This window comes from Vulcanisaeta sp. JCM 16159, assembly GCF_001316265.1.
Lineage (GTDB): Archaea > Thermoproteota > Thermoprotei > Thermoproteales > Thermocladiaceae > Vulcanisaeta.
Map to the genome: position 1 here is coordinate 1 of NZ_BBDN01000001.1, position 113228 is coordinate 113228.

The window sequence follows — 113228 nt, forward strand, 5'->3', positions numbered from 1 at the left end:
CTCAATATCAACACGTTGGATGCTAGGCTTCCACATGGCATCGCACATTGACCTACAACCCTGGAGTGCGGCGGGATTATCACTATGATACTTAACGCAGTACTGGTAGCAATCAACCAACCTACTCGGTAACTGCTCCTCAGCCGCTCTTGATTGAGCAGGTGGCATCTCCATATTCTTACTCGATTGTTGTGGTGCCCTACTTAACTCCTCATACCTATCAATGCAGTACTTCCTAAGGTCCTCAACCTTCCCTATGCTTAAACCACACATGCTCAGTAGGCTTCTCAACCTCTCGGCATCATCCCTCGGGATACTGCCATCCTTAGTGCCGAGTTCGAGGAGCTTCTCAGCCTTGCCAAGGCAAACCTCGTAACACCTATCCCTACCAGAGCCGATTGGATATAAACCCTCACAATTACTGAGGCAGTCAATGAATGAATCAAGAACACTCATTAAATTAGTAAAACAGGAGTGAAATTAAAGTATTGCTAGTTGGAGTTAACGTATGATGTGATTACGCCAATAGTGCTTAGGGCACGTAATCTACCCGATTTTGAAATTGCATGGGCAATGCAATGGGCAGTGAAAGGCCTTACCCTGGCTATGTTGGGTGGGTTTGGCTGCTGAGGCATGAGGATTCGCGCTAATGGTAACTCAGGCATGCGCCATGTAATAACGTGTTTGTGGGTTAATCATTTTATGACCCATTCCTTAAGTCCGCAGCCTTTGTACGTGTTTTTGTCTGGGCACCTCCTTATCTTACTCTCAAGTAATTGGAACGCGTGCTGGAGGTTGAATAACCTATATTGAGTGTGCCCCATGTAAATCTTCCTCACCACATACGCGACATAATCGGCCACTTGAATGAGTGGTTCATTCCTCGAATCCCTGAATACCACGGATAGCCTAAATGTTGGCCTAGCACGGGATTTCCTAATGGCATACTCAACATCCATCTTAACTCGGCCATTCTCCCTTGGGGATTGGGAATCAAATATTAAGGTTGCCTTGGAGCAGTTGGGAAACCACGGCTTCGACATAAAAACACGTTCAACAAGGTTTGTGATCGCAACTCTCCTCACACCATCCGGGCTCCTCACAACCACGTTTCCCAAGGCCCTCACAACAACTATATTCAGCAGTATATCTAGCCCAGAAATTGATTGGGCGAAGTCATTGAAGACCTGGACCCTCCTAGATATGTCAATCCTCCTTCTCCTCCACTCGTTGGAGTAACCGACTAAATCGCTCGTGTGAATCTCATTAATATTAATGCCAAGTCTCTGCGAAACAGAACCCACGAAATCCCTCACACTATTTATTGCATTATCAGCACTTAATTTATCAACCGCCACGGAGGCTATGACGAAAGGACCCCTCCCAAGCTCATTAGGTTTCCCCGACTCATCAATGTAAATTAATAAACACATTAATATGCACGAACTCCACTAATAATAAAAACTTCAACTTACTAATTAATGGCAGTACCATGAGACTAATATCAATGCCCACCCATAAGAGATAGCTTTTTAAGCACGTATTATGAGTTAAATAACGAACAGGCAGTGGGGGGACTTCCATGGTGGGCGGCCCACACCTGCCGCCGCCATGGAGTGGATGAACCCCCATCCTCGTATTTCAAGTATTTCAGAACATTGTTGAGGCTTAGGGATCTTCATTCAATCCCTTAGGAGAGACTGAACACAGAAACAGACAACCACAGAAAACCCTTTTCTGTAGTCACCACGTATCGATGTGGTCGATGGGTCACGAATGTGACCGAGGCGACTGCCAAAAAGGGACCTTTCTGCACTCACTTGTTCAATTCCCCACACCATCTGTTCCACGAAATCCGTGACTAACGCCATGATGCACATTGCGTTTTTAAATTCCTGGTTGTGGTGCTTCGTGGTGTTGAGTTCTTACACCGCTGACGAATAATGAATTGCCATGATGCACGAAATCAGTTTACAGAATCCTTGATTAAACATAATTGAGGGCTGTAACACCGAGCAACTTCCATACGGCTACGTCATACTTAATACAAATTCCAGAAACATAATAATATCACTATTACCACAATAACGTAATCAATAAAATTAGGTAGATTTCTTTCAGATGTTATGACGTGGAGAGGTCTCGTAATTATTGACTTGCCTTTAGAAGAGGAGATTGTGGCTGCGGAATTAGCTGCTAAGGTTAACCTGGATTTTGATGAGGTCTTCATTATTACTATGTCAAGAGGATGGGTCTTAAGATCGTCTCCTTCGACAGGGATTTCGATAAAACGGATATAGAAAGGTTAGAGCCAAAGGATGTGAAAACTACATAGATGTCGCTGTCTTAAAGGACCATAGGTGCTGTGGCTATGCTTTATCGATTACCTTGCCTACTTACGCTCAGTGACGCCTGGGCTCATCAGTTGCTCAGGCGAGGCTGAAGTCATAACATGGATTAATTATCATTGTTCTATTTTAAGCATTTACGCTATTGAGTAATTCATTATAATGAGTATAATTTATAATGCCGATATATTTTCTAGGACTTTAACTATGTGTTTTATAATTAAATGCTGTTGTGATGAATTCCTAGACGCTGAAAATTGATGAGGGATACCCTTACTGATTTTTGCTTACATGATTACGCTGTTATACCACCGCTTGTTATGTATTCCGATATTCCATCGCCAAGTAGTGCAAGTCCGATTACAACTATTGTTATTACAACTCCTGGAATTATTGCGTACCACCAAGCAGGTGCCGGGAAGTATTGAAAGCCCTCGGACACTAATCTACCCCACTCTGGGTATGGTGGTGGTACACCAAAACCTAAGAAGCTTATTATTGAGTAAGCAAGTATCACGTTACCTAAGTCGATGGTTGCGTAGGAAATAATTGGTGTTAATACGTTTGGAAAAATGTGCCTGAATATTATACCTGCACTACCTGTCCCCGAGAGCTTAGCCGCATCAATGAAGTACTGTGTCTTTACCCTAAGCGTTTCAGCCCTAAAGAGCCTCGCATACGTCGGCCACCAAACAACCACTAGTGCTATCGCTGCGTTAATAGCGCCTCTACCTATTGCTGCCTCCACCGCCAACGCCAGGATTATTGCCGGAAATGCTAAGAACATATCGGTGACCCTCATACCTGCCTCATCAACGTACTTACCGAAGTACCCAGATATCATGCCTATAAAACCTCCAATGAGTATTGCCGAACCTACGACTAATATTGAGATTAGGACCTCGGTTGGTGCACCATATAATATTTCACTAAACAAATCCCTGCCCAAGTTATCTGTACCGAAGATGTGCTTAAGAGATGGAGGCTGAAAGGCGGCAGCATAATTTACTGCAAATGGATTATACGGTAGTAATGCCCACCCTATTGCTGGGTTGTGAAGCACCATGCCAAGTAGTTGAAGGACGCCCTCGATTATTGCCCAACCATAGAATGCCACCGTTATTATAAAGCCAATGAGTGTTGGTGGGTTATGAAGCATGTAGGTCATGAAAAGTCTTAATGAGGAGACCCTACGTTCGGAGACTATGGTTGTCTGCACGGCCATGTGCATCACCTATTCAAGTTTGATCCTGGGATCTACGACGGCATATAGTATATCGGCCACTAAATTTGCAACGACAATTCCAATGGCTACGATGAATGTGCCAGCCATTACCAGTGGGTAGTCCTGCTGATATAGAGCTTGCGTTAATAACCACCCCATCCCAGTCCATGAGAATACATCCTCAATAACCACAGCACCGGCAAGTAATGAGGCGAAGGTAAGTGCCAATACGGTTATTGCAGGTATGAGGGCATTCCTTAGCATGTGCTTGAAAACCACATCCCTCTCCCTAAGTCCCTTCATTATCGCGGTTCTTATGAATGGCTTTGAAGCTATATCAATCATACTATTCCTAATTAACCTTGAAATTATACCAAAGGCTACCAGTGCCAGTGCAGTTGCTGGTAGGATTAGGTGCCTAAGACTTGACCAAAAGAATGGCCAATCACCCTCTATTAGCGCATCAATTGTTGGCATACCAGTTATCGGCTTTGGCATGGGTAATAGTGGATTAGCTAGGCCGGTGGCTGGCAGTAACCTTAGTCCATAGGCTATGGCTAATTGAAGGAGCATTGCGACCAGGAATGGTGGCATTGACCAAGTCACTAGGTAAAATGCCCTAATTGTGTAGTCAGTCGGTGTGTTTTTACGCACTGCGGCAATAGCGCCCGTTAGAATGCCCAGGACTATTATTACAATCATAGCCGCTATGGTTAGCTCAAGCGTCCTTGGGAAGTACGTGTCAATTAATTGTATTATTGGTTGATGATACATTGGGTCTTCACCCCAATCACCCTGGAATACGGCTAATAGGAAGTAGTAGAATTGAACATAAATCGGGTCATTTAGGTGATACTCCTTGGTTATTGCCTCAACTATTGATGGCACTGGGTGCGGACCTGCCCATGCAACTGCCGGATTTGGAGTTATTACATGCGTTATTATGAACATTATGAATATGACCCCAAGAACCGTTATGACCATATTTATGCTTCTTCTAATTAGAAATGAGGCAAGACCCATTATTACAAAAAAATTGTTAATAATTTTTAAAATTTAACTCACCTGAACGGATAGATTCACTATGAGCTACCCGTTGTTGTGTATATTGGTGTGTAGTTTGTGCATGTACCAGTTCCGTTGTAGAAGTACATTGTTGGGTAGTAGAAACCAGTTATTAGTGGATTAATTAGGACGCCGCATACATACTTATAGGTGAAGCCGTAGAATGCCGGTTCGTACAACCATATATATGGTACATCCCTATATACCTGGTCATATACCTGCTTCATCATATTAATTCTCTGTGTTATATTTGTCGTGAACACAGCCTCTGTGGTTAATGTATTAACTAGTGAGTTATTGTACCAACCTCATTACCGGAAATACCTCCAAAGTCAACATTAAGTATGAACCAAGCCTCCTGAGCCACCGGATCCCACCAGTCTGGGTACCAGTCAAGTAGGAAGAAACCTGGGTACTGTGGTGATGTTGGTGGATTCTCCATAGCAGATACAAGGTAGCTCACGGGGACACCCTCAAGTATCACGTTAACACCGATATTACTAAGCATCTGCTGTATCATCTGTGCCTCCTGCGTGAATGTTAGGTCAGTGCTTATGTACCATAAATGCACAGTTAATGGTTTACCATTTGGATTAATTACTGTACCGTTAGGTAGCGTTAGCTGGAACCCAGCACTTGCCAATAGCTCAATTGCTTTGTTTGGATCGTATGGGTATGGCGGTAAATTACCTGGGTTATAGTATGGATTAGACGGATATGGCGGTATTGGACCTAGGTATGGCGCACCGAATCCCTTTAGTACAGTGTCTATTATTTCCGTGGTATTTATCGCATATGCAAAGGCCTTCCTCACCACGGTTAAGTTATACGGATACCTCTGGGTATCGAATACGAGGAATACATCACCGCCTGACCATACTGGCCCGTACATGACTATGTTGGGTATTGATAGTATGGCTGAGAGATATATTGGTGGTGGTGATTCGTGCGGGCTTGGGTCAATTGCCTGTGCTGAGCCTGTTTTGAATGCAAGTATTTCCTCGTCAAAGCTTGTATAGTACTTAATGACTATGTTCTGTATGTGGGCAGGGGCGAGCATGAAGTTTGGTGGGTTCTTTGCAGCCCAATAGTTTGGATTGGCCGTTAGTACTATCTCTTCACCGGGTATGTACTGGGACAGTGTGTATGGTCCACTACATAGCATGTGAGTACTTAGGTAGGATGTGGATTGGTCAGGCTGTACACCGCCATTTTGGTCCACAAACGTTGGGTCTACAATCATGGCCCATGAACCAGCCATCACACCGAGGAAGTCATAATACGGCGCAAATAAGTTGAATTGAACCTCGTATGGTCCCTTAACCACTACTGCCTGGTCTGGGTATTCCATTAGTTCGACTATGGATTGATTATGTACGTTGAAATTGCTTAGTACGTTGGCTAGGGCGTTGGCGCACTCCTCCTCATAACCAACAAGGTTGGTCTGTGGGTTCGGGAACTGAAGACCAAAGATCTGCTCCATGGCACGGCAAACACCCCAGGGAGTCGCGTAACCAGTCGTGCTGGCTACTGTACCGTTATATAGTAGGTCAAGGAAGTTGAATGCGCCGAATTGATTCATGACTATTGACCTATAAATGCTGAACCAGACCGTTGTCGCATTTATTTGGTCCCCATTCTGGAAATACGCTCCCTGCCTTATGTAGAAGGTCCAGTTGAGGTAGTTATTTGAGACTGTCCAGTTATATGCTAGGGCTGGTAGGAAGGATGATGGTCGGTGCCGTTGAATATCACCAGGGTCTGATAGCATGAGTACAGTATCTCCATGTCCTGCGTATATGCCGCTATTGCTGGGTCTAGGCTATCTGGTGGTGTTGTTTCTGCTACGACGAGTGTATTATTTGATGTCGGTGTTACCGTAACCGTAGTAACATTAGACGTAGGGGTAGTAGGTTTTGATACTTTAGTTGGTGGTTTATATAGCAGATAGGCTATAACACCGACTACTATTACGACTATTATAACGGCAATTATTATCGCCGTACTTCTTGATAATCCCTTCCCCGGCATAAATATTAATAATGTAATTAATTTTTAAGTATTATTATTATTTTCAATTTTTCATAAATAATCATTATTAAATATCTCAGGATATAGATTTCTTTTATCAATATTATACAAGGTATTTTACAAGATCATTTCTTTACATATAGCCAACATGCAACCCTAATACCATTTTTTTTGTTTCTATAACGGGTGGCTCCTTTTCACGGCATATATCCATTCTGAATGGGCATCTTGGGTAGAACCTACAACCCTTTGGTGGATTAACAAGGCTACCGACTCGCCACTTGGTGGTTTTAACTCGGGTTTGTTAATATCAGGTACTGATTCAATAAGTGCTTGGGTGTATGGATGCAATGGTTCCTTTAGAATTATACTGGTGTTTCCTATTTCCACGATTTTCCCCATGTACATTATCATCACTAGATCGCTCATATACTTAGCAACCGCTATGTTATGCGTAATGAGTAAATACGTTAGATTGTGCCTACTTTGTAAATCAATGAGAAGGTTAAGTACCTGGGCTTGTGTTGATGCATCCAGTGCTGAGGTTGGTTCATCAAGAACTATGAATTCAGGATTAGTAATTAACGCCCTCGCAATGGCAACCCTCTGCCTCTGGCCACCAGATAATTCACTAGGCCTTCTCGTGGCTAATGATGAATAATCAAGCCCAACCTCGCTCATTATCTTGGCCACGGCCTCGTTTAATTCCCTATCCCTAACGCCTCTGTTTCTTAGTGGTTCTCCTATTATGTCTTTGATTCTCATCATTGGATTTAGGCTTGAGTATGGATCCTGAAATACCATTTGGAGCTTGGCCCTAATGTTTCGTAAGTCTTTTCCCTTGATATTCGTTATGTCGATATTATGGAAGTATATCCTACCCGACGTGGGACGCTCAAGGGTTACTAATAATCTACCCAGGGTTGTTTTTCCGCTTCCCGACTCACCAACTAGGGCAGTTGTTTTTCCGTTGATTATTTCAATGCTAACATCATCAACAGCCCTAACAAAGAGGGGTTTCTCACCTAAGATTTTGTTTATTATACCGTAATTCTTTGCAAGGAACACTTTAACCAAGTGCTCGGTTCTAATTATTACATCACTGCCCATATAGATGGCACCTCACATATGTATTATCAACCTTAACAAGACTTGGAATAACCTTGCTACATATATCCATTTTATACGGGCATCTTGGGTGGAACCTACAACCTGTTGGTGGATTTAGTAAGTTCGGTACAGTACCACCTATTGCTGGCAACTTACCCTCATCCTTACTAATCTTCGGTATACTACTCAACAATGCCTGTGTGTATGGGTGCCTTGGTTCATAAATGACGCTTTTTGTTGGGCCTAGTTCCATTAATTGGCCTGCGTATAGTACCATTATTGAATCACCGATTATTGAGGCCACTGCCATGTCATGGGTTATGAAGAGTATTGATATGCCATACTCCCTCTTCAAATCCCTGAGCAGCTTAAGTATCTGGGCCTGTACTGTTACGTCTAGTGCCGACGTGGGTTCATCAGCAATGTACAACTTAGGTCTCATTAATAGGCCCATGGCTATCATAATCCTCTGTATTTGGCCGCCAGATAATTGGTGTGGATACCTTTCAATTATTAATTCAGGGTCAGGTATCCTAACATCTCTAAGTACGCTCATTATCTCATTAATTGCCTTACTCTCATCGAATGCATTACCCTCCTTCTCATACCTAATCCTCACGGCCTCCATTAACTGATCCTTAACCTTAAACACGGGGTTTAGGCTTGTGGCTGGTTCCTGAAACACCATGAATATTCCCGTACCCCTAATCCTCTTAATTTCACTACTACTCAACCTCAGTATATTAATTCCATCAAACATTATAGATCCACTTACATACCTAGCATTGGGTGGTAATAATCTGGACACGGCCAAGGCCAATGTTGACTTTCCACTACCCGACTCACCAACAACAGCAAGTGACTCGCCTCTGTCGATGTTAAAGGTCACATCGTTAAGCGCGTTAACGATACCAAAGGGAGTTCTGTAAACCACACTTAGTTCCTTAACCTCTAAAAGGGCCATATTTATTTTAATTAAGTAATGGCTTTAATTGTTTTAAAGTCTTAACTTGATACCTCATCTAAATGAATAATACTCATAGATGCATTAAGCCTGTGATTGAAAAGACTATTATTAAGGGCACAATAGTACTGGCGATATTCTCATTATTTCTTGAAATAACGCCGTCAAAGATTATAAATTACATAATCTTTGTGGCACTATGGTACGCAATGCTAGGTATATATGCCCTATGGAAACAAATGCATGAGTACTGCATAGAGGGTAAGTCAATAACCATAAGGAGTTTTATGGGGATTAAGACCGTAGACCTAGGGCAGGTAATTGACTGCTTCATATCTCAGGGAGTACTAGCTAAGCATTTTAATTGTGGTTCAATATACTTGGTACTACAGAACAGGAAGGTGATAATCATCAAAGATATACCGCAACCAAGTACTTATTACGAGACACTATGTAGGGACATAGGTGGATTAAACACGTAATATCTATAAAGCCGTTATTTAGCGCCTACTTAATGAGCTACCTGAGGATGTAATAACTAAGGCTCTTGACCTCGCCCTGAGCAGTGGTTCATCCTATGCCGAGGTTAGGTATCAAGTTGATGTTGTTAGGCTTGTTAATGTTAGGAATGGTGTGCTTCAGTCATTGAGTAGCTACTCCTATGGTGGTATTTCAGTTAGGGTATTGGTGGATGGCATGTGGGGTTTCGCCGCTACGAGTAATACTGATTGGGAGTCGGTTAGGGATGCCGTGGGTAGGGCCGTGTCGTTGGCTAGGTCTGTGGCTAGGCTTAGGAGGAGGAAGGTGACCATTGGTAAGGAGAGGTTGGCTAGGATTACGTATGATGTTAGTCAGAGAGTTAGGGTTGAGGATTTATCAAATGAGTACTTAATTAAGTACTTAAGCGAGCTTGATGCCCATGCTAGTTGAACCCAGGATTAGGGTTAGGAACCTATACCTGAGCACCACCATTACTGAGAAGCTAATTATAACCAGTGATGGGGCCCACGTTAGGAGTAGGGTGCCCAGGGTCTATCTATTCGGTTCATTAATAGCCTATGATCCACAAAGCGGTAGTGCCCAGAGGAATATTGAGTTCGGTGGTTCAGGGGGTTTTGAGGTGTTAAGCGGCGTTGATGGTGAGGTTGATAGGGAGGTCAGTGCCATTAGGGACGTGCTTGATAAGGCTAGGCCGCTCCCCCATGACGAGGTAATGGATGTAGTACTAAGCCCCGAGTTGGCGGGTATAATGGTTCACGAGAGTATAGGCCACCCGCTGGAGTTGGATAGGATCATGGGTAGGGAGGGTGCCGAGGCAGGCGAGTCATACGCCAGGCCGGACTACCTGGGTAGTTACAGGATTGGTAGTGAATTGGTCACAATAATTGATGACCCAACAATACCCAATAGCTACGGCTTTTACCTGGTCGATGAGGAGGGGGTCACTGCCAGGCCAAGGTTCCTGGTTAGGAATGGCGTGATTAATGAGTTCTTAATGAATAGGGAGTACGCATCATACATCGGGTTATCAAGTAATGCCGCCGCTAGGGCCAGTGAGTTTGATAAGGAGCCAATACCGAGGATGGCCAATACGTACCTGGCGCCGGGCAATTGGAAGCCTGAGGAAATAATTAGGGAGACCAAGAGGGGGCTGTACATCGCCTCATACACTGAGTGGAACATTGACGATAAGCGTTGGTTTGGACGTTATGGGGGTTTCGAGGCCTACTACATAGAGAATGGAGACTTGAAGTACATGGTTAGGGAACCATTCATCGAGGTCGACACAAAGACATTATGGAGCAATGTGGATGCCGTGGCCAATGACCTCAGGTTCTACCCAGGGACCTGCGGCAAGGGTAACCCGGAGCAGGGAGTCCCTGTCTACTTGGGTGGGCCCACTTTTAGGGTTGCTAACGTCAGGGTTTTGAAGGCGCCACGCTAACCCTTTGATATGTTTAAATCCCTAATTAACACGTACGGCGCCGTGCCAGGTAGTGGCGAGTCCCACCAATAAACCTGCCTAGCCTCCCTACTTGAGTCGACGAAGTTCCTAAGCAATGCCTTGAAGGAATCCGCAATCCTTAACCCACGAACTCTAGCGCTCAACTTACCATTCCTCACTAAAAACGCCACATCCCTAACGACAGTGAGAATACGCCCTCCTTAACATTCTGAAACCTTGTGTACCAATTATTCGTTATGATAATGCCGTTCCCAAGCTCAGTCACTATTGCCTCAATATCACTGGGTAATCGCCCTGTGCCTATCGCCACGTGCCTTGGCCTCGGCCGCAACCAATTACCAACTGCATGACCTGTACTGGTTGTATTGAATTTAGCGGCCGTCCTATTATTATGTAGTAACCCAGTGAGCGTTCCCCTCCTTATTACCTCCATGTTCATTGTCTTATTGCCCTCATAATCAAAGGACTCCGAACCAAAGGCGCTGGGGTCGCTTGATAAATCCATTATTGATAATCCCTCGCTAGCTACAGTATTACCAATGTCATTCTTAGAAACGCCTGACATCTCTGTTATTACTGAGTAGGCGTTAAACCACATGGCAGTCATTAAGCCATATAAGTGAGCCGACACTAATGGGCCAAGAATTACATTATACCGACACTGTCTACACTTTCCTCGGGTAAATCCTTAGCTATCCTCACTAAGCGACCCGCCTCAACACCCGCATCTTTTGGTTTAAATCCATCCAGTGTATTGGATATTGATACTGATGTTGCGGTTAAATCATCAATAAACGCCCTAATTGTGAGAGTCACGAAGGAGGTCTTATCCTCAAGCTCAAGTCCAGTACTATCGGTATAATAACGTTCCTCAACGCCGAAGGTCATTGCACCTGCATTTCTCTGTGAGCCCTCACTGAGCGATGCTTGGATTGCTTCGTTTAACCCATCAATTAACCTATCGGTTTCCCTCTCAATCCTGCTGTCATACTTACCAATTAACCGGCTTGGTCTCTCACCATGGGTTAACGGTACGTAAAGTTCATCCTCAAGTATGTTACCTAATTCCCTGAGCAACTCCTGAACTTTATTCTTAATGGAGTTTATATCTGACGTAGAGAGAGTTGCCGTTAAATACCTCCTTGACTTGGCGATGTATATCGTTGTTTCATGAGTTACCCAGTTATTGGCTATCGTGGGTTCATTATTGGCGAACCTAATCATCGACCACCTAACCCTTCTGAAGACAATTACTCCCTCATCCACCAAGCCCTTAATACTATGAACAATACTGTCTAACTCACTTAACATTAGATATACAATGCAGTGTTGATTTTTAACCTTTAAGCCTATGTCAATTCTTATTCTTTTTCACTACCTTAACCTTACTCATTAATAATCCTGGATCTCGGGTCTTGCCTTAATGAACATACCCCTTTGTAGTTCATCAAAGGCTCTCCTTATTTCATCCCAAGTATTCATAACTATAGGTCCATACCATGCAATCGGTTCATTGATAGGCCTACCTGCCATCAATAAGAACCTAGCTGGCTTCTCGCCTGTTCTCACAACAACCTCATCACCATCCCTTGTTAAGACAACAAGCTCTCCACGTTTAGCAATATGCCACTGGTCAAGAGATGCTTCACCATTAACCATGTAAATTAATGCGGTATATCCATCATTAACTTCATAATTAAATGTTGATTCCTCGGGCAATTGAACATTTAAGTAATGTATTGGCGTTGTTAAGTCATTAACTGGTCCCTCAACAACTCCATAACTACTCACCCTAATTCTCCCCGTAATAATCACAGCCTTACCACCGCTCTCTAACTCAACCACTGGTATATGTCTCCTAAGGACATTCCTATACTTAGGAACCCTCATCTTATACTTACTAGGTAGGTTTACCCAAAGTTGAAAGCCATTAACCTCCGTATCGTAAGCCTCATCGCCACCCAATGCAACCTTTCTAATAGGCTTTGGCATCTCCTCATGAAAGATGCCACTGCCAGCGGTCATCCACTGAACATCTCCAGGACCGATAACCCCCTCATTCCCTGTACTATCCCTATGGCGAACCTCCCCATTCAATAAATAGGTTACTGTTTCAATACCTCTGTGTGGATGCCATGGAAAGCCCATCATATAGTCATTAGGATCCCTTGAGCCGAAATGATCAAGGAGTAAGAATGGGTCTGTTATCTCGGCAATACGTGGATCACCAAATACCCTATATAGCTTAACACCTGCCCCATCCCTTGTCCAATGACCCCTAATTATGTGAATCGCGGTCTTCCTCACATTAATGCATGCATTCTTAACATTAATAAAACCGTATTTATTTATCTTAAATTATGAACAAAAATATTATTTTCTATACAATTGATAATAGGCATGCGGCAATAGTCTACATGGTACTAAAGGCCCTTGGTTTTAAACGCGTGTCGCTACTTAACGGTGGCAAGGTGAATTGGCTGGTACACAAGGGTCCTCTATGCACATGTAATTGGCACGTGTATAGAGGCAATTTCAATCCAGGGGATTGGCTAAGTATCATTGTTAACTTTAATGATTACTTCATTAATTTTGATCAAGTATATGAGTTATTCGCTAATGGTAATATTGGCAATAATACGCTGCTTATCGATGTTAGGTCCCCCTGTGAGTACATGGGCAGTGACGTGGATATTTGGGGCCATATACCAGGCGCCATTAACATGCCCTGGAATCTGTTTCTCGAATCCCGAACCAATAGATTTAGGGATCATGATGAAATTATGAAGGTGGTTGATAGCTACGGACTTTCACCAAATGACGACATAATACTTTATTGCAGGACTGGCGGTAGGTCAGCCCTTGTGTGGTTTGCCCTAACTGAATTGCTTGGTTTTAGTAGGGTTAGGGTTTACCTTGGCTCCTGGCTTGACTGGATGAGCCATGGTGCTCCAATTAAACGTAGCGAGGAACCTTAACTATTAATGCCGTGTTAGTATTTACTAAACTTAGTAGCGTTCTTTTTAACACATATACATACGCCGAATTAATGGACATTAACGAGAGAATTCAATGCCTTACGCCAACCCCACCAATGACAAAAAAACTTAACACCCGGGGTACCAAGTCCTTAGCAGCCCTCATAACCGACACCGCATACTCTCTCCACCTCCTTAAATGCTCGAAGTGATACCTAACCCAACTTGACATTACTAACAACCTTAATTCCTTATTATGTAAAGTTGAAGTGCTTGATCTATGAGAAACATTGCCAAATCAAAGTCATCAGTATCCTCAGCAATACGGAGTGCATTCGGAACTACCCTCTTTAATTTATTGACATATTAACCGCTCATACATTGCTAAGCTCATGCCGTATTTAATTACTTTAACTTCTTACCAATGGCTATTATTAGCGGGAACATCTTCCTAATACTAATGCTAAAGTATGGCGATAACAACTCAATAAAGCACCTCTCGGTACATCCATGACTACCAACAAACCTAACCCTATCCTTATCAGCCTCGACAATGATTAAGGCAGAACCAGGCCTCAATAACTCATATATGATCCTAATAGACTCCTCCCGCCTGCTCCAATGATGAAGCGTGAGTGTGGCCACCGCGGCATCAAACCTGCCATTAACAATGGGCATCTGCCAACTAGTGCCATTAATGAAGTCAGGCTTGTTAAACCTCCTAGCCTGCCTGAGCATTGGTAGGCTAATGTCTATGCCAACCACGTAATAGCCATACCCAGCCAACATGTTGGCCAACCTGCCAGTGCCCGGGCCAATCTCGAGGATCCTCGCGGGCGGCCTAACAATTCTCCTAAGTACCCTGGCTGTTATTATGTACACCCAACACAGTGGTAACTCTTCCAATCTATAGGCTCTCGCCACTTTTTCATTAAAGTGCCTGAGCTCCTCGTACATGCCATCACCCATTATTGCCAAACTCACGTTAGTGTTATTGACCCATCAACAACGACTACGGAACCATTCATGTAAGACGAGTCATCAGATGCCAGGAAAAGCACTACCCTGGCTATCTCCATCGGGTCTGCGAACCTACCAAGAGTAATCCTCTGCAGGAATAGTTTTGTGAAGTCCTCATACGTTGCTCCATAGGCAGACGCGGCCCTAACGGCCATCGGCGTACTGACCCACCCAGGCGCCACAGCGTTAACCCTAATGCCCCTGCTGCCGTACTCCACAGCCATAACTTCCGTGAGCATTATCAAGCCGGCCTTCGAAACCGAGTAGGGCATTGCATATGGCAGTGGCTTCAACCCAGCCACAGACGCGACATTAATGATCACGCCCCTACCCTGCCTAAGCATTTCAGGTATTGCGTACTTACTCATTAACCACACACCCTTAAGGTTCACGTTAATAACTCTGTCAAACTCCTCAATCGTGAAGTCAGCACTGGGCTTCGCCCTTGGCAAGTCAATTCCCGCATTGTTCACAAGTATGTCTAACCGCCCATAATGATTGATTGTTTCCTTAACAGCACTTGAACAATCTGATTCCCTAGACACATCGGCATGTATGAAGAAGGCATCGCCACCATTATTCCTAATCATACCTACCGTCTCCTCACCACCCCTATCATTGACATCAATAACCACAACCCTAGAACCCTCACTGGCGAATAATAACGCAATGGCCTTACCAATACCACTCCCTGCCCCGGTAACTATCGAAACCCTACCATCCAACTTACCCATACCACTAACTAAATCATATATCTGTATTTAAGTACATACTAATTATAGAATATGTAATCACGTGGGACTGCGTAATACTTTACTTATGAGGTAAGGGTTAGCGATGCTTAAAACGGCGTATTTAAGATTCATTAATGTGAGTCTCGGGGAATTAATAAGAAAGGCTAAGGAGGGGGGTCTACTGAGTTCATTAATAATGGAGTTACTTAAGGATGAAGATGCCATTTATGAACTATCAAAGTACTTCGTAATGAACGAGAACGGCTTGTTCCTAAGGCCAATAGGTATTGTTAGGCATGGACTTAATGACGATGTAATAAGGGCATCCAGTGAAGGTGTTGACGGCGTTATCGAGGTTTTTGAGGAATTTGCCGATGGATTAAGGGGCATTGACGGCTTCTCCCACCTAATATTAATCTCGTTATTCAATAAGGTCAATAGGGAGCAGCGCAGGGTCCTCGTGGTCAAGCCAAGAAGGCTCATTAAGTTCGGTATTAACCCTGAGGAATTACCCGAGGTTGGTGTATTTGCTACAGACTCGCCACATAGGCCGAACCCAATCGGCCTTAGTATTGTTAGGCTCATTGGTAGGGATGGCAGGTTTCTTAGGGTTTCTGGGCTTGACCTATTTGATGGAACGCCAATACTAGATATCAAGCCCTATACACCTGATAGATCCATTAGTGCCAGCGATCTAAAAGCACCTGAGTGGTATTCCAGGCTTTGGAGGAGGATTGGTGGTGGCGTTATTTAGTTAAATAGTGCTAGATAAAAGTTTATATTTCTAAATTTAGGACATAATGGCTTGATAGTAATGGAGAAGATCGAACAGGTAATTAAGGAATCACTGAAGTATCATACAATTGGTGAGGTTAATGGCAGGATTAGGATACGGATCACTGACGAGACAAAGGCCAAATTAATAAAGGCTAGCTATGGCATATACAATCACTCAACCGTCGAGCTGTGTCACTGGACGAAAAGCGCCTTGGTTAGGGGGCAAAGCTGTTACAAGTTTAAGTTCTACGGTGCACCGGCAGGCGGTTCCCACAGGTGCGCTGAGTTTAGCCCAGTGGGCATGATATGTAGTAATAGGTGCGTTTACTGCTGGAGACCTACTGAGTCCTTTGACTCCTTCATACCCAGTGAGGACTTGGTTGATGACCCTGAAGAGGTTGTTCAAGGAGTCCTTAGGGAGAGATATAGGTTATTGACGGGTTACTTCGGTAATCCAAAGTCCAAGGACAGGGCTAAGGAGGCTCTCGTACCAACTCACTGGTCAATATCACTGTCTGGGGAACCAACACTATACCCAAAGCTACCGCAGCTCGTTAAGTACCTCAAGAGCCTGCCGAGTACCAAGTCCGTGTTCATAGTCACGAATGGGGAACACCCAGAGATGCTCGAGAGACTGCAGCGTGAGGATGCACTACCAACGCAGCTTTACCTATCCTGCAACGCACCAAACAGGGAGTTGTTCTATAGGATTAATGTGCCGGTGATGTATAGGGAGGATGCGTGGGAGAGGTGGTTGAGGAGCCTTGAGTTACTCAGTAGGTTGAATACGAGGACCGTTATTAGGATAACCCTGATAAGGAGCCTCAACTACGACTTCAAATACATACCCGAATTCGCAAAGCTAATGCTAATCGGCAACCCACACTTCATTGAGGCCAAGTCCTACATGCACCTAGGGCACTCCACCTTCAGACTGAAGAGGAGTGACATGCTTAGGCATGAGGAGGTTAGGGAGTGGGCCTTGAAACTGCTCGAGGAGATTAATAGGCTTGGTGGTAACTTCAGGTACATGGATGAGGATGAGCCGAGTAGGATAGTGGTTCTTCAGAACATGAGCAGGTATGTTGATAGGTGGATCGTTAGGCCCGAGGACCAGGCAAAGATTAAGTGATTGATTTAACGGCAGGGATAAAATCACGTATAGGTTACCCTCTCCTCATGCTTAATATACTCATTGAACTTACCGGAATTCACAAGCTCCACGTGGCGAACAACCTGCCCATTAAACTCACTGGGTCTCTCGATATACACGGCATGCCCAGCGTCAGGGAATACCACAAACCTAGAATTCGGTATACCACTGAACAGCTTCTTCCCATTCTCAATGGGTATCAACCTATCAGCTCCCCATGGATTATGGTAGTCGGCACCCTAATATCACCAAGCCTAGGCGTCAAATCAGCACCCATCGCCTCTAACTGGGCCACGTAGGCTCCTTAGGCATCCTCCTATTGAAGAACATCCTCGTTAATTCCTGGAAGACCTGCTCATTCCTACTAATCCAACCCTCACTAAAGGCAACCTGCAGTGCGCCAGTGAACATGTTGAAGTCATCATAGAGCTTAAGGGCCATTTCCGTGAACTGCCTAAGCTCAGGGGTTATTTCCAGGTGGGGCATCGTGGAAACGAGGATTAGGGACTTAACCGCATCACCATGCCTAAGCACGAAGTCCTGGGCAATCATACCACCCATAGAGAAACCAAGCAAGTGAATAGACCTAAACCCAAGCTCACTAACCACGACATACACGTCATCGGCCATGGAATCCAGGGAATACGGCCCCCTCGGCTTGTCGGAAAGACCCACGCCCTATTATCAATGAGGACAAGCCTAAACCTATAGGCTAACTCCCACTGAAAGTGCCAGGCAGTCAAGTCCCAACTAAAGCCTGAACCAAAACCAATGGCTCACCCCTACCAACTACCTCATAGTAAATCTTAGTACCATCACTGGATATCGCGTATGGCATATTGAAATAATAATCCGCAAGGCAATTAAGTATTTACATTACTTACTATATATAATTTAATAATCCATAAAGATAACACAATAATGCATCCATAATATATAATACTATATTCATTATCGACAAATCTATATAGTTTACTTCATTAGTAATTGAACATTAACTAGGAATAGAATGGTTACGAAAATTATGCGCGCGCCCGACCCACCTCACACACGCCATAGGTAATTCATAGTTCATTATTAATATTATTATTGCCATATTATATTATTTATCATATGCCTAGGAATTTGTGTACTATGTCTTGTATAACCTAGTTGTTTGTATTATTTTAATTGCTTATTCAATTTTTAATAAATCGCAGTCATACTGGATACACCTGAAGATGTAGGTTTCAATGCCCAGTTTATTACGTGCCCACCTTAGGAAGTTCATTAATTGGCTTAATTTATTGTTGTCTTCGTCCGTTGTTATTACTATGAGTCCTGCCCGTAATCCACCGTATTGATAGGCTATGGCTTGTCCAACGCCATAATGTACCTTGTCCTCGCACTCAACTTCGTATGCAGTGCCATTGCATGACAGGTCGGGTTTTACGTTAATAAAGCCGAGATTTATTGAGTATTGTTCGTTACAATTTAGGCGGCGTGCTATTATTGCCATGTACTCGTTTTCCCTACATTGCCTTACCACTCTTCAGCACCTGCGTTTAATTACTTAGTGATCTACCTCCACTGGTGTCATCTCTGAAATGAACTGCTTCAGTAACTTATAATATGCTTCAAACTGCTTAATGGGTCTTGTGCTCTTCGTAGTACGTTTCCTTACGTATAATGGGCCGCTTTCTACATATGAGTCTAAGGACATTTCATCTAAGTACCTGAATCCTACGAATTCGGTATCCTCATCACCATAATACTTATCAAGCATGTTATTAGTTACTAATGGACGTGTATTTGGGAATTCTCTGCTTATGATTTCATTTACCTCATGCCAAGCCTTCATGATCTCTTGTGCTTTCATGTTAGATCTATACTGGTTAACTACGTATGATACTAAGCTTTCATAATTCTTATTTCTTGGAACAAAGATTTTCTGGTTATATAACATATTCACGACCCTTCTAAGGAAGTCCACAAACTTATTAATTTCCTGAAGCCCAGGCCTCGTAATAGCCACATAAAGTGGGGCAAGTGGAAATGTCATTTCGAAGATTGATAAACCCAATTTGGTGAGTCCAAAATTATTACATCAAAATCATACCCTATTTCCTCCATTAACTTATCAATAAGTGACCTGAGAAGTAATCCCCAGTCAGGTACGTTCTTTATATCACTGCTAATTTCATCTAAATTTCCCCCAGGTAGTACGTAAAAGGCCGCGTTATTTCCTGGAATCACATGTTGGCGAAGACATTCATTGATCACGGGCATGCTTTTTAAGTAACCTCTACGGTATTCAACGAGCCTCTTCATTAAGGTCTTTAGGTTGCATTCGTCAATTGTCCTACCCAGTAGTACGCGGGTTGCCATTGCCGATGGGTCAAAGTCTATGAATAATACTTTGCGTCCATCGATGGTAGGGACGCCGCCGTATTCACCGCCAGGGTTGTTTTTCCCGCACCGCCGCTTGCTGATATGAATGCTATTGTAAACATTATAATTGTTTATTGGGCACACCTCCTAATAAGTTTTATGTTCAATTGTAAAACGCAAAACATTTATTAAATTCTCATCACATAGCCCAACGGATATGTGTAGGCTTGTTGTTGCCCTTGGTAGGTTCAATAATGCGGGTGATACCCTGGTTGGTATCGGCAATAGCCTTGTGCAGGCAGCATCCATGGACCCACACGGTAAGAGATTCCTTAATGAGGAGAGGCATGAGGATGGTTGGGGGATTCTGTTCGTTAATGTTGCTTCCTCATTTGCGGTTCATCATAGGAGCGTGAGGGCCATATACATGGATAACCCCATTAATGTCATTAGGGGCTTTCTAAGTAATGTAAATAATGATGATGCCGTGCTAATGATGATGCACGCCAGAGCCGCGAGTACTGGCACGCCTAAAAACATATTCTCTACGCACCCTGTTAGGGCCGTGACTAGGGATGGCCTTGAGCTTTACATGATCCATAATGGTTCCTTCTATAGGGATGATATTGCCAGGGAGGTTGGTATTGACAAGGATTACGCGGCTAGGTTTAATGATACTTACATCGCCAATTTGGCCCTTGCAAGTCGTATTAAGGGTGACATAGCCAAGGACGACCTAGCTTGGCTGCTTAGGTTCGTGAGGACAGGCGCGAACCTGGGCATTGCATTGGTTGGGGATGGTTACATCACTCTAATTGTTGGTAGTTATTACAAGGTTCTTGATGATGATAAGAGAGAGGCTAGGGAGGCGTATTATAGGCTTTATCAATGTGAGGTTCATGGCGGTGTGCTTTATGCGTCATCAACCGTGATTGACTTCTACAGGCCGGGTTTCGTTGGCGATTGCCGCGCACTTGGTAATGGTGAGTACCATAAGTACCGCATATCAGCCGATGGGGATGTACGCATGGTTGATGCTTGGAAAATTTAAGGCCTAGTTAAGTCTTGGTTTGTTTCGTGACCTCCTTACTAATAATGTTGTTAATGCTATGGCGATTACAATGGCTGAATAGAGCATGGCTGTGAGCGCCCAGTTCACTGTCCATTTGATGTTTATGTTAATGGGTTCATTAACCGTAATTATGTAACCTGGCTCCTGGAGTAGGAGGCCGTCTATGAATGTGATGCTTGGCCTTACTGTCACGGTTGTTCCCTGGTTTAGCCAGTTGGTGTATTGCATCGTTACCGTTCCGTTTATGGTCAGTGGGTATTGGCTTGTTATGTTGACTAGGTATTGCCTTGTCCATTGGTTTATGGTTAATTCCTCAGGGCTGTTTACTGTGAGTATTATTGTTGTGGTATTTCCGTTGAATAAATAGCGTGTTTGGTTATTGAGTTGATAGTACCTTGGTATTGAAACCGTCAGTGTTGATCCCTCGTTGACCCAGTCCGTGTAGTTCGTATATGCTGTGTTGTTTATGTAAATGGGTACCGTGGATACTACGTTAACTAGGTATTGCCTTGCGTATATTGCTGTGAATGACATTGGTGAATTTATCGTGAATGATATGTTGTATGGGTAATTAATTGTGTAGTATGGCTCGTAATTAATGACGTAGAAGTATTGGAAGGCCAGCCTTGTTTTATTGTTTAGTACGTAGTATGCGGGTGCGTCCAATGTGAGGGTTGAGTAGGCATCTACCCAGCCGTTGTATGTGCTTACCACGCTGCCATTTACTAATATAGGTACTGGGCTTGTTACATTGATTAGGTATTGCTTAATCCACTCAATGTCTATGTTTGTTGATCCATTAATGGCGACATTAAGGCTCGCATTACTCACAAGCTCAGAGCCATTAATCACATAGCCGTAAAATACATACCTAGTCCCGTTATTGAATGTAATAGTGCTTGGTTCATTGACCTTGATTAACGTGCCTGGAGTCAATATCGACGTATTCGATATACCGTTAAGGCCATTATGAATTGTAAGTAAGGCGAAGTAACTCGTTAAGTATGCTGGTTCTTCATAACCATTTCTCACAAAAACCATGCCCGGGCCTACGGATATTGATGATGCGTTAAATATTGATTCAGCCGTGTGCATGCCGAAATTCCACATGTACGGTATTGGAACCAGATAACTACCATACTTAAAGTAAAGACCAACTCTACGCCTAGGGTATTGGCTACAGTACACTCGCTACTCCATGGGCCTGCGATCACCAACTCAGCGTCATTAAATGGTACGTACTTACTTGATAGGGGATTAGGCGGTGTTACGACGATGTCCACATAACTTGATGGTATCTTTATTGTTACGTTGTCGTACCACGTGGTTGATTGCCCGTTGAGTGAGTATCCGAAGGCTGCCCATGGGTAGCCGTTGCTGCTTAGCCCGGTCTTTATGACCAGGTAAATGGTGAATGGCAAGGTTGCCGACTCCGGCTGCTCTACACCCCAATCATAATAAAGCACACTACCGTCTGAGGAAGTCACTCCACCATTGCCACTAATTAACGCCGAATTAATCACGCTAGTACTACCCGAATCATTCCAAACATTATCAAGAACCTGAAACTGATCACCCTGAGAATTAAACTCCAACACATTCTGTAACCAATAATATTGATTAACACCATTGACTGTTTGAACAAGCATCACCACATTCAGTTGAACACTAAACCAATCATTACCTGGCTCATTCTCCAGCGATGGACAGTAATTAGGCTCCACCGTACTTGCATTATAGATTGTGACCTCCCCAACGAACATATTCGTGGAATATTCATACGCAACTAAATTGCCCTGAAGCATGGCTAGTCCATAATCGGCAATTCCCACTGGAAAAACAGGCCCCTCTGGACTTGGCGATTCTGTTATTTCATAAAGCACGAACGCAGTACCTTGATTATTATTATCAATGACTATATAGTAAGTACCACCGTTACTTATATAGAACGCCTTCTCAATAACGTTCCCGCCGGCCTCACCAATGTAGTTGTACGATTCACCCGACGAGAAGGACAAGTACTCTCCATTGTTCATTAAGTAAACCGTTACCGATTGATTAGACCAAACATATATATTGATGTATTGGCCAGTTGATACATTATACTGAAACGGTAAATAATAACTAGGTAGTAGTATAACCATTCCGGCGGTCGTATCATTAACCCCAGACTGAGCTGGGTATTTCGTGAGTCCCGTGGTGATTGGATTTATGTAGCTGAACATGTTTGGTTGTGGTTCAGTGACTTCATAACCAAGTATTGATTGAGCCGCCGCTGAACCCGCGATTATTAATGGCGCAATTACCATCATTGCTAATGCTATGCCTATTGCCAACTTTACATTATAATCTATGGAAAAATTAACGTGCATACTCAGCATCCCATTTACTTGGCTAGACCTTTTTATCTTTTATTTAGGGATAGAACACCTCATTTTCATACTCCCTACCAATAATCATCAATTGAAAGAAGACTTAACAAGTCTTGGTCCTCAATTCTTAGAATGCGCTGAAAATTATGCTGTTCATTGATTAACGTTTACGTAAATATTACCACCATTAACCGTACTAAACACTATGGTGAAGCCGTTATTATCCGCCAAACTTAGGTAGGTTCCGTAACAAAATATTTGAGGTGTACCTGTTGAGTATGCGTCACCGCCGACGTTTACGGTTACTGGGTCTGACATTGTATTATCCATTGTGTATATGGATAGCGTTAACTCACCTGTGCTCTGTGGTGGAATAATTATTAAGGGGCTCAGGTTGCATTTGGCCGATCCAATTAGTGTGGTGCCGCTCAGTATTATTGAGCTGTTGCCGTTGTTTCTTATGGTTATTGTTATTGTGACTATATTATCTGAGCTGCTCATGGTGGCGCTCGTCTCTATGTAACTTGGGTTACTACCACTATAGGCACTTGATCCACTAATCAGTGAGTATATTGTCTGCCCAAGCCTACCTACATTAAAGTGGAATGGCGCAAGTATAGCTATTGCCAAAGTGAACAAAGTGATTATTACGAGTATATGTGAAATCTCCATAGCGCCCCTATTTATTTTGTAATACATTAAATGAAAGTCAAGCTACCCCTATTTAAGTTTTTCTTCAATTTTCTAAGAACAGGCCGTTTATTTCTATTCTTTTATTCTAATATTCAATTCTTAATTTAAATAAAATAAAAAAATATTGATAAAATAAAAGACTATGTTATATAAAACTTGAAGACAAAAATAAAAAGGTCTCTAAAGTATCGTAATTGAATTATATAACCTAGCCAATATAAAAAAGTCAAAGTTTCAATGCAGCATTAAAGACCATAACCTATAGGGCACTCTACAAAGTAACTTATGCCCGGTGAATCCATTGCGTATTGAATTATTTAGTATTATACCATGAATGGCAGTAGTAAGTAATATTAAATTTAGGAATGACAATATACTGTGTCCAGAAGGGCTAGGAAGAAGGAGGAAAGCAAGGAACAGGGAACAGCATCAATAACATCATTCCTCTATGGCACTGAGGAAAAACCAAAGACTGAAACTAAGGCCGTAATCAAGCCAAATGAGACGTCGGAGTCGAGACAGCTTGAGAATACTGTTCAGCAGCATTCTTCCAGTACCGAGGATGCCGTACTAAGCCACATAATGAGTAGGGGTGTTATTACTAAGGATGAGTTAATGGCCTGGGGCAAGTCCAGGGTCTTAGGGTTGCTGATATTCTCAGGGCTATAGAGAGCTAAGTAGTAAGGGTAGGATTAGGAAGAGACTTAACGATAAGGGTAACCTAGTCTATGAGTATGTTAAGTAATACCTAGGTAAGACGCGGGTATTGATAGCCCATTAATAATGGCCTCCCTTATTAAGCCAGGCATTATACATGTACCAAGCCTAGAAAGGATTAGCAATGAAGTGGTAATGAGTCCCCAAGGTAGATCACTCTGGTTAAGCCAGGGCGAAGCCTTGGGGATGATCCAAGGAAAAATACCTAGCATTGACTATACGAACCTCCTGTATAGGTTACCATACCTACCAATGAAGCCCCTAATCCTTATCTCATAACCGCATCTAGGGCATTTATAATTGGCTAACTTAACATCAACAACCCTATCCTCAAACCTCTTAATCAACACCGCACCACACCTTGGACAATACGTGTGCTGACCTGGGTGACCAGGTACATTACCAACATAGACATAGTCAAGCTCCTTCCTAGCCCTCCTCCAAATACTCTCAATTAACTCAACAGGCGTTGGCGGGTTATGCAATTTATGGGCAGTGTAGTAAGCCGTTATGTGGAGTGGTACATCCCTGCCCAACCTAGCCACCGCGTTAATTACCTCATCAGCCTCATCATCATTGACCCCAGGTATTACTAAGTACGTAACCTCCAGGTGAACGCCCAACTTAACGGCGTACTCAAGAGTACTCATTAACTTATCAAAATCAGCAGCCAACCACTGCCTATATGTTTCACGACCACCCTTAACATCCGAGTTCATGCCATCCATGCCGGCATCAAATAAGGCTTCAGGGCCTCAGGGGTTAGGTAGCCATTCGTATTAATCGAGGCATGCAAGCCCCTTGCCCTTGCAAGCCTAAAGACGTCGATCGCATACTCAGTCAGCATTGTTGGCTCGTTAAAGCTTACGTTAATGCCTGAATCCCCATTTTCAATTGCCCATTCAATGAGCCTCTCAGGCGGTACGTAAACGCCGTCCAAACTAGCGAACTTGCTCAGGTGCCAATTTTGGCACCATGCGCAGGGGAAGTTGCAACTAAACGTACTAATTGTCAGCGCTGATGTGCGTGGGTAGTAATTGAATAGGGGCTTTATCTCCATTGGTCTTGATTCAGCCGCTGTTAATAATCCGTATGCAGCCGTGTAGAGTCTACCGTTTATGTTGAATCTCATGCCGCAGAGCCCAACCTGCCCATTTGACAATGTGCAGTGCCTATGGCATAGGGTGCACTTGACCTTGTTATTCTCGAGTTTTACACTAAATGGGCTTTCCCTAACGTTGGGTAGTCTGAGCAATTCGCTTGATGGTTTATATATTCTCAATGGCCATGAGTAAATGGGCATCTCAGTAATACTCATGGTTCGGACCTTTATACACTTTTAACCTTAGTCAAGTCCTTCAGAAATAATGAGTACTGGTGTTGATGTTGAGGAGTTCAGTAGGTGGATTTTAATGGCTAAGAGAACGCTTGAGTCAGCGAGGGGTGATGAGGAGAGGGGAGATTATAATTGGTCGTGTTTCAAGGCGCATCAGGCATCGGAATTTGCCGTGAAGGCTATTCTCTATGGAGTTGGTAGGCCCACGAGGGGTCACTCTATTACTCATCTGCTCAGCGAATTGAGTAGGATGGTTCAGGTCCCCATTGATATTATGGATTTAGGTAAATTTCTTGATAAGTTCTATGTACCGACTAGGTACGTTGATGCCTGGAGCGAGGGTGTGCCCTACGAGTACTTTACGCGTAGCGATGCAGAAATGGCTATTAAGGCTGCCGAGAGAATTATAACGTTTATTGAGGATTTATGGAGAGGATTATTAAGTGGCGTGAGGAGTTGAGGAGTAGGGCTTTGGAACTAGCTAGGCAGGTCGCTGATAGAGTTCGTGGTACGGTATTCTTAGTAGGTTCCTACGCCAGGGGCGATTTTGCTGAGGATAGCGATGTCGATATTGTTATCATAGGCAGCTTTAATGAGCCACCTCATAGGAGGCTCCTTGACCTTGATATCCCACCTAATGTTGAGGCTCTCGCGTTCAACATCAATGAAATAATGAGGATCGTTGACCGGTGCTACCCCCTCGCACTAGACCTGGCCATTGGCATTGTCCTTAAGGATGACCTGGGCATCTCGGGAGAGTTAGTGGCTAGGGCGAGGAGGTGCTTGGGGTGATGTATTATTCATGATTTATTTATTGGTCACTGAGGCAAAGCTCTTTAGTTAGTTTTCAGGTCCTTGTCTCAATGGCTAGGGTATTCCTGGGACCTGCTGGGATTCCAATAGGTGCCAAGGAGAGGAAGAGGAGTGCCGGTACAATAGATGGTATTAGGTATGTTAGGGAGGTTGGTCTGAATGCCATGGAGGTTGAGTTTGTACAGGGTGTTAAGATGAGTAGGGAAGCTGCGCAGGAGGCTGGTGAGGTTGCCAGGGAGCTTGGTGTTAGACTGTCGGTTCATGCGCCGTACTTCATAAACCTGTGCAGTGAGGAGAAGGAGAAGGTTGAGGCGAGCATAGCGAGGCTTGAGGAGTCCCTGGATAGGGTGAGGCGATGGGCGCTACGGTTGTTGTATTTCACCCTGCCTATTACGGTAAGCTTGGACCGGAGGGATGCTACAATGCCGTTAGGGATAGCGTTCTTAGGGTTGTTGATTGGATGAGGGAGAATGGCATTAAGAACGTGAAGTTGGGTCTCGAGGTCATGGCTAGGAAGAGCCAGTTTGGTAATTTAGAGGAGACCTTTAGGCTCGTTAAGGAAATAAACCATCCACAGATTGTTGCGGTCATTGATTGGGGTCACGTGTTTGCCAGGAATGGAGGCTCAATAGACTATAGGGCTGTTTTAAACACGTGGCATGAGTACTTTGGTGACCAGCCAATGCACACCCACTTTACATGTGTTAAGTATAAGAAGGGTGAGTGGGTTGATGAGCACGAGCCCATAGACACGAATAATCCACCATTCGAGCCACTGGCTAAGGAGTTGGCTAATGAGGATATTGAGATAACGATAATAAACGAATCACCACTCCTAGAGAAGGATGCGCTTAAGATGAAGGAAATGCTACTTAGGTATAATAATACGCTCGTTGGTCTTCAATAAAGTAGGCAGTGCTAGAAAACTGCGTGTCCTTGTATTACCTTTATTGTAAGTAAGATTTATAATAATGCATGACTAAGGTAGTACGGAGATATGGGTTACGTAACCGTCTCTGCAAAAATAAGGAGGGAGTTATGGGAGAAATTGAGGAGGTATAACATATCAATTAGTGATGTAATAAGGAGGGCGCTTGAGGAGGAGGTTAGGAAGGCTGAGGAGGAGGAGTTGGTTAAGTTACTTGATGAGGTCGGTCAAATACTTAGTAAGGTGCCGGATGAAGAAATAGTTAGGGCTGTTAGGATGAGTCGTGATGAGAGATGAGTTACCTATTTGATGCTTCATCAATCATGAATATAATTAAACACATGAAGCGTGGTGCATTAAGTATTCTACGTGGAAATTACGTACTTGATCTAACGATGTATGAAATCGGTAATGCCCTTTGGAAAGATGTAACGCTATTTAGGATTTTAACAGAGAATGAGGCAATAATTACGTATAGGGATATATTAGAGATTCTTAATCGAATGAATGTTATTAAACCAAGTAATGCAGAGGCGATACTGAAATTAGCTGTGAGGCTAATTTGACGTATTATGATGCATCCTACGTCGTCGCCGCATCAGAGAAGAGCTTAGTATTGGTGACGGATGATGAAGTACTAATTAGGAGAATTAATGATAAGAGGAGAGAAATCCACGAAATACTTGGTAGGGAAGTAACGATTAAAACCAGTAGGGATTTTATGGGCTAATTTATGGCTTCGCAATCCACCTAAACCCGTACTTCTCGTATAATCTTTTAACGTAATCGCTACGTAATAGCTCAAAGACATTAACGGCCTCATTACTTGCCCACGGCATTAATGCGAAGGAAAGCCTACCAACCCTATTCTTACTGGGCACCGTGTACCTAAAGCCCCAGTAAATCGCCTCAGTTCTCCAAACCACACCCGCATCGATTAATCCATTACGGAGCAATTCAGGTATTTCCCTATGGTGTATCCTCGTTAGGTACACCGAGCCCCTGCCAACAAACTCCGAGTAATCACCACAGTACTCAGTGTATATCTCCCTAAATAATGTACCAATACCCTCCGTGACAGGGTTAGGGATTGCAACCCTCTTACTCCTTAAATCGCACCAATCATTTATGGGTTCACTGACGAAGACTATCGCTAGGTCGTTCTCGACATACTCAAAGTGATCTCTTACATTCAATTCATTAAGCATGTTAGGCGGCAACGACACGATGTCAGGCCTAACGTCGATTGTTAAATCGCCAATAATCAACGGCTCACCCAACGCCCTCCTTAGCACGAGAGCTGGCGGTATGGTTTCGACATACACGGTAAACCCTCTCGACTTCAAAAACATCATTAATTCGTCAACTACAAACCATTGATTACCGGCAAGGCTCATCTTAACGCCACTTAATGAACCCCTCACATCGGTGATTACGTTAAAGCCAGGTAACGTTATGTTGGCCCCACTCATCAATTGCGGTCAATCGAGGAAGCTCTTTAAGTTGGTTTCTCAACGGGTTTCTGATGCCTAGGGTTGTGGTGCAGGTTTCGGATATTAACAATATTGATCAGGCACTGACTTCATGCAATAACCTAATAAATGAAATACCTGATGCGGTAGTTGAGGTTGTTTTTCATCAATCGGCAATAAGCGCTGTGGTTAGGGGCAGCAATGTTGAGGATAGGATAAGGGATTTAATGAAGCGTGGGGTTATCGTGATTGCCTGTAGAAATTCTATGAGGAGTAGAAATATATCCGAGGACCAATTAATAGATGGTGTGAAAATAGTTAATGCTGGCGTTGCGGAGATTGTTAGAAAACAGGCGGAGGGTTGGGCATACCTAAAGTTATGATGGTTGTTTGCCAATGAGTTCCCTATTCAACTTCTCGATAACCTCAACAGCCCTTCTCAATTGTTCAACATTACCTGGCTTAAATGTGAAATTCTCATCACCAACGGCATACTCAATATCGCACTCGTTATTACATACCACGGAAACATAAACACCAAAGTCCTCACCTAACTCCAGTATTACAACTTTCTCACGCCCATACTCCTCAACCGATGCTGCAACGCCTAATTCCCTCGCAATACTCAGTACCTTATTCACGATACTATTTACGTCAACCATTAATACGTAATATGCTAGCATGGTATAAAACTTTTACAGTAATACGGAGAAACGGAAATAAACCTCCTATAATTCATTAAGTGCGACCGCTGAGAGGGCTTAAAAGCCCACGATGATGCGTGTCGTCAGGTCCCCCTGTCAAACACAATCCTCACTTCACTACTACTTAATGTTATTACTCATTATGTAATTCACTACCTTATTAACGAGTATCTCTGCAATCCTTCTTTGAGCCTCCCTAGTCTCTGCGCCAATGTGTGGCGTTATTATAACCCTTGGGTGCTTAACAAGCTCTATTTCCCAGGGTTCCCTTGGCGGTTCATTCTCAAGCACATCAAGTGCCGCGGCAGCCACCTTGCCGTCATTGAGCGCCTTGAGCAACGCCCTCGTGTCTATTACCTCACCCCTGGATGTATTAATTATTATCACGCCATCCTTCATCATTTGCAACTCCCTCTCGCCAATCATGCGTTTTGCATTTGGCGTTAGGGATACGTGTATTGTTATGAAATCACTACTCCTAATCAGTGTCTCGAAATCCACGAAGTCAACGCCGAGTTTAACGGCCCTATCCCTCATGTCGACTATATCATATGCCTGAACCTTCATGCCAATAGCCCTGGCCAACTCAGCAACCCTCTGCCCAATCCTACCAAACCCAATAATACCAAGAACCTTACCAAACAACTCAGTACCCATGAACTTACCCTTAGGCCAATCACCACCCTTAACAAGCCTATCCTGAAGAGCCACGAGCCTCGCTGCAGTGATCATTAGACCAATAGCTAACTCAGCAACTGACTGCGTTGAACCCTCCGGCGCGTTAATTACCTCGATGCCCCTTGACCTGGCGTAATTCACGTCAATATTGTCAAGGCCAACGCCAGCCCTAGCGATGACCTTTAACTTACCCGCGGCATCGATGACCTCCCTAGTGACCTTTGTTCTACTCCTAACTACTAGTATTTCGTAATCACCAACAATTCTTAATAAATCGTCCTTACTAATTCCTGGTTTATAATCAACTATAACACCATGCCTACCTAATTCATTGACTATGTACTCATCTACTGGATCCGTTATCAACGCCCTAACCATATAATGCCTAAATAGGTTATGGTTTTTAAGCATTATTATTTATATTATTTATAAATTAAGAATACGCAATGAAACCAGTAATATTCAGACGCATCATTTAATAAGTGTTCGCAATAACACCGTTGTTGTGATCCCAGCCATAGCCTATGTCAGGGTATCCACCGAGATGCAGGATCCAGCTAACCAAGTTGATTACCTGAGGCGGTGGAGTGAGTCCAGGGGTTTCCAGATACTGAAGTTTTACATTGATGAGCTATCAGCGGCGCATCGCCAATAATGGATAGGCCAGCCTTTAAGGAGTTGGTTGAGGATATTGAGAGTAACGCATTTAGTCCGAGGCCGATGGTTCTCCTGGTCTATGAAACATCGAGGCTCGTTAGGAATTTTCAGGAGCTCTTTAGGCTTTTGGACATTGTTGAGAATAGGCTTGGCCTGCTCATAGTTAGCACCAGTGAGAAGGAGGCTGTGCTCCAAAACCTAGATGGTGCCTATAGGCAGTTCTTAAGGACCGTATTGGCCTTCGTGGCTTCCATGGAGAGGGAGTTCATTAGGCAGAGGACTAAGGCAGCCATGGAGAGACTTAGGCTGAGGGTAAGATTGTTTCTAAGGTTGACTTAATGCCAAGTGACGTGGTTAGGGAGGTCTTGAGACTGTATAGTGAGGGTTTGAGCCAGAGGCTATATCGACTAAGTTAGGCATTAGCCTTTATGCCGTGAGGAGAATATTGAGTAGGCATGGTTATAGGGGTAATTACACGTGTCCACGCTGCCTGCATAGGATGGTTATTGCCGATAAGGCGTTGATACAGGTTGATGGTAGGTACGGCATTAAGTACGTGCTTCACTGCCCTAATTGTGGTTATGAGGAGACTAGGATTGAGTGATTTTAACTCAACGTCATAACTCGCCCTTTATGTACTCCCTGAACTTACCAAGGGCGTTAAGCACCCTGGCAACCATAAGCTCATCACCCCACTCAACGTAGTAGACCTTCCACTTATCAAGCCCCAACTTATCGCTCTGCCCCAGGTAACCATGCCACCACTGCAGGGATTCCTCAATCATCCTAATTAGGCGAACCTTATCATCCTCCTCAGGATGTACGTTATCTAAGTCCAGGATCACTATTGCGAATCTCCTCATACCAAATCAAGTACATAAATTGCTAACCCATTTATTAACATGTCCTTGTTAACCAAGTACAAAGATAATTTAAACAAGCCCTTTAGGCACCAATTATGATGAGTTACACAGCATGGATCATATCAATAGGCAATGAACTACTCATTGGGAAGACCGTGAACACGAACGCTACCTGGCTCGCAAGGAAGCTAACACTACTCGGTTATGACGTTAGGAGGATAATAACCGTACCTGACAACGAGGAGGACGAGGTCGAGGTATTTAGGGACGCCATTAGAAGGGGCATTAGGGTTGTTATCTCAACAGGCGGCTTAGGACCGACCTTCGATGATAAGACAAGTGAGTACCTGGCCAAGGCATTGAATAGGAAGTACGTGATTAATGACGACGCGTTGAGACTCGTGGTTGAGACGTTTAAGTCAAGGGGCCTAGAGCTAACTGAGCCTAGGCTTAAGCAGCAAAAATGCCCGAGGGGGCAAAGCCGTTACCTAACCCCGTTGGTACTGCACCAGGTATTTGGGTTGAGGAAGGAAACACAATCATTATTGCGCTACCCGGCGTGCCAGCGGAGATGATGGCGATCTTCGAGAACTACGTGGAACCTAAACTACGTGAGATAGGGCCTAAACTACACTTTGTTGAGAGGTCAATAACGGTTAAGGGAGTTCCCGAGGCTGACCTGGCACCAATAATAGAGAGGGGTATGAAGATGAGTAATAGAATCTACATCAAGAGCCACCCCAAGGGCCATGAAATTAAGTCACCATTGGTTGAGATTCATGTGTATGTTAGTTCCGAGGACGTTAGGAGTACTGAGAATGAGATTAATAAGGTCCTTAATTTCTTAACATCAGCGATAAAGGAGAAGGGAGGTGAAGTTTTAACTGGGTGAAATTAATTGCAGTAAAATCATGCATACTTAATTATTGAGTACTTAAGGCAGTCACCAGAACTAACCTTATGTGGATGCCCAAGCACGAGTATCCTCTCCATGTCATCGTATGAGAAGACCAGGTCAGGCTGCGCACCGCAGAGTAAGCCCAAGCCCATTAACTCCGGTACCTGCCCTGGAACAATGCTCGAGAAGACTCTCTGTATGTAATCCTTCATTGTACTCGACATACTTAAGTCAAACAATGTGCTGAGCATAACCTCATTACCCGTCAACGTTATGTCCCCAGGCTCAAAACCATACGTATTAATGAAGTCATCACGAAGATTAACAAACCTACCCCTAACGCTATTAATCACATCAAAGGCAGCCTTAAACAAGTCACCAGGGCTAGCGCTTACATCACTAGTTACGTTGTCCGAGAACTTAATACTGACCTTCTTCGCACAAACCACCTGCCCAGGTCCTTATCCTCAACACTCTCAACACCATTGTAGATGGACACCATGGGACCACTAACCTTAACACCCGTGGACTCACTTGGGGCTGACTGCATATAGCACTCAATACCACCCATTAGGTACGTTGGGAAGAAATTCTCATCGATGTTGAAGAATCCCTTGAAGGCATTCACCAGGTAATTATTGGGATCATAATTCGGCTCAGTAATTGATGATTGAATTAGGAAGACCCTCTTGCTATTTTCAACAGTACCAAGACTAACCTGCTGGGTCTCAAAGCCTGAAATGCCCCTGTAAATATCAACGTACTTAGAAAACGTACTCCTAATCTCATCAGACATATAACGTGCAGAACCTGATAACGCATTCATTATCTCCTTAATTATTTGTTCCTCGTTCCCAACCTGAGCCACTAAATTCGCCGAATGTGAATCAACGACCTAATTAATAAAGGTTTCTAAGTGCACAATACTAAACGAGACCCCCACACCAATTCGCAATAAATCCGCCAACCTACCCATCATCCGTAAATATTATTTTCCCATCGCTATCATAATAAACTATAACATCAAAAATTAACGCAAGACCGTTGATACATCAACGCCAAAGCCAGTAGATCGATACTGACCATGGTCAGCACTCACATAAGAAATTATTATATAGTATTAAATACTCAAAGCCCTATTTAATATCTTATATTTACTAAGGCATAATAATCTAATATACATAGCATATCTCATGAATGACCTACCCACTCACTAACATCCCACCAAAGCCTCTACACAATGCACAAAAGTAACCTATCAATCACATCTTAAAGTCAGACCCCTAGGTATTGGGACGCTGATGAGGTATTTGAAGCATAAACAATAATGATTACGGCTGTAAATTAACACAATGCAAGTAAAGACTTTTTAATACCCCTTATCATTTAAAGATCAATGTGTGCAGGATATTCGCATTCAATTAATCTTCATTATATGGAATTAGAAATAAATACAAGGTGGTATTTACTATGAAAGTTAAGAATATTATTATAAATTCTATAAGAAATATTATTATTCTTGCAGTTATAGCCTTAGCGATCTACATTGTACCCTATATCATATATCTCCCCTACTTTATTTCATCAACACTTATATTCGTTGCGAGTGGCATACTCATGCCAATAATAATTTACTTAATAATTGATCTCGTAGGTAATTTATTAATGTCTACGAACATTAACACCATTAAGACCTTGGGCGTAGTTACGGTGCAGTTAATATCACCGGCCGTGTTAATATACCTAGTTCTTGCCGCGTTTGCATCTACATTATCACCGTTTAATAGGTTCATTAGTGTATCGGCGATTTTAATGTCAACATATTTAGCAATCCTTGGGTTATTGATTAGGGCATTCGGGTCTAGGTTTAATTATGTAGTTGGAGATTTAATAAGGGGCATTGGTACTACGGTACTGCTATTTGGCATGGCAATGCTTTTCTTACCAATATATGCATTCACATATTCACTATATACCCAGTCAATAATTCCAGCGGCTCTACCCATATTAGCATTAGCCATATATAACGCATTCCTCTACACTGCCGTGACGGCCATAGTAATCACGGCAATAATTTTTCTCGGATTCATAGCCCCATTAAGGCCCGTGTCCATGGACATGGCATACATGTCTGGTATGCTTATGTACGTAATAGCAATGATAAGTATGGTGATAGTACTTGGTACATTAACACCCTATAGTGGCTATATAACGGCATTATCAGTAATAGCATTAGTAATAACCATAGCCCTAATAAGCTATAGGCTCTTAACAGCATACTTAAGACTTGGCGAGAGTAAGGTGAGGGATGTATATCATGAATACGCAATTAGGGTTATGGAAAGAATTACGGTTAGTGATTATGAATTAATTAACGCCATAAATAACTTCATGATGAACGGGAATAAAGACGCATTATTAGAATACTCAATGAAAGCGCTGACACGCTGTAAGAACGTAGGAACAAAAATACTGGATGAAATTAAGAAGTACGAACCGCCGTATTATGGAGGACTGTGGCCGTGGGGATCAAGTGACATTAGAAATAGAGCCATTAAAGACGCTGAATTAAGATCAAAAATATCCACAGAAATAATAACTTTAATATCAACATGCCAAGGAGGAAAACAAGAAATCCAGGTTGCGTCCAGCCACTACCTCACCTGCCGTTTCAGCGTTCCAGTACACAGCCGAGGATGGTACTAGGGTTTATGCTCAGTCGTCTGAGGAGTTGCCTGTGAGGCCTATTGAGGAGGGGACTAGGGTGAGGCAGGAGGGCACGGTGGTTAGGTCGGGTGAATCCACGGTCGTAAGGACAAACGAGGAAAAGGAAGACGCAGAAAACACAGAAACAACAAACCAACAATGATTGATACTGTTTTATTCCCTTAAACTTAGGGTTTACACCAATAAATTCATTAATAAGTAAGAAAAAGGAAAGAGATTAACGAGGTAATTAATGATAATGGCATTATAATAAATTAATCATAATACTTAAAATTAGAGTTAAATAAATTGGAGTGGGGATTATGTTCAATAAATTAACGCCTAAGGAGAGGTACAGGTTCTGGTGACCACATGCACGAATTACGCAGAATCACTGGCATTTACATACAAGGCCTACTTAAATGGCTATCCAACACTATCGTATGGCGTCCTCGTACCACACGAGGATACCAATACCGCATTGGCAGTATTGAGGAGGTTATTGTTAAACATGCCCATAGGTAATGAATTATTGATTAATTCGCATCATTATATTTGGCATAATAATGTTGAGATAGTATCATCAAAGCAATTAAGGAAGTACTTACATGTAGTAGATGCTGAGGTCACTTCAGGTAAAGTCATTATCGCATCCCCATACTCAATAAAGGGCGCCAATAAGGAGAGGAATGAAGACTCAGCAGGCATACTATCAATTAAGTACTGTGGAGATACGATAACTTTATTTCATATATTCGCTATAGCTGACGGCGTAAGTAGCCTCCATGGCGGTGACTACGCAAGCTCATTCTCAGTAAGGAGCTTCATCTCAGGCGCCCTATCATTAATAAATACCGTAAATACAGATCTCAAAGCCAACCTGAAGGAACTACTAATGAGAATACATATGGAGCTTCAGGACTATGCTGAGAAAAACAACGTTAATGTTGGAACCACCTTCACAGGCGGCATAATAATACAGAGAGACAATGCCGCAACAGCCACCATAGCACACATCGGTGATTCAAGGGCCTATAAGATAACCAGTAATACCGTGAGTAGGTTAACGACCGACCATTCCCTCGGTGGTCACGTAATAACCCAGGCACTAGGCTACGTAATTAAGAATATTGATACATACGAAACAATGATAGGACGAAACACATACCTGGTCCTAACCACGGATGGAGTAACCGACGTGGTGACTGATGACACGATAGGACGCATAGTCCATGAGTATAGGTACCCGAGGCACATATCATGGCTCTCGTGAGCGCGGCAGAGAAGCTTGGCTCTAAGGATGACACAACAGCATTAACAATATGGCGAACCTAGGCTAGGCCGTCGCCACATCATCAAATGCATTACGTGACCTAAAACGCAAAACTACAAGCGCCACAGTAACCAGGATAATAAGGGATACTACGATAATAATTACGTCGCTAATAATGGGCATACGCTTAGACTTAAAGCCGACTCCTATAATCATCGGTTCATTCACCGTTAAACCATTCAGCGACAGACTTCTATTAGTTATATTCGCAACGTAACCATTAACTGGGAGGATCTCGTATTGATATGTTCCATTGGGAAGTAGAAGGGTTATTGTATTAGTATTTGATGACTCACGAGTACCATTAATACTAACCCACCAAAGTGTACCTGAGGGCAAACCACTCTCAGTAAAGCTCACAAGGTAAACAGTAATTATTGGCGTCCAGTCGTATTGGTCTGTGGTTCTTGGTTGACCTAGTGGTTGGGTAACATATACCTTAAGCACCACATAGGCGTAGTAAGTGCCTGGTTGGCTTAGTGTGTAGGTGAAGTTGACGTTATTCACTCCTGGGTTTAAGGTTACTGACTGATTTCGTACCTGGGCGTTTAATGGGCTCTCCTGGCTTGATATGTAGACCGTGACTACGCCATTGAAGCTTACGCTCTGCGGATTATAAACAACGACACTTACCGTAATTATCGCGCGCGACCCATTGCCCAATTGAGTGGAATTTACATAGACGTTCTTAATCCACGGCATATTCCTGGTGAAGTTGTACGTGATTGCCTTGCCTGGGAACACGTTTATTGTGAGGTTTCCCCAGTACTCCGTGTAGTTAAAGGCCGTGCTATTGGGGTAATAATACACATACAATATGTAGGTTCCGGGCTGGATACCTTTGAATATTAGTTGTGAATTATTGTTCATGAAGACAGGGCCCATGCCCTTCTCGTTGTATGCATTCACGAGTATGCCGTACACCACACCGTGCATGCTTGAGGCTGGCTTGCCGTTAACGTTAAAGATATTAACAGTAACGTTGCCCGCACTCGATTCAGCCATAACAACGTGAATACCCATCAATAATAGTATTAGGACTAAAATGCTGAGTCTAATCACGTAATCACCCAGCACCTGGGTTCACCTTAAAGAGTATTTGTAAGTACGGGCCTTTGTTAACATCATAGGCTAGAGCGATTACGTCGCCATCCTAAGCTCGAACTCTGGGGACTCCTGCTTATAGCCTCTGTAAACCTCGATCCAGCGGCCGTCCCTGTAAACCGCCGTCCTATTCAGACTACCCAGGTCCTTGAGAAACCACTTATCGCCTTTCCTAAATATCATACAGTGTCTCTTACTGATGAACTTGTTCTCATCGTAAATCTCAATCACAGCCTCACTACCCCTGTAATAAAACTCCGTTACGCCAGAAATGTCGTTCCTACCGAGTATTATGACGTCACTATTCACGTCATACTTGGCACCCTTAATCACGAGAGAGATTGGTGTCTCGGCGGCCTTAACCTCACCACCGAGTAGGTCACGGAGCAGGTCACCTGCGGTTAAGTACCTATTGCTCATGACGGGTCCATGGCCTTCCGAATAACCTTAACGATCCTCTCATCAACATTCTCGTTATACTTCCTTGGATCGGGGGGCGCAATTATGTTGTCGGGGTAGCCGGGCATGTCATACTCAGGGTCACGCCCAGTCACTAGGAAGTAAAGCACGGCACCAAGAGACCAAATATCACTCTGCGGTGACGAGAGAAACCGCCTTTGTTCAGGAGCCGTATAACCACCCGGTGATATTACAGCCTCATTAGACATGGGCTGATCATAGTAATACCTACTCGTTCCAAAGTCAATGAGCTTAACAACATTACCACCCCTCTCAATTAGTATGTTCTTGGGCTTTATATCCCTGTGAATAACATTGTTCTTATGCATGAAGGAGACAGCATCGCAGAGCTGCTTCATTACCTCAATGGCCATGCCTATAGAAGGCTTATTACTACGCACGAAGGAGTCCAGGCTAGGTCCATCGATATACTCAAGGACGAGTATCACGGGGTACAAGTCGACATTAGAAACCGTGCGTAGGACCTCAAAGGCCTCGATGAGGCTCACGATATTCCTATGCCTAAGTATCTTGAGAACCCTCGCCTCATGCCTAATCTTCTCAATGTTAAGTCGAGTGCTTTGTAAATCATCCTCCCTGATGATGGGCTCCTTAACCACGAAGTGCTCACCGGAGTCAAGTCTCTTAGCCAGCCAGACATAGCTCATGCCACCCCCACCAAGCTCCCTAACCACAACATAATCCCTAAACTTAATACCAGGCTTAAGCATTCAAAAATAATAAATGAAGAGAATTATTTAAGCAATACCTATGAAAGCCCTCTCCTACGTAACAAACCAATGTAAATAATAAACAAAGCCGCAACAACGGCTAGGGCAATAGCAACAATAGGCAAAACAACATTATTAAAGATATAACCCGAACTCGAAGAAACACCAGTGGAGGAAGGAACGGGGCTGGGCGAAACAACACTTGACGTATTAGAAACCCCGCCAATAGAAACCACACTCGCCCAATTTACACCAATTAACTCCGTAGAATTAATAAAGGAAGCCTTACTAGGCTCTAACTTAGCTGTTGTGGAATTAACAACAACCTTAGTACTGCTCATGTAGAAGCCGGTTACGTTTAGGCTTGCCGAGGAGTTGGACTTTATCACAAGTCCATTTGGTGCTAGGCCGATAGTAACGGTGACTGGCTTGCTCGAAGTGACATTAACTAGGAAACCAATGGCTGATGTTCTTGAAACACTCATGATAAAAGCACCAACACTCTCGTTAACCGGAGGATCTAAAACCAATAGATTTTCAACCAAGTTACCTATGAATTGATATAACAATGAGTTTGGAACAGCATATATCGATATACCACCATCAACCACGCTGACAACACCGAGATTTGTCAATGTAGAAGAAACTATTGATGAGGAAGGAGCAGCAATTACGGTATATCCATATAAATCATTTATTATTGATTCAATGAGTTGATTAGAAAATGTGCTAATAGTAAGTATATCAGGAGAGCTAATAAACCAATTCCATTCAGCTGGAGTGGGCTGAACCACGTAGAATGTTGTGAACGTATAACCGCTAGATGTGTAGCTGAATGTACCAGTTGATGGGTTATAAATCGCAACCCTAATAGTACCTGGATAATCAGGGTCGCTAACCAATATTGCGTAGGAGCCATTGACAAGCTTCGCATAACCCCAAGCAACAACAGCGTGAGCGATAACATTCCATTTATTCTGCGAATAGCTCCAGCTTTGCATGGCTAAAATTACAGGAGTTGGAGCCCCTTGTTTTGGATTTAAGTACGTAACTAAATCATTAAAATCATTTAATGTAATCCAGACGCCATTTACCTCTACCTGGTTGGGAATACTGCTACTACCAGAATAATAATAATAACCATGGTTGTATGGATCAAATATTTGGTGTATTGCTATTTCTAGGGCTGCTGGTGTTAGCGGGTATTGCAGTGACGACACGATTAAGTCGTTATGCGAATTTACCTGGCCTAGGTATAGTTGTGCCGTGGCTGTTGGCGTACTCGTTGGCCCATAATTCTGCAACGGGTAATAGGGCACTACTAGTCCATTGATTGTGTCCTCGCCAAGCACGTAACGATCAAAATAAAGTATTGCCGTGCTTGAGAAGCCATAGCAATTACCACCAGGCGAATAATTAGTGTTATAATTGGCGTAGGAGTACATGTCGAGGAACGGGTTCCAACCACTCACAACACTATAATCATTACCCTGTGGAATGAAAACAATATATATTGGGTCAATGAAATTGAAACCGTTTCCACCCGTATATGCCTCCTGAGGCCATAACAGATCTGTTAAGTTTATCGTGAGCTGGTTCGGTATTGGTACATAGATAACCTTATCATAATTATAATTATTAATAAATATTCTAACTATATAATAAATTATATGGCTAAAATCAACATCAAGTAAATTTTTATAGCCAATAAGTGGAGTTGCTGTAGTTGTACTAGGTAATCCCACACCCATTAAGATAGCATCTATCCATCCTTTAAGGGTAGATAATACTGCATTAGAAGAACCTTGAACATAAGAAACATAATTATCAGCAACATTGTAATAGCTCTCCGATATAAGATACCATTCCCCATAATGAAGGCCTGTAGCCGAGCCGATGCCAAAAATGTAGCTACTTGATTTTGGCAGTATGAAGTAATTACTTAAGTTAAGAATGAAGAATGATAACCCTGTACCTGTGCTATGTTTAGTTAGATATCCTGCATATACTATACCTGTTAATATATTATTACTTGAATTATAACTAATTATGATATTCAATTGCTTGGGTGCCATTAATGTTGTTAGGTTTATCGACCCTACCCCTATTCCGTTCCATGCCTTTATCACCTGCCCATTCGGCCCAATTATCCACACGTTCCACTGCCCGACAACGCCCACCTGCCTATAGGTGTTTTGCCAAACTGGATCCCACTGAACCACTATGTATGGTGTTGAGCTCTGTGGGAAGAGTACCTCACCCATCACAGCTTATGCCTGATATTGAGTATGAGGGCACGTTATAATTATACTGAGACTCAATACCCCAGTTACTTGGGTTGAGGAATAGGTAGAATACGAAGCCATCGCCTGGGGTGGCTTCAGTACTTGGAAAGCTAACATTACCAGTAATTTCGATATTCAGTATTTTACTGTTATCGAAGTAGCTTTGCCAGAACACGGCACCAAACGTGCCTGGCTGGTCATTAGTTAGTATGAGTTGGTTATTCTGTATGTTGGCGTCACCAACGAGTATGAAGGGCGTGATTGTTGGTGATGGTGGCGCTACCTGAATTACTTGTGCCCAGTTGTATTGGTCCGTGGGTACTGGCTCTCCCAAGTATTGATTCACATAGGCATCTATCATTACGTAGGCGTAGTAAGTGCCTGACTGGCTCGGTGTGTATGTGAATGAGAACTCATTGGTCCCAGGCTCATAGGTCACGTAGTTAATGAACTTGGTGGCATCCGAGAAGCTCTGGTCTGGCGAGATGTATAGGAATACCCTACCGTTAATCGGTGTGTCCTGTGGGTTAATTACCGTGACCGTTACTCTATACTCATCATTACCAATGTAGGTGGCTTGGACATTCTCTATCCACGGCATGTCCCTGGTGAAGATGTAGGTGCTGGTTTTACCGGTCGTAACAGTGATGGTTAAGTTACCCCAGTACTCGGTCTCGTTGAGGCCAAGGTTGGATAATGATATATGTATAGCGTATACGTGCCGGCTGGCACGTTGCTAAAGATTAATTGCGAATTATTGTTCATGTAGGCCATGGCCACCACATGCATGTTCGTAGCATTCACAAGCAAACCATAAACGACGCCAGGCGCAGTCGACGCAGGCTCACCATTAACGTTATAGACGTTAATAATAATAGTACCATTCTGCACTCTCTGCATCTTAGAGTACCTAAGCGGTAAGTAATCTATATTGTTAGGTCCTATTACATATGGCTGGCTGCAGAACTCTGGATTACTGGATAATGGCTGGCAAACCTGAGAGTAGCCAGTACCGTTTGGTGAAAGCCAAACATTGCCACCGATCCAATCACCGCCAAGAATATTTCTACCAGAAGAAAGTGTTGTATTCCAGTAGGCCCATGAATTACCATATAAGCAGACATTATTAGTATTATTAAATAAATTATTATAAATTAAATTATTAACCGAGAAAAGATAAATACCGCACGTATTATTTATAGCATAAGAATTCTTTATGATAGTATTATTACCTACAATGTAAAATCCACTATATGCATTATTAGTTATAGCATATTCAACAATATTATTATTACCTATAATATCGATATCCATACCAGAATTATTGCTGGCATAAACATTGCTGATTATATTATTATTCGAATCTATAGAAATGCCAGACGCCGTATTATTGCTAGCATTGGCGTATTCGACAATATCATCATTACCAGCTATATAAATACCAATAAAATTCCCGCTTACCGTAATGTTCTTTACAATAGCATCATTACCAAGAACCTCAATACCACTACCAGGATGTTCGATTGGTCTATAGATCCATTACTATAAGCAGTTGCGCCGCAGCATGCTAAGAAAGTATGATAATTTATTACCTTCAAGTCCTCTATCGTTACATTATAGGCTGAGTTATTAACATATATTCCCACCCCAACTGTACCATTACCATTTATAATAAAGCCGTTACCGTTCAATACCACGTTACTTGAAAATATTCCTATGCAATAACCAGCGGGCTGAGCCCCGTAAAGATTTGACGTCAATTCGTAGTAACCAGGTGAGGTTATGTTAATACATTGATTAATCTCCTGACCAACCTGATAATTTTGTTGATTAGACTCGTATTGAGTTATTATGTAAAGCATAGTCCATGCTGGATTATCCGTGGCCTCTGTACTTACGTACAATTTATTTATTTGCGGTATGTAGTATATTGCTCGTCCTAAGAACGGTACTCCCCCGAGGGTTAGGCTACCCGTTATTTGATTCGTATAGCCGGATATTGCTAATATGCTTGTTACGCCCGAAGATCCAAAGCCACGACAAGGATAGTAAATACTACTATTGATTACGTAAATGTAGTTATGCATTGGGTCATAAAACATCGTAAGCGGGCCTAAAGCCGATACGCAAAAGCCGCTACTGTTCCAGAGACCGCTTTCTATCGGTACCTCGGTTATTACGCTGTAATTTAATGCCGATAGTACGACAATACCGTTGTTGGCCATGAGGTATAGCTCATTGTTTTCGGGATCGTATAGTACCTTACTTATGTTTTCTTGTAAAGTTACTTGGTTTATTACCTGGTTTCCTGAGATTATGAACAGGGTATTGTTGGCTATTGCATATATCAATCCGTTACTTGGGTTGTAATCCATTGATGATACGAAATAATTAGGTTTGAGGGCTATGCGGTTTATGATTGATAAGCCGGAAATGACCGTGATATACCCTGAACCACCCACGTAGATGAGCCATTGGCTTGATCATAAAGTATCGCACCTGGGTTTGATATTGGTATTGAGACGAGGATGTTGTTCGTGCTGCCTGAGATGACGATTATTTCGTTTAGTGATGGCGATACGACATATATGTAATTATTTATTGGGTTATATACCATGTTTAATATTGTACCATTCATGCTTATTGTAGTAATTACTGTATTTGTAGATGTTGAAAATACATAAATAACGCCAACTTTAGTGTATGGATTAGAGGCGGCAATGTATATATTACTATTATTGGGATCATATATTGAGACCTCTGGAATAAGAAATGATGAAATTGGAATATTTACCGCATTTATTACTTGATTAGTTATTGCAGAAACTATTAACATTGTATCATTATTTAATATAACATACACATCGTTATTTACCGGATTATAGACTAAAGAAAATACCTGCGAGCCATATAGTGGGATTTCATTCACAACCTTAAGGGAGATGCTCTGATTCTCGGCATAGGTCACGTACGTTAAGGCCATTAGTATTAACAAAGTAATACCTACCAGCCATAACCAACGCATTACCACAGAATCCTCAAGATCTTTATTACTTTTTAACCTTTAGTCACGTCTGGTCGTGGCTAAACATGATTGGTTTCATTTAATAATGAAGTTAAGAGTATGTTTTTAATTCGATGCTTTGATTCGAATGCCCTCGTTCACTTACGCCTTCTCAGGAACACCACTGTAATGGTCACTATGGCTATAATAACCACTATCATCATCGTGATTAATGACCAATTTTGCGTTGTAGCCGCCGAAGGTTTGCCTGATGTATTAACCGTTATGGAGTAACCAGCCCACATATTACTTTGAAGATTTGCACCAGAGGTCACTAGCATTAGGTCTGGATTGGCTATACCAAGTTCATGCAGTGCCGTATTATTCACGTAGTATGGTGTTAAGGCTCCAGTGTTTACGTTGAAGAAGCTTGGTGAGAATACGTAAGCCACCATAAGGTCCTGCATTGGTAAGTAGATGCTAATCCCATTGCTCATGACTTGACTATTCTTCCACATCTGATTAATGACGCTATCTGGGAGTAACACATTGTAAAAGGCGACTATGGCTATGGTACCATTATAGAAGAAATACCTACCATTACCAGCAGGCCAATCTGCGTAAGCAACGCCGATGAAGCCAAATGGGTAAGTATCTATCCCATTAGCTGGGAAGTTTGGTGTTGACCCAAAGAGTTGTGGTAAAATGCTACTTGAGGGATAGAATAAATCAGCGGTACCTACATACTTTCCATCTAAGTATAGTGTTAAATAGAAATGTCCTGAGGATGCATACTCCTCAATCACTGCCATATGCCACCCTACGGGCAATGCATTGGTTATAACCTCTGGTGGAGGGTAATAATAAAGCCAATCACCGCCAAGTAAACTATTATTAGTACCTACGTAGAGCCACGGCGTATTATCATACGGTGTACTTGGCATGGGGCTATTTTGATCGCTCAGTAATCCACCTTGACCATTCGGTGGTTGATAAAACCACACAACAGCAGTAACAACACCATACTTTATCGCAATCGCATTTATCAAAGTGTAATTGCCGGTGTTACCACCATATGGATTATCATTTATGACAGTAGTTGGTAATTGAAAAGCATAGCCGTAGAAATTACCATTATCGTAACTTACCCCAGTCGGTCCACCGGTTGGTGTAAAGCCGCCAGTAACGGTATTGGCGTAAGTTGATACCGCCAGTGCTATTGCGCTTAATATTACGGCTATTATAAATATTACTTTCAAGTTCATTATGTGCGTATTGAATGCTTTGCCCTTTTAAATTTTAGTCACAAATATTCGTGACTAACCTCACTGAATTACCTAGGTTAAGTTTATGATTTTCGTCTTCTTAATAATGCAATTACTATTACAATAATTACTATGACTACTGCCAATGCTATTTCAATTAATTGTGTAGACCATTGAATTTGTTGTGCATAATTTGAAGAGTATAACAAGCCACCCGTGGTCACATTTATTAACCCCCAATTTGCATAGGAACCTCCTGTGTTTCCTGCTATTCCGAATGTGTATTGGCCTGGGCTTGGTGGTGTGAAATTACCATTTAGGCTGTAACTGAATGATGCAATCTGTCCAGTATTTAAATCCTCAGCATAGCCACTAACCGTATTATTGTATGGATTATAAATGACTGTAACTCTAATTAAGTCACCCGGATTAGGCTCAAAGGCGCCGGAACCAACACCATCAATAACATCGGTTATTCCTGGCGTTGAGTTGCCATTACCAACGCCAATCCACACATTCCAATCACCTTGAGGTGTTAGCCCGGATCCATAACTCCACCACGGATCCCACTGAACCACTATATACTTTGCGTTAGGCATTGCGTAGGGGAATATTACCTCGCCCTGAACGGAATAACTATTATCATTTGTGGCATATGGTATTGAGTAGTTTGATGCTGGGTTTATTGTTGACCAACCGCTCGGCTTTATGAAGAGGTATATCTCAAAGCCATCGGCTACACTTCCTATTGTACCTGTTGTGTACGTACCCACGAGCATTATTGTAACATTACTACCATTGTAGTAACCACTCCAGAACATGGCGCCTGCGGAGCCGGTTTGTGATGGTACGAGCTCAAGGATTGGTTGATTACTGCTTATGCCCGCTAAGGACCAGTATAGAGAGGCATTACTCGGACCATAATAAACCGGGTAATTATTAACAGGTTGACCGCCGTTATCACCCTGGTATACATGGGGTATGCACCAAACCTGCTCCGCAGATGTTAAGTACATAACCGTTTCACCATTACTGCATATACTCTGAGCATAGGTTACATGCACTAAAATCACCAATAGTAAGGCCATTGTAACTAACACTACCCAACGCATCATGCAACACCAAAATCAAGATCCTAATAAACTTTAGTCACGTCTATTCGTGACTAAGGTTCAGAACTAGATACATTAGAGCTATATCAATATTAATAGTGTTTAAAACACTTGAAAGATTCCTAGGTCATGCAACATTATATCTACTCTTCATTAGTCTCTCTTTTAGAGACATTACTTCTAATGTTTACTGATCTCTGATTCCATAGATGGAGACTGTGAAGGGGTTGGCACTTTGCCTTTTACGCCACGGCTTATCACACATGGGTAACCTTACCTCAGTCATTACCTGTGGGCTAATTACATACATGGTATTACCCCAGCTGGCGTACACATGTCCACAACACCGCAGATGTTATGTCAAGTATACGTTAGTACTTTAGAAGTAATGCGTCACTGAGATAATATTATGGTTAAAGGTGACTTTCCCAGGTGGAATGATCTATGACCCTACCATCGACTACGTTAATACCATTGAAAAATCACTACTCAAGGTATATAGCCATGACATATCGTGATTTTTAATACTCATCAATAACTAAGTCAATTAATAGATTATGACATAGCTACTGTTCTTTCTCCTTCACCCTTGTTTCCTCCTGCGCAGATTTTACCAATGTTTCACTACTATAAATTCTAGTTCCCTCCATCGATTGTTGCGGTAGTGAAGGCGGTGGAGGTGGTGCTGATTCTATGGGTCCCCTTGTCTCTCCACCGCCTTTACTACGCCTGCCCCTAATAGACATAATTAGTACTATACCTATGATGATTACTAGGACAATAACTATAATCGTAACTATTAAGGATAAGCCTAAGGCTGGTTGCGTAGATGTGTGCGTAGACGGCTTTGTCGACACGCCCAGTATACTTAATGCCTCATTTATATTCTGCTCTAGGTTACTTAGGCTACTACCATAAACGACAAGGAGTGCGCCATTAGCTGATGTGGTATCGTTACTAAATACTAGGCCTATTACCTTATCAAATCCCCAGCCGTTGGCTGAAACTACGTAGTACCCATCAATGGGTGTTAGTGGGTATAGTGCTAAGTAGTATGTGCCCACGCCAGGTTGGTTAATCTCCATCCAGGCAAATTGACCCGCACTTGGCGGTATATAAATAATAGCAAAGCTACCTGGCGTGAATTGATCCGGGGTTAGGGTTGCCTTAAAGCCCCAGTTAATGGCTAGGTTATACATCTCATTGGGATCCTGGGCTGGGAAGGAGTAATTACCAACACCTAAAGCAACAACCCACGTTGTTTCTCCAGGATTAGCGTCAACGTAAATGTCATTAATGAAGTTAATTCCATACCAAACCATTGTGGATTGAGGCAGGTTACTTACAGTGAAGTTAACGTAAACCACCGGGAGATTACCAACCAATTCATAGTAGGTAACCTCCCTTAAACCATTGCTTGCATTAATTACTCCAAGTATTGTGCGCCCATTCACAATGTATAACTTAGTATAAGGCCCTATCTGCGGGGCACCATCACCAGCACCAGTATAACCATTATAGTAAAAGAGGTGCACAGTCTCACTAGCCTTAAGTCGCCTATGAATAGGTTAGGATAGTTGCATGGGTTTCCACCGTTTAACGCCACACTAAAAACATCCCAATGCACTGGGTAGGTATTACCGGGGTAGGGCGGTGGGTTATTAAACTGAATACAGGCGACCCCATTTGAAATTAGGGGGCTGGTTAAAGGACCCTGTAACTGGGCGAGGGCTATTAGGGAGCTACAGACATTATTAATATTAAGATTGCCATTCCCATTAGTAATTGCCTAGCCTTCACAAAGATTGATTCCTCATAATAATCTTTTTTAAATTTTAGTCACGACTAGTCGTGACTAAAATTTAAAAAAAATAAGAAATAAACGCCTGTTTATGCAGGCGGAAGGAGTGTTTAGGATTAATAAGAATTTAATAATATATGCGACGGAGTATGGCTTGGTATTTCAAGTTAGGAATTCACGTAATTTATTGATAAACTACAATAATATACTTAGGGCTAGGTATATTCGTAAAGGGAGGAATATCGATGCTGACTCGCTTATAAGTGGGATAACGATGTTAATGCTCACATTCTCTTTCTACTATATGGCTGCTCAATTGCAGATACCAGTTTCCGGCGGATTATTTTTCGTTAGCATTTCCTTTCTTATCGTGGGTATACTAATCATAATTGCCAGTGTTATTGGTAGTAAGACCAAGCATAGGCTAGTACTATATGTTGCAAGATCAAAGAATCCTATAATAATAGATGGAGATCCATCCCAAATAGCTGCGTTATTTAGCATTATAAAGAATAAAATAGCTACAATTAATTCGCAATACGCATCTTCATCGACGGTTTCACAACCACTGCCACAAACTAAGGTTCAAACCACAGTAACTGAGAGCTATGAGGAGCTTGAAGTGAGGCCGTTTACGGGAGATGATCAAACAGTTGTAAAAAGTTGAAGTTAAGGATAATATTTCTAAAAGTTAACTAATCTAGATCATGACTATTGATTAAGCGAATTTCCCACCCATCTTTGCTTTATTCTGAAATAAAATTAATACAGTACCGTAACCGCAAATGTTTTAATCTTTAAGTTTCGTTGCCAGCGGTGTTGTTCTTAAGGCGTTCTTAATTTCATTAATAAGGTCCGGATTATTAATAGGAATTGAGAATAACTCTAATTTACTCCAACCGGCATCTATACTAATGGTTACTTTATTAGGATCTTTGGATGGAACGTAAACGGAAATGTTTTTTTACTTTCTCATGCATAATGTTCTTATAGTTACTTGGAAGCTTATACAGGTTTAGGGACTTATTAACTATACTAACCCATGAATTAATAGTACCTATAGCACTTAGGACCCTAGACTTTCTATAACTCGTAGATATATATGAACTTGTGAGCCCATAAATACCACTTATTATCATGATAACAGTACCTTCAGAAGCGCTATTAATAATACCTTGAGAGAGCCCCCATGCTAATAGTATAAAACCAAGTACAAAAATTATTAGAAAAATACCCCAGCTTATAAGGCTTACGACGGCCTTATTAATTATTTTTGGTGCATCAAAGTAAATAATCCTCCTATCCGTAATTAAGAGCCTCTTGGGGTTCCAATTCATGTCGACAACTAATGGTATCTCAACCAGTAGGGTTTCACCCTGCTTCACATAAAGACCATTATTAACTGGTATTTATACTTTAGTCACGAGTATATGTGACTAAAAGTATTTTTAGCATTTTAAGGTATAAATTTAGGTTTCATTGAGTTTAAATAATCGTGCTTGATTGAACTATAGCTAAGGCCTTATCCACGGCTGTGGAGTATTTCCTTAGGGCTGGGAAGACGAGTATAAATACTATGATGTATGATAGTATGAGTAGGATTGTGGCCGTCTTGAACTCCTCTATGCCGTATCTATCCCTTAACCTCAGGGAACCTATAATAACCGCCATTACGAAGCCGACCAGATCCACTAAGGCTATTATACCAATGATAATGAGAAGAATCAAGTCTCCCAAGTTAGGGACAGGTTGAAGCGTTGTAATGTAGATTAACATGTTAGGTTTAGCAAGTAGCAATATAAGAAGTAATGCTAACGCAGATAACGCAAGGTTAGCCCCAAGGTAGGGCCTAGCGAAGATAGGCGATATCCCACTTAATATCTTGAGCGATCTACGTAAATAAATTAATGCAATTAGTTGCATTAGGATACCCACGTAGGCAGCGACAAGCCCACCCTCAATACCGGCATTAATGTCTGAACCACTGATGCTGATGATTGATACCTGTGAAGCGAGTGATAAATAAACTGATACTATTATTAAGACGGCCCCTATATTGCCAATTATTACGCTATTAAAGAGGAGTTTAGCAAAGTTTTTCGCATTAAGTAGGGCGGGAATTTCATCCTTAGAGAATGAGACAGCTTGGTGTTGAGCAAAGCTGCTTTGCGTGGGTCCTTCGCTAAAATTACCCTGAGTAGTCATAGATGATGAACCTAAGTAATTGAACTAATAAATTTTAGTCACGGATCAACGTGACTAAATTTAAGAGGATTAAGCTAAGTGTCATAAGGCTATGACTGATCAAGGACCTGGATCAGTTAGTACATCTTCAATACTTAGTAGGGTTCTTGATGTATCGATGCTTACGGAATATAATAAACGTTTTATTAGTTTATGGGCAGGTTTGCTTACTGGTTTAAGTATTATACTTTACTCTGTCTCGTTCATATTCTTAAACCTTGCATCTGCAGCTCCCCTTATTAGTACGGTTGCATACGCGTTTTACTTACTACTTGGCCTATTAGCGTTATTCATAGGCTTTAAGAGGACAGTCCCATCAACCATCTTCATTTACGTATCACTCATATTGGTTTCTCTATACTTTGTTCTTCTTGGTGTATCAATAATTTTTTTTCCGGATATATAATTTCCCCCACTGTTCTGATAATTAGTGGCATATTAATTCTGACACCGTTATTTAGAAGGAAGCAAAGGGAAACAGTGGATAGGGTTATTACGTACTTTTTTTGTGATGGTCGGGTTAATCCTTGCATATATAGGGGTAATTACAATTAGTATAGTAATCACTGGTAATATGTGGATGAGCGCCAATATTCCTTACATTGTTCTTACTTCAAGCTTCTTTGCGTCATACACCTCAATGGCATCTGCAATACTTTACATACTTACATTAATGGTTAGGGAATACATCAATAAGTATCCAATTGGCAGGGACATAATAGAGTTCCTCACTTACCTTGTATTCCTAATTTACGGCGCAGGTGAGATATACCTAGGGGGGTCTGTGATATCACTTATTGGGTCTGTAATTTCATTCTACGCATTAGCTAGGTATTCCATGTTCACTTTCTTATTTATCGCCGGGTTAATAAATGCGTTGGCCGGCGTCTTAGTCATGCTCTCAGCCTTAATAGCAATCTACCTTCAATATAAGCGGTTGCAACCAATACTGCGGCAAGTCAAGGCGGCGCTAGGTCCATACATCCAGCCACAACAAGTGTAACCTTATAACCTAGATATTTATAGTATTACATGTAAAAATTAACTTTTCAAAATAATGCATTTATATACTCTGTCTCATCATGCCAAAGAAAAGGTAATAATCCTACTTCTCTTTTATTTTTAGTCACGTTGATCCGTGACTAAAATTTATTAATGCTTATTATGATTAATTAGTGTATGTCGAGTCAGGGTGGTTCTGGTCAGGGTGGTCAAAGACCTGAGTTGGGTAGTATTAGGACTGAGTTGCTTGTTGCGTTTATCTTCGCCATAATAGCTGCCATAATTTACCTTGTGGAGATGGGTATAATATTCGCAGGTGCGGCAGCCATGGGTGCCTATGGATTTGGAGTTGGTGTTGGTATGTTTGTTGGTATTGGCATAGTTTGGCTTATTCTGCTTATTATCGACATCGTTGTTCTTCTGCGTATTTACAGGATGTACAAGGCCGCGGGCAGTGGTGATGTGGCTACACTGAAGTCCCTAAACTCCATTGGCTGGGCAATAATTGCATTGCTCTTTAGTGGTTTAATACCGGGAATAATGTTATTAATAGCTCATGGACCAATAGAGAGATTGTAAATTACCTGTTAATTGAATTTTAGTAAAAATAGTATTAATTATTCCTTATCTGAAGGTTAATGCTTAAATATGACTATACACTGAATTCTAGTCTATGAAAGTTAATGAGTTTGGTACTATTGATGGTGACCTAGCATTTATAGCCAATATAATGATGAAGCTTTCCTATAGTGATCCCTGTATTAGGTTTGGTTTGCTCGCGGATCAAGTTGGTTGGCATAGGCAGAAGCTCCTGAGGGTTTTGAGGAGGGGCATTAGGATGGGGGTTATTGCTAAGTGCGGTGATGGTAGTTATGAATTAGTAATGCCGATCTTCAGGAGCGTGGTTGAGAAGGAGGATATAACACTTAATGTGGTTAGACTTACGAATGGGGGTCTCGTAGTGAACCACAATGTTCACGTTATACTTCGCAATACAGGGTTGATGGACATGGATCGCGTCTTTGTTAGGGTCTACGGAGACCTTGACTGGGGCGAACCCCTCAGGTTTACGTGCTGCGGTGTTACTATTACCGAGAAACTTAATAGGATTAGGTGCCCACATGGTTTCTGCAACTTCATATTTAGGCTTGGTAGGGCCGTTAAGTCAGGAGAGACTATTAGATACGGCTATTCATTCAATCTGTATTACTACATGCCCATGGACTACTTCAGCATTGACGCCATTAATCATATAAAGAGGTTGATAATTAGGGTGCCCAGGTCATTTAATGAATGGGGTATAAGGATTGAGGATGCCGAGTTATTGGGTAATGGCTTTATGACGAAGCACGTGAATAATAAGCATAATATATTAGTTGGGAAAAACCTAATGCCGCCCACGGTGTTAAAGATGAGGATAGCGTTTCTGAGAATTGAATAATAAGGCATTTTAAGTAGGACCCTTACCCCTTATCCTTGGTCTCCTCTTTCTGTTGGCCGCTGCTTTCTGCGTCTTCCTTTTCCTCGTTTGTCCTTACGACCGTGGATTCACCCGACCTAACCACCGTGCCCTCCTGCCTCACCCTAGTCCCCTCCTCAATAGGCCTCACAGGCAACTCCTCAGACGACTGAGCATAAACCCTAGTACCATCCTCGGCAACTCCCCTAACCGCTGTGCCCGGTTCGCTACCGCCCCTCCTGACCATGGTTGTTGCCCTCCTAATTATCATCGTAGTCACATACCTAACCTTATCCCTATAGGCAATACCGAGACCTAGCAGGGCAACGCCAGCTCCAAGGCCTATTACATTAACTAGGTTGTAGTTCCATACTAGTTCTATGGTTGTTGGTCCGTTTATTGAGGATAGGCTGACCACGCTTGAGGAGGTGGTGCTTGAGCCCGTACTTGTCTGTATCACGGCGTGGCTATAGGCCAGTGGAATTATTGGGTTTGAATTGTTCGGTTTATAGTTAAGTGCATTAATGCTAAAGCTTCCTCCTTTATCGACCCAGTAAGTCCCCTCCGTAATTGTTGTTGAGCTACCTAGGCCTGAAATAACATCCTCAACGATTACCTGGTACTGCATCACCCACTGGGCCATACAATTAATCGGTGAGTTCACGGTTATCACGGTCGTGGATGCTGGATAACCGCAGGACCAACCTGGAATACTAGTCTCGAGCCATTGTTGTAGCTTATTGATGGTGGTATTGATGGTAGGTTTACTGTGGAACCCTTATTAAACCAACCACTCACTGACTTGCCGGTGACGGGGTCCGTAATTGATACGTAGTACTCCTTAATGTAGTATGCTGTTAAGGTCGTTGGTCCGTTAACGTTCACAGTGATGGTGGTGGAGGTACCATAACCGTTGGACCAGTAATCAAATACGTATTGTTCGTCATTACTAATGCTCACTGTGCCTGGTACAGAAATGACGTAAGTGCCTGGTGTAACCCATAGGCTATTGGTCTCCTGTCCATTTATGCTTGCTAATGCATTAACCGGTGTGCCATCCACAGAGACCAGGTTAACCGTTAATTGCGTGAGAACTGTGACGTTTATCTTGAAGGTATCTATAAACACGCCGCTGCCGAATGGCCATGAGTAGGTTAGGCCTAGGGTTATTACGCCATTGCCTGCCGTAGTGGGGGTTAGGTATAATGTGACTGTTAAGTCGCCACCACTATCTACCTGTGTGGTTGATGGCACGGCATAAACATTTGAGGCGATGTTGGATACTGCCGTTACTTCGATATTGCTTGCGGTATAGCCTGTGTTTTGTAGGGTAATGGTTATTACGTTTTGTTCGCCCTCATGGAGTATTGTGGTGCTTACACTAACTATGGTAAATGGCCCTGGCCTACTTGGTAATACATTGATGCCTATGGACGCTGAATTATCTAAGTAGCCATCACCGTATACCGAAACAGTTATTGTGTCGCTAATGGGGTTGTTCGATGGCTTCACATATATCGGTACATTAATCGTTGCCTCGCCCTGGGCAGGTACCGTGACTTGCATCGGCTGTGCACTTATCAGGCCCGCACTATCGCTAACCTCTACGGTGTAGGTGTAGGAAATGTAGCCCGTATTTTCTATACTGACAACCAGTCTGTATGTATTATTGCTAGGCAATGCCGTTACTTCCTGATTATTGCTGTTGACTATATAAGGGGTACCCACAATAGTGGCAGGTGGGTGATCCTCCTCAACATAATTGGCACTGCCACTAACGCAGTCTGGTGTGATTGCATTATTAACAACGAGACACGCGGTCACCTGCGCCGTGTATGTGGCGCCATTATAAATTGGCGGTACTATCTCAAATGGCACATAATACGCATAACCACCTGGTATAACGCCTGAGTATTCCTGTGTACCTGATGGTCCGCTCATGGTTATGGTTAAATAAACCTGCTGCCCCGAGAACACATTTTCAAGGTTTATAATCATATTGAACTCCTCACCATTATAAAACACTGATTGTGGTTGGAAATTTGTATTGGTAAAATACACGATCTGATTTTCTAGCGATACGCCAGATGGGACGGGTAATATGGGAATGCCATTGGAGCCCTGTGCGTGTATTGCCATGGCCGTGGCAATTAATATCAGTGATATAATGATGAATGATTTTGATAAGTACACTCTGCCATGGTTCATTTTATCCACCGCCTGTGTATACCTGTGTTGATTCCTCAGCTATGAATTTTATGTCTAGTACTCCTGCTGGGCTTATTGTGTCTCCGTTTTTGAGTTCCTGTGGTCCCTTGCCCTTTATCTCCTTGCCGTTGAGTAGTGTTCCGTTTGTGCTGTTTAGGTCCTCCACATACCACTTATTACCCCTTAGGAAAATCCTGAAATGCCCACCACGCTCCTCCCTACTAATCATCTGGAGAACATCAGGCGGAACACCATACCTCTCAAAGGTCTCCCTACCAAAAACCCTAACAGCCTCAGTAACCGGAACCTCAACACCATTAGGCAACCTCAAACGATAAAGAACAACACCAACCTTGGTCGCTTCCCTCCTTTCAGAGACGATGGTTGGCCCCGTAACTGATGGGCGTGGTGAGGGCGGTGGCGCGGTGATCTGTGGGGGTGGTTGTGCCGGGGCTGCCTGGCGTTGGGTACTCGGTCTCCTTAGATACATAACGGCACCTATTGCGGCTATGATTATTACTACCGCCACTATTATTGCTATGAACAATGGTGACATGGAGGATGACGGTGTTGGTGCAGGTGTTGGCGTTGGTGAAACGCCAATGTCTACCTCAAAGGATGCTGACTGAGTCTGCCCCGTGTTTGGATTTGATACGGTGACCACTATCGTCCAGGTACCGGTGGGTGTTGAACTGCTTATTGGGTTTATTAATGGTAAATACGAATTTTGATAATCAACTAAACTAAGTGATCCCGAATACAAAGTTTCTGTAGCGCCGCTTGGTGTTCGCCCAGTTACAACAATATTAACGTTACAATTTGATGCTGACTGCGATTGTAACCTAAGTGTTACGTAAAGAGATTCACCGACATTAAATACTGATTGAGGATTACCACTTGAGTCAGACGGGTAAATGACTATTGGACCGCATCCAACATCGACGAATGTCTGAGGTACTTGCGACATTAGGATTGATGGTAGTATTAATGTGGTTATTATGAAGACTATTATAAGACTTGCCTTTAGCGTCTTAATTCCGTGGTTAGTCATTGTTATCACATTTGGGTAATTCCCTACATGGTTTTTAAATTTTTCCTAAGTAGATAAAAAAAATTATCACATGATAAATAAATTATTATCTTCTTGAAATTAAAAGCAAATTTTCTTCTTTGCACATTCTTCATAAATATCCTAATAGCACTATTTCAATTTATTTACCATTTACCAATAAATATTCGATTATATTAGAAATTAATACTACATTATTATATTTTTGTTCTCATTTTCCACTCATCCTCTGCGGTGATACATTTAACGCCGTAATCCCTGCAAAGTCTCATTATTGAGTTTAGGGTCTTTATCCACCACTCCCTGGTTACTGGGTGTACTGGGTTTAGTTTCCTGCTCATGAACCTGATTATGATAGGCCTTGGCCTAAACCTGTCAATTATTACCTGGGAGTTTGTTTCCTTGGCTAGGCGTATTACTGGCTCGTAATCCTCCACCCTATCGTTTATGCCAGGTATCACCGGACCTAGGAATATCCAGGTTTCAATGCCTAAATCAGCGATTTTCCTAAGTGCCGACGCCCTTGCCATTGGGTGGGCAGCCATGGGCTCTATTACCCTGTATGTATCCCTCATTGTGGTTATTGTGAAGCCTACGTCCACTGACCTACCGCACTTGCTAATTACGTCTATGTCCCTGATGATTAATGCGGACTTCGTTTGAATACTAACGTGGTAGCCCGCGTTGCACAATATCTCGATTGACCTCCTGGTCAGTTTGTACCTGGACTCCACGGGTTGGTACGGATCCGTTATTGTGGACACACCAACAATGCCCGGCCTAAGTCTCCTGATATCCCTTAGTAACGCCTGTATTAGGTTTACCTTGACGTATACGACCTTACCCCATTTAACGCCAGGTTCGCCTCTCGTGAAGTCCATGGCATAGCAGTAAATACAACCATGTTGACAGCCTAGGTACGGTTCAATGCATAGTCATACTCAGGTAGTCCAGACCTGGATAGTGCTGACTTAACCCTTATCTCCTTCGCGACTATATTGCCTAACTTAATTATACCGCTCATCCTACTTTCCGCCCAACCATTTGATTAGGCTTGATTGACTTGTGAGAACCCTAATCACGTAGGACCTCGATATCCAGGTACTTATCGGTAGTTTTAGGAAACCTGCCACGTACCTCAGGCGTCGCTTAGTTCGTAAAATCTCTCATACGGTCCATTAAGCATTGCCCTAATGTTCTCCCTAACCCACCAAACACCAATTGGCAGGTTAAAGCCTGGATAGATCTCACGCCATAGTATGACAGCCGCCTGTCTGCGCATCGAGCGTAATGCCTCAAGTACGGCTATCCTAGCTGCGTAGTAGCAACCGCCTATTGATGGGTAGTCATCACGCCCCCGGTAACCCTCATAGTCAAGCTCGAGAACCACATCACCACCCACACATTCCATGTGGAGCCAGGCCACCAGGCCTCAGCCCACTCATAAAGCCAGGTATGCGGTGCCAGGATCCCTATGAAGGTATTATCCTTAAAGCTCCTCACGTATACCCTATACTCACTTATGAGCGGGTAGTCACGAACCTCACTGAGCAGTTTATCGGAGACCTGCTTATCAACGGCAGTTATCGACCACCTAGTTGGCACGAGCCTCCTCCTCTTACCAACACCAAGAGCACCCACGCTTAGTAGCCTTGATATGTGGTGCACGCCAATACCATGGCTATACAACGTCCATATAGCCTCCGTAGCGTTTAAGTCCGTGTCGCCGTAAACCTTATCAACTATCCTTGGCGGTGGTGGTAACGAGCTAATCCTTAATTCTTGCAATGGCGCTGATGGTCCAAAGGGTGGTGAGTGCTCATCAAACACGTACCTGGTACCCACAGGTTTCTCGAGTATTAACTCGGAATCCACTGGCTTGTTCGGTAATGCCATGACCTGTATATCGTGTAGAGTCCTGGGAGGGTTCCTGGCATCCTCAACCCTAGCCCTGATAGAACCCCTAATTAGTGATAATCTACTTGATATGAAGTCCTCAAGTCTCATGTTTAGCCAGGTCTTTGGGTTCTCGAGATTGCTGGTATCGCCGTGGATGGATGGTGCTGCTGGGTATACATTAACCCTTGGGTAGCCGATACGCCCAACGAATATGCTTGGCGGTGAGGATCCATCAATGCGTTCCTTATTAACGACATTCCTAAGCGTGTACCTTGCACGTAGTTCCGCCAGGACTGGGCAGTAGGATAGGCCGCATAGGTTGTATTCTCCCTGCACCTGATGCATAGCGCTGGGTTTATCCGCACCTCAATAATATAGCCTTAAAGCAGTATATAGGTGTTTCGATTAACTCTACTCGTGAGTGGGAACCTTAAAAGGCGCTTCGTGATTTTCTACGTCAAACCTATGAGTAAGGCTTGGGTGGGTTAATGAAGTGTGGCAGGGAGGTATTGGTGGCTAGTGGATTTGGTTATTTCGTTAAGTTGATTAAGAGGAGATGTATTGTTGGTGATGGTATGTCCATAATCCATGTTGATCCTAGGGTGATCGGTGTTTGGAGGGATGGCGAGTTGGTGGAACTTAATTATGATTGGAGGGCATCGTTTATTGATTACGAGTATGGCGTAATAACGGTGATCGTTAGGGATAAGTCACTTGAAACGATCATTAGGATTAGAGGTGGTAAAATAATTGATGCGTTCACGATGGAGGTTAATTAAGCTCATTCAGGCGGTATCTCCTTAAATAACATATTTACGTCAATGCCCTCCCTCCTAAGCCTGTAAAGCCTAACTGCGTAATATACTGTGATGCCAATCGCAAATAATGCCGCAAAGAACCCTATTATGTAGGCGTTTATTGATGGTACGAATAAGTACGCCATTGGATTCATTACCTCCTCATAGGCTATCCACGCGAATAACGCGGTCATGTAAATGCCAAGCACAGCTGTTACTTTCGACTTTGTCCTTACACCAAGCACTATGGCTGTTATTGTTATTATCATGAAGTACATGAGTATCGTGACCAGGGTGCTCACGTCCATGGTTGCCGATAGCAATGGAACAACGCTGAAATTATAGAGATACATTATCACGAGGGTTATTACAAGGTCGGTTATATGGGCTGTAATGGGTGTGTGGGTCCTTGGGCTTACGTAAGCGAGGAATGAAGGCAACACCCTGTCAAAGGATAGTGCCAGTAGGTATCTGGCTATCTGTATTATTAGGACTGAGACGACATTTATGTACCAGGTGAATGATCCAACAACTATCAACCACTGAAGCAACGGATTCCTCAACACCATTATGAGTAGGGCCTGTGGATATGGAGGCGGTAATGAGCTCGGCCAGGAAACACCACTGGCGACGCCGTAGTATATGGCGAATAATCCATTTAACCTATTAATGCCTATTGACGATATCGTAATCCAGACACCGAGAATTAAAAATACAGCACTCAATACATAGGTTCCAAATATCGCCATGGGCATTGCACGGCCCCTCCTAACCTCACCACCAACCGATAATACGAAGTTTACGAAGGGGAATACATAGGCTAGGTACGGTATTAAGTATATTGTGTCCATAATCATGCCATTACTCGGCAACCCCCCTGATGTAGAAACCGCCTGGCTAAGTATGTTAGGCGCCGTGGTCTTTATGGCATTAATTATTTGCGGCGCATAAACATGAAGTAGTATTATTGTTAATGCGAATGTTGCTATGCCAAATAACGAGATTGCAGATGCTAAGTATGTACCTGCCCTCGATGAAACGATATTAATTAATACGAGGATTGTAAATATCACGGAACCCATTAAGAATATCATTAATGGGCTACTCATTAATGAGTTGCCAAGGGATACGAGGCTTGGTGCATTATCCGAGATGCCTATTGCCAGTATTGCAGGTGCTAACCCCGTGATTATTCCAAGGCTTATTAATACGGCATTGAAGAACATCTGATCTACTGTGAACATGAACATGGTTGCGAAGCCTACTGATGGGTGTAGATTCCTCGTTATGAACACATAGTCACTGGCTGTCCTGTAATATGTAATGCCTACCTTATTGAGTAGTATCGTTAGTGGTAGAAATAATAATGCGCTAATGGCTATGGCAATTAATGGGTTTCCCTTTGGGAAATTGAACATGCTAGATACCAACAGTATAAACCCTGATTGGAAGGCTATGAATGCAGTATTCATTAGTAGGGCTGTCCAAGGGCCAATTTCCCTAACGAGTCCCGTGGACTCCCTAAGGAAGGGCGTTGGTTTCTTCACGGTCCGGACCTGAGTTAAGCGCTTTAATTTCTTTCGGTGGGTAATCAGTGCTTCATTGAGTATTCCCTAATAACCTGCAGTAATTCACTGTGATGCTTCTCATCATCCGATATACCCTTAAGCAACTTAACAATAAGCTTTGAGGCTGCACGGTGTTTGGCTTCAATCCTAGTACTGGTTATTGGTAGGTAACTCCTTAGTAGGAAGCTGTAGACCCTCACGGCATTATCCTCATAACCCTCCAATTCATTTAACTTATCAATTATTACGTTCGTTACATCATAATGAACCTTCTCCATTGAGCTTATGTACTCAATTAGTGACTTTGTGTGGGTTATGGCTTCCTCAATATTTCCCTGCAATGAGGTTAATGTCTCCATGTCAAAGACCTTCTTTGGCGGGCATTCATGAATCAACTCCTTTATTGTAGTTAATATGTAATTGTGCATTGCAGATTCAATGCTTATCTTCCTCATTATGGCGCTTATGAATGGCTCATTGGTGCTCGAGGCGGCTATGCCGTATAGAATGGCTAGGTATCTCTCGAGCTCCCTCATCATATCAATGATCTTAGACAATTTATCATTAATATTGCTATTATGCATTTGTATTCACGCATGCCTTATTTAAAGGGTATAATTTATTTTTTCTTCCTTAATTCACGCAGTATGAGGGTCGTAATAATCGGTGGCGGTGCCGCTGGAATGAGTGCGGCGTCTAGAATAAGGAGGTTGAGACGTGACTTTGAGGTTGTGGTTTTTGAGAGGACAGGCATGATTAGTCACGCGCCCTGCGGAATTCCTTACTACCTCGAGGGATTATTCGATAATTATGAATTATTCATGCATTATACACCTGACTATTTCGGGAGGGAGAGGGGTATTGATGTTAGGACTAATGAGGCCGTCATTGAGGTTGGCCTGGGTTACGTTGTCACGGATAGGGGTAATAAAGTAGGGTGGGATTACCTGGTACTCGCCACCGGCGCTATTCCCGCTATACCGAACATACCGATTAAGGGGGATCACGTATTCACGGTACATCACCCGGCCGATGCCATAAATCTGAGGAATGTACTCTACTCGATGGATAGCGTTGGTATTATTGGTACTGGCTATATTGGGCTTGAGGTTGCGAGCACTTAGGTTTAGGGGTAAGGAGGTGTTGATGATTGGTAGGTCTGGTTATCCATTACGTAAGTCCCTGGATGAGGATATGGGTAATATCGTTATAAATGAGTTAATTAAGCATGGCGTAAAGTTGCGATTGAATGAGAGAGTAATCGAGATTGATTACCAGGGTGATAAGCAGGTAATAATTACTGATGGTGGTAAGCACGCTGTTGACGCCGTAATACTCGCAACGGGCATAAAACCAAATGCGGAATTGGCAAAACAACTCAATTTACGCATTGGTGAAACGGGTGCCGTGTGGGTTGATAGTCGCATGAGGACAAGCATCGATAATGTCTATGCCGCGGGTGATATTGCCGAGACAAAGAACCTAATAACTGGTAAGCCCTACTGGCACCCCTTTGGGACTACGGCTAATAAGATGGGGTTCGTGGCAGGTAGTAACATAGCTGGTAAGCCCATGGCCTTCCCCGGGGTTGTTGGTACCTCAATGACTAGGTTCATGAACCTATACATAGCAAGTGCGGGATTAACAACGCAGGAAGCAATAAGGCATGGATTAAGGTGAGGAGTGCCGTAATAACCGCCAGGACTAAGGCAAGGTATTACCCAGGCGGTGGTTATGTGACGATAAAACTAATAATTGATGAGGACAGCATGAGGATCCTGGGCGCCCAAGTACTTGGCGATGATGGCTCCTACGTGCTTGGTAAAATCGATACATTAGCGGCATTAATGGCTAAGGGGGCAACCGTTGAAGACCTATTCATGAGCGACCTGGCTACCTACCTGCCGTAACCCAGGTCTGGGATCCATTAATAATTGCCGCGAGACAATTTCTCAGGAATTGACGCATTCTTTTATATTTAAATAAATTTAAGTATTTATAACTAAATGCTGATATTTTTAATGAACATACATATGCCTATTTAAGTAAAAATATAGGATGCATCACTATATAAATTGTTAATTCACATAACTATGCGCGATGGTAGACCAACCCATACTCGGGGCGCCAACTGATGTTAGGGTTGTGACTGCGGTTGGTGTTTTAGCCCATTTAGCAATGGCATCGAGCTTCCTTGGCACAATACTCCTGGCCGTGGTTGCCGAGTACCTATACATAAGGAGCCGTAATCCCTTCTGGTATAACACTGCCAGGACGTTCTCAGTAATATCGACAATATTCTTCGGCGTTGGTGCGGCCTTCGGTACGCTGGTTGAGTTTGGCCTAGTTACGTTGTGGAGTAACTTCATATCGTTAATTGGCGAGACCATTGTGTTACCGTTTTACCTGGAGTTGTTTGCATTCCTAACTGAGGTAATAATATTGCCGCTCTATGTATTTACGTGGAACAAGATTGGGAATCAAGTCCTTCACTGGATAATAGGTATAGCCGCAGCATTTGGTGGCTATTATAGTGCCTACAACATATTGGCGGTCATGGCATCATTGAGCATGAGACCGCCAGGTCTCGAGGTTATTAACTTGTACCAGGCCACTGGCAGAACGTGGTTGGTTTAACGGATTACGTTGTTAAGTGGGCCTCGCCGACAGATGCTTGGAACATGTTCTGGTGGGGTGCCAATGTCTTCATATTCCACGGTATACTGGCCGCCGTCATACTTACCTGGTCGATAATAGCCGCGATATACCTATACCTATACATACGTGATAGGAAGCCCGAGAGACTAATGATGCTTAAGGTACTGGTACCCACTGTGGCCGTGCTAACGGCAATTCAAGGCTTCGTACTTGGCCACCTACAGGGCGAGCTAGTTCTGCAGAATGACCCACTTAAGTTGGCGGCTCTTGAGGGTATGTTCTGGAGTGGTCTCAGGGTTGATCCATTAACGAGCTTCCTTGCATATGGAACATTCAACCACGCCTTCTGGGGCTACTATAGCTGGCCTGCCTATGAGAGACCGCCAGCCTTCGTATTTGTGTTTTACTGGGCCTTCATGGTCATATTCGGAATATTACTCGGTATATGGAGCGGTGCCCTATCGCTTTGGTACCTATTCCCAGGCTTCTTTGGTCGTTTTGGCTGGGCTAGAGCGTTGGCGAACTTCTTTGAGAGGAGTGGCGTTTACTTAATGCCTTTCTTCGCGGCCTTCGCATCGATTGGTGGCGCAGTTGCGGCTGAGTCGGGTAGGTACCCATTCATACTAGTTCAGGCAGACCCCAACCCAAATGGTGGCCCACCAATAATTACTGGTGTGCCCGTTGGACCAGGCGGCTTACTGAACCCAACGCTTTACTTCCCAGTTTGGTTGGCGGTGCTTGTGCTTATTGTTGAGGTTGCCATGCCGTCGCTAGCCGTGTTCATGGTTTACCTATACCTAAAGAGGGCGCTAGGTACGAAGAGACTAAGGTGAAGGCTGTGGAGTATTGAGGTGGTGGGTATGGTCTCGGCAACAGACATTGCCGTGGGCTTAATCGCCTGGGCCTTTGCTGTTCACCTGCCCTGGTCTATACTGTGCTTGGCCTTGGGTGGATATTACCAACACTTGAGTTAATTGGTTATAAGCGTAATAGGCAGGTCTACGTTGACCTGGCGCATAACATGGCTAATTACCTAATTACTATTTACGCAATCGGTGGCCTCTTTGGCACGATAATAACCGTATTCCTCGCAGGCCTGCTGCCGATATTCACGAACATAGCTGGAGCCTTATTATGGCCCGTTTGGGGCGTCGCCATAGTCTTCGGCGTTGCCATAGCCCTACCCTTCATTGGCTTCTACTACAGGGGCTTTGGTAGGATTAGCCCAATGAAACATGTTATCATTGGTTATGGCATGGCTGTATCGCTCACGGTTATACCGGCCATGTTCAGGCTCGTCTTCGCCTTCATTAATTACCCAGCCGGTGTTGAGGTGTTTAAGGATAACTCATCAATTGTCGGCTTTACCCTAGGCATTAATTGGTCCCAGGTATTCCTAAACCCGACGTATGCCCCATTATTCCTAGCGACGCTCTTCGGCGCAATCGCGATGACCGGGATACTCATAAGCTCCATATTTGGGTGGAGGTACTCAGTCGATAAGAGTGAGTATAGGCTGGTTGGGTATAGAATCAGTAATTGGGTGGGCCTAGCATTTGGTGTTCTCTACGCAGTATTCGCTGTATTGTACCTCTATGAGGTTTACCTACACTCGCCGACGGTTGCCTGGTCCATATTCGGTAAACCACCTGCATACCTACCATCAAGCCTATACCCGGTCTATGAACCAACCATGATATTGACCGGCGTATTCTACATGGACATAGCTCTGGGCTTAATACTGCTCGTATTAATAGTCTTATCCTTCAAGTTCATTAATAGGTCAATTTCGGCCCTTAAGTTAATCCTTGTATTGCTGTTGATGGTTAGTGCCGAGGTTATGAATGGGCTGGCGCACCTTCCCTACGCAATAGTCCCGCCATTATCTGCGGTGCCCGTGCTTGTTAAGGCGTACGGTCTACAATTCGCACTTCAGGTTGCCGATACATTAAAGGTCTCCACATTATTAACACCTGATTTGAACGCATTACTGCAGTTAGTGTCCGTGCAGCCCGGGCTACTTTACGGTAGTTTTGTTGTTTTTGCCCTATTTAATGCGTTGCTGCTTTACGTCATTTATGCCGCCCTCTCATGGAAGTGGACACCACAGGCACTTAGGGTTGAGGGGCAGTAATCGCGTTGATTATCCTCCTTATTAAAATCATCACTATATTTCTCACATTCCCCGACACGGCCGTCGCAATTCCGAAGTAAATAATCAAAGTCATTATTGATGCAATAACCGCCTGCATCAATGAAATAATAATGCTTGGGTAAAGCGTGAACCTCACCGCATGTGCAATAAGTGTTAGAATAATTATTGACAGTAGTGATGGTATTGCGTAATCCAGGATTAATGCCCTGCCATTAAGCACAGATTTAAGGCTGCCCAACTTAATGAATCTAAACCCCAGCGCGGCCGTGTTTGCTAATAGTGATGATACTAATGCACCAATTACTGCGTAGTACGTGAACCCCAAGTCCTTAAATAGTAGAATTGATGGTATCATCGTTGATAAATAAACAATGGTGAAGATAAGCTCGGCCAAGTGCGTATGTAGGATGAGACTCCTTAGGTAGACGCTGGGCCTTATTTCACGGGTATCTTGAATATCCCTCTTATCAATGCCCTGCATCACATTACTAATGAATTGATTAACATTACCCAGGACGCTGTTTATCGCGAGGAGTATGATGGGTAGTACCAATAGGTTTATCTCACTCCGTATGCTTGGCCTAACAAGGTTTATGTAGATGCCGGGGAAGAACGACAGCGTTAGTGCCACATACGTTGTTATTAAGAGTAGTATTAGGAGGTCCCTATAGATTATGTTCAGTCTTCCGCGTTCAAGGAGCTCTCCGTATGTGACATTAATGAGTGTACCACCGTAGCCAAATGGCTTGCTGAGTATGAAGATAACGTACCAAATACCCAACTGGGCATAGCCGAAGATCCCTATGAACATCGCGTCTAGGGACCTGAAGGAATTGATTGCGTATCCCATTAAAGGCACCCAGGATGCACTAAGGACCTCCTTCAGGTATCTGTGCGTGTCGTAGGCATGCACATTATACCTTAGTGAATATATGAAGGCGTATAGCGATGGTATGAATACTATGAAGAATGTTGACCACAAAATGACCTCTATGGTCCATCCAAGGACCATTATCACGGGTATTGCAATGAACTTAGTAATTGATTGAATAATGGACGTCACTACGAACCTACCCCTATCCTTAACCATCAATACGGAGTTAGTTATGGATTGAAGGTATGACGTTATTTCCGAGAGCACAGCTATAATAAGTACGAGCCAAGTGTAAGGCCCCATCTTAGACCAAACACTCGCTAGGTAGGCCATGGTTAGGGCGAGCGTCACTAGGTAGAAGATTGATGATACGTTTATGGCAGCCACAATGTTCAGTCCATTGTCCCTGGCCGTCAACCTTGGGTAGGCAAAGCTTATCAGTGCCGTTGGTAGGGTTGAGAAGGCTATTGTTGCGTTAAGTATGATAAAAGGCCAAGACCAGCCGTTGGTATCTTCCTCGTGATGGCGATATTATATGTGAAACTACTTACTAGGGTAAGTAGTGACGCCAGCACGGCCATGGTCCTTATGTTCCTCGTCATTTATGCTGAACCTACGTAAATTAATAATTTAAAATTTCCTCACATTGGGTTAGTCACGTTATTTTACTCGTTAATCTTTTCTACCGTGGGTAAAATAATGATTTGATGATAATACTAGTACATGGGTCATTAGGACTTGATTATTTGATTCATAACATATTGCCAAATAATGACTGGGCGGTGTCCATGGTATGCCAAAGTAACGGTAATGAAACTGGCATAGATGTAGAATTAACTCCGGGGATCATCACAAGGATCTCCTTACTATGGGGTAGAATACTTGATCTGAGGGATGATGACTTGAGACTACTGCTTGATGCCCTTGGTAATGCCTCAAGATTACGTGAGGCTGTAAACTACATACTTGAAACATACCTTGATTACAACGCATCAAGCTCTACTACTTCATGAGGCTAATGAACATGGTCAATATCTGGAGGCCGATGGGTAAGGGCTGTATAAATGTCCCATTTATTGAACCAATAAAGTCCTTGGTAACCGCTGTAGTATTAGCCAATTATGCATCTAACGGCATTAAGGGGTCAGCAATACTAGCATCGGATTATATAGATGAGATCAAAGATTCATTACAGGAGGTGAGGGGGCTTGGCAATATTTACGTTGTGACTAACCACGTACCTCACGATATTGGTATATTTGATGAACTAATAATGACCTCCATATCGATTCCGCAGGAACCTTTGGTAAATTAATTAGGGTTGGCGGTGGTGCAGGTTCTGAGGTATTAATTAAGAGACTTGGGTTGAGCGTCATAAGTAATAATTTCGAAAACAATAGGGAATTGTTAAGTGATATTGACCTAGAGATTTTGAGGACAGTTAATGAACTTGGGTTTACAACGATGGCGTCATTAATCGATATCGTATCACAATCAATGGGAACGTCCAAAAATAGCGTTATTAAGGAATTAATTAAGCTTTCAAACATGAACCTAGTTAGGACTAGGTATTTAAGCGATGGCAGGGCCGTGGTCACACCAACCATGGCAGGCCTTAAGTTACTAATGGCTAAATAAGCTTGTTACAATTAGATATAACCTATTTACGTAATTATTCATCATGTAAAACTATAGAGAAGAATTTATTAATTAGATAAATCCCGGTAAAGCCGATGCCACCCAAGTGGTACTGGCCAATAGACCCGAGCAACATTCCTAAAATAGTCGTTGAACCGCCAGGTCCAAAGGCCCAGGAGATAATAAAGATGGATGAATCACTGGTAATGCAGTCCTTTGGCCGGTGGTACCCACTGGTTATTCGGCGGGGTTATGGGCCCATCGTTGAGGACGCCGATGGTAACCTATACATTGACTTTAATGCTGGTATTGCGGTTATGAACGTTGGGCATAGCCATCCACGGGTTGTGGAGGCCATTAAGCGGCAGGCCGAGTTATTCACGCACTATAGCATGACGGATTTCTACTATGAATTAATTGTTAAGCATGCATCAATGCTCAGGGAAATAGTGCCTATAAGTGGTGATAAACGTGTCTTCTACACAAACTCAGGTACTGAGTCAATAGAGGGGGCTATGAAGGTGGCACGTGGCCACTTCAGGAACCAGAGACCGTACATAGTCGCCTTCCTGGGCGCCTTCCACGGGAGGACCTACGGCTCTATGGCATTAACCGCAAGCAAGCCAATACAGAGGTTTGGTTTCAACCCGATGCTACCTAACGTAATACACATACCATACCCATACCCCTACAGGTGCCCATTCGGAAAGAACTTAACCGAGGAGGAGTGCGGTGAGGCCGTTCTCGGTTACCTGGAGGATTGGATATTCGGAAAGATGGTTGACCCAAGTGAGGTGTCGGCGATATTCTTCGAGCCAATACAGGGTGAGGGTGGCTATGTGGTTCCACCGAAAAACTTCTTCCCTGGACTGAGGAAGATTGCTGATAAGTACGGCATATTACTCGTGGATGACGAGGTGCAGGCCGGATTTGGCAGGACTGGTAAGTGGTTCGCTATTGAGCATTGGGGTGTTGAGCCTGATGTAATAACAATGGCTAAGGCAATAGCTGCCGGTTTGCCACTCGGCGCCATAGTTGGTAGGGCAAACATAATGGACCTGCCAAGGGGGTCTCACGCCAATACCTTTGGCGGTAATCCAGTGGCCTTGGCAGCGGGTATTGAGGTCATAAACATAATAAATGATGAGGACCTGATGGTGAATGCGCAGAGTTGGTGATTACATTAAGAAGAGGTTTATGGAGGAGATGGACCGCGTGGAGTTGATCGGCGATGTGCGCGGTCTTGGTCTAATGATTGGTGTTGAGCTTGTTAGGAATAAGAGGACCAAGGAGTATGCAATGAAGGAGATTGAGCGGGTGCTCTATGAATCATTTAAGAGGGGTGTTGCTGTGATTAGTGCTGGTAAGTCTACGATTAGGATTGCACCACCGCTAAACATACCCATGGAGCTTGCCGAGAGGGCTGTGGATATAATGATTGATGTTATTAAGAAGGTTGATAGAGAACGTGTTAAGTGACTTTAATTAATTAACGCATCCTTCAAAACCTCCTTCTCTTCCTCAAGGTACCACTCGAGCACGTAGTCATGCCTATCCGCGTAGTTCCTGGCGTATTCAAAGGCGTTTTTCCAGTCATCATCCTCATATATTATTCTCCAACCCTCCTCAATGAGTGACATATCCTCAGACTTACCACTGACTAGGATCCTACCCATCCTCCTGTTTATGAAGACTTTATACCTGCCAGTCATCATATCACGTATACGTGTACAGGTTAAAAAGTCCTATCAGGTTTTTATTTAAAGAGTACACTGAAACTTTCACTGAACTTACGCAGAATTCACGAAACGATCTATGATATCCACGTACTTGTAAATATCATCAGGAAAAATCAGTAAGTAAGTAACATCACCAAACCTCTCCCTAACCCTTAGGAAGGCTTGAAAGACAGCGCCGCTGCTAAGACCAACGAGTAAGCCCGTATTCCTAGCCACGGTAATGACCCCCCTAATAGCCTCCTCAAGACTAACATCAATAACCTCATCAACAACCTCACGAACCCACCTAGTCCCAGACTCAAGCCTCTTTATGCCAGGTATTGCGCTACCCACCGCAGGTTCAACACCAACAACGTATACATCACCAAACTCATCCCTAAGCCTCCTGGCGATACCAGTTATATGCCCACCAGTGCCAACGCCAGCAATTAACACCTTAGGCACCTTACCAACACTCCTGAACTGCCTAACAATTTCCTCACCAGTGACGTAATAATGACCCTCGGGATTATCCACATTCTCAAACTGATTAAGATTAATCGCCTCATTCCTAACGGCCTCCTCATTAACCCAACGCCAAAACTCCTCATCAATCATCTCCCTATCAACCCTAACAACCTCAGCACCCAAGACCTTGAGAAGCACCTCGGTGGTTTCGGGTAAGTGCTTCGTGGTATAAGCCCTGTACCTAAACCCATAAACATTAGCCAGAGCCGCCAAGGAAATCGCCACATTACCAGAGGAGGCCTCAAAGACTAGGTGACCACGTAAATCATTGCTTAAGTACTTACGGAGCAGGAATTGCACTGTTCTGTCCTTAATACTCCTACTAAGTGGATTGAAAAACTCAAGCTTAGCCCAGGCATCACCAAAGCGATCAAGCCTAACGAGGGGCGTCGGGTAAAAACCACTTATGAAATCAATTACGCTAGGAAAAACATTCTTACCATTGCTGCCTGCAAATACCAACACCTGCCATACTAACCCAGCAGGAATAACTAGGCCTTTAAAAGCATTATTTCAGGTTTCATTGTTGAAGAATTACCGATGTGCAAGTTCGCGATTTTCATTATGAATGATTGAAAGAAAAAGTGTGGATGTACGGAATCCCCGCGGTTCGTCCGTCCACATTCATTGGGGACCGCCACGGTCCTCTCTGGGACTGTCGCGGTGTTAATGCATTAATTGCCATGCTTATAAGTCTTTGGGTTCCTTTAAAAGAAATTGTTTTAAAGGGGTTATTTGTACGCGGCTTGATGGTTGAGGTCATTGTTAAGGAGCTGCCGGAGAGACCTAAGCCAGGTGAGAAGGTGCAATTACCCAATGGCGAGACTATTAGGGTTAGGCATGTTGGCATTCCCTGGCTCCTACCGCCTAAGAAGGTTTGCAATGACCCTGAGTGCCCATGGCATGGACACCTAAGTGTTAGGGGTCAGATCTTCACGGTAGTTGTTGAGAGTGTTCATGCAGGACTGCCACAATAATTCATGAATGGCTGCATTATGACCCTAAGTACAAGAGGTATGAGAGAAGGAGGAAGAAGATGCATGTTAGGGTTCCTCCATGCATTGACGTTAAGCCTGGCGACATTGTTTATATTGGCGAGACCAGGCCTTTGGGTAAGACTGTTAGGCATGTCGTCATTGGTAGGAGGGAGGATGTTACGGAGGTTAAATCCCAAGTTCTCAGGCTTGAGCAACAGCAATAACCCTTTAATAATCCCCAGCCTTAATGCGCATAATGCTTTACGACGCGCATACGCACTTGCATGAGTTCCTGGACAGCAGGATTGCGGAGTTTGTTAGGGAGATAACCATTGCGGCCGTCTCCGATGATTACCCATCATCAAGGAGAACAATCGAGTTATCGAGTAATTACGAGAATGTCATACCATGCGTAGGCATTCACCCCTGGAATGTGGATAAGGTTGGGCTTGATGAGTTAAGGCAGGTTGAGAAGTTACTATCTGAGGCCAGGTGCATTGGTGAGGTCGGGCTTGATAGGAGGTTTGTTCCCCAAACCTTTAATAGGCAGGTTGAGTTCTTTCAAGTCTTTGTCAATTGGGCTAGGGATTATGACCTGCCGCTTAATGTCCATGCGCCTGATGCCTGGAGGGATGTTCTTGAGATGGTTAGGAGGGCCGACGTGGATAGGGTCATGTTCCACTGGTATACCGGGCCTCTCAACCTTATTCAGGAGTTGAGGGATTATGGCTATTACGTGTCGATAAACGCGGCCATAAAGATACAGGAGAAGTCAAGGGCTGTGGCTAGGGAGGCGCCTCTTGGCATGATACTTCTCGAGAGCGATGGGCCATATGAGTATAGAGGTATAACGCTCGAGCCTCCTATGGTTAAAGATGCCGCCAACATTGTCGCTGAAGTAAAGGGCTTGAGTGTTGATGATGTTTGGGATGCGGTTAGTGCTAATTTCTCTAGACTTTTCAACCTGTAGTACTTAACCTATTTATTAATTGATACTCTATGTCCGTAACCACGTACATGCAGTATCAATAGTAATAGTTATTAAGACCCCAATTAATGGCTTAATTCCGTATGGCAGAGAAGACAGGACCCTTCCAGAAGGTCGTTGTTGATCAAGACATATGCATCGGCTGTGGTGCGTGTGTGAGTGTATGTCCATACCAAGCATTGGAACTTGATGAGAATGGCAAGGCAAGGCTAATATGGGACATGTGCAAGGACGACTTCAGCTGCGTACCAGTCTGCCCAGTGAACTGTATATGGAAGACCAGCGAGGCGCCGGACTCAGCCAAGGGCAAGGCCAACTGGTACAGGTTCAGTAAGGCTTTAAGCGATGCTGAGAAGAAGGAGTTTGAGGATTGGAAGGCCAAGTTCAAGATCAGCTGGTCACCCGCGTAATAGGGTTACTTATTTAATTAAATATTTAAAAGTAATTGTTTTTTCATGAATAGAAAAATTAAAACAGTGCACTTTCTGGACTTGCAACAATGATAATGGATAAGTTGGATAAGGAGATACTAAAGGAGATCCAGAAAGATGGCCGATTACAATTGAGTAAGTTAGCAGAGATTCTGAATAGGCCGAGGACCACCGTAGCCACTAGGCTTGCCAGGCTTGAGGGAGACAAGGTAATAGCGTCCTACAGGGCCGTGATAGACCCGTTAAAGGTTGGTTTCTCACTACTGGCCTTTGTATTAATTAGTGTAAGGAGGAGCGCACCGAGTGGTGGTAAGTCGGCCCAGGTACTTCTCGTGGAGAAGATCTTGAGGGATAGTGATGAGGATCCTAGGCTTCCCTGGATCGAGGAGCCTACGTAATAACTGGCCACTATGACCTTCTGCTTAAGGTTTGGGCTAAGGACCTCAGGCAACTCAGTTACTTCCTTATCAATTACTTGCCGACGCACCCCGACATTGCTCAGACGGAGACGATGCTCGTGCTGGAGCTTGTGTCTGATTGGAGGGATAGATTGTTGCCGATTGATAAGGTTATTCCCGATTAGGAATATCGCAATCGATTGGTTTCCTGATAATATTCAGGATATTGAGTGTCGTTTCCCTCGGTGAATTGCTATTAATTATAGACCTGCCGATTATCTCGAAATCAGCCCCATTAGCAATCGCGCAGCCCGGTTTACCGCCTTGAACACCGACACCCGGCGACAATAATTGATAGCCATCACCCACCATGGACCTAACCCGCCTAATTATGCCTGGTTTTGTGGCCGGCACTATGAAACCACTAACACCGAGGTCCATACCAAGGGTCACGTTATACTCAAGGTTCCTTTCGTATAATTCGCCGCCGGAGCTCATGGACACGAGTAGGTACACATCAACACTAAGCTTATGGGCCACATCCATGGTTGCTGCAAGGTTGTCCCTACCTGTTATTGCGTGCATTATTACGCCGTTTATTCCCAAGTCATGCACCTTCCTAATAACGTACGTATTTATATGCGCCACATCACCGAGCTTAATATCAAGAAGGAAGTACTTATTCATGCCTATCGTTAACTCCCTAATTCCCTGTGGGCCCATGTTTAGTAATTGATACCAACCAATCTTCACCGCATCGATTAAATCAATAATGCCCTCTAGGAATGACCTTGTCCTTTCTATGTCCCACTCCGCATCGAGGGCTAGGATTATGCCTGTGGACTTCAGTATCACTAGGTGCGGTTAGACCTGGTAATTTTAAATAGTTTATGATGCAGTAAACCGTGATAGTACGTAGTACTTGGAAATCTCCTCATTAGTTATTTATAAGCCCTCCTGAGATTAACCATTGAATGCTTGATAAGTGCTGCACCGAGGTTGGTATTACAACGAGCGGAGCATCAGTTGGTTTAGTGCCGATTCAGTTCTATAAGAAGGCTGAGAACCTGGCCCTGGAGGAGCAGTTAGTCATTATTCATGATCCATCCCTCGAGGATGAATTACTACTTGGTGTTGTTAGGAATGTGACGAAGCTCGAGCCTCTCATTAGGGATAGGGTTAGGTCGCCCTTCGTAGATAGCCTGAGGTTCTTGATCAAACAATTCTCATGCCCTTCACCTCAGCTGCCGTTAGGCTTTATGCGGCATTAAAGCCAAGCACAAAGTCTGTGCTTGAGGTCAGGCACGTACCAACACCAGGCTCTAAGGTCTTTGTTATTAAGGATGGCAAGTTCCTCAATGATTACGTAAAGTCTAACCTGCCAATTTACGTTGGCAGTCATAAGTACAGTGGTTGGCCCATTAGCCTGGACGCGAGCTTCGTTAATCAGCACGTTGGCGTCTTTGGAGCCACTGGCGTGGGTAAGTCCAGGCTTGTTAAGGCCCTAGTTGAGGAGCTGGTTAGGGTTGGAAAGCACGTAATTGTCTTTGATCACAGTGGCGTAGATTACGCGCCGCATTTCAGGGATAGGGTAATAACCTCTAAGGAGATTGCCATCTCACCACCAACAATAGCCTCCGTAATCGCTGAGAAGGCCAGGCTTAATTGGCAGACCTTCGGTGAGTACCTGGAGGTCGCAGTGATCACTTACGTAAGTGGTGACAAGAAAATGAAGAGACAACAATCGGCTCAACTAATTGATCCGCAGCCAAGCGCTCAAGCCAATCAAGTGGTTAGGTGGGATAAGGCATTATTCACGAAGCACCTCGTGGATAGTATGAGGGGGCTGGGCGCCAGGGACTCAACTGTTGAGAAGGCCAGGCTCTTCATTGACTACTTCATAGAGAATGAGTTCTTCGATGAGCTTAATAGGAGGACTTTATCGCCGATGGACATCGTAAACAAGGCATTGAAGTCAAGCCCGGTGGTCATTGACTTAAGCCTTGACCCTGAGCTGGTGGTTAAGCAAGCAATCGTCGCTGACGTCATAGATGCCGCCTGGAGGCTGGTCAAGACCAGTAAGACACCGCTTGACTTGGTCTTCGTCATTGATGAGGCCCAGAATTACGTGCCTGAGAATGAGTGGACGATATGTGGTGATGTCATTGAGACTACGGCTAGGGAGGGCCGTAAGTGGGGCTTATCGCTTATCGTTGCCAGCCAGAGGATTGCTAGGGATGTTAGGGCCAGTGTCAGGGCTAACCTCGGCACGGTATTCTTCAGTAGGTTGAGCGCCCAGGGCGACTTGAGGGAGATAGCCGCATACATGGACCTGGCGGACGTGAGCGAGGCAACCCTGGCCCAACTGGGTACTAGGGAATTCTTCGTGGCTGGATTGATGAATCCATTGAGGAAGCCAATACTGATTAGGGTTAGGGATGCCTAACAATCAATTCCCCGCTTACGCAACCCCTCCACAATCTTAATACCGAGCCTTGCAACCTCTCTATACTCCCTTACCTATTATTCTCCGGATCACGTTGATGTCGATTATACCGTATTGATGAACCACAATATTCCTAAACCTAACGACAGACCTATACCTACTAAACTCCTCATCACTAAGCAATCCAGCACCCACCAACTTATTACCGGCGTCTATGTAACCCTCAACCTCAAGGCCCATAGCCGATGCGGCCTTAACAGCCATATCAATGAGAGACTGGGCCTGAGCCTGCAGCAGGTATACGGCTGAGAAGTACTTATACACGTCCTCCAGGTCATTAACGCTTAAGCCATCCAGCAAGGATGTGTAATGAAGGAGGAGCTTCAATAGGCGTTCTATCGCACCCATTTCCTAGTCACCGCACCTATTTGGGTCCCCAATAAATCAAGCTTCTCGGCGTCAATCATGAAGTCAAGGCAGGGCGCTAGAACCTTCAACTTGATGTCGAGGTATTCATCAAGGTCCCTGTAGTAGATTACCCTGCCCCTACCCAAAGCGTCTATTATTAATGAGCAGGGCAGGTACTCATAATTATTAAGAATCACTAAGTCCACGTCCTCATCACGCACATGGAGAAACCTAGCCAATGCGTACTGAAGGTCGAGGTCCCTATTAACATCAGCTAGCCAAACGGTAATATCCCAATCACCCTTAACTACCCTACCCCACACCCTAGAGCCAAATAGCACAGCGAAGACCACACCGTAATCGCTCCACGGAAATAACCTCAAATCACCAACGCCCATACTTAATTCCTTAATTAATCAGCCCTTACTTATACTTATTATTGCATAGCCCAACTGAATATCAGTACTATTCCAAGTACATGATGGGAGTGGGCTCGATGGTACTTGACATATCCATGATGAGTTAGCTAGAGTTACCTGTCGCCCTTCCCTGCAATTGTATGCAATAATAGTGTACGGCTGTGTTGATGAGTAGAGTAAGGTTGTTGTTCTCATCACTCTCGTTATGGGGCCCAAGCTTGCTGTCACGGTTATGTTGGCCATAAGCACCATCATGCAACTTTCACTCTTTGGATATAGCGTTATGTTGTAGTTTATGGCCAGTCCCTGAGTCGAGAAGGACGATGTAGGTAATAAGAACGTAAAGTTAAAATCCCCGGCAACATCGCTGAAGGACGCTATCGAGACGGCAGTCTCCATCTCATGCTTAAGCGCTGACGTTATCAGCGAGGTTATATAATTGGCAGTGTTTAGTAGGTTCATGGATATGTAGTAATTCATATACCAGGTAAAGACTATCACAAGCGCCATTAGAGCCACCGTCATTATTATGAAGGCCAGCGTGTCCATAACCTCACCCGAAGCCAACACCTATCTGAACTATGGTTACGTACACGGTATTACCCAACACAACAGCGCTCGAGCTATTGGTTTAACACCATTACCGAAGTAACAAACCTCACTAATCTTCAATATACCACCATTTCTAAGAACTATTGACTGAGAACTAATATTCTGAATGCTAATGATCAACCTGCCCCTACCCTGATTACTAATTAGGTTAAGCACGGGTATGTACACATACCCAATCCCACCAGGTCCAGTGCCGTTTATAGCCATAACCCTAGGAACCATGACCAAGTAAGTGCCATAGTTAATGCCATTGAGGTTACCATAACCAAACTGCAGAACGGCCATTGATGTACCCAGCAACACACGTGTTTGGTAACTAACAATTAGGGATAAGTCGTTTAATGATGATGTGGGTACTCCGTTGATCGTCGAACCCCTCCATACACTACTAAAACCTGGTGGTAATGAGAAGTAGGTGGGTGGTACACCGTATACTAATCCACCGGTTGTCTCATTAATAATGTTATTATTCGATGCTGTATTAACGGATATAACGCATAGCGAATTCATAAAGTTATAAGTTCCGTAATTAGTATTCGGTAATTGATACGTGAGTACAGCGCCTGGCACGAACATGAATGTATCAATGTCATCCGCGACATTCGTTAGAATGATGCAACGTACTCAATGGATGATTGGGAAACCTCATTACCAAACTGCACCATGGAGAAAACCATGAATATGCACTCACAACCATTATCACGGCAATCAAAATGACAATACTCAGCACGTCGCTCTGCCCAACCCTCCATCTCGTATTGACGGGTCTACTTATCATTCAATCACCCATAATACACATATATGTATACTGGAAGTATTTCAATTTTTCCACTAAGCACAGCACCACTACTCACCACTTCATTGCCGATACCACACACGTAGTTAATGATGTATGTTCCAGGGTTATCATAGTTGTAATTAATGGAGATCGGGTACGTCACATTAAACACAATTAAATTACTCAGGTTGGGCTTGAAACGACCAATCAACACAGGCACCATCAATTCATACTGATCACCACCCATAGTAAATACAGCTACCCTGGGATACAACGCGATGAACTCGCCATAAGTCACGCCAGAGATTGTGGATGCTCCATAGAACACCACATTAAATAAATTACTTGATCCATTAACCGCTATTAAACTTTTATTTCCCAGGAGCACGTTAATGTATCCACTGGGCATTGAACCATAGCTTGGCGATACGCCGAAAATTACACCGCCACTACTATACACGGTTGCCCCATTAATTGTTAAATTACAGAAGGATGGCACAACGTTGTAAGTCCCGTAATTAGTCATAAAGACCGGGTAACTAAGCACATTAGATGGTATTGGGCTAGACAAGGCACTGTCCAGGTCAGTGGCTATGTTGTCGAATAAGGTCTCGACCTGCGAGACCGACACACTTGCAGACGCCTTACCAAAGTTGATCCCAACGATTATGTAGAATATGAGGCCCAGGGCAATCACCACACCCATCATAATGACCATACTAATAGTCTCACTCAAGCCCCTCGACATACCCATCACCCACCAGCCACACTCATTAGGCCCAGGTAAACCAGGTAATAAGTGCCATTGGACAGCTGAATGATGGCGTAAGCCGACGCCGTTGGTGCGAAGCCGCTTAGGAAGAACCTCTCCCTATACTGCGGAGGCACCATGTTGTACTTATTAAGTAATTCGAAGTTGTAGGAAGTCGTGATGGGCATGTAGTAAGACGTAGTTGGTGATGGTGTTACCCATAGATCATAGACTATGGTCGTGGCATTATAGGCATACCAAACAACATTATTATTCGGATTTTGTGGCGTACTTTGCCGTACTAGTAAGCTGCCGGGCACAATAATTAGGCTTATACTTGTTATGTTTGGGTTCATCATTAATTGAGTACAGTTGAGCCCATTATTGCTTGTTAAGTTATAGAAATACGAAAGTGAAGTACTACTCATCGTAACTAGGTCATATATTGATGCGTTTATATCTATTCCACATCTCGCAGGATCTAGCGATAACGATAGTGTGAGTATGTATGCATAGTAGTAACTAGGTAGTTGCGTGGTATTAATATTACCATTAATACTTAGAGATAGGTATTCATGGGTATTTCCATACGTCTCGATCACGTTTATGTTACCAATACCCATTGGGAAAGAAGCGCTGGCGATTGACCCAGTATAGTCATTTACACACGTATTATTGATGAAGCAGATATTTAGCTCGACATTAACATTATTAAAGCCTAGCGTGAAGTTCGTACCTGGTATCGATGTCATTAATTGTCCAATTAGATAGGCGTTAATTCCACCTACGTTACTACTAATGCTTACTGGTAAGGTGCAGCTGGCCGTCGTTGGAGCATTTAGGCTTTGCCCTGATGCAGTTCCACCACTCGTTAATATCTTAACTAGGTAATTACTACCGCTGTACATACCATTACCACTTGAGTAGCATTGAGATAGAGATTGCTGGGTATAATAGTTCATGAACTGTGGCTCATTATTATATGGAGCAGTGAATGAGGAGTACATGATGTTGCTGACGCCACCGATTGGGTAGCAATATGGGTATTGACAATAAGAATTACTTAACACATTGAAGGGGGTACTCCCGTTAGACACGAGCATGTAAACATTGCCGGTGGCATTAAGCCAAACCACGGCAACGCCAGTGCGTGGATCGAAGAACTCAAGCCACCAACTGAGCATCCTAACATTACCGCTTTCAAGACATTGTGTTATGTTCGTCTCAAGTGGGTTCTTGCACTGTATAAAGGCCACGTTTGATAATGGTGCACTGGTATTTATTGAATAACTACCACCAAGTAGGGAGTTTATTGCGTATATGTTTAGCGAGAGCATTGACGCACTCGTACTGGTCACAAATATTGGCATGCCCAACGGAGGCGCGTAGTAAACACTCGGTATTATACTCAGCGGTACCAGTGCGTAATTTCCACGATTCACAACAGACGTTAAGACCACAATGTCTCTATACGGAACCACAGCAATATACCAATCATACTGAGGACCAACAATCGTATTGAGCAGTGAACGTATGGCGTTCCAGTTACCGTGCTGTACGTAATACGTGAACTGCGGATTGCTGATGGCCGTTAGTAATATGTCGTATGCGTACCACTCGGTATTCGTCTGCACCTGGCTCCTCAGTGTCGTTGTTGGTGAGTTGAAGATTATTGGTAACAACGCCGCCAATATGAGCACGATTATCGTAGCCGCAATTGCCTCGATAATCCTTGCCTGACCGCGGTTAAACCCATTGGCTGGCTCTGTCATAATCACCACCATGGTGAATATTGTTGCTGCTGACAGGATGGTAACCACTGGCTTGGCGTATAGCGTAGTACTGAAGTTGGCCGTTTACAAATACGTAATATAGATTATAGTTGACATACATATTACCGTTCTGAGATGTTCCCTGGCAGTTTAATATTGTGTAGTTGAAGTATGTGTAGGGTAGTGTTTGGTTGGGGAAGTGCTCGTACTCAGTTATCCAGTTATAGAGCCGCGTGGGTAATTAGCCGTGTTGCCATAACCGGTTATGCTCGTTTGTGCCGGTGGAACCACCTGACTTATTACTGTGTAGCCTGTGGCCAAGTTGTACAGGGTCTCGTTGAATGTGAATATTGACATTACGTGCATTGGGAACACATTATTAACCTTGAGTATGTTTAATGTCGATATTGGTATTACTGGACCTATTACTGCATATTCATATCTATTGATTATATTCGTTATGTACAGACCCGTGCTTGAACCGTATATCGATAGTAATGTAGGTACGCCAAGGTTTATGAAGTAAGTATTAGTAATTAGCTCGTTACTTGTTTCATTAAGTACATAAGCAATGTATGGTATGAGGGATGTAGCCGAGTAACCTCGCGGGACCACCGAGTTTTGCGGGCGGGCCCAGGGATTTAGTGCGAGTATTATGTTGCTGTAATTAACGAGTATTAGGTACTGGGTTGTTGGGTAGCCCGTGGGCGGCCAGGGCATTTGCACGTTGAATACTATTGCGTTACTTGTTATGTTACATACGGTGTAGTTAATGCTGAAGCTTTTTGTTCCCAATGTGGGTGTTACGGCTAGTCCACTGAGTGTTGTGCCCAGTGCCGGGTTATTGTTTATGGATACCTCTATTGGTATGTTTATGGGCAGGCTGTAGCTGTTGAGGTACTTTACTGAGGCGTTTATTACCGCGGCATTACTAAGTATTAGGGCTATCCAGGAACCAACGTACACGCCATAATTAGTGTCATAGCCGCTCAATATATATGCATTATTGTTGAATATCGTATTTGGTATTAGGTGGAGGTTGGGTAGGTAAACCGTGATTTTACCTGCGGTATTGCCGTTAACGTATATTGTGGCGGTCCCAGTGGCACTACCACCAAGTAGGTTAATTGGTTCATTTGGAGTTACGATTACCGTCACATTTATTATAGTTGAACTTGATGAATAACTAACAGTACATCCACTATTGCTGTAACTGTACTTACTATTGCCGGATTGCGTATTTAATGGTGTTATGCAGATTGTGTAGCCTTTATTGCCTGTGCCGCTGGTTGGTGGTGTTGGTGTTAGGAAGTTTATGCCCACTAGGTAGTTGTTTGGTGATTGGGTCACGTTAAAGGTTGCGGATATTACGAAGCCGCCTTGCCCCATGAGTTCATCGACTGGGTACGTGAACACCAGCGGGTATGTGCCTGAGGAGACTACCCAACCAACGCCCTTTTGCCAATACTCCTGGCTTGGGTATGCCCCGTAATAAGGTGCCCATAGTGAGTTGGCTTGCCCGGTGGAGTATATTCCGGGTCCTGTGCATGTGTAGGTGTTTGTTTTGAAGTTGAATGTGCACTCTAGTGTTGCGTTGTAGGTCATCGTGTTTGGGCTTATATTGCATGCGCTATTTGGTGCTATTGATGCTGTTAGGTTTATGGCGTAGTTTAGTGTTAGGTGTTGTATTCCTAGGCTTGGTAGGTCGTAGGTTTGTTGGGCACTTGCCAGTATTAGTGATTTATTGCCTCCTGAGTACACGTACTTAATGCCGGGTATGCTGAGTGCTCCGTAGAACCCGGTTACGGCTGTTATGCTTGTGTTTAGGCTGCTTTCTGGTACTATTAGTCCTGTTGGTGTGTATATGCTGTTTATCATTAGTTTTAGCTGTGATTCAATCACGTTGGAGAGTGAGTATGATACTGGCATGGAGGTTAGTGCGTGTAGGTATAGGGCTATTCCCTCATTCATTAGGAATTGGCTGTAGTTTATGGCGTAGCTGTGACTACGGCATTCATTACCTGTATTAATTGTTCAACGATTACCTGTGGGTCGTACTTGAGGGCGTAGTACACGCTCCTTTGGTATATGTATGCTGGGGTCATGGTGAATTCCCTGTAGATGAGGGCTATAACGAGTATGAGGAGGACCAGCAATATGGCAATTATTAGGAGTCCCTGGCCCCCCTTGCTTATGCTGGCCATGCTTTATCACCCCATTGGCCCGAAGGCGTTTCCTCCGTAGTATAGGTATAGGGTTGCGTAGTAGCTGAGTCCCCAATGTATACTAGGGACGTTGCCGTGCCCACGGGGGCGTCCTTTATCGATTCACCGAATACTATGACCCTATTACTTAGGTAGAATTGTGGTGATATTCCGTAGGGTATTACGAGAATTTGTGACTTAGGTATAGTATTTGGCTGTCCCTGGGAGTTTCTGTAGACCGTGACTATGAGGAACATTGGTGAGCTTGGTACGTTCCAGTAACACACGGAACTCTTTTGACCGCTGTTGGGGTTGTTACTTGGGTAGGTGGTTGTGCAGGGTACTGGATATGACTGTTGGCTATTACCGTTAGCTGGACTCAGGGTAAAATTGGTTTCTTGAAATACGTAACCGTAGACTGATTTATATATCGCCATTACCCTAAGCCCGAGTGAACGCTTTCCAGTAATATTGTAAATGATTTCTAGGCAGGTTGTGTTGAGGGCGCTTGGGTCTATGAAGAGTATGGAGTTCATGTTTGTGCTGTTGGGCAATATCATTACCATTAGTAGCGGTATTGTTATGTTGTTCGGCCACACTAGGTAGCCGTGGTCCCCAATCCCGCTTATGCTTGCGTATGCGTCTATGTATATGCTTGATGCGTTGCTTATGTATGGGTGGTTCACGGTTATGTTTCCTGCCGTATTTGTACAGTTTAGGGTTGCCATGTTGAAGACCGCTATCCCATTATTGTTAGTGGTCTCCGGCGGTGATGTTCCTGCACATATTGCAAAACTGAATTTATTACCACCTGAGCTGCTATAGTACATTATTGTGTATGTTATTTGTACGGTCGCGTTAGGTACTGGTTGTTGTGGGTTTGTGTTGAATCTCGTTACTTTTACCATTACTGTATTTGTTAATGTGTTATTGGTTACTGTAACGTTAAACACCGGGTATATTACCAGTTTGAAGTTGTAGTTCTTGCTAAGACCCAGCATTTCCTTTACACTTGCGTAGTTGAGGGATGCCTTTGCCAGGCTGGTGGGCATTATTATGAAGTAGTTCGTTATGTATAGGCTCGTAATGTTGAGACTGTTTAGGTACCCGAAGAAGCCGGTGCTTGATTGTGGTACTTGACATATGGCTGATGTTCCCGAGGGTGGTGGTAATGGGTTTATCCCGTTTTGGTAGTCCCAGTAGGTTAGGGCTAGTACCTTGAATGGGTCTAGGCTGTATGGCTGGTTTGGTTCGGCTAGTCCGAAGGCGGCTAGTTGGCTTGCGTTTAGTCCCCAACTGGGTGGGTTTCCGGGGTTAGTGACTATGTATTGGAGTAATGATTGTGCCATGGCGTTTAGTTGGAATGTGTTTACTTCCGAGCCTGCGGAGTAGGAGTAATTGGGTATGAGGGCTATAAATACGATTATTGCGATTATTATTGCCGGTATTATTATTGCTATTTCAATCGCGCTTGTTTGGCCCTTGGTCGTTGTTTTAGAATTGATCATTATATTAATAAATTGAATGGTCGGTTTTTAAATCTAGCTGATCGTAAACTCCCAAAGTGGTTATGGTCTTTGTAGGGCAAAAAACGCTTTAATAGGGGTTTGCGCCATGGTTTTCGTCATGGTTAGGCAGCCGTACGTGTTTGAGGAAGTGGAGGTTCCGGAGGGTGTTAAGGTTGATGTTAGTGGCAGTAAGGTCGTTGTTAAGGGGCCATTGGGTACCTGGAGAGGGACTTCGGTAATATACCCGTCATTATAAGGTCTTCCAATGGTTCCATAATCGTTGAGTCCTACTTCGCGGGTAGGAGTGAGAAGGCTGTTGTTGGTACTGTGGCTGGTCACATTAGGAATATGATTCTTGGCGTTACGAGGGGCTGGAGGTATAAGCTTAAGATCGTGTTTTCCCACTTCCCAATGAATGCCAAGGTTCAGGGTAATCAATTGGTCATTGAGAATTTCATGGGTAGGAGATCGAAGATAATCCTCAACATACCCAAGGGCATTAAGGTCTCAACGACTAAGGATGACATTGTCGTGGAGGGCATTGATAAGGAGGTCGTTAGCCAGTTTGCCGCTTCCGTTGAGTTGGCAACTACTTTGAGGGGTGAGGAAAGGATTAGCCCGCATGGTCGTGAGGGTGGTCCTGGCGTTCTCGACGGTATTTATGTTTATGCTGTTGAGCACATGAAGTAATTTATTCAAGGTATATGCCGGATTTCTCGAGTCTCCTCTCTATTGAGTCCTTATCATCTGTGTAGTAATTAATGGCTCTTTTTAGGTATTCCTTGTCAATGCTTACTTTACTCTCTGGATCTGCGAGTATTTCGGCAATCCTCGATAGGAATTCATCACCCTCCTCACTGGCCTCCCTGGCCTTTAGGACCAGTAGGTCCTCAAGCCTTATGCTCCTTATTTCGAGTCCGTTGACCTTAACCTTAACCGCATTTCTTATCATTTCCTCAGGTATGTAGATATCGAGGATATTCTCCATGAGGTCAACCCTAATTATCTGGCATTAACGAGTATTTCGTAGTACATCATGCCGTTCATGTCCATGCCCACGTCCCAATCATTTTCCCTGGCGATTTCCTCAAATATTTCGGCTCTGTTATTGTTGATTTGTTCGTGATGAATACGTCTATGTCGTGTACGTTCCAATCAATTCCGTAAAGCAGGGGTAGCACTGCACTGCCAATTAGGACAAAGTCAACGCCCCTCTTGCTTAATTCGGAACCAACCTTTACCAATGCCTTTCTTATTAGATCCACTGTTTCCTTTGATTGATTACTACCCATGCGTAGGCTTTAAAATACCATTTGAATTTAAGTGTTTTGCCAAGTATGTCTGGGATATCGTTTAGGGCAGTGGGTATAAGGTTTGATTACCTACATGCGGAACGCCTACAATTAATACCACCGCAGACTCAGGTTGCGTTTAATGTGAACTTGGTCATTGGGCCGAACGCCGTGGTTAGGGGCGACCTTGTAGAGATACCCTTCTCGCTGGCGGCTAGTTCAAGCCCATCAATTGTTAGTATATCGATTAGAGGCGCGTTGATTCTTCAGGGCGACCCAAGGCAGCTCGAGGACATTGCAAAATCTGTGAATTCCGGCAAGTCACCGCAGATTATTCAGATGATGATTGGCCAGTACGTATTCTTTGAAGTAAACCTACTACTTAAGGAGTTGGGTATCCCACCTGCAATGCCGATTGTGCCTCCGCCACAACAACAGAGGCAGGGTGAGGGGACAACTATGTACGCCTAACCCTGTGCTTGTTTCATTGATTGAAATTTCTTAATTGCCTTAACTGTGTACTGAAGTGGATTCTTAACGCCGCAGCCCAGGTTTGTTGGGCATAGGCCAAGGCTATTCATTTCCTGACAGGACGGTGGCATGTAGAACTTATGCCCACCCCTAAGGCCGGCTATGTGCTCCACCTGTACCTAGTCTTCTTCTCGTCAAAGTCGGCCACCGTCTTAAATAAATTAATAATCTCTTCGACGCAGTCCTCCATGGGCTTCCCCTCAAGGTCGTGGCACCTCCTGAGCATGTAGGCGGCCACGGCAAACCTTGCCTGGTGACTTGGGTTGCCTCCGGACTTAATCTCATTAATTATTGTCTCCATGCATGGTGGTGTTAACCCGGTTATTTGAACCCTGACCCTGTTCGTAAACCCTGACCTATATTCCATGAGTTCCTTCATACCACCGAGCGCATCGATTAATGGCCTCGTCTCATCTAAATTCTCGTGCGCCTTACTTATTAGTTCAAGGACTCTTTTCTCAACAGCCTCCTCCACCAGCCTAACAAGGTCCTTATACGTCATTAACACCCAACCCTTAAGCAGGTACCTATTGACTAGCTTCCAGTAAGGGTCATTCCTAGGCATGAACCTCAGGTAATCCCAAACCCTAACACCAACATCAAACGCCAGCGCCAGGACTTCATCATAAATATCGAGGTCTCTAAGTCTCACGACATTAATACCGAATTCCCTAGCAATGTATATCACGCAGTCGGGATCCTCAAGCGCCAACTTACCCGAGAACCTCTTACTCTCAACATCCGCAAACCTCCTCCAGAGTGACTTATCGAGGTGCGCCGCAAGCACTATGGCTATGTAGTGAGCCAGCAGCTCATCCTCACCTAGGTCTACGTCATCAGTTATTGAGTTTTTCAGTACAGCCTCACTAAGTATTTCGTAGGCCCGCTGAAGCAATTGCCTACCTACTACCGAATTCGCAAGGTCGTTAATGTATATCCCCCTCTCACTCGTTATTTCCCTGAACCTTGTGAGCCCCTCCTTACTGAATGGGTACTTCACTATGAAGCTCACGAAATCGCTGAAGCACCTAAGCACTGAAGTCACCGAGTTAATAATCACATGTAGGTATATAAAGAAAACAAGTTTATACCCAATGTATTATGAGAGGCTAAATCACATGCTATGCAGCTTATCCATTATCAATGCCTTACCCAGATCATGAATGCTGCTGATCTTTATGAATAGGCCACCGCCAATCTTCGAAAGCCTCATTAACAATTCATCATCACTATTCTCGCCAATGGCTATTGTAGATATTGTAGCGCCGCCCCTCCTAAGCCTAACAGCCTCCTTAATACACATGCTTGAGTTCACAGTCCTGCCATCAGTCACGCAGATTACATGCTTAGAATTGCTCCTCGACCTGGTAAGCACCTCCCTGGATCTCTCGAGGGCGTTTGCCAGGTTTGTGCCGCCGCCGGCGTACACGTACTTAAGCATGTAATTCATTTGCTGCCAATACCTCCTAACCTGGTGCAATCCCCAAAGTACGTCAGCCCTGAAGTTGAATAGTACCATGGCAAGCCTATCATTGGTTTTTGATAGGAATTGTATGTACTGGCCCACTGCATCCTTGGCGATCTCTATCTTGGGCATCCCATTACTGAGCTCCCTCATGCTTCCCGATACGTCTAAACAAAGCACGATGTCTATGGTCTTAACATTCGCGTACTCCTTAACCACGATGTCCTTGTTAGTGAATAGTTTATGCATTATGGACTTCCTGCTCAGGTTCATAGCCGTCTTCTGCAGGTCAACGTCGAAGTAATTATCGCCAATTTTGTACTCCCTAACGCTGACTACGTACGTTGGGTACTTATCAATGTCCGTAAACCTAACAACCTTAACCTGCCCCATACCACTCATTGCATTCTTAACCACATTCCTCAAAGCCTCAAACACCCTCTCCCCATCCCTATTCCTCCTGAAGTCGGTAGGCAATAGGCCGTAGTTCCTGAGGTACGGCTCCATCTTCCTGAGGACCTTGGTTTTCTCCACAATATTTGCGTATGGATCAATGAACATATTTATTAATTGGGCAAGGTTTAGGAAATTGACTGTGCCGACACCGCCATATAGAATTTCATATATTGTTGATATTATTGAGTCAAGCTTTGCGTCCTTACCATGATCATCAACATTGGCAACCAATGACCTACCCATCTGTAACTCCTGGCCCTCCTCAGCACTATACTCAGCGCCAAACCCACCGCTAATACTGCCCGTACCACTCTCATAATCGCTTCTCTCCACATTCTCATTAATTTCACCACCATTGCTAACATTAAATCCAGCAACCTGCTGTGTTGAAGCCTCCTCGGTCTTCTCCTGCCTTTTCTCGGCATCCTCAAATGCCCTTTCAAAGGCCTCCTCAAGGACCTTCCTTTTATCATCTGGATTTGACGTCTCTACAGATAGGTACAGGTTCTCAATGCCCACTCGGATCACCGTCTCCTTAAACTTATCATAATCAAAGCCACCCTCAATCAATATTCTCATCATTATGTCGCTAGCCGCAGCCTCAAAGCTCCTCACCGAGCCAGGCCGAATAACTCTAAAATCTTCCCGTAAATACTCATAAACCTTGCTAAGTACCTTCGTGATTATTTGTACTGGGTCAATATTCATGCTCAAGACTTAACCCCACTATAGATGGTGTGCGCCGTATTAAATAACTTACCCATTTAATTACTTATGCCTGTTCATATTAATGGCTATCTCCTTGAATATCTCCTATACATCATCACAGCCTCATCAAACTTACGGGAAAGATAATCCCTCTTCTCGGTTTCATTGGCGAAGTTTCCGCGAACGACATTAACCATATTACTAATGATTTCCCTCTTCAGGTCATTTAACGAAACTTCCCTACCCTCAAGCCATGCCTTCGACATTGCCGTGGTTATTGCGTAGATCGCCGACCTAATGCTCGGGCCAACCTCAATATTGCTGTCCTGGGAGACTAAGGTCATGAATGTTGCAGTGACCTCCGTTAATGCATCGGGGGCCTTAAGGCCTAGGTGTTCCATGTACAGGCCGCTCTTCCAGGATAGTATTGACTTGAGGAGATCCTTGTCTGGGTATGGTATTTCCACGACCTTCATCCTATCCGCCAAAGCCTCACTGAGTTCATAAACGCCTGAGTACTCGGATGGGTTTGATGTGGCAATTACTAGGAAGTCACTCCTTATCTTAAAGCCCCTAATGAACACGTAGTGCTCCTGTAATACCTGAAGCAGCGCTGCTTGGCTGTAGGGGTTTAACCTATTTATCTCATCAAGTATTAGTATGCCGCCATGAGCCATCACAAGAGGACCGGGTATGTAGCCAGTGGGTGATCAAGCCCTGCCTGTAGGGCTACGGCAATATCAATATCGCCGGTCAATTCCGTGGCTGTCATGTGGCTGTGGCATGCGACCTCGATATATGGGGGTTCTGATACGTGTATTATTTCTGCCAAACTCTCAGCCAATGTGGTTTTTCCTACGCCCACAGGCCCCATTATCAGCACGTGCCTACCAACGGCAAGGCTACTTAATACGTCCATCGCTATGTCATCCAAGCCCTTAAGCTCCCTCTCCAACTCCGTAAGTATCTTCTTAACGCCCTTGGTCCTTATCGCATCTGTGACTAATTTATTAACCTGTATCTCCTCCCTCTTAACCAGGTCTGATAGCCTTGGTAGTAATGCCATCAATTCCTTGCCTGTTGCCATTCAGTACAAACGCAGTTCTTGAGCTTTAAATTTTTAGTGCTACATCGTTTTAACTAATTTGCCTTTGCATGAGGAGAAAGGTATTAATATCCTTATTCAATAACGCCTTAGTCGTTTCGAAAAGGTGGTTTTAGTGAGGTATGGTTACTCGGATGAAGAGGATTTAAATGAATATGAACTAAAGCGAGAGATAAGGGATCCAAAGCAGAGGTGGATCGTTAGGATAGTTAGGTCAATGAAGGACTACTACAAGAAGTGCCCATACTACGACACAAGGTCCGGCGACTGCTTCATACTATTTAATACCGAGGACCATAAATGCCCTAGAGACGGCAAGTACGAGGGATGCCCAATACTTGAGGCCTTCCTGGCCAGTAGGTATGACGAGCTTAAGAAAAAGGGCAAGCCAATACCATACGACTTCAGGGACTTGGCATTATACTGAGCTGATTTACCCATCATCCCTATTGAGTAATCAAGCTTAAATAATTACGTTTAGTAATTCCATCGTGGAAATCCAATCCATAGGCCCCAATGAATTCCTAAGCATTGATGGCCCAGCCAGTGTTAGGGTAATTGATGGCAGGCTCTATGTATTGGGTGTTGAGTATGGGCCAGGGAGTTCCTTTACTGTTATGAGAGGTAGAAGAATAATAGCGAAGTCACTCAGCGAATGTAAGATAGAGACTGTACTTGGTCCTGATGGAAAGATCGAAACAATAAATGGAGCCAACGAGGTAATTGACATTTGGGATAAGGCATTATCTACAATAAGGCTGAGAAACTCCACAGTCGTGGTAATGGGCGCCATGGATGTTGGTAAGACCACGGTAACCACAATACTCGTTAATAAGGGCGTGAAGGAAGGACTTAAGGTTGGGGTCATTGATGGTGATCCGGGGCAAAACGATATTGGCCCGCCAACGACTATATCAGCCTCGATAGCCACCAGCTTCATAACACACCTAACTCAACTAAGGAATTTGAGGTCAATATTCGTGAAAACAACGAGCATAGAGCACGTTTGGGATTACGTATTAAACTCCATGACAAAGATAGTTAATGAGCTTTGGCATAATTACAATGTTGATGCCGTAGTAATTAATACCGATGGATGGATCTCGGAGGAAAATGCCATAAAGTTTAAACTCGAACTAACAAGGCGCACCGGCGCTAATCATGTAGTGGTGATTAAACGTGGCGATGAATCAACCGATTTACTCAAAGAGTTAATGAAGATTGCAGTTAATGTCATCACAATACCATCCCCACCCAACGCCAGGGTTAGGGATAGGGATGATAGGAAGATACGTAGGGAAATGGGTTATAGCAAGTACCTTATGCCATCTAGGGAATTGAACGTTAACCTCAGGGAGAAGCCCATCGTGAACCTACCACTATTTAATGGACTAAGGTATGACAACTACATTACGAGACTAATACGGAGGAGTCTCAACATGGCAATACATTATATTGAGCAATGGAGGGGCGCGGCTGTGGCTATAGGCAATGTTAAGGACTTTCAGATTAGGAACATCGGCGGTGTGAACATAGCCATATTACCCATGAATTGGGAGAGGGGGCTACTTGTGGCACTTGAGGATAGGGATAATTATCTACTATCGCTTGGTGTACTACGAAAGATATACTATAATACAGGTAAGGCCGTGATATCCGTGCCCAAGACCTTCATTAATGAGGGCTTGGTCGACCACATAAGGCTTGGCATGATCAGGGTCAATGATAATTATGAGGAGGTTGAGAAGGTACTCTATATTAACAGAATTGAATCATTACTATCTTCACAAAACATACTTGAAAATAGCAATTAAGTCAAATACGGATTAATTAATTAGAGAAAGATATTTAAAGATATTTTAGGTAGCGACTTATTTAGTAATTACTTATGGTAAATAAGGTAATTAAGAGGGATGGCTCTGAGGAGGACTTCGTGATCGAGAAGATTGTGGTCAGCATACTCAAGACTGGCGCGCCAATTGACGTAGCGAGGAGGATTGCCAGGAAGATTGAGTGCCAGTTCATGGATGTTGATAAGGTAACCGCCAAGGACCTAACCAAGGCAATACTCACAGAGCTTAAGAAGACCAATGAGGAGTGGTATAGGAATTGGGTGGTTTTTGACAGGGCTGTAAAACGTAGATTAACTGAGAAGGAGCTAGAGTAAATGTTGTCATGTTGAATTTAAATTACTTCCTGCCCCTCTCTTTCTTCTTTCTCTCCTCTTCCCTTCTTTTCATAATCCTCTTCTCCTTACTCACAGGCTTTAGGCTATTTTCATAAACCATGTTAACTAAAACAATGAACAATGTTGAAATGATCATAACCATAATGATCCACGGAACGACACCAAGCAATAATGGTCCTCCCAACGCCCCCGACTCAAATATCTGGTAAATACTTATTGAGCCTGATGGTACGAACGTGTAGCCATGCTTAATTAATATTACGAAGTAGGCGGCTAGTCCTATCATTAAGCCGGCATAGGCCGCGTTTGCGTACTTAACAATACTCCCAAGGTTCATACGCATATACCGCGAATAAACGCTTTTAAAAGTGCTCTCTCCCTCATTAACCGTAAGGATGCGTAGGGTCGTTTACCTGGGTAGGCACCTAATGCTTAAGTCGAAGTATCTGGACAAGCTGAGTAACGGTAGGTTCACAACGATTAGGCTCGGCATAATTAGGCCAAAGTACAGGGAGGTCTTTATTCATAGTGGCGGTATGGTCGTTGCTAAAGCACGCATAACTAACGTACTTTACAAGAGAGTTTCTGAGTTAACGGATGAGGATGCCGTTGCCGATGGCTTCACAGGCCGTGAGGCGTTAATTGACGAGTTAAGGGGCATCTATGGCAACATCACCAATAATGACTGGGTCACAATACTCACACTGGAGGTTACTAAGGCAATTGGGCGTAGGGATGATGGTTCCATCGGGCTTAGCCCCGTCGATGTTGCCAGGCTGGCGCTTAGGTATAATGTACCATTGAGTGAGGGAGAGAGGAGGGTATTGCAGGAGTTAGTTAATGAGGGGAGTGTTCGTAAGGCGGCGGTTAAGTTATTCAATTCCCTCAGGGGTAGGGTCGTGATTAGGAGGATTGTTAGGAAGTCGCTTAAGTACCTTATTCGCATGGGCGTTATAACGGATTATTGAGTAATGCGTTCTATCCCTATCCTAACCCTCATGTCCTCAATGTCCCAATCCATGGCGAAGGTATTTACCGGCACGTTACCAACAATGACGTCTGTTGCCCTGACCTCATTCGTTATGTAGCTCATGAACTCCTTAATGGCTGATACTAAGTCATCACTTCCCGTACTCACGTATACCCTAATCCTCTCATCAACCTTAAGGTTGGCCTTAGCCCTCATGGTCTGTATACGCCTTACGACCTCCCTGGCCAATGCCTCATAGTACAATTTCTTATCCATGACCTTACTGAGGCATATTTCGTAACCCCTTCCCTGAGCCCTGACATACTCCTCCTCACCGCATTGGCCAATCTCGTTAACGAACTCCACCTCCTTAATATTGGCTAAGTATTCAAGCAGGTGCTTCACTTGCCTCAGCATTTCTAGGCTATTGGCGTTTTCAACCCTAATTACGGCCTTAGCTAACGGCCACCTAAGCTTAACCTTTATCCTATTCCTCATCTCCGCAATGTCTGAGAACATGGCAAATAGCAAATCAAAGGCTCCCTCCAATTTTTCATCCACATGCTTTTCATTCACCTGAGGTAGCAATGTTAAGTGCACACTCTCCGCTTCATTTTTCTCAAGCCTTCTAACAAACGCATTCCAAAGATACTCGGTTATATGTGGCACTAGGCTGAACCCATTATTAATGCCCCCTTAATCACGTGGTAAAGCACAGCATAGGCTGCGTACTTATCCTCCTACTCTCCTCAGTCCAGACCCTACGCCTAATCAGCCTAATATAGCCATGGCTCAAGTCATCAACGACGAGACCAACCCACTCCCTGCTGCCATGTGAAGTTCCATGTTGCCCATATAATCAATGAACCTACGCAACCTACTATTGAACCTACTGAGTAACCACCTATCCTCGATCAACCCCTTATCGATCAACCCCTCAAGCCTATGCACCGCTGGGTCAAACCTGTCAAGGGTCATGTATGTGTCCGCGAACTTAACCACATTCCAAAGTATTGAAAGTACGCTCCTGGCCTCAGCAATCTCGTCAGGGTCAACGGACATGGTATCCCAGGGAGCGGACTTAGTAAGTAGGTAGAGCCTCGTTGGGTCTGCACCCCACTTATTGAATAGGTCCTCAGCCCAAACCACGTTGCCCTTGGACTTACTCATCTTCTGCCCATACTTATCAACAACATGGCCACTAATTAGTATGGATTTATAGGGCGCCCTGCCCATCCATAGGACCGATGTGACGAGTAATGAGTAGAACCAGCCCCTTGTCTGGTCTATAGCCTCCGTTACCCAGTCATAGGGGTATAACCTATCGAATAACTCCTTATTCCTAAGACCATCAACGCTGGCTATCCAGGCAACGCCACTATCCATCCAAACATCAACAACGAATGGTTCCCTAACCCACTCCCTGCAGTCCTCAGTCTCTATCTTCACCATGTCAATCCACGGCCTATGAACAAGCATCTCACTCGGTACATTGGGTATGAACTTGGCGTATTTCCTCAACTCATCCAGTGAACCTATCACCAAGACCTTACTCGGGTCATCCCTACAGCGCCAGACAGGTAATGGCGTACCCCAGACCCTACTCCTCGATATAGTCCAATCCCTGGCATTCGCAACCCAGTTATCGAACCTATCCCTAAGGAAGTCCGGGTATATCTTCACCTTCTTAAGCTCCTCAACAAGCCTGTCCCTATAGGCCGACACCCTAATGAACCACTGTCTATCAGACCTGTAAATCAATGGTGTACCGCATCTCCAGCAGTGTGGGTATGCATGTACTATGGTCTCGTAATGAAGGAGCAAGCCCCTTTCCTTCAAATCCCTGATTACCTCCTGAGAGACATCGAGCCAGTACTTACCCCGGAATTCACCACCATTCTCATTAAATATGCCGTTAATCTCCACGGAATTCGTAATAGGCAAACCATACTTCTTGGCAACCTCAAAGTCCTCAGGGCCATGGGCAGGGGCTATATGGACAAGCCCAGTACCCTCCTCAAGCGTCACGAAATCCGCCAAAGCCACGTAGTGAGCCTTCTCAATGTGGGTTGCATGTATTGGCACCCTCTCCATGTATATATGCCTATACCTAGTCCCAGCCAATTCTGAACCCTTAACAACCCTAACAATCTCGTAATCCTTAATGCCGAACTTCTCCATCAACTTCGGCACAAGTGGTTCGGCAAGCCATAGGTACTCCGTGTTATTGTTTATATTGACCCTGACCAATGCATAGTTAAAGTTTGGATTGACAGCAACAGCCTCATTATCAATTAATGTCCAGGGTGTCGTGGTCCAGATGACCAGGTAAGTGTTGCTTGTACCCTCAACGGGGAACTTAACGTATATTGATGGGTCCTCCCTATCCTCATAGCCCTGGTCGACCTCCGCATCGCTTAATGCCGTTTCACACCTTGGACAGAATGGTAATACCCTGTAATCCTCGAATAAAAGCCCCTTTTCCCAGGCATCCTTTAGGAATGACCATACATGCTCTATGTAGTAGGGCTTCCTGGTCTCATAGGCCCTCTCAAGGTCGAGCCATAGACCAAGCCTCCTTGTACCAACCTCCCTCCACTTCTCGAGGTAATAATCAACAAGTGAGTTACACTCAAGGCTGAACTTGTCATAACCAACCTTCTCAATATCCTTCTTAGTCTTAAGGCCAAGCTTCTTCTCAACCTCAATCTCCACGGGAAGTCCCTGCTCGTCCCAGCCACCCTGAGCCCAAACCCTATAACCAAGTAGCCTATGGTACCTAAGTACAACGTCCTTGTACGTCCTACCCCTAATATGGCCAACGTGTGGAAAGCATTAGTTGTTGGCGGCCCCTCAAGGAATGTGTACCACCTAGTGGCGTTCTTAGGTCCTTCATGCCACTTACCCTCAATATTCGCCTCACGCCAATACTGCCTAACTACTTCCTCAATCCTTTTTACATCGAACTGAGCATCCAGTGTGAAGCGTGAATCAATAACGGACACCCAATCCTAAGGCATATTGAGTATTTAAAAATTTCACGCAATGAGGTTGCCGTAAACTCTCATTAGCTCATTAACAATATTCCCTGCCAGCATCATGAATGCATTAATTGGTGTACCAACACTCTCCGTCAATAAATGGACCAGTATCTCGGTGTAGAATGAGGCAGTTAAGGTGGAGAGCTTACCTAGCGTAATTATTATTTGATCCTCAAGTTTATTGTCTCTCTTAATCCTTGAAGTAGCCAATGAGGTAAGTTGTATTGGTAAGGCTATCAATGCAGCGACACCAACATTGGCACTAAATAGTTTAAGTACGTAAATTCCCATCCTAACCCAATGCTCATTTTTATCAACATCCGTTATTAAATCACGCCAATATTTACTAATTAATCCCACACACTCACCTCCTCTAAAGAAGTCAATGCCCGTTGTCGACATAATCGTACAATAAATCTCCGCCAACTCATCACCAATACCCAACAAGTAATCCCTATAATCACTAAGAAGCTTTACATCCAATGAACCCATCTTAAAGGCATCCGGTATTTGATTAAGAATGTGATTCACGAAAACCATGTAATTACCTTTCCTCACCTCATCCATATACAATGCCTGGTAATTCTCCATACCATGCCAAAAACAAATGCATGTTGTATTTAAGTTCTATTTTCCATAGCCTCGGGAATGCAATAGCGCCGTATTTAACGTATCAACGAGCTTATTAAGGCTGTCTATGTCAACCCCCTGCCGTGGACCTATGGCGTTCATGTCCAGGGTTAGCGGCGTAAGCGCGATATTGCCCTCCCTATGAACCACATACGTATCGGTGTCTGGTTCAGGTTCAAGCAATGAACCAAATAGCCAATAATACTTACCTCCACGTGGGTCAACCCTAACATCTATCTTCTCCGAGAACTTAAGCTTCGAGCCCTAACAAGCTTAACCCCAGCACCCCTACTGACCACCCTTGGGAAATTAATACTAATTACATCAACCCCCCTGGGCATCCCATGCTTAAGTACAAACATTGCAGACTCCCTAATCACAGCCTTAAGCAAAGGCTCAAGTTCCTCATTACCCTCAAGTTCATCACTGCTCTCAACATCCACTGAGTATGCTATGGCAGGGATACCAAGCAGTGCCGCCTGGAATGCGGCGCCGAGTGTTCCTGATGATAGTATTACCTGTAATGATGTGTTATCGCCAATATTTATGCCGGAGAGCACGAGGTCCACATTCCCCGTTATCTCCAGGGCAGCTAAGTATATAGTATCTGACGGTGTCCCTGAGGTTGCATACACCTTAAAGCCGCATAGGTCCATCACCGATACCCTGAGGGGCTTGTGAAGCGTTATACCGAGACCAGAGGCCGACTTTGGTGTTTCTGGGGCTACGACGTATACCTCGCCTAGGTCCTTTACGTATTCATACAGCATCCTAAGCCCTGGGCTGTATATGCCGTCATCGTTTGTTACGAGTATCTTGACCACAATGGCTTTTAGGGTATAGTTTATAAAGGGTTTCGTGCTCACTAGTCAAGGACTATAAGTCAGGGTTTGAGTGGTGAATGAGCCATGAGTAAGGAGATCGTTGTTCCAGGAGATGTTGTTGGTGTTGCTGAGGAGTATTTGCCGGGGGAGAATGTTGAGGTTGATGCGGATGGTAAATTAAGGGCTCAGGTTATGGGGATTGTCATACGCAATGATAAGGAGCATGTAGTAAGTGTTAAGCCCATAAGGAGTAGTAATTCATTGTTAAGAATGAATGACATTGTTTATGGTAAGGTTGTGGCAATACCAAATGATAGGGTTGTTATTGTGAAAATAATTGGCGTTGAAAATAATGGTAGTAAGGTGGTGCTAAGGGATGACGTGACGGGTATAGTACCTCCATCCCAATTATTGAACGGGAAACCCAGTAGCGCCAGTGAGGTTCTTGGTATTGGCGATATAATTAGGGCAAGGGTAATATCGAGGGATCCGCCGTACACATTGACCCTAAGAGATGCGCAGCTTGGTGTGGTTTATGCCAAGTGCCTAGGTGTGGTCATCCGTTAAGGTGGAGGGGTGGGGAGTTGCTTCAGTGCCTAATTGTGGTGCTGTGGTTAGGCGTAGGGTTAGCCTTGTTGAGTATTGGGCTTGATCAGTCGTAATACCACTCCTCATTGCTCAGGGGTCGAGGTGGTCATCACTGTATTAAATGCGTTGAGGTAGGTATTAAAAACTTCCTTAATTGATATTGCCTCAGTGATGATGACTGGTATTTCTGAGCAGTGAGGATTGGCACCAGAGCTGATGCCTGGGTAAAAGTATTAATACCGCGGATTGCAGCGCTATCATGTGAAATTCTCAATAGATGGTAAGCTCAGGGGTAAGGTCTTCGTCGGCGTGGGCATCGTTCGCGACGTGAGGAATAGCGAGTACTAGTGGGTTGTTAAGTATGATTGATGATGCCGTTAGGGAAGTTAGGTCCAGGTATAGCCTTGATAGCCTTAAGGATGACCCAATCATTAGGTATTACAGGGACTTTTACTGGCATGAGCTTGGTATTGACCCGACAAAGCAGAGACCTGCCCAGGAGGCTTTGCTTAGGAGGATTCTCAGGGGTGAGGATTTGCCGAGAATTAACCCGATGGTTGATATTGGTAATGTGGCGAGTATAAAGTTCCTCGTGCCTATTGGGCTCTACGATATTGATAGCTTTGGTGGTAAGGACCTCGTCATTCGCTATGCCAAGGATGGCGAGGTCTTCAACCCAATCGGCTCGCCACAGAGGGTATTGACCAAGAATCAGATCATACTATCGACCGTGGATGGCTTAATCCTGCATGTATATCCCTATAGGGATTCCGAGATTACCAGGATAAGGCCGGAGACGAGGAATGTCTTAATCGTAACGGCTGGGGTATCCGGAATCGATGAAGATAGGTTGGTTGATTCCGCTCAATTCATAATTGACTTGGCGATTAAGTACCTGGGAGGGGGCGCCTACGTTAATCCTACGGTGATTAGGGATGAAAAGGTTATAAACGTATGAGGGTTATGGTTTTGATATCATTTAGGAGGGGCTCACGTTCACTTAGCCTCATTTAGTAATGCCGGGTCTGGTTCATAAAACTCCCTTAGGTCTGGCATTAGGTCGCTCATTCTTCGCAATGTACTTACCACATCCCTAGCCGTGAAGTCCCTGCCGTATATCTCAAACAAGCCCCTTGGCCAGTTATAACCAAGCTTTAGTGCCTTATCTATATCACTCCTGGTGCATATATCCAACCTCTCCATCCTTAGTGATTCGTTTACCATGGGCGCCAGCAGGTCCAGTAGGTTCACCCTATCCGCCAGTTCCCTCGGTATATCCGGCCTAACCCACTTACCTGGCTCCGGGTATTCATAGAATCCCTTCCCGGTTCTTATGCCTATCCTGTCCTCCTTGTACATTTTCTCAATTAGGCTGAATACGACGGCCCTAGCCTTAGCCAGCCCCTTAGACGGCTCGGTCTCGGGCGCCACCCTATCTATTTCCTCAAACAGGTTCCTGCTCTCATAGCTTAGCTTTATCCCTCCCGTGAAGTCCGTGAGTGCGAAGACGCCCATTGGTAGCCCGAGTTTGTAAATCAATGCTGAATCAATTGCCCTATAATCATAAACGCCGCGCATGTATAGTATGAAGGATTGCGTACTCAGCACACCAAACACCCTATTGGCTATGAAACCCCTGACATCACGCCTAACGAGTATTGGTTCCTTACCAACCCTCCTCGCCAAGTCCATGAGCGCATTAGCTGTTTCATCACTTGTGTCCTTACCCTTTATGACCTCCACAAGTCTCATGAGCACTGGCGGGTTAAACCAGTGGAAGCCTGCGAATCTGTCCTTGTACTGAAGCACTGATTGTAGGTAGGTTATTGGTATACCGCTTGTATTGCTTGCAATTATTGTATTCCTCCTAACATAGCCCTCCAATTCCCTGTATACCTGGTGCTTGACCTTGGGGTCCTCGAACACAGCCTCAATTGCTAGGTCTACATCCTTAGCCGCATTGCTTAGGTTATCAAATACGTGGATTCTTCTCATGATTGTATCAACATCCTCGTGCAAAGACCCCTTCTCACGTAATTTATTAAGGCTCCACCTAATGCCTTCAAGGCTCTTGGTATTACGTCTCTATACATATCATACACATTGACCTCAAAGCCGTTCATTGCGAAGACCTCGGTTATGCCGCTTCCCATGGTTCCAAATCCAATCATAAGTATTCTCTCGGGCATACACTAAGTTAACTATTACGTGGGTGTAAATATTAAGTGTATTTTTACTCCTAATATATTAACTTATATAATCAATATATACCTATTAATAATTCGTAAAGTATATATTACCATCCTTCCTAACAACCCTTACCCTAGCACCTATCCTCAACGCATTTAATTCACCAACGTAATTCGCCTTAACCTTGGCTCCGTCAAAATCCACGATAACAACGATGGTCCTTGCCGGTAACCCCCTCTCTATTATTGTGTATGAGTAGATGGTGCCCTCGCCATAGCCAATAACCGTGAGATTCGCTGAGCCGCACTTGGGGCATTTGGTCCTTGGCATGTGGAATTTATAGCCGCATGCCCTGCACTGGGTTATTGGTATTTGTCCACTTTCATAGATTTTATCATATTCTTTCAACAATTCATTGAGTTCCATATTAAACACCAAGGATTAATGTCGTTGAGTGATTAAGTATGCCACCAATTGCATTAACAAGCGCCTTGCTGACCCCCTTGACCTGTCTTTCACCGGCCATTCCAGATAATTGGGTTAATGCCTCGGTGAGTATCACGCCACCGCTCATGTATGCTGGCTGTCCCGTGTTTAGAGAACCACCGTTAACATTTATTGGGTATGTGGATGATGGTGAGAAATCATGCTCCTCGGCAAACCGCCAACCCAGGCCCTTCTCGGCCAAGCCTATACCCTCTATTTCCAATACGACCATTATTGTGTAAGCATCATAAAGCATGAATAGGTCAATATCGTTTAAGCCGATGCTGGCCTCACTAAGTGCCTTACCTGCGCTTATTGGAATCACGGTATTTAATATATCATCCCTATCAAAGAGTGGGGAGGGGTCGTGAGCCTCACCATAGCCAAGAACAGAGATCGGTGTGATCCTCGATTTCCAAGCCAGACCTTCATCGACGACTAGGAATGCTGACATACCATCTACTGGCATTACAACCTCCAGCAACCTCAGTGGGTAACTCACCATTGGTGAACCCAGCACATCAGCGACGCTTATAGGTTCCCTAAACAATGCATCCTTATTGTACCTTGCATTGGCTCTCTCCCTAACGGCAATCATTGCCCTACCCTCATCAGTGGCATTATACACATGCGAGTACCTCAGGGCTACCATAGCGTAGTCGCTGGTTGGTAAGAATTCAATAACCCTGTGGTACTCACGTAGTTCCTAGCCACAAGACTCTCATCAATGCCCCTCCTCCTAAATACGCTACTCTTACCACCGCCAATTACCAAGACAGCCCTCGCAAGGCCATTCTCAATAGCCCTAACGGCCCGATAAACAAGGGCATTGAATGAAGCGCCCCCAAACTCGGCTACATCAATGTACCTAAGCCTCCTTATGCCCAGGTAATTGGCAACCTGGTTAGCGAGCATTATCCTGATCGGCCTTTCATCAACCGCGGTGGTATGCACAACACCTAACCCATCAATTTCGTCAATACTGATACCGCCCATCTCAAGAGCCCCCTGCACAGTCTCGCCAATCAACTCGAAGAAGCCTCTCCTGCTCTCCTTCTCAATTACTTGATGAAAACCTGTTATGTATGCCCTTCCCATAAATTATCCTAGGTAATTAGGAATAAATTTATTTTTAATTCTTAAAGAGAATAATTATTTTCACTACTTAATCAATACATCCCTATATCTATCCCTAAGCACCTTCTTATCAATCTTAGCGGCGCCGGTCTTCGGCAATTCATCAACAAATATCACCTTATCAGGTACCCACCACTTCGGTATGACACCCTCATCCACGAATTTCCTCACGTGATTTATAATATCCTCCTCCTTAACCCTGCCCTTAAACTCCTGCCTTAGCACAACGATGGCCACGGGCCTCTCACCCCACTTCTCATGCACAGCGCCTATGACCGCCACCTCCCCAACTGCTGGATGTAGCGATATTAAACTCTCGAGTTTAAGGCTTGATATCCACTCACCACCGCTCTTGATAACGTCCTTAGCCCTATCTACGATGTAGATAAAGCCCCTCTCATCCACGTTGCCAAGTCCCCAGTGTGGAACCAACCATCCCTAAAGGCGGCCCTTGTTTTCTCCGGATCTCCGTAATAGCCTAGGGTTATCCAGGGAGCCCTCAGCACCAGTTCGCCCACGGTTTTTCCATCCTTAGGCACATCCTTACCATTCTCATCAACTACCCTGGCTTGAACAAAGGGTAGGGGCTTTCCAATGCTGTTGACTATTAATTCCTGAAGTTCTTCCTCGCTTAGGCTCGTTATTAGGTCTGGCGACAATGCAGGCGCTATAACGACTGGTGCCGTCTCTGTTAATCCGTAACCATTAGTTAATATCACACCCCTCTTCCTAGCCTCCTCAATCAACCCCTTAGTAGCTGCCGCACCGCCCAGGCTCCACAGGAACCCCCTCAGGTCCACGTCCTTGAGCTCAGGACTGCCTAGCATTAGGTATAGCATTGTTGGCACACCCGCTGCGTTCTTTACCTTCTCTTCCTTGATCAACCTAATGATGTGATTCCACTCATACCTACCCGGCAGTACTATCTTCGGCGTACCACCCATGATGTTGTAATACGGCGCTCCCCAACCAAGTACGTGGTAGAATGGTACGAGGAGGAGCGATGGCTCACCGAGTGGGTTATAGGCATTCCTGATGAATCTCAGATAATGTACTGGGTACCAATTCCACACCGCGATTATCAATACGGCAATTGCATGTAGTACAATTTCCCTATGCCTAAATATCGTTGCCTTGGGCAGCCCAGTGGTGCCTGATGTGTACATCATCACCATAACAGTCCTCTCATCGAGCTCCTCTGGGTAATTGAATTCCCTGGCCTCCTTCATTAACTCCTCATAATCGTACACCTCAGCATTGCCAATACGCTCAATCCTTATTGCTCCTCGCCATCATGCATAACGACTATCTTCCTTAGGTACTCAAGCTTTGGGACTATTGCCTTTATCAATGGCAGGAAGTCAGAATACACAAAGGCTACCTCGTCCTTGGACTTATTCATCACGTAAATAATCTCCTCAGGGGCCAGCCTGATATTAACCGGTTGGAGCACCGCGCCGTACATTGGAATAGCATATAGCAACTCAAGGAATCTATGTGTATTCCAATCGAGGATGGCAACCCTCGTACCCATCCTCCTCGGGTCACCACCAACTACACCAAGCTCCTTAAGGACCCAGCCAAGTTTGTTAACCCTCTCATTAAACTCACTAAATGTAAAACGAAGCCTACGGCCATTTGGAGGCCAGTAAACAATTTCATTATTGGGAAATAACGTTACGCCTGTCTTGAGTACTTTGTCAATGGTTAATTGATAACCAGGTATAATCTCATTAAAGATTTCTTCTTCAGTATCATACTTATGTTCTTGCGAGACCTGCTCTTTCATTAAATTTATTATAAATAAAATTTATTTAAATTTTTCTCGGAAATACGTATTATTTAATTCGTTCATTAAATCATATAAGTTATTAAATATACTATAGGAAAAATTATACTGCTATTATTTTATGCATGTCATTTATTTACGATAAAGCAATGTTTATAAAATAACTTAATTAACTAGAAATTTTATATGCCAGAGACTGAACTCGAGGGGTTCAGGAATTATGTTAGGGATTGGTTCATTAGGAATGCTCCTCCCGAGATGAGGATTAGGCGTGGTGGTATTGGTTGGTATTATGAAGATCCTAAATTCATTGATGCAGCCATTAAGTGGCATAGAACGCTTTATGAAGCTGGTTTAGTTGGTATAAGTTGGCCTAAGGAGTATGGTGGGCTCGGCGATGATGTTAGGAAGGAATTAATAGTAAGGGATGTTGCGCTGAGCTTGGTATTGTTTATCCTGGCTGCCCGGGCATTGGCTTATCCGTTGCTGGCCCGGCTATTCTTTATCATGGCAATGAGGAACAGAAAAAGAAATACCTGAAGAGAATACTAACGTGCGAGGACGTTTGGGCCCAGGGTTTCTCAGAACCATGCTGCGCCTCCGACTTAGCCGCAATAACCACAAGGGCCGAGGACAAGGGTGATTATTTCATAATAAATGGTAGGAAGGTCTGGAGCAGTGACTTTCACCTAGCCAATTACTACCTACTGCTCGCCAGGACAGGCTCGCCTGAGGAGAGGCATAGGGGCTTGACGATGTTTATCGTGGACACAAAATCCGAGGGAATTACCTACAGGCCCATTAAGCAGATCAATGGCAGGCCAGGGTTTAGTGAGGTTTTCCTGGATAACGTTAAGGTTCCCAAGGAGAACGTTGTTGGTAAGGTCGGTGAGGGCTGGAGGGTTGCCATGACTACCTTGAACTTCGAGAGACTGAACATAGGTGGCGCCTTCGCCTACGCCGCAGCAAGTGCAGCCAGGCACTTAGTAGAGATAAAGCGTGATGCAGATACGTTGGCGCTGCTCGAGGAGGCCTTAGCCATTAAGGAGCTCTATGATAGGATGCTCATGCTTGCATTGAGGGGCGAGATTATAGGCCTGAAACCGCTTCAATAAAGTTGTTGGCTTCTGAGGCGCTTGAGAAGATATACATAACCGCTATTTCAAAGTTGGGTCCTGAGGTGCTTGTGGAGGGTGACCTGTTTGATTGGTCCTTTGGGTACATAGATAGTAAGGGCTATACACTGCTCTCCGGCACCTCTGAAATCCTGCGTAACCTCCTTGGAGAACTCGTACTGGGACTTCCAAAGGGTGTTTAGTATGATTATTGGCGTTAAGGATTACCTAAGTGATGAATTGAAGTTAATACTGAATAACGTGAATGAACTCTTTAGTAAGACTTGGTCAACGACTAAATTAAGGAGTTATGGTGAGGGCGATGCATCAGTACTTGATGAGTTATGGAGGGCCTTGGTGGATTTTGGTTTGTTTGAGTTTTTCAGAGATGCTAAGCGAGGGACGCGGCAATACTTATGGAGGAGGTAAGTTCAAGGCTCCCGCCTGGTATTGTCATAACGACGATAATAGGTGCCGCAGCCACGGGTAACGAACTCGGTGATGAGAAGTATGAGGGTAGGTTAAAAATATCGATATCAAACATCGCAAACATGGCGCCCGAGGCGCATAGGGCCGATGCCATAATAATCGGCGATAACCTAATCTGGAAAGATGATGCCACGGTAAAACCCCTGAACTCCCTCGATAACTCGATAAAGTGGTGTCAAGTCAGCTTTAGGAGGAGTACTAAGGTAAGTGTGAATAGGGACTTAGTAGCGCTCTTATTATCCGCAGCCATAGTGGGCACTGGTAAGCCGCCTCTCGAGTTATCAGTGGATTATGCAAAGAAGAGGATTGCCTTCGGTAGACCAATAGGTGCATTCCAAGCTGTGAAGCATAAATTGGTGAACATGGCACTCAACATAGAACTCGCCAGGTCACTATACTTAAGGGCTGCCGATGACCTGAAGCTGTCGCCTATGGCGTTGGATTACGCATCAAGGGTTGTCCCAAACACGATTAGGGATAGCATTCAGGTGCATGGGGGTATAGGGTTTACTGATGAGCTTGACCTGCACCTATATCTGAGGCGTAGTGTTACTTTGGGTAAGGTCTACAGTTTTAGCATGGATGAGTTGTGGGAATCATATGATAGGTCCAGGGTTCATGAATAAGTAAGAAGCTATGGTAATTCTTAAATTAATTCAAGAATTAATTCAAAACTTGCTAATTGCATGGGTTTTCGTAGGGTTAAGGTGACAAGGTACAGTGAGAGAGCCTCGTATGACAAGAATGAATTAATGAGGATATTGAATAGGAATTTTGTATGTCACGTTGGCTTCATTGACAATAATGAACCATACGTAATACCAATGCTTTATGTTAATGATGATCAATACATATACATGCATGGTTCACCGGACAGCAGGTTGATTAAGATAATTGGTAATGGGTCTCCTATTGTGATAGCTGTTACCGAGGTTCATGGCATAGCGCTCTCGAGCAATTTATGCAATAACTCGATAAATTACGAATCAGCCATCGTATATGGCAGGGGATCCTTCATTAACGACTTAAGCGAAAAACTCCGTGTGTTTCAATTAATAATTAATCGATTAGTGCCTGGCAGACTAAACGATACTGAGTTACCAACAACCAATGAGTTGGAATCGGTAGCCGTTGTTAAGATCAGGATTGAGGACTTTGCAATTAAGAGGAGGGTTGGTGGGCCGATAGTTAGTAGTGATAGGCATTGGGAGGGTATAATTCCGATAATTGTGAATTACGGCATGCCCATAGGTACGAATAATAAGCCAATACCGAAATATTTAATGGATTTGGTCACGTCCCGCAAACCTACTTAAGCCTTGCACGCTCAAGGAATTCATCAATTAATTGACCCACCGTTGGCCCCTCAAGAACCTTAAGCCTCCACCTGGCCCTAACGATGGACTTATCGATCTTAACCACATCCTCGATGCGGGCTGGAGTACCCATGATGACTACGTCAGCAGGTATCCTCCTTATAGTCTCTTCCAAATCCCTAATCTGCTCTGGCGTGTAGCCTAGGCTTGGTAGTACGGGCCCCATGTGCGTGTACTTTGCGTAGGTCTCCTTTATTATGCCCACGGCGTACGGCTTCGGATCCACTATCTCGGCATTATACTTCTTAGCGGCTATGTACCCCGCCGCGTATGGTAAGCCGCCATGCGTTACCGTCGGCGCATCCTCGATTATCACCACCCTTTTACCAGCCACAGCATTTGGATCCTCTAGGTATACCTCGAGATCTGCCTGCGTTATTGACACCCTTGGGTTAACAGCCTTTATATTATTGATTATGGTCCTTACATTCTCGGGGGTTGAGTCCGAGACCTTAGTCACAATTACAGCATCGGCGAGCCTAGTATTCACCTCGCCTGGGAAGCTCCCAACCTCATGCCCTGGTCTTCTAGCGTCAGTAACCGTTATTAGGTAATCTGTGTAGTAAAATGGAAAGTCGTTGTTTCCGCCATCCCACAATAACACGTCTGCCATGGACTCAGCCTCATTGAGTATCATCTCATAATCAACGCCGGCAAGTACAGGTACACCAACGTCTACGTAGTGCTCATACTCCTCCCTCTCCTCAAAGGTGATCTTCATTAGGTCCTGCTTAGTCCTAAATATCTGCACCAACATGTCGTCTGGGTTCATGTATATCATTGGATGCCTAATCGCTGCGACCTTCAACCCCCTCCTAACGAGTTCGAGCGTTACCTCATGAGAGACCGTTGACTTGCCGGCGCCGGTCCTCGTAGCCACTACGCCGATCATGGGCTTTGATGACTTTATCATGGTATCCCTAGGGCCAAGAATACTGAAGCTAGCGCCATTTGCCAGCACAATACTTATTATCCTACCCACATCATTATAGAGCAGGTCACTATAGGCTAAGATAACCTCGTCAGCGCCCAAATCCCTTATTAAGCGCCCAAGGTCCTCAAGATCCTTAAGCCCAATAAGCGGTATACCACCTGGTTGATATAGGTCTCCAGCACCCTTTATGTACCGCTTACCGCCAATACCCGGTATTTGAACCTGGGCGACAGCCACAACCTTATACTCTGGGTTATGCCTATAGTACATGTTAAATACGTGCAGGTCTCGACCACCCGCGCCCAGTATTATTACCCTCCGCAATGAGGAACCACCATTCCCTAGTGATAAACCAGAACTATTTATTATTTACCCACTACACCATCAATCTTGTTAATACAGGGGCAACCCCGTAAATTCTCAATAATGCTCCTCGATAGTGAGATTTCGGTACCATCGTTAAACACGAATGTTATTATCGATTGCTCATTACGTATGGTGATTAATTCATCCCATGGGTAAAATATGTCCATGGGCTTTACGTATATACCCCTCTCATAAATTGCGTAATTATCAATATTCAATAACTGCGAACCCCACATGCTCAATAGCCTTCTATTTATTATCCTATTAAGAAGAATGATAAGCACAAGTAGGGTCAGTATTATTACTGGCGCGAAGATCGAGTTGACAAACCTTATACCCACAACCGCGGCTATCGCCAGCGATAGGAATACGGAAACCTTAATTATTAAGCCCATCATCCTAACACCAATCCTCATTACAAAACGATTCTTCCCTACAAATTATTAAAGATAGCTCACCTTATTAATCACTCAATCACGCCTCAAGTCTCCTCACCAGGTAAGCCTTCTGTGGATTTGTCAATTGAAGCATTGTTAACAGGGCTGGGTTTAAGTCCTTCGAACCCTTGATTATTAAATTCCTCACGTAATCCAGTATTTTGGGATCAAGTCTCACATACTCATCAACCTATCAAGCAGGAATGGGTAACCAGTATCTGTCGTCTGTGACTCAAGATACACCACCAGCTCCTCAATACTCACCCTATCATTCGGGTTGAAGACCTCGAGTTTGACAGCGGGTGCACCATTACGCGGCTTATAAAATACCACGTATATATCCCTAAGCATCCTCAAACCTGGATGTTTAGAACCGCTAAATACCCCCTCAAGGTTTGCCAGACCCTCGCTGAGTCTCCTACTCATTAAGTCCCTTACGCCATCACAATTCGCACTCTTACACCTTTTCCTTAACTCGCAGTCACTATAGTTTACCTTAATCCACTGGGGCAGGATATCACCATAGCTACCGAGTATCATATACTCACCATTATTGAGTACCAGGCTTGCAATGAGTTTATCATTCATTGGCAGGCACTCATTAGTTAGTATTGATAGGAACCTCGACCTAACCCTCTTAACAACACCAATAATCGGTGTATTGGTCCTCACGGCCAGGTCCATCAAGTCACCAATTACGTTAGTCACGCGGGCGAGCACGCCACCCTCAACCGGTAAGTTGTATGGTAGTGGGTGTATTGGTATTTCACCATCAAGAATTATTAGGTCAACCTCCTTCCTCCCCCTGGCCTTATTACGAAGAAGCCTAATCGCCAACTCCCTCTCCCTAACCTGAGCCCTCCTCGTAATCACCCTCTCAAACTCACCAACATCCTCAAAAACAACCTCACCAGTCATGTACCTATCGTAGGAACCATTGAGGTAACCAACATAGCCATAGGAAAGCACGGTCATAACACCGCCAATTAACTCAAGAGGCGGCGCTGGATAGCTCGAATCAATTGCATAGGCATTAAAGGCCTTTGCCGATGAATTAATATTCCTAATTAAACCCTTATCCTCGATAATCTTCCTTAACCCACGGACCAGGGTAAGTATTTGAGAATCAACACCTTCATCCAACATCCTCTTAACATCAGATTGTATGGAGAGTAGTAATGGAGGCTCAATCCAAAATTCAATATCTCCAGGTCCATAATCACTGGGTAACATCTAGGAAATAAACACAGAGAGATATATAAAGCACTAATGAATAGGAGCGATGAATTCGTAACTATTTCCTGAACATTATTCCCTCCCTACTTTATTAATATTGCGAAAGTCCTGCCTTGAGGACTACTCATAGCCTTTAGTGTAAATGACTTAAGGAAAATAACCTCTCTAAAGCCGGCATTCATTGCTTTATCAATGAAAAGACCAGTTTTTGGTAATAATAAAGTATCCTGAGACTTAATGACCACATAATTTCCGCACTTCAACTCCAGCACCTCGACAAAATGATCGCTTCGAATAGATTCAATAACATGCTTAGCTGTGCACTCCATATTTAGATACTTCATATCCCATTCATCGCATACGCCTATACAGGGAGGTCTCTCTAGGACTAGATCTACAATGTACATACCATTATTCTTAAGCACTCTATGCACTTCTAAAAGGTGATGGTAAAGTTCGTTAATGGTATCTACATGATTAACTGTTGCTAATAGACTGTAGGCCACATTAATAGATCTATCCCTGATTGGAATATTAAGCATATCGGCATTAATGCGCATAATCTCGTCATTACTAATATAAAGAAGCATGTTAAGAGATAAATCTAGGCATATAACATCCCTCACATACCTTAGTAACTTCTTAGCAACCCTACCAGTTCCGCACCCAATATCCAACGTAGATAATGCAAAAGTATTTGTATTTTCTACAAGAAAGCGCCTCATAATCTTAATAATGTACCTGGTCTCAATATTAGGATCCCACGAGAAAATGGTATCATAAACGTCAGGACGACTATATAAATCCCAATGTATACTCCTTCTTAGTTTCATAATTTTAATGACAATATTCAAAAATTAATTAAAAGAATTTCGTAACTATCTATCGGCCTCTGGTGGGAAGTAGCCGAAGCTTCCGTATATGGCCGGTACATCTGCTAACCTATAGCCCTTCAATGCCTCCATGAATCCCCTGAGCAGGAGCCATGATGGCGTGACCATCCTTAACCTATATGGCACGTTGCTGTGGCCATCGGATATTAATGTGAATAGTAATAGTCCTCTTGAGGCCTCCGTTAATGTTGTTGCCTCGCCAGCGCCTGGCGTCAATCCCACGTGGGTCTTTGTTAGGAATGTCCTTACATCCTTGGCTGCCTGCGGTCTGTCCTTTGGTGGTATTCTTGATAGTATTTTCTCACTTAGTATTGGTGTGTCTGGTATGTTCTTAACCGCCTGCCTAATTATCTTAATGCTCTGCCTAATCTCCTCAACCCTAACAAGGAACCTCGAGTATGAATCACCCTCATCAGCCACCGGTATATCCCACTCAAACTCGTTATAGACCTCGTAAGGTTCCACCTTCCTAACATCATACTCAACACCGGAGGCCCTTAGGAATGGGCCGACTAATCCATACTTAATCGCCTCGTCCTTCGTTAACACGCCGACCTCCTTAAGCCTATGTATTGTGACTGGGTTCTTAACGAATATGGACTCCATATCCTTCATCTTCCTCTCCAGGTAGTTCGTTAATTCATAAACAAAGTTGAGTACATCGGGCTTAACATCCCACCTGACACCACCCGGCACGGTATAGCTAAGCGTTGTTCTTGTGCCTGTTATTCTCACGAAGCCTCATTAATCACGTCCCTAAGTCCAAAGGCCCACATGTAGCCCGTGCTATGGCCAATGAATACGGCAAGGATTCCAGTATCGTATAGATGCGTAGCAATCCTACTTAACTCAGCCAGAATTACCCTAATGTACTGGGCCCTCTTGGGCACGTCTAAGTCAGCCAGCTTCTCCACTGCACGTGAGTAGCCAAGGTCGAAGTTTGCCGAGTCCTGAATCGTGGGTCTCTCGATGAGTGGTAATATGTGTATGTAGAGCCTGGTCTCGGCAAGCTTCTCCACACCCCTATGGACATAACCCGGATCCGGTATTGCATCGACAATGTAATCACCCTTGAGCCTAAGTATTATCCTCATGTGCCCACTACCTGGATGTTGAGGCCCAATGAAGACCAGGTACTCCTCGCTCCTGTAGGCCTCCTCGACGTACTCCTTTGGTATTGGTACGAAGTTCTTAACGAACTCCTCAGGTACCTCCATCCTAACGGGCAACTCTGCATACCTCTCATTACTACCCATGCCAATCACCCGGTGCTACCCACCTCCTGCTTACCCTCACCTGGCTTTTCCTGAGCTGGCTTTGACTGCGGTGCAGCCTCTGTGGGCTTTGGTTGCGGAGCCTGCTGTGCGGGTTTCGGTTGGGCTGGTGCCTGGGCTGGCTTCTGCGGTGCTGCAGTCGGTTTCGGCTGTGGCGGCGCCACTGGTAGTCCAGGGAATTCCCTATCGACTATGTAGAACTCCCTAACTATTGGTACGTCCTTCCTAAGTGGGAACTTAACAGGGGTGTCTGGGTCAAGCAGGAAGTTCTTTCCCATCCATGGGTTACCCTCGAACCAAACGCCGAAGAAGTCATACATTTCACGCTCCATGTAGTCGGCGCTCGGCCAAATGTCGATTAGGCTTGGCACCCTGGGGTTGTCCCTCGTTATCTCCGTTGTTAATGAAATGAGCACTGGCATTAGCTCCTTCTTGCTGTAACTCGATATCCAGTACTCAATGTAGAACTTGTTCTCGTGGGGTGCATCAATAACGTTAACCGACTTAACATGGTCAAAGCCGAGCTTTGACAACGATAATGCGGCATCCCTTAATTTATTGGGTTCCGTATCAATGCATATTCTATTAATGTCAGTTACAACGATCTTCTTGGCCGATTCCTTGAGCGCGGGCATTAATTGATTGTTTATTAATTCATAACCGAAGGGCCACTCCACCTTCTTCTCCTGGCAAATGGGTATGTGCGGGTTTGGGGTTATCCTGTGCGGTGGGTTTGGTGCGGGTTGTTTAGTCGGTGATGGCGTGAATATTTTCGTTAAATCAATCGTCTTTGGCTTAACATTGGCCTTGGCCTCACCCGTCTCTATCTTCCTCTGGACGATCCTAATCATCTGAATAACGGCCTCTGGCGTTGGTGGACAACCAATGGCGTATGCGTCAATTGGTATTATTTTATTAACGGGGACCGCGTGGTAGCTATTCCAGAATATGCCGCCCTCAGCGGCGCAGGAGCCCATGGCAATTACGTACTTTGGATCACTCATTTGCTCCCAAACATACCTGAGGACTCTGGCCATCTTGAAGGTTATTGTACCCTCAACAAGGATTAGGTTTGTCTGCCTTGGTGCATGCCATGGTAACGAACCAAGCCTCTCCGCATCGTAGGTTGGGTTCCAGGTATGCGCCATCTCAACGCCGCAGCATGCCGTTACGAGGTGGACAGGCCATAGGGAGTACTTCGTGCCCCACTTCTTGTAGGGTTCTAAATATTTGTCAAGTGACATTCGCGTCACCTACCGCTTGACCTTCTTATAAATTCTTTGGGATACGCTATTTTTAATGCGTATTTATAACCAACATAGATACTTGGTAGGGTTATTACAAGCACAGCCAGTATTATATAGGTCATTGGTAGTGCCTTGATGGCGATTGATGATAGGATTAGTAATATGACAATGATAGGCTCCATACCGAGAAACATGAGTAGGAAACCTA

The 113228-nt window shown here is 44.0% G+C and carries 135 protein-coding genes and 15 pseudogenes (1 of these 150 running past the window's edge); 56 read left to right on the forward strand and 94 right to left on the reverse strand.

What is annotated here, in order from left to right:
- The 9 genes and pseudogenes from JCM16159_RS00005 to JCM16159_RS00035 form a co-directional block, all read right to left on the reverse strand.
- Positions 1–456, reverse strand: a 456-nt coding sequence (locus JCM16159_RS00005; RefSeq protein ID WP_243665385.1) for a hypothetical protein, incomplete at its 3' end; no start/stop codon positions are given.
- 239 nt (positions 457–695) lie between these two features.
- Positions 696–1433 carry a DUF3800 domain-containing protein gene (locus tag JCM16159_RS00010; RefSeq protein ID WP_054856527.1) on the reverse strand — a complete coding sequence of 246 codons (738 nt, stop codon included), beginning with the start codon at positions 1431–1433 and terminating at the stop codon, positions 696–698.
- A gap of 1210 nt (positions 1434–2643) precedes the next feature.
- A complete protein-coding gene (locus JCM16159_RS00015; RefSeq protein WP_054856700.1) occupies positions 2644–3573 on the reverse strand; it encodes an ABC transporter permease in 930 nt (309 codons plus the stop codon).
- A 9-nt stretch (positions 3574–3582) separates the two neighbouring features.
- Positions 3583–4596: an ABC transporter permease gene (locus JCM16159_RS00020; protein WP_054856528.1), complete on the reverse strand. Its 1014-nt coding sequence runs from the start codon at positions 4594–4596 to the stop codon at positions 3583–3585.
- 59 nt (positions 4597–4655) lie between these two features.
- Positions 4656–4901, reverse strand: coding sequence for a hypothetical protein (locus JCM16159_RS12990; RefSeq protein ID WP_243665386.1), 246 nt, complete (start codon positions 4899–4901; stop codon positions 4656–4658).
- Between the two features lie 23 nt (positions 4902–4924).
- Entirely contained in the window at positions 4925–6409 is a 1485-nt protein-coding gene (locus tag JCM16159_RS00025) for an ABC transporter substrate-binding protein (RefSeq protein ID WP_243665387.1), read from the reverse strand.
- Positions 6349–6669 carry a hypothetical protein gene (locus JCM16159_RS12995; RefSeq protein ID WP_243665388.1) on the reverse strand — a complete coding sequence of 107 codons (321 nt, stop codon included), beginning with the start codon at positions 6667–6669 and terminating at the stop codon, positions 6349–6351. Before JCM16159_RS12995 ends, JCM16159_RS00025 begins: the two co-directional genes overlap by 61 nt.
- Before the next feature lie 125 nt (positions 6670–6794).
- Positions 6795–7779, reverse strand: a pseudogene (locus JCM16159_RS18075) (ABC transporter ATP-binding protein).
- On the reverse strand, positions 7769–8743 hold the full coding sequence (locus JCM16159_RS00035) for an ABC transporter ATP-binding protein (protein ID WP_054856529.1): 975 nt from the start codon (positions 8741–8743) through the stop codon (positions 7769–7771). Before JCM16159_RS00035 ends, JCM16159_RS18075 begins: the two are co-directional and overlap by 11 nt.
- 92 nt (positions 8744–8835) lie before the next feature.
- On the opposite strand from JCM16159_RS00035, the gene JCM16159_RS00040 reads away from it, so the two are divergent.
- The 3 genes from JCM16159_RS00040 to JCM16159_RS00045 all read left to right on the forward strand — a co-directional run bounded on the left by JCM16159_RS00040 (position 8836) and on the right by JCM16159_RS00045 (position 10688).
- Positions 8836–9225, forward strand: coding sequence for a PH domain-containing protein (locus JCM16159_RS00040; protein ID WP_243665389.1), 390 nt, complete (start codon positions 8836–8838; stop codon positions 9223–9225).
- 151 nt (positions 9226–9376) lie between these two features.
- Positions 9377–9673: a PmbA/TldA family metallopeptidase gene (locus JCM16159_RS18080; RefSeq protein WP_367834166.1), complete on the forward strand. Its 297-nt coding sequence runs from the start codon at positions 9377–9379 to the stop codon at positions 9671–9673.
- Complete coding sequence (locus JCM16159_RS00045; protein WP_367834167.1) at positions 9663–10688, forward strand: TldD/PmbA family protein; 1026 nt, start codon at positions 9663–9665, stop codon at positions 10686–10688. The genes JCM16159_RS18080 and JCM16159_RS00045 overlap by 11 nt, the downstream gene beginning before the upstream one ends.
- Here the strand turns inward: JCM16159_RS00045 and JCM16159_RS13010 are convergent.
- The 4 genes from JCM16159_RS13010 to JCM16159_RS00055 all read right to left on the reverse strand — a co-directional run bounded on the left by JCM16159_RS13010 (position 10685) and on the right by JCM16159_RS00055 (position 13016).
- The gene (locus tag JCM16159_RS13010) at positions 10685–10879 is read right to left on the reverse strand and encodes a metallopeptidase TldD-related protein (protein ID WP_243665390.1); all 195 of its coding nucleotides are present in this window, start codon (positions 10877–10879) and stop codon (positions 10685–10687) included. The genes JCM16159_RS00045 and JCM16159_RS13010 overlap by 4 nt on opposite strands.
- Complete coding sequence (locus JCM16159_RS13015; RefSeq protein ID WP_243665391.1) at positions 10867–11340, reverse strand: metallopeptidase TldD-related protein; 474 nt, start codon at positions 11338–11340, stop codon at positions 10867–10869. The genes JCM16159_RS13010 and JCM16159_RS13015 overlap by 13 nt, the downstream gene beginning before the upstream one ends.
- A 14-nt stretch (positions 11341–11354) precedes the next feature.
- The gene (locus JCM16159_RS13020; RefSeq protein ID WP_243665392.1) at positions 11355–12020 is read right to left on the reverse strand and encodes a hypothetical protein; all 666 of its coding nucleotides are present in this window, start codon (positions 12018–12020) and stop codon (positions 11355–11357) included.
- Between the two features lie 81 nt (positions 12021–12101).
- A complete protein-coding gene (locus JCM16159_RS00055) occupies positions 12102–13016 on the reverse strand; it encodes a pirin family protein (protein WP_243665393.1) in 915 nt (304 codons plus the stop codon).
- Between the two features lie 53 nt (positions 13017–13069).
- Between JCM16159_RS00055 and JCM16159_RS00060 the strand changes: the two genes are divergently transcribed.
- A complete protein-coding gene (locus tag JCM16159_RS00060; RefSeq protein WP_054856531.1) occupies positions 13070–13687 on the forward strand; it encodes a sulfurtransferase in 618 nt (205 codons plus the stop codon).
- A gap of 91 nt (positions 13688–13778) precedes the next feature.
- Here the strand turns inward: JCM16159_RS00060 and JCM16159_RS13025 are convergent, their stop codons facing one another.
- From JCM16159_RS13025 to JCM16159_RS00070, 3 genes are all read right to left on the reverse strand, one after another.
- Positions 13779–13919 carry a hypothetical protein gene (locus JCM16159_RS13025; protein WP_243665394.1) on the reverse strand — a complete coding sequence of 47 codons (141 nt, stop codon included), beginning with the start codon at positions 13917–13919 and terminating at the stop codon, positions 13779–13781.
- 173 nt (positions 13920–14092) lie between these two features.
- Positions 14093–14656: a class I SAM-dependent methyltransferase gene (locus JCM16159_RS00065; RefSeq protein ID WP_054856702.1), complete on the reverse strand. Its 564-nt coding sequence runs from the start codon at positions 14654–14656 to the stop codon at positions 14093–14095.
- Positions 14657–14667: 11 nt separating this feature from the next.
- Positions 14668–15441: an SDR family NAD(P)-dependent oxidoreductase gene (locus JCM16159_RS00070; protein ID WP_054856532.1), complete on the reverse strand. Its 774-nt coding sequence runs from the start codon at positions 15439–15441 to the stop codon at positions 14668–14670.
- A gap of 136 nt (positions 15442–15577) precedes the next feature.
- Between JCM16159_RS00070 and tsaA the strand changes: the two genes are divergently transcribed.
- Both tsaA and twy1 read left to right on the forward strand, forming a co-directional pair.
- Positions 15578–16195, forward strand: a complete 618-nt coding sequence (tsaA, locus tag JCM16159_RS00075; RefSeq protein ID WP_367834168.1) for a tRNA (N6-threonylcarbamoyladenosine(37)-N6)-methyltransferase TrmO — start codon at positions 15578–15580, stop codon at positions 16193–16195.
- A 60-nt stretch (positions 16196–16255) separates the two neighbouring features.
- Positions 16256–17350 carry a 4-demethylwyosine synthase TYW1 gene (gene twy1, locus JCM16159_RS00080; RefSeq protein WP_054856704.1) on the forward strand — a complete coding sequence of 365 codons (1095 nt, stop codon included), beginning with the start codon at positions 16256–16258 and terminating at the stop codon, positions 17348–17350.
- A gap of 23 nt (positions 17351–17373) precedes the next feature.
- Here the strand turns inward: twy1 and JCM16159_RS00085 are convergent, their stop codons facing one another.
- From JCM16159_RS00085 to JCM16159_RS13035, 5 genes are all read right to left on the reverse strand, one after another.
- Positions 17374–17574 (reverse strand): alpha/beta fold hydrolase, encoded by a 201-nt coding sequence (locus JCM16159_RS00085; protein ID WP_054856533.1) that lies wholly within the window; start codon positions 17572–17574, stop codon positions 17374–17376.
- A 79-nt stretch (positions 17575–17653) separates the two neighbouring features.
- A complete protein-coding gene (locus tag JCM16159_RS00090; protein ID WP_054856534.1) occupies positions 17654–18046 on the reverse strand; it encodes an alpha/beta fold hydrolase in 393 nt (130 codons plus the stop codon).
- Positions 18047–18545: 499 nt separating this feature from the next.
- Positions 18546–18899 carry a hypothetical protein gene (locus tag JCM16159_RS00095; protein ID WP_054856535.1) on the reverse strand — a complete coding sequence of 118 codons (354 nt, stop codon included), beginning with the start codon at positions 18897–18899 and terminating at the stop codon, positions 18546–18548.
- A 24-nt stretch (positions 18900–18923) separates the two neighbouring features.
- Positions 18924–19385 (reverse strand): hypothetical protein, encoded by a 462-nt coding sequence (locus JCM16159_RS13030; protein WP_243665395.1) that lies wholly within the window; start codon positions 19383–19385, stop codon positions 18924–18926.
- A gap of 23 nt (positions 19386–19408) precedes the next feature.
- The gene (locus JCM16159_RS13035; protein ID WP_243665396.1) at positions 19409–19681 is read right to left on the reverse strand and encodes a ParA family protein; all 273 of its coding nucleotides are present in this window, start codon (positions 19679–19681) and stop codon (positions 19409–19411) included.
- 277 nt (positions 19682–19958) lie between these two features.
- Between JCM16159_RS13035 and JCM16159_RS00105 the strand changes: the two genes are divergently transcribed.
- A complete protein-coding gene (locus JCM16159_RS00105; RefSeq protein ID WP_054856536.1) occupies positions 19959–20792 on the forward strand; it encodes a class II glutamine amidotransferase in 834 nt (277 codons plus the stop codon).
- Between the two features lie 3 nt (positions 20793–20795).
- Here the strand turns inward: JCM16159_RS00105 and JCM16159_RS00110 are convergent, their stop codons facing one another.
- The 3 genes from JCM16159_RS00110 to JCM16159_RS00120 form a co-directional block, all read right to left on the reverse strand.
- The gene (locus JCM16159_RS00110) at positions 20796–21923 is read right to left on the reverse strand and encodes a hypothetical protein (protein ID WP_054856537.1); all 1128 of its coding nucleotides are present in this window, start codon (positions 21921–21923) and stop codon (positions 20796–20798) included.
- Positions 21863–23185 (reverse strand): thermopsin family protease, encoded by a 1323-nt coding sequence (locus tag JCM16159_RS00115; protein ID WP_243665397.1) that lies wholly within the window; start codon positions 23183–23185, stop codon positions 21863–21865. Before JCM16159_RS00115 ends, JCM16159_RS00110 begins: the two co-directional genes overlap by 61 nt.
- Positions 23186–23338: 153 nt before the next feature.
- Positions 23339–23884, reverse strand: coding sequence for a hypothetical protein (locus JCM16159_RS00120; protein ID WP_054856539.1), 546 nt, complete (start codon positions 23882–23884; stop codon positions 23339–23341).
- Between the two features lie 372 nt (positions 23885–24256).
- On the opposite strand from JCM16159_RS00120, the gene JCM16159_RS00125 reads away from it, so the two are divergent.
- Positions 24257–24547: a hypothetical protein gene (locus JCM16159_RS00125; RefSeq protein ID WP_243665398.1), complete on the forward strand. Its 291-nt coding sequence runs from the start codon at positions 24257–24259 to the stop codon at positions 24545–24547.
- A gap of 263 nt (positions 24548–24810) precedes the next feature.
- Here JCM16159_RS00125 and amrS read toward each other — a convergent pair.
- Positions 24811–25913, reverse strand: a pseudogene (amrS, locus tag JCM16159_RS00135) (AmmeMemoRadiSam system radical SAM enzyme).
- A 49-nt stretch (positions 25914–25962) separates the two neighbouring features.
- Between amrS and JCM16159_RS00140 the strand changes: the two are divergent.
- The 6 genes and pseudogenes from JCM16159_RS00140 to JCM16159_RS13040 all read left to right on the forward strand — a co-directional run bounded on the left by JCM16159_RS00140 (position 25963) and on the right by JCM16159_RS13040 (position 28402).
- Complete coding sequence (locus JCM16159_RS00140) at positions 25963–26391, forward strand: HEPN domain-containing protein (protein ID WP_054856541.1); 429 nt, start codon at positions 25963–25965, stop codon at positions 26389–26391.
- A complete protein-coding gene (locus JCM16159_RS00145; protein ID WP_054856542.1) occupies positions 26358–26723 on the forward strand; it encodes a nucleotidyltransferase domain-containing protein in 366 nt (121 codons plus the stop codon). Before JCM16159_RS00140 ends, JCM16159_RS00145 begins: the two co-directional genes overlap by 34 nt.
- 71 nt (positions 26724–26794) lie before the next feature.
- A pseudogene (locus tag JCM16159_RS00150) lies at positions 26795–27651 on the forward strand (TIM barrel protein).
- A gap of 90 nt (positions 27652–27741) precedes the next feature.
- Positions 27742–27969, forward strand: a complete 228-nt coding sequence (locus tag JCM16159_RS00155) for a type II toxin-antitoxin system CcdA family antitoxin (protein WP_054856543.1) — start codon at positions 27742–27744, stop codon at positions 27967–27969.
- The gene (locus JCM16159_RS00160) at positions 27966–28238 is read left to right on the forward strand and encodes a hypothetical protein (RefSeq protein WP_054856544.1); all 273 of its coding nucleotides are present in this window, start codon (positions 27966–27968) and stop codon (positions 28236–28238) included. Before JCM16159_RS00155 ends, JCM16159_RS00160 begins: the two co-directional genes overlap by 4 nt.
- Positions 28235–28402 carry a hypothetical protein gene (locus tag JCM16159_RS13040; RefSeq protein ID WP_243665399.1) on the forward strand — a complete coding sequence of 56 codons (168 nt, stop codon included), beginning with the start codon at positions 28235–28237 and terminating at the stop codon, positions 28400–28402. Before JCM16159_RS00160 ends, JCM16159_RS13040 begins: the two co-directional genes overlap by 4 nt.
- 1 nt (position 28403) lies before the next feature.
- On the opposite strand, the gene JCM16159_RS00165 is transcribed toward JCM16159_RS13040, so the two are convergent.
- The gene (locus JCM16159_RS00165; protein ID WP_054856545.1) at positions 28404–29144 is read right to left on the reverse strand and encodes a substrate-binding domain-containing protein; all 741 of its coding nucleotides are present in this window, start codon (positions 29142–29144) and stop codon (positions 28404–28406) included.
- Between the two features lie 53 nt (positions 29145–29197).
- On the opposite strand from JCM16159_RS00165, the gene JCM16159_RS00170 reads away from it, so the two are divergent.
- Positions 29198–29527 carry a DsrE family protein gene (locus JCM16159_RS00170; RefSeq protein WP_054856546.1) on the forward strand — a complete coding sequence of 110 codons (330 nt, stop codon included), beginning with the start codon at positions 29198–29200 and terminating at the stop codon, positions 29525–29527.
- On the opposite strand, the gene JCM16159_RS00175 is transcribed toward JCM16159_RS00170, so the two are convergent.
- Entirely contained in the window at positions 29522–29806 is a 285-nt protein-coding gene (locus JCM16159_RS00175) for a hypothetical protein (RefSeq protein WP_054856705.1), read from the reverse strand. The two genes, JCM16159_RS00170 and JCM16159_RS00175, sit on opposite strands and share 6 nt — an antisense overlap.
- A 162-nt stretch (positions 29807–29968) precedes the next feature.
- Positions 29969–30904 carry a D-2-hydroxyacid dehydrogenase gene (locus JCM16159_RS00180; protein WP_054856706.1) on the reverse strand — a complete coding sequence of 312 codons (936 nt, stop codon included), beginning with the start codon at positions 30902–30904 and terminating at the stop codon, positions 29969–29971.
- A 127-nt stretch (positions 30905–31031) separates the two neighbouring features.
- On the opposite strand from JCM16159_RS00180, the gene JCM16159_RS18085 reads away from it, so the two are divergent.
- The 3 genes from JCM16159_RS18085 (at position 31032) to JCM16159_RS13050 (ending at position 31787) form a co-directional block, all read left to right on the forward strand.
- Positions 31032–31181 (forward strand): recombinase family protein, encoded by a 150-nt coding sequence (locus tag JCM16159_RS18085; RefSeq protein ID WP_367834169.1) that lies wholly within the window; start codon positions 31032–31034, stop codon positions 31179–31181.
- Positions 31181–31522 carry a recombinase family protein gene (locus tag JCM16159_RS13045; protein ID WP_367834170.1) on the forward strand — a complete coding sequence of 114 codons (342 nt, stop codon included), beginning with the start codon at positions 31181–31183 and terminating at the stop codon, positions 31520–31522. Before JCM16159_RS18085 ends, JCM16159_RS13045 begins: the two co-directional genes overlap by 1 nt.
- 94 nt (positions 31523–31616) lie before the next feature.
- Positions 31617–31787 carry a hypothetical protein gene (locus JCM16159_RS13050; RefSeq protein ID WP_243665400.1) on the forward strand — a complete coding sequence of 57 codons (171 nt, stop codon included), beginning with the start codon at positions 31617–31619 and terminating at the stop codon, positions 31785–31787.
- Between the two features lie 13 nt (positions 31788–31800).
- Here JCM16159_RS13050 and JCM16159_RS00190 read toward each other — a convergent pair whose 3' ends face one another.
- Entirely contained in the window at positions 31801–32046 is a 246-nt protein-coding gene (locus JCM16159_RS00190) for a hypothetical protein (protein WP_054856547.1), read from the reverse strand.
- Positions 32047–32144: 98 nt separating this feature from the next.
- On the opposite strand from JCM16159_RS00190, the pseudogene JCM16159_RS13055 reads away from it, so the two are divergent.
- Together JCM16159_RS13055 and JCM16159_RS13060 are read left to right on the forward strand one after the other, a co-directional pair.
- Positions 32145–32599 (forward strand): annotated as a pseudogene (locus tag JCM16159_RS13055) (molybdopterin-binding protein); the annotation flags it as partial.
- A gap of 6 nt (positions 32600–32605) precedes the next feature.
- Positions 32606–32938 carry a hypothetical protein gene (locus tag JCM16159_RS13060; protein ID WP_243665402.1) on the forward strand — a complete coding sequence of 111 codons (333 nt, stop codon included), beginning with the start codon at positions 32606–32608 and terminating at the stop codon, positions 32936–32938.
- 17 nt (positions 32939–32955) lie between these two features.
- Here the strand turns inward: JCM16159_RS13060 and JCM16159_RS13065 are convergent, their stop codons facing one another.
- Both JCM16159_RS13065 and JCM16159_RS13070 read right to left on the reverse strand, forming a co-directional pair.
- Complete coding sequence (locus JCM16159_RS13065) at positions 32956–33393, reverse strand: hypothetical protein (RefSeq protein ID WP_243665403.1); 438 nt, start codon at positions 33391–33393, stop codon at positions 32956–32958.
- Entirely contained in the window at positions 33348–33812 is a 465-nt protein-coding gene (locus tag JCM16159_RS13070) for a hypothetical protein (RefSeq protein WP_243665404.1), read from the reverse strand. The genes JCM16159_RS13065 and JCM16159_RS13070 overlap by 46 nt, the downstream gene beginning before the upstream one ends.
- A gap of 797 nt (positions 33813–34609) precedes the next feature.
- Here JCM16159_RS13070 and JCM16159_RS00205 point away from each other — a divergent pair.
- The 3 genes from JCM16159_RS00205 (at position 34610) to JCM16159_RS00210 (ending at position 36923) form a co-directional block, all read left to right on the forward strand.
- Positions 34610–35650 (forward strand): hypothetical protein, encoded by a 1041-nt coding sequence (locus JCM16159_RS00205; RefSeq protein WP_243665405.1) that lies wholly within the window; start codon positions 34610–34612, stop codon positions 35648–35650.
- Positions 35651–35675: 25 nt separating this feature from the next.
- Positions 35676–35813 carry a hypothetical protein gene (locus tag JCM16159_RS13075; protein WP_243665406.1) on the forward strand — a complete coding sequence of 46 codons (138 nt, stop codon included), beginning with the start codon at positions 35676–35678 and terminating at the stop codon, positions 35811–35813.
- Between the two features lie 201 nt (positions 35814–36014).
- Positions 36015–36923: a PP2C family serine/threonine-protein phosphatase gene (locus tag JCM16159_RS00210; RefSeq protein ID WP_054856549.1), complete on the forward strand. Its 909-nt coding sequence runs from the start codon at positions 36015–36017 to the stop codon at positions 36921–36923.
- A gap of 63 nt (positions 36924–36986) precedes the next feature.
- Here JCM16159_RS00210 and JCM16159_RS00215 read toward each other — a convergent pair whose 3' ends face one another.
- From JCM16159_RS00215 to JCM16159_RS00265, 12 genes and pseudogenes are all read right to left on the reverse strand, one after another.
- Positions 36987–38045: a hypothetical protein gene (locus tag JCM16159_RS00215; protein WP_243665407.1), complete on the reverse strand. Its 1059-nt coding sequence runs from the start codon at positions 38043–38045 to the stop codon at positions 36987–36989.
- A gap of 78 nt (positions 38046–38123) precedes the next feature.
- The gene (locus tag JCM16159_RS00220) at positions 38124–38507 is read right to left on the reverse strand and encodes an FHA domain-containing protein (RefSeq protein ID WP_054856551.1); all 384 of its coding nucleotides are present in this window, start codon (positions 38505–38507) and stop codon (positions 38124–38126) included.
- Positions 38504–39277 carry a serine/threonine-protein kinase gene (locus JCM16159_RS00225; protein WP_054856552.1) on the reverse strand — a complete coding sequence of 258 codons (774 nt, stop codon included), beginning with the start codon at positions 39275–39277 and terminating at the stop codon, positions 38504–38506. Before JCM16159_RS00225 ends, JCM16159_RS00220 begins: the two co-directional genes overlap by 4 nt.
- A 38-nt stretch (positions 39278–39315) precedes the next feature.
- Entirely contained in the window at positions 39316–41541 is a 2226-nt protein-coding gene (locus tag JCM16159_RS00230; RefSeq protein WP_243665408.1) for a hypothetical protein, read from the reverse strand.
- The gene (locus JCM16159_RS00235; protein ID WP_054856554.1) at positions 41534–42163 is read right to left on the reverse strand and encodes a hypothetical protein; all 630 of its coding nucleotides are present in this window, start codon (positions 42161–42163) and stop codon (positions 41534–41536) included. Before JCM16159_RS00235 ends, JCM16159_RS00230 begins: the two co-directional genes overlap by 8 nt.
- A gap of 50 nt (positions 42164–42213) precedes the next feature.
- A complete protein-coding gene (locus tag JCM16159_RS13080) occupies positions 42214–42462 on the reverse strand; it encodes a hypothetical protein (RefSeq protein ID WP_243665409.1) in 249 nt (82 codons plus the stop codon).
- Between the two features lie 171 nt (positions 42463–42633).
- A pseudogene (locus JCM16159_RS18090) lies at positions 42634–43098 on the reverse strand (NosD domain-containing protein); the annotation flags it as partial.
- Positions 43035–44024 carry a YncE family protein gene (locus JCM16159_RS00245; RefSeq protein WP_243665410.1) on the reverse strand — a complete coding sequence of 330 codons (990 nt, stop codon included), beginning with the start codon at positions 44022–44024 and terminating at the stop codon, positions 43035–43037. The gene JCM16159_RS00245 and the pseudogene JCM16159_RS18090, both read right to left, overlap by 64 nt.
- Positions 43976–44593, reverse strand: coding sequence for a YncE family protein (locus tag JCM16159_RS00250; RefSeq protein ID WP_054856557.1), 618 nt, complete (start codon positions 44591–44593; stop codon positions 43976–43978). Before JCM16159_RS00250 ends, JCM16159_RS00245 begins: the two co-directional genes overlap by 49 nt.
- 131 nt (positions 44594–44724) lie before the next feature.
- Positions 44725–45831 carry a hypothetical protein gene (locus tag JCM16159_RS00255; RefSeq protein ID WP_054856558.1) on the reverse strand — a complete coding sequence of 369 codons (1107 nt, stop codon included), beginning with the start codon at positions 45829–45831 and terminating at the stop codon, positions 44725–44727.
- 83 nt (positions 45832–45914) lie between these two features.
- Positions 45915–46946, reverse strand: a complete 1032-nt coding sequence (locus tag JCM16159_RS00260; protein WP_054856559.1) for a hypothetical protein — start codon at positions 46944–46946, stop codon at positions 45915–45917.
- A gap of 563 nt (positions 46947–47509) precedes the next feature.
- A complete protein-coding gene (locus JCM16159_RS00265; protein WP_054856560.1) occupies positions 47510–48478 on the reverse strand; it encodes a hypothetical protein in 969 nt (322 codons plus the stop codon).
- A 357-nt stretch (positions 48479–48835) separates the two neighbouring features.
- Between JCM16159_RS00265 and JCM16159_RS00270 the strand changes: the two genes are divergently transcribed.
- A complete protein-coding gene (locus JCM16159_RS00270) occupies positions 48836–49411 on the forward strand; it encodes a hypothetical protein (RefSeq protein ID WP_054856561.1) in 576 nt (191 codons plus the stop codon).
- 818 nt (positions 49412–50229) lie between these two features.
- Here JCM16159_RS00270 and JCM16159_RS00280 read toward each other — a convergent pair.
- Positions 50230–50949, reverse strand: coding sequence for a hypothetical protein (locus tag JCM16159_RS00280; protein WP_054856563.1), 720 nt, complete (start codon positions 50947–50949; stop codon positions 50230–50232).
- Positions 50950–51568: 619 nt separating this feature from the next.
- On the opposite strand from JCM16159_RS00280, the gene JCM16159_RS00290 reads away from it, so the two are divergent.
- From JCM16159_RS00290 to JCM16159_RS00300, 3 genes are all read left to right on the forward strand, one after another.
- On the forward strand, positions 51569–51991 hold the full coding sequence (locus JCM16159_RS00290) for a hypothetical protein (protein ID WP_243665411.1): 423 nt from the start codon (positions 51569–51571) through the stop codon (positions 51989–51991).
- Between the two features lie 176 nt (positions 51992–52167).
- Positions 52168–52569 (forward strand): hypothetical protein, encoded by a 402-nt coding sequence (locus JCM16159_RS00295; protein WP_054856566.1) that lies wholly within the window; start codon positions 52168–52170, stop codon positions 52567–52569.
- 94 nt (positions 52570–52663) lie between these two features.
- Entirely contained in the window at positions 52664–53431 is a 768-nt protein-coding gene (locus JCM16159_RS00300) for a hypothetical protein (protein WP_054856567.1), read from the forward strand.
- A 22-nt stretch (positions 53432–53453) separates the two neighbouring features.
- On the opposite strand, the gene JCM16159_RS00305 is transcribed toward JCM16159_RS00300, so the two are convergent.
- The 6 genes from JCM16159_RS00305 to JCM16159_RS00325 form a co-directional block, all read right to left on the reverse strand.
- Complete coding sequence (locus JCM16159_RS00305) at positions 53454–54113, reverse strand: hypothetical protein (protein ID WP_243665412.1); 660 nt, start codon at positions 54111–54113, stop codon at positions 53454–53456.
- A gap of 5 nt (positions 54114–54118) precedes the next feature.
- Positions 54119–55447, reverse strand: a complete 1329-nt coding sequence (locus tag JCM16159_RS00310) for a hypothetical protein (protein ID WP_243665413.1) — start codon at positions 55445–55447, stop codon at positions 54119–54121.
- A gap of 211 nt (positions 55448–55658) precedes the next feature.
- Positions 55659–56708 carry an FHA domain-containing protein gene (locus tag JCM16159_RS00315; RefSeq protein WP_243665518.1) on the reverse strand — a complete coding sequence of 350 codons (1050 nt, stop codon included), beginning with the start codon at positions 56706–56708 and terminating at the stop codon, positions 55659–55661.
- A gap of 215 nt (positions 56709–56923) precedes the next feature.
- Positions 56924–57607 (reverse strand): radical SAM protein, encoded by a 684-nt coding sequence (locus JCM16159_RS00320; protein ID WP_367834171.1) that lies wholly within the window; start codon positions 57605–57607, stop codon positions 56924–56926.
- 257 nt (positions 57608–57864) lie between these two features.
- Positions 57865–58128: a hypothetical protein gene (locus tag JCM16159_RS18095; RefSeq protein ID WP_367834172.1), complete on the reverse strand. Its 264-nt coding sequence runs from the start codon at positions 58126–58128 to the stop codon at positions 57865–57867.
- Complete coding sequence (locus JCM16159_RS00325) at positions 58059–58970, reverse strand: hypothetical protein (protein ID WP_367834173.1); 912 nt, start codon at positions 58968–58970, stop codon at positions 58059–58061. Before JCM16159_RS00325 ends, JCM16159_RS18095 begins: the two co-directional genes overlap by 70 nt.
- A gap of 143 nt (positions 58971–59113) precedes the next feature.
- Between JCM16159_RS00325 and JCM16159_RS00330 the strand changes: the two genes are divergently transcribed.
- Complete coding sequence (locus JCM16159_RS00330; RefSeq protein ID WP_054856571.1) at positions 59114–59404, forward strand: hypothetical protein; 291 nt, start codon at positions 59114–59116, stop codon at positions 59402–59404.
- A 2-nt stretch (positions 59405–59406) separates the two neighbouring features.
- Here the strand turns inward: JCM16159_RS00330 and JCM16159_RS00335 are convergent, their stop codons facing one another.
- Together JCM16159_RS00335 and JCM16159_RS00340 are read right to left on the reverse strand one after the other, a co-directional pair.
- Positions 59407–60969, reverse strand: coding sequence for an APC family permease (locus tag JCM16159_RS00335; RefSeq protein ID WP_054856572.1), 1563 nt, complete (start codon positions 60967–60969; stop codon positions 59407–59409).
- Between the two features lie 44 nt (positions 60970–61013).
- Positions 61014–61547, reverse strand: a complete 534-nt coding sequence (locus JCM16159_RS00340) for a hypothetical protein (RefSeq protein ID WP_243665414.1) — start codon at positions 61545–61547, stop codon at positions 61014–61016.
- A gap of 90 nt (positions 61548–61637) precedes the next feature.
- On the opposite strand from JCM16159_RS00340, the pseudogene JCM16159_RS00345 reads away from it, so the two are divergent.
- The 4 genes and pseudogenes from JCM16159_RS00345 (at position 61638) to JCM16159_RS00355 (ending at position 65782) form a co-directional block, all read left to right on the forward strand.
- Positions 61638–62953, forward strand: a pseudogene (locus JCM16159_RS00345) (FAD-dependent oxidoreductase).
- Between the two features lie 137 nt (positions 62954–63090).
- Entirely contained in the window at positions 63091–63627 is a 537-nt protein-coding gene (locus tag JCM16159_RS18100) for a cytochrome ubiquinol oxidase subunit I (RefSeq protein ID WP_367834174.1), read from the forward strand.
- Positions 63615–64481: a cytochrome ubiquinol oxidase subunit I gene (locus tag JCM16159_RS00350; RefSeq protein WP_367834175.1), complete on the forward strand. Its 867-nt coding sequence runs from the start codon at positions 63615–63617 to the stop codon at positions 64479–64481. Before JCM16159_RS18100 ends, JCM16159_RS00350 begins: the two co-directional genes overlap by 13 nt.
- Before the next feature lie 101 nt (positions 64482–64582).
- Positions 64583–65782: a cytochrome ubiquinol oxidase subunit I gene (locus JCM16159_RS00355; RefSeq protein ID WP_243665416.1), complete on the forward strand. Its 1200-nt coding sequence runs from the start codon at positions 64583–64585 to the stop codon at positions 65780–65782.
- On the opposite strand, the gene JCM16159_RS00360 is transcribed toward JCM16159_RS00355, so the two are convergent.
- Together JCM16159_RS00360 and JCM16159_RS13090 are read right to left on the reverse strand one after the other, a co-directional pair.
- Positions 65763–67094 carry a hypothetical protein gene (locus JCM16159_RS00360; RefSeq protein ID WP_243665417.1) on the reverse strand — a complete coding sequence of 444 codons (1332 nt, stop codon included), beginning with the start codon at positions 67092–67094 and terminating at the stop codon, positions 65763–65765. The two genes, JCM16159_RS00355 and JCM16159_RS00360, sit on opposite strands and share 20 nt — an antisense overlap.
- Positions 67095–67141: 47 nt before the next feature.
- The gene (locus tag JCM16159_RS13090; protein WP_243665418.1) at positions 67142–67279 is read right to left on the reverse strand and encodes a hypothetical protein; all 138 of its coding nucleotides are present in this window, start codon (positions 67277–67279) and stop codon (positions 67142–67144) included.
- Between the two features lie 105 nt (positions 67280–67384).
- On the opposite strand from JCM16159_RS13090, the gene JCM16159_RS00365 reads away from it, so the two are divergent.
- The 4 genes and pseudogenes from JCM16159_RS00365 (at position 67385) to JCM16159_RS00380 (ending at position 69794) form a co-directional block, all read left to right on the forward strand.
- A complete protein-coding gene (locus tag JCM16159_RS00365) occupies positions 67385–67690 on the forward strand; it encodes a hypothetical protein (RefSeq protein WP_054856574.1) in 306 nt (101 codons plus the stop codon).
- The gene (locus JCM16159_RS00370; protein WP_054856575.1) at positions 67687–67992 is read left to right on the forward strand and encodes a hypothetical protein; all 306 of its coding nucleotides are present in this window, start codon (positions 67687–67689) and stop codon (positions 67990–67992) included. The genes JCM16159_RS00365 and JCM16159_RS00370 overlap by 4 nt, the downstream gene beginning before the upstream one ends.
- Positions 67993–68042: 50 nt before the next feature.
- On the forward strand, positions 68043–68315 hold the full coding sequence (locus tag JCM16159_RS00375; protein WP_054856576.1) for a hypothetical protein: 273 nt from the start codon (positions 68043–68045) through the stop codon (positions 68313–68315).
- 95 nt (positions 68316–68410) lie between these two features.
- Positions 68411–69794, forward strand: a pseudogene (locus tag JCM16159_RS00380) (acetyl ornithine aminotransferase family protein).
- A gap of 2 nt (positions 69795–69796) precedes the next feature.
- Here the strand turns inward: JCM16159_RS00380 and JCM16159_RS00385 are convergent.
- Positions 69797–70030, reverse strand: a complete 234-nt coding sequence (locus JCM16159_RS00385) for a hypothetical protein (RefSeq protein ID WP_054856577.1) — start codon at positions 70028–70030, stop codon at positions 69797–69799.
- Between the two features lie 75 nt (positions 70031–70105).
- The gene (locus tag JCM16159_RS00390) at positions 70106–71026 is read right to left on the reverse strand and encodes a PLP-dependent cysteine synthase family protein (RefSeq protein ID WP_243665419.1); all 921 of its coding nucleotides are present in this window, start codon (positions 71024–71026) and stop codon (positions 70106–70108) included.
- 284 nt (positions 71027–71310) lie between these two features.
- Here JCM16159_RS00390 and JCM16159_RS00395 point away from each other — a divergent pair.
- The 5 genes and pseudogenes from JCM16159_RS00395 to JCM16159_RS13100 form a co-directional block, all read left to right on the forward strand.
- A pseudogene (locus tag JCM16159_RS00395) lies at positions 71311–71762 on the forward strand (30S ribosomal protein S17).
- 32 nt (positions 71763–71794) lie between these two features.
- Complete coding sequence (locus JCM16159_RS00400) at positions 71795–72508, forward strand: TatD family hydrolase (protein WP_054856578.1); 714 nt, start codon at positions 71795–71797, stop codon at positions 72506–72508.
- A gap of 101 nt (positions 72509–72609) precedes the next feature.
- Positions 72610–72936: a ferredoxin family protein gene (locus tag JCM16159_RS00405; RefSeq protein WP_054856579.1), complete on the forward strand. Its 327-nt coding sequence runs from the start codon at positions 72610–72612 to the stop codon at positions 72934–72936.
- 89 nt (positions 72937–73025) lie between these two features.
- Positions 73026–73355 (forward strand): Lrp/AsnC family transcriptional regulator, encoded by a 330-nt coding sequence (locus JCM16159_RS13095; RefSeq protein ID WP_243665420.1) that lies wholly within the window; start codon positions 73026–73028, stop codon positions 73353–73355.
- A gap of 20 nt (positions 73356–73375) precedes the next feature.
- A pseudogene (locus JCM16159_RS13100) lies at positions 73376–73423 on the forward strand (hypothetical protein); the annotation flags it as partial.
- 103 nt (positions 73424–73526) lie between these two features.
- Here JCM16159_RS13100 and JCM16159_RS00415 read toward each other — a convergent pair.
- Positions 73527–74210, reverse strand: a complete 684-nt coding sequence (locus JCM16159_RS00415) for an orotidine 5'-phosphate decarboxylase / HUMPS family protein (protein ID WP_054856580.1) — start codon at positions 74208–74210, stop codon at positions 73527–73529.
- Between the two features lie 119 nt (positions 74211–74329).
- Between JCM16159_RS00415 and JCM16159_RS00420 the strand changes: the two are divergent.
- A pseudogene (locus JCM16159_RS00420) lies at positions 74330–75801 on the forward strand (ATP-binding protein).
- Between the two features lie 60 nt (positions 75802–75861).
- Here JCM16159_RS00420 and JCM16159_RS00425 read toward each other — a convergent pair.
- The 10 genes from JCM16159_RS00425 to JCM16159_RS00465 form a co-directional block, all read right to left on the reverse strand.
- Positions 75862–76209, reverse strand: a complete 348-nt coding sequence (locus JCM16159_RS00425) for a DUF86 domain-containing protein (protein ID WP_243665421.1) — start codon at positions 76207–76209, stop codon at positions 75862–75864.
- Positions 76197–76607 carry a nucleotidyltransferase domain-containing protein gene (locus JCM16159_RS00430; protein ID WP_054856581.1) on the reverse strand — a complete coding sequence of 137 codons (411 nt, stop codon included), beginning with the start codon at positions 76605–76607 and terminating at the stop codon, positions 76197–76199. Before JCM16159_RS00430 ends, JCM16159_RS00425 begins: the two co-directional genes overlap by 13 nt.
- An 18-nt stretch (positions 76608–76625) precedes the next feature.
- Positions 76626–77177, reverse strand: a complete 552-nt coding sequence (locus JCM16159_RS00435) for a hypothetical protein (protein WP_054856709.1) — start codon at positions 77175–77177, stop codon at positions 76626–76628.
- Between the two features lie 36 nt (positions 77178–77213).
- Complete coding sequence (locus JCM16159_RS00440; RefSeq protein ID WP_054856582.1) at positions 77214–77816, reverse strand: hypothetical protein; 603 nt, start codon at positions 77814–77816, stop codon at positions 77214–77216.
- Between the two features lie 29 nt (positions 77817–77845).
- Positions 77846–77992, reverse strand: a complete 147-nt coding sequence (locus tag JCM16159_RS13105; protein WP_243665422.1) for a hypothetical protein — start codon at positions 77990–77992, stop codon at positions 77846–77848.
- Between the two features lie 30 nt (positions 77993–78022).
- Entirely contained in the window at positions 78023–78766 is a 744-nt protein-coding gene (locus JCM16159_RS00445; RefSeq protein WP_243665423.1) for a hypothetical protein, read from the reverse strand.
- Positions 78767–78771: 5 nt separating this feature from the next.
- Positions 78772–80589 (reverse strand): hypothetical protein, encoded by a 1818-nt coding sequence (locus JCM16159_RS00450; protein WP_243665424.1) that lies wholly within the window; start codon positions 80587–80589, stop codon positions 78772–78774.
- 165 nt (positions 80590–80754) lie between these two features.
- Positions 80755–82512, reverse strand: coding sequence for a hypothetical protein (locus JCM16159_RS00455; protein WP_054856585.1), 1758 nt, complete (start codon positions 82510–82512; stop codon positions 80755–80757).
- A 17-nt stretch (positions 82513–82529) separates the two neighbouring features.
- A complete protein-coding gene (locus JCM16159_RS00460) occupies positions 82530–82745 on the reverse strand; it encodes a hypothetical protein (RefSeq protein ID WP_054856586.1) in 216 nt (71 codons plus the stop codon).
- Entirely contained in the window at positions 82733–84253 is a 1521-nt protein-coding gene (locus JCM16159_RS00465) for a hypothetical protein (RefSeq protein WP_243665425.1), read from the reverse strand. Before JCM16159_RS00465 ends, JCM16159_RS00460 begins: the two co-directional genes overlap by 13 nt.
- A 118-nt stretch (positions 84254–84371) precedes the next feature.
- On the opposite strand from JCM16159_RS00465, the pseudogene JCM16159_RS00470 reads away from it, so the two are divergent.
- Positions 84372–84943, forward strand: a pseudogene (locus JCM16159_RS00470) (50S ribosomal protein L6).
- A gap of 1 nt (position 84944) precedes the next feature.
- Here the strand turns inward: JCM16159_RS00470 and JCM16159_RS18105 are convergent.
- Positions 84945–85241: a nucleotidyltransferase gene (locus JCM16159_RS18105; RefSeq protein WP_367834176.1), complete on the reverse strand. Its 297-nt coding sequence runs from the start codon at positions 85239–85241 to the stop codon at positions 84945–84947.
- Between the two features lie 55 nt (positions 85242–85296).
- The gene (locus JCM16159_RS18110; RefSeq protein WP_367834177.1) at positions 85297–85545 is read right to left on the reverse strand and encodes a nucleotidyltransferase; all 249 of its coding nucleotides are present in this window, start codon (positions 85543–85545) and stop codon (positions 85297–85299) included.
- 45 nt (positions 85546–85590) lie between these two features.
- Between JCM16159_RS18110 and JCM16159_RS00480 the strand changes: the two genes are divergently transcribed.
- Positions 85591–86016, forward strand: a complete 426-nt coding sequence (locus tag JCM16159_RS00480) for a hypothetical protein (protein ID WP_054856588.1) — start codon at positions 85591–85593, stop codon at positions 86014–86016.
- Here the strand turns inward: JCM16159_RS00480 and JCM16159_RS13110 are convergent.
- From JCM16159_RS13110 to JCM16159_RS18115, 5 genes are all read right to left on the reverse strand, one after another.
- Positions 86013–86189 (reverse strand): hypothetical protein, encoded by a 177-nt coding sequence (locus tag JCM16159_RS13110; RefSeq protein WP_243665426.1) that lies wholly within the window; start codon positions 86187–86189, stop codon positions 86013–86015. The genes JCM16159_RS00480 and JCM16159_RS13110 overlap by 4 nt on opposite strands.
- Positions 86177–87136: a DNA primase gene (locus JCM16159_RS00485; protein WP_243665427.1), complete on the reverse strand. Its 960-nt coding sequence runs from the start codon at positions 87134–87136 to the stop codon at positions 86177–86179. Before JCM16159_RS00485 ends, JCM16159_RS13110 begins: the two co-directional genes overlap by 13 nt.
- A 54-nt stretch (positions 87137–87190) precedes the next feature.
- A complete protein-coding gene (locus JCM16159_RS00490; protein WP_054856710.1) occupies positions 87191–88705 on the reverse strand; it encodes a VWA domain-containing protein in 1515 nt (504 codons plus the stop codon).
- 86 nt (positions 88706–88791) lie between these two features.
- Positions 88792–89382: an AAA family ATPase gene (locus tag JCM16159_RS00495; protein ID WP_367834178.1), complete on the reverse strand. Its 591-nt coding sequence runs from the start codon at positions 89380–89382 to the stop codon at positions 88792–88794.
- Positions 89382–89792 (reverse strand): AAA family ATPase, encoded by a 411-nt coding sequence (locus tag JCM16159_RS18115; protein WP_367834179.1) that lies wholly within the window; start codon positions 89790–89792, stop codon positions 89382–89384. The genes JCM16159_RS00495 and JCM16159_RS18115 overlap by 1 nt, the downstream gene beginning before the upstream one ends.
- Before the next feature lie 124 nt (positions 89793–89916).
- Here JCM16159_RS18115 and JCM16159_RS00500 point away from each other — a divergent pair, with 124 nt between their 5' ends.
- The 3 genes from JCM16159_RS00500 to JCM16159_RS00510 all read left to right on the forward strand — a co-directional run bounded on the left by JCM16159_RS00500 (position 89917) and on the right by JCM16159_RS00510 (position 91977).
- Positions 89917–90237, forward strand: a complete 321-nt coding sequence (locus tag JCM16159_RS00500; RefSeq protein WP_243665428.1) for a WbqC family protein — start codon at positions 89917–89919, stop codon at positions 90235–90237.
- A gap of 64 nt (positions 90238–90301) precedes the next feature.
- On the forward strand, positions 90302–91624 hold the full coding sequence (locus JCM16159_RS00505) for a Clp1/GlmU family protein (RefSeq protein ID WP_054856589.1): 1323 nt from the start codon (positions 90302–90304) through the stop codon (positions 91622–91624).
- 74 nt (positions 91625–91698) lie between these two features.
- Complete coding sequence (locus JCM16159_RS00510; protein WP_054856590.1) at positions 91699–91977, forward strand: ATP cone domain-containing protein; 279 nt, start codon at positions 91699–91701, stop codon at positions 91975–91977.
- Between the two features lie 22 nt (positions 91978–91999).
- Here JCM16159_RS00510 and JCM16159_RS00515 read toward each other — a convergent pair whose 3' ends face one another.
- Positions 92000–92335: a hypothetical protein gene (locus tag JCM16159_RS00515; RefSeq protein WP_054856591.1), complete on the reverse strand. Its 336-nt coding sequence runs from the start codon at positions 92333–92335 to the stop codon at positions 92000–92002.
- 58 nt (positions 92336–92393) lie between these two features.
- Between JCM16159_RS00515 and JCM16159_RS00520 the strand changes: the two genes are divergently transcribed.
- Positions 92394–92966 (forward strand): ASCH domain-containing protein, encoded by a 573-nt coding sequence (locus JCM16159_RS00520; RefSeq protein WP_054856592.1) that lies wholly within the window; start codon positions 92394–92396, stop codon positions 92964–92966.
- Here JCM16159_RS00520 and ileS read toward each other — a convergent pair.
- The 3 genes and pseudogenes from ileS to surE form a co-directional block, all read right to left on the reverse strand.
- A pseudogene (gene ileS, locus JCM16159_RS00525) lies at positions 92960–95973 on the reverse strand (isoleucine--tRNA ligase). The gene JCM16159_RS00520 and the pseudogene ileS sit on opposite strands and share 7 nt — an antisense overlap.
- Positions 95974–96006: 33 nt before the next feature.
- On the reverse strand, positions 96007–96600 hold the full coding sequence (locus tag JCM16159_RS00530; protein WP_054856593.1) for a hypothetical protein: 594 nt from the start codon (positions 96598–96600) through the stop codon (positions 96007–96009).
- A 36-nt stretch (positions 96601–96636) separates the two neighbouring features.
- A pseudogene (gene surE, locus JCM16159_RS00535) lies at positions 96637–97409 on the reverse strand (5'/3'-nucleotidase SurE).
- 138 nt (positions 97410–97547) lie between these two features.
- Here surE and JCM16159_RS00540 point away from each other — a divergent pair.
- Together JCM16159_RS00540 and JCM16159_RS00545 are read left to right on the forward strand one after the other, a co-directional pair.
- Positions 97548–98030: an exosome complex RNA-binding protein Csl4 gene (locus JCM16159_RS00540; RefSeq protein ID WP_243665429.1), complete on the forward strand. Its 483-nt coding sequence runs from the start codon at positions 97548–97550 to the stop codon at positions 98028–98030.
- A gap of 382 nt (positions 98031–98412) precedes the next feature.
- A complete protein-coding gene (locus tag JCM16159_RS00545) occupies positions 98413–99009 on the forward strand; it encodes a B3/4 domain-containing protein (RefSeq protein WP_243665430.1) in 597 nt (198 codons plus the stop codon).
- Between the two features lie 38 nt (positions 99010–99047).
- Here JCM16159_RS00545 and JCM16159_RS00550 read toward each other — a convergent pair whose 3' ends face one another.
- From JCM16159_RS00550 to JCM16159_RS18130, 8 genes and pseudogenes are all read right to left on the reverse strand, one after another.
- The gene (locus JCM16159_RS00550) at positions 99048–99743 is read right to left on the reverse strand and encodes a 3-hydroxyacyl-CoA dehydrogenase family protein (protein WP_367834195.1); all 696 of its coding nucleotides are present in this window, start codon (positions 99741–99743) and stop codon (positions 99048–99050) included.
- A 9-nt stretch (positions 99744–99752) separates the two neighbouring features.
- Positions 99753–100240 (reverse strand): annotated as a pseudogene (locus JCM16159_RS18120) (3-hydroxyacyl-CoA dehydrogenase family protein); the annotation flags it as partial.
- Between the two features lie 85 nt (positions 100241–100325).
- Positions 100326–100667 carry a Zn-ribbon domain-containing OB-fold protein gene (locus JCM16159_RS00555; protein ID WP_054856711.1) on the reverse strand — a complete coding sequence of 114 codons (342 nt, stop codon included), beginning with the start codon at positions 100665–100667 and terminating at the stop codon, positions 100326–100328.
- 1 nt (position 100668) lies between these two features.
- Positions 100669–101379 (reverse strand): thiolase family protein, encoded by a 711-nt coding sequence (locus JCM16159_RS13120; RefSeq protein ID WP_243665433.1) that lies wholly within the window; start codon positions 101377–101379, stop codon positions 100669–100671.
- On the reverse strand, positions 101373–101825 hold the full coding sequence (locus JCM16159_RS13125) for a hypothetical protein (RefSeq protein ID WP_243665434.1): 453 nt from the start codon (positions 101823–101825) through the stop codon (positions 101373–101375). Before JCM16159_RS13125 ends, JCM16159_RS13120 begins: the two co-directional genes overlap by 7 nt.
- Before the next feature lie 63 nt (positions 101826–101888).
- Positions 101889–102269, reverse strand: coding sequence for a hypothetical protein (locus JCM16159_RS13130; RefSeq protein WP_243665435.1), 381 nt, complete (start codon positions 102267–102269; stop codon positions 101889–101891).
- On the reverse strand, positions 102239–103114 hold the full coding sequence (locus JCM16159_RS18125) for an AMP-binding protein (RefSeq protein ID WP_367834180.1): 876 nt from the start codon (positions 103112–103114) through the stop codon (positions 102239–102241). Before JCM16159_RS18125 ends, JCM16159_RS13130 begins: the two co-directional genes overlap by 31 nt.
- 26 nt (positions 103115–103140) lie before the next feature.
- Positions 103141–103653: an AMP-binding protein gene (locus JCM16159_RS18130; RefSeq protein WP_367834181.1), complete on the reverse strand. Its 513-nt coding sequence runs from the start codon at positions 103651–103653 to the stop codon at positions 103141–103143.
- 186 nt (positions 103654–103839) lie between these two features.
- On the opposite strand from JCM16159_RS18130, the gene JCM16159_RS13135 reads away from it, so the two are divergent.
- From JCM16159_RS13135 to JCM16159_RS00585, 6 genes are all read left to right on the forward strand, one after another.
- Entirely contained in the window at positions 103840–104193 is a 354-nt protein-coding gene (locus tag JCM16159_RS13135; protein ID WP_243665436.1) for an acyl-CoA dehydrogenase family protein, read from the forward strand.
- Positions 104194–104267: 74 nt separating this feature from the next.
- A complete protein-coding gene (locus JCM16159_RS13140; RefSeq protein WP_243665519.1) occupies positions 104268–104768 on the forward strand; it encodes an acyl-CoA dehydrogenase family protein in 501 nt (166 codons plus the stop codon).
- Between the two features lie 5 nt (positions 104769–104773).
- Entirely contained in the window at positions 104774–104971 is a 198-nt protein-coding gene (locus tag JCM16159_RS13145; protein WP_243665437.1) for a hypothetical protein, read from the forward strand.
- On the forward strand, positions 104934–105197 hold the full coding sequence (locus tag JCM16159_RS00575; protein WP_243665438.1) for a hypothetical protein: 264 nt from the start codon (positions 104934–104936) through the stop codon (positions 105195–105197). Before JCM16159_RS13145 ends, JCM16159_RS00575 begins: the two co-directional genes overlap by 38 nt.
- On the forward strand, positions 105185–105883 hold the full coding sequence (locus JCM16159_RS00580; protein ID WP_054856595.1) for an acyl-CoA dehydrogenase family protein: 699 nt from the start codon (positions 105185–105187) through the stop codon (positions 105881–105883). The genes JCM16159_RS00575 and JCM16159_RS00580 overlap by 13 nt, the downstream gene beginning before the upstream one ends.
- A 60-nt stretch (positions 105884–105943) precedes the next feature.
- On the forward strand, positions 105944–106573 hold the full coding sequence (locus JCM16159_RS00585) for a pyridoxamine 5'-phosphate oxidase family protein (protein ID WP_054856596.1): 630 nt from the start codon (positions 105944–105946) through the stop codon (positions 106571–106573).
- Here the strand turns inward: JCM16159_RS00585 and JCM16159_RS00590 are convergent.
- The 8 genes and pseudogenes from JCM16159_RS00590 to ndhC form a co-directional block, all read right to left on the reverse strand.
- Complete coding sequence (locus tag JCM16159_RS00590; protein WP_054856597.1) at positions 106566–107891, reverse strand: cyclic 2,3-diphosphoglycerate synthase; 1326 nt, start codon at positions 107889–107891, stop codon at positions 106566–106568. The genes JCM16159_RS00585 and JCM16159_RS00590 overlap by 8 nt on opposite strands.
- Positions 107892–107932: 41 nt before the next feature.
- Positions 107933–108349, reverse strand: coding sequence for a hypothetical protein (locus JCM16159_RS00595; protein ID WP_054856598.1), 417 nt, complete (start codon positions 108347–108349; stop codon positions 107933–107935).
- Between the two features lie 58 nt (positions 108350–108407).
- Positions 108408–108548 (reverse strand): hypothetical protein, encoded by a 141-nt coding sequence (locus JCM16159_RS13150; RefSeq protein WP_243665439.1) that lies wholly within the window; start codon positions 108546–108548, stop codon positions 108408–108410.
- Positions 108545–109603 (reverse strand): DNA double-strand break repair nuclease NurA, encoded by a 1059-nt coding sequence (locus tag JCM16159_RS00600; protein WP_243665440.1) that lies wholly within the window; start codon positions 109601–109603, stop codon positions 108545–108547. Before JCM16159_RS00600 ends, JCM16159_RS13150 begins: the two co-directional genes overlap by 4 nt.
- An 86-nt stretch (positions 109604–109689) precedes the next feature.
- The gene (locus JCM16159_RS00605; protein ID WP_054856599.1) at positions 109690–110439 is read right to left on the reverse strand and encodes a class I SAM-dependent methyltransferase; all 750 of its coding nucleotides are present in this window, start codon (positions 110437–110439) and stop codon (positions 109690–109692) included.
- Between the two features lie 45 nt (positions 110440–110484).
- Positions 110485–111761 (reverse strand): annotated as a pseudogene (locus JCM16159_RS18135) (NADH-quinone oxidoreductase subunit D).
- Positions 111761–113017, reverse strand: a complete 1257-nt coding sequence (gene nuoB, locus JCM16159_RS00615; RefSeq protein ID WP_054856600.1) for an NADH-quinone oxidoreductase subunit NuoB — start codon at positions 113015–113017, stop codon at positions 111761–111763. Before nuoB ends, JCM16159_RS18135 begins: the two are co-directional and overlap by 1 nt.
- 5 nt (positions 113018–113022) lie before the next feature.
- Positions 113023–113228, reverse strand: partial view of an NADH-quinone oxidoreductase subunit A gene (ndhC, locus tag JCM16159_RS00620; protein WP_243665443.1) — the 3' portion only. 190 nt of this gene lie beyond the right edge of the window; the window shows 206 of its 396 coding nt (coding positions 191–396); its start codon lies off the right edge, out of view — the gene reads right to left on this strand; the stop codon is at positions 113023–113025.

Bases quoted from the DNA above. Each gene is read 5' to 3' on its own strand.
- JCM16159_RS18110 (WP_367834177.1), bottom strand. From the start codon at position 85,545: ATGGGTAGTAATCAATCAAAGGAAACAGTGGATCTAATAAGAAAGGCA.
- JCM16159_RS00170 (WP_054856546.1), top strand. From the start codon at position 29,198: ATGCCTAGGGTTGTGGTGCAGGTTTCGGATATTAACAATATTGATCAG.
- JCM16159_RS00115 (WP_243665397.1), bottom strand. From the start codon at position 23,185: ATGCACGTTAATTTTTCCATAGATTATAATGTAAAGTTGGCAATAGGC.
- JCM16159_RS00325 (WP_367834173.1), bottom strand. From the start codon at position 58,970: ATGCATCAGGTGCAGGGAGAATACAACCTATGCGGCCTATCCTACTGC.
- JCM16159_RS00025 (WP_243665387.1), bottom strand. From the start codon at position 6,409: ATGCTATCAGACCCTGGTGATATTCAACGGCACCGACCATCATCCTTC.
- JCM16159_RS00310 (WP_243665413.1), bottom strand. From the start codon at position 55,447: ATGATTATAAACCTTGAAAATGTGTTCTCGGGGCAGCAGGTTTATTTA.
- JCM16159_RS00435 (WP_054856709.1), bottom strand. From the start codon at position 77,177: ATGGACACGCTGGCCTTCATAATAATGACGGTGGCTCTAATGGCGCTT.
- JCM16159_RS00015 (WP_054856700.1), bottom strand. From the start codon at position 3,573: ATGGCCGTGCAGACAACCATAGTCTCCGAACGTAGGGTCTCCTCATTA.
- JCM16159_RS00455 (WP_054856585.1), bottom strand. From the start codon at position 82,512: ATGAATGAGGGAATAGCCCTATACCTACACGCACTAACCTCCATGCCA.
- JCM16159_RS00105 (WP_054856536.1), top strand. From the start codon at position 19,959: ATGTGTAGGCTTGTTGTTGCCCTTGGTAGGTTCAATAATGCGGGTGAT.
- JCM16159_RS18105 (WP_367834176.1), bottom strand. From the start codon at position 85,241: ATGGAGAATATCCTCGATATCTACATACCTGAGGAAATGATAAGAAAT.
- JCM16159_RS00540 (WP_243665429.1), top strand. From the start codon at position 97,548: ATGAGTAAGGAGATCGTTGTTCCAGGAGATGTTGTTGGTGTTGCTGAG.
- JCM16159_RS00235 (WP_054856554.1), bottom strand. From the start codon at position 42,163: ATGCCGTGGATAGAGAATGTCCAAGCCACCTACATTGGTAATGATGAG.
- JCM16159_RS00070 (WP_054856532.1), bottom strand. From the start codon at position 15,441: ATGGGTAAGTTGGATGGTAGGGTTTCGATAGTTACCGGGGCAGGGAGT.
- JCM16159_RS00330 (WP_054856571.1), top strand. From the start codon at position 59,114: ATGAAGTGTGGCAGGGAGGTATTGGTGGCTAGTGGATTTGGTTATTTC.
- JCM16159_RS13025 (WP_243665394.1), bottom strand. From the start codon at position 13,919: ATGTCAAGTTGGGTTAGGTATCACTTCGAGCATTTAAGGAGGTGGAGA.
- JCM16159_RS00280 (WP_054856563.1), bottom strand. From the start codon at position 50,949: ATGACTACTCAGGGTAATTTTAGCGAAGGACCCACGCAAAGCAGCTTT.
- JCM16159_RS00365 (WP_054856574.1), top strand. From the start codon at position 67,385: ATGATAATACTAGTACATGGGTCATTAGGACTTGATTATTTGATTCAT.
- JCM16159_RS00445 (WP_243665423.1), bottom strand. From the start codon at position 78,766: ATGTCGAGGGGCTTGAGTGAGACTATTAGTATGGTCATTATGATGGGT.
- JCM16159_RS18130 (WP_367834181.1), bottom strand. From the start codon at position 103,653: ATGAAAGAGCAGGTCTCGCAAGAACATAAGTATGATACTGAAGAAGAA.
- JCM16159_RS00230 (WP_243665408.1), bottom strand. From the start codon at position 41,541: ATGGGTGAGGTACTCTTCCCACAGAGCTCAACACCATACATAGTGGTT.
- nuoB (WP_054856600.1), bottom strand. From the start codon at position 113,017: ATGTCACTTGACAAATATTTAGAACCCTACAAGAAGTGGGGCACGAAG.
- JCM16159_RS00520 (WP_054856592.1), top strand. From the start codon at position 92,394: ATGCGTAGGGTCGTTTACCTGGGTAGGCACCTAATGCTTAAGTCGAAG.
- JCM16159_RS00490 (WP_054856710.1), bottom strand. From the start codon at position 88,705: ATGAATATTGACCCAGTACAAATAATCACGAAGGTACTTAGCAAGGTT.
- JCM16159_RS13120 (WP_243665433.1), bottom strand. From the start codon at position 101,379: ATGGTAGCCCTGAGGTACTCGCATGTGTATAATGCCACTGATGAGGGT.
- JCM16159_RS00430 (WP_054856581.1), bottom strand. From the start codon at position 76,607: ATGGGCGTTGGTGATTTGAGGTTATTTCCGTGGAGCGATTACGGTGTG.
- JCM16159_RS00020 (WP_054856528.1), bottom strand. From the start codon at position 4,596: ATGGGTCTTGCCTCATTTCTAATTAGAAGAAGCATAAATATGGTCATA.
- JCM16159_RS00035 (WP_054856529.1), bottom strand. From the start codon at position 8,743: ATGGCCCTTTTAGAGGTTAAGGAACTAAGTGTGGTTTACAGAACTCCC.
- JCM16159_RS00300 (WP_054856567.1), top strand. From the start codon at position 52,664: ATGAAAGTTAATGAGTTTGGTACTATTGATGGTGACCTAGCATTTATA.
- JCM16159_RS00510 (WP_054856590.1), top strand. From the start codon at position 91,699: ATGGTAAATAAGGTAATTAAGAGGGATGGCTCTGAGGAGGACTTCGTG.
- JCM16159_RS00425 (WP_243665421.1), bottom strand. From the start codon at position 76,209: ATGGGTGCGATAGAACGCCTATTGAAGCTCCTCCTTCATTACACATCC.
- JCM16159_RS00515 (WP_054856591.1), bottom strand. From the start codon at position 92,335: ATGAACCTTGGGAGTATTGTTAAGTACGCAAACGCGGCCTATGCCGGC.
- JCM16159_RS13135 (WP_243665436.1), top strand. From the start codon at position 103,840: ATGCCAGAGACTGAACTCGAGGGGTTCAGGAATTATGTTAGGGATTGG.
- JCM16159_RS00370 (WP_054856575.1), top strand. From the start codon at position 67,687: ATGAGGCTAATGAACATGGTCAATATCTGGAGGCCGATGGGTAAGGGC.
- JCM16159_RS13090 (WP_243665418.1), bottom strand. From the start codon at position 67,279: ATGACGAGGAACATAAGGACCATGGCCGTGCTGGCGTCACTACTTACC.
- JCM16159_RS00205 (WP_243665405.1), top strand. From the start codon at position 34,610: ATGTCTACGAACATTAACACCATTAAGACCTTGGGCGTAGTTACGGTG.
- JCM16159_RS00225 (WP_054856552.1), bottom strand. From the start codon at position 39,277: ATGCTTAAGCCTGGTATTAAGTTTAGGGATTATGTTGTGGTTAGGGAG.
- JCM16159_RS13035 (WP_243665396.1), bottom strand. From the start codon at position 19,681: ATGAAGAGGCTCGTTGAATACCGTAGAGGTTACTTAAAAAGCATGCCC.
- JCM16159_RS13125 (WP_243665434.1), bottom strand. From the start codon at position 101,825: ATGGGAAGGGCATACATAACAGGTTTTCATCAAGTAATTGAGAAGGAG.
- JCM16159_RS00480 (WP_054856588.1), top strand. From the start codon at position 85,591: ATGTCTGGGATATCGTTTAGGGCAGTGGGTATAAGGTTTGATTACCTA.
- JCM16159_RS00460 (WP_054856586.1), bottom strand. From the start codon at position 82,745: ATGGCCAGCATAAGCAAGGGGGGCCAGGGACTCCTAATAATTGCCATA.
- JCM16159_RS00060 (WP_054856531.1), top strand. From the start codon at position 13,070: ATGAACAAAAATATTATTTTCTATACAATTGATAATAGGCATGCGGCA.
- JCM16159_RS00585 (WP_054856596.1), top strand. From the start codon at position 105,944: ATGGGTTTTCGTAGGGTTAAGGTGACAAGGTACAGTGAGAGAGCCTCG.
- JCM16159_RS00220 (WP_054856551.1), bottom strand. From the start codon at position 38,507: ATGAGCAATAGGTACTTAACCGCAGGTGACCTGCTCCGTGACCTACTC.
- JCM16159_RS12995 (WP_243665388.1), bottom strand. From the start codon at position 6,669: ATGCCGGGGAAGGGATTATCAAGAAGTACGGCGATAATAATTGCCGTT.
- JCM16159_RS00045 (WP_367834167.1), top strand. From the start codon at position 9,663: ATGCTAGTTGAACCCAGGATTAGGGTTAGGAACCTATACCTGAGCACC.
- JCM16159_RS00530 (WP_054856593.1), bottom strand. From the start codon at position 96,600: ATGGAGAATTACCAGGCATTGTATATGGATGAGGTGAGGAAAGGTAAT.
- JCM16159_RS00580 (WP_054856595.1), top strand. From the start codon at position 105,185: ATGGAGGAGGTAAGTTCAAGGCTCCCGCCTGGTATTGTCATAACGACG.
- JCM16159_RS00295 (WP_054856566.1), top strand. From the start codon at position 52,168: ATGTCGAGTCAGGGTGGTTCTGGTCAGGGTGGTCAAAGACCTGAGTTG.
- JCM16159_RS00400 (WP_054856578.1), top strand. From the start codon at position 71,795: ATGCTTTACGACGCGCATACGCACTTGCATGAGTTCCTGGACAGCAGG.
- JCM16159_RS00315 (WP_243665518.1), bottom strand. From the start codon at position 56,708: ATGACTAACCACGGAATTAAGACGCTAAAGGCAAGTCTTATAATAGTC.
- JCM16159_RS13080 (WP_243665409.1), bottom strand. From the start codon at position 42,462: ATGCAGAGAGTGCAGAATGGTACTATTATTATTAACGTCTATAACGTT.
- JCM16159_RS00385 (WP_054856577.1), bottom strand. From the start codon at position 70,030: ATGATGACTGGCAGGTATAAAGTCTTCATAAACAGGAGGATGGGTAGG.
- JCM16159_RS00260 (WP_054856559.1), bottom strand. From the start codon at position 46,946: ATGATGCGTTGGGTAGTGTTAGTTACAATGGCCTTACTATTGGTGATT.
- JCM16159_RS00110 (WP_054856537.1), bottom strand. From the start codon at position 21,923: ATGTGGAATTTCGGCATGCACACGGCTGAATCAATATTTAACGCATCA.
- JCM16159_RS00120 (WP_054856539.1), bottom strand. From the start codon at position 23,884: ATGTATTACAAAATAAATAGGGGCGCTATGGAGATTTCACATATACTC.
- JCM16159_RS00190 (WP_054856547.1), bottom strand. From the start codon at position 32,046: ATGAGGAGATTCGCAATAGTGATCCTGGACTTAGATAACGTACATCCT.
- twy1 (WP_054856704.1), top strand. From the start codon at position 16,256: ATGGAGAAGATCGAACAGGTAATTAAGGAATCACTGAAGTATCATACA.
- JCM16159_RS00065 (WP_054856702.1), bottom strand. From the start codon at position 14,656: ATGGGTGATGGCATGTACGAGGAGCTCAGGCACTTTAATGAAAAAGTG.
- JCM16159_RS00140 (WP_054856541.1), top strand. From the start codon at position 25,963: ATGAGTACTGGTGTTGATGTTGAGGAGTTCAGTAGGTGGATTTTAATG.
- JCM16159_RS00595 (WP_054856598.1), bottom strand. From the start codon at position 108,349: ATGAGGATTGGTGTTAGGATGATGGGCTTAATAATTAAGGTTTCCGTA.
- JCM16159_RS00495 (WP_367834178.1), bottom strand. From the start codon at position 89,382: ATGGCTCATGGCGGCATACTAATACTTGATGAGATAAATAGGTTAAAC.
- JCM16159_RS00160 (WP_054856544.1), top strand. From the start codon at position 27,966: ATGAGTTACCTATTTGATGCTTCATCAATCATGAATATAATTAAACAC.
- JCM16159_RS00290 (WP_243665411.1), top strand. From the start codon at position 51,569: ATGAGCGCCAATATTCCTTACATTGTTCTTACTTCAAGCTTCTTTGCG.
- JCM16159_RS00465 (WP_243665425.1), bottom strand. From the start codon at position 84,253: ATGATCAATTCTAAAACAACGACCAAGGGCCAAACAAGCGCGATTGAA.
- JCM16159_RS00550 (WP_367834195.1), bottom strand. From the start codon at position 99,743: ATGGACTTGGCGAGGAGGGTTGGTAAGGAACCAATACTCGTTAGGCGT.
- JCM16159_RS00440 (WP_054856582.1), bottom strand. From the start codon at position 77,816: ATGTTCGTGCCAGGCGCTGTACTCACGTATCAATTACCGAATACTAAT.
- JCM16159_RS00180 (WP_054856706.1), bottom strand. From the start codon at position 30,904: ATGGTTAGGGCGTTGATAACGGATCCAGTAGATGAGTACATAGTCAAT.
- JCM16159_RS00255 (WP_054856558.1), bottom strand. From the start codon at position 45,831: ATGAACTTGAAAGTAATATTTATAATAGCCGTAATATTAAGCGCAATA.
- JCM16159_RS13095 (WP_243665420.1), top strand. From the start codon at position 73,026: ATGATAATGGATAAGTTGGATAAGGAGATACTAAAGGAGATCCAGAAA.
- JCM16159_RS13105 (WP_243665422.1), bottom strand. From the start codon at position 77,992: ATGGAGGGTTGGGCAGAGCGACGTGCTGAGTATTGTCATTTTGATTGC.
- JCM16159_RS00145 (WP_054856542.1), top strand. From the start codon at position 26,358: ATGGAGAGGATTATTAAGTGGCGTGAGGAGTTGAGGAGTAGGGCTTTG.
- JCM16159_RS00175 (WP_054856705.1), bottom strand. From the start codon at position 29,806: ATGGTTGACGTAAATAGTATCGTGAATAAGGTACTGAGTATTGCGAGG.
- JCM16159_RS18100 (WP_367834174.1), top strand. From the start codon at position 63,091: ATGGTAGACCAACCCATACTCGGGGCGCCAACTGATGTTAGGGTTGTG.
- JCM16159_RS00010 (WP_054856527.1), bottom strand. From the start codon at position 1,433: ATGTGTTTATTAATTTACATTGATGAGTCGGGGAAACCTAATGAGCTT.
- JCM16159_RS13045 (WP_367834170.1), top strand. From the start codon at position 31,181: ATGGATAGGCCAGCCTTTAAGGAGTTGGTTGAGGATATTGAGAGTAAC.
- JCM16159_RS13020 (WP_243665392.1), bottom strand. From the start codon at position 12,020: ATGTTAAGTGAGTTAGACAGTATTGTTCATAGTATTAAGGGCTTGGTG.
- JCM16159_RS00545 (WP_243665430.1), top strand. From the start codon at position 98,413: ATGATTGATGATGCCGTTAGGGAAGTTAGGTCCAGGTATAGCCTTGAT.
- JCM16159_RS00600 (WP_243665440.1), bottom strand. From the start codon at position 109,603: ATGTTACCCAGTGATTATGGACCTGGAGATATTGAATTTTGGATTGAG.
- JCM16159_RS00555 (WP_054856711.1), bottom strand. From the start codon at position 100,667: ATGGAACTCAATGAATTGTTGAAAGAATATGATAAAATCTATGAAAGT.
- JCM16159_RS00270 (WP_054856561.1), top strand. From the start codon at position 48,836: ATGCAGGCGGAAGGAGTGTTTAGGATTAATAAGAATTTAATAATATAT.
- JCM16159_RS00405 (WP_054856579.1), top strand. From the start codon at position 72,610: ATGGCAGAGAAGACAGGACCCTTCCAGAAGGTCGTTGTTGATCAAGAC.
- JCM16159_RS00165 (WP_054856545.1), bottom strand. From the start codon at position 29,144: ATGAGTGGGGCCAACATAACGTTACCTGGCTTTAACGTAATCACCGAT.
- JCM16159_RS00605 (WP_054856599.1), bottom strand. From the start codon at position 110,439: ATGAAACTAAGAAGGAGTATACATTGGGATTTATATAGTCGTCCTGAC.
- JCM16159_RS00155 (WP_054856543.1), top strand. From the start codon at position 27,742: ATGGGTTACGTAACCGTCTCTGCAAAAATAAGGAGGGAGTTATGGGAG.
- JCM16159_RS00320 (WP_367834171.1), bottom strand. From the start codon at position 57,607: ATGGACTTCACGAGAGGCGAACCTGGCGTTAAATGGGGTAAGGTCGTA.
- JCM16159_RS18115 (WP_367834179.1), bottom strand. From the start codon at position 89,792: ATGGCAACAGGCAAGGAATTGATGGCATTACTACCAAGGCTATCAGAC.